We start from the raw sequence: 115,343 nt of genomic DNA, 5'->3' as shown, positions 1-115,343 counted from the left end.
TACGACTCGTCAGCCCGCCCCGTGCCCCGCGCCCCCACCGGGTCCGCCGGATCAGGTGATGTCGTCAACCGCGTCCTCGGCCGGGCCGTCCGCCGGCCCGGCCGCGTGCTCCGGCAGGTCCGCCCACAGCTCGGCCGCCGCCTGCAGGAACGGCAGGGCCAGCAGCGCGCCGGCGCCCTCGCCCGTGGTCACCCCGTGGTCGAGCAGCGGGTCGATCGCGATGCGGTCCAGCGCCTTCTCCTGCGCCGGCTCGCCGCTCGACTGGCCGGCCAGCCACCAGTCCGGTGCGCGGAACGCCACCCGCTGGGCGACCAGCGCCGCCGCGGCCGAGACGACGCCGTCGAGCACGACCGGGGTGCGGCGCACCGCCGCCTGCAGCAGGAAGCCCGTCATCGCCGTGAGGTCCGCGCCGCCGACCGTGGCGAGCAGCTGCAGCTGGTCGCCGAGCACCGGCCGGGCGCGGCGCAGCGCGTCGCGGATGGCGGCGCACTTGCGCATCCAGGCCAGGTCGTCGATGCCCGCGCCGCCGCGGCCGGTGACCACGGAGGCGTCGGTGCCGCAGAGGGCGGCGACGATCGCACCGGCCGCCGTGGTGCCGCCGACGCTGAGGTCGCCGAGGAGCAGCAGGTCCGTACCGGAGTCGGCCTCCTCGTCCGCGATCGCCATGCCGGCCCGGAACGCCTCCTCGGCCTCCTCGGCCGTGAGCGCGTCCTCGACGTCGATACGGCCCGACCCGCGGCGTACGCGATGGCGGGTGACGTCCTTCGGCAGCGACTCCGGGTCGCAGTCGAGCGCCATGTCGACGACCCGCAGGCCGGCGCCGAAGCGGCGGGCGAGGATCGCGGTGGCGCTGCGGCCGTCGAGCGCGGCGCGGGCCAGCGCGTCCGCGGTGCCCGCGGCGCGGCCGGAGACGTCCAGCTCGGCCACGCCGTGGTCGCCGGCGAAGAGCACCAGGCGCGGCTCGGCGACCGGCTTGGCCGGTACGCCGCCCTGCGCCGCCGCCAGCCACTCGCCGAGGTCGTCCAGGCGGCCGAGCGCGCCGGGGCGCGGGCCGTGGGTCGCCCGCCACTCCTCGGCGTCGCGGCGGACAGCCGAGTCGGGGCGGTCGATGTCGTTGATGAAGTCGTCCAGATTCAGGCCGCTCACGGGCGCAGGTTACCCGCCGGGCCCGCCGCAGGCTCCGCTGCCCCCGGAGTTGGCCGCCGGGAGCGGGCGCGGACGAGGCCGCTCCGGCGGACCGTCTCCGCGGTCACGACGGCCGGTGCCCGGTCGGCCGCGCGGGCGCACCCCCGTGTCCGAGCCGGTGCCGACCGGGCCGCGTCCTCGCCACGATGGTGTCGGGCGCCGGGTGCCGGACACCGGGGCCGTCGAAGTCCGTCGAAGTCCGTCGAAGTCCGTCGCAGGGCGCCGCGCGTGCGGGCGGCACCCCCGGCCCCGCACCGCCGCAGCGGACCCGTGCCCGCCGCACCGGCCCCGGCCGGGTCCACCGCGGCATCGATCACCCGCGCAGCACCAGCACCTGGCCCGCCACCACCAGCAGCACCTGCTCGCACTCCGCCGCCACCGCCGCGTTCAGCCGGCCCAGCTCGTCGCGGAACAGCCGGCCCGCCGGGGTGGCCGGGACGACGCCCGAGCCGACCTCGTTGCTCACCGCGACCACGGTGCGGCGCGCGGCGCGCACCGCCGCGACCAGCTCGTCGACCCGCGGCCGTACGTCGCCGCCGTCCCACGCCTTCACCTCGTCCATCGCGTCCGTCAGCCACAGCGACAGGCAGTCGATCAGCAGCGGCGGCCCGCCGGCCGCGGCGAGCAGCGGCACCAGGTCGCAGGTCTCGGTGGTCCGCCAGCCCGCCGGCCGGCGCTCGCGGTGGGCCGCGATCCGCGCCGCCCACTCGGCGTCGCCGTCGCGGGTGCCGCCGGTGGCCGCGTACTCGACCGCCGGGAACGCGGCGAGCCGCCGCTCCGCCTCCACGGACTTGCCGGACCGGGCCCCGCCCAGGACCAGCGTGCGCCGCGGCACGACGGGCAGGTCCGGGCCGTAGCCGGCGACGAGGGCGTGCCCGTCGGGTACGGCCCGGGCCCCGGCGGCGGCGAGCCGGCGGCGCAGCTCGGGGCCGGGCGGCGGGGTGGGCCCGGCGGCGTCGCCGGAGTGGCCGCCGAGGTGGACGGCGACGACGTCGGTGGCGGCGGCGACGGCGCCGTGGGCGCGGAGCCGGGCGAGGGCGTCCGGCCGCCCGGCGACGTCGAGCAGCACCAGGTCGTACGGGGCCACCGGCCCCTCCAGACCCGCCGGCGCGGCACCCGGCGGCAGATACAGCAGCCGCCGGCCGCCCGGCCCGGTGATCTCGTACCCGGTGCCGGGGGAGTCGACCGCGACCGCCCGCACCCGGTGCCCGCTGATCAGCGTCACCTCCTGCCCCTCCGGCGCCCGCGACGGCGCCGGCACGCCCGCCGGGGGCGCCACGGCGGGGCCGTCGTGCGGATGGCTGAGTAGCACCTGCATGACGCCGGACAGCGTCCGCCCGGCGCGCGCCGCGGCGAGCGCGGCGCCCGGCGTGAGGTCGAGCAGCACGATGCCGTCCACCAGGACGGACGTCGCCGCGCGCGCCTCGGGCCCGACGGCGGCGGCGCACGCCGCGCAGGGGCAGCCCGGTCGCGGCAGCCCGGCGGGCGCACCGGTGCCGAGGAGGGTGATGTCCACCCCCCGATCGTCTCGCGGGCGGCGGGGCCGCGCCCGAGCGGGTCTGCGCTTAAGTGCTCTCCGTTACGCTGCGAGCGCACTATCCGGCGTGGGACGGAGGCAGGCATGGCAGCGTGGACCTGGCGGTTCGAGAAGGCCGATGGCACAGCGGCGACCCCGGCGGTGGAACCGGAGGACTTCACGACCCAGGGCGACGCCGAGTCGTGGATCGGCGAGTACTGGAAGGACCTGCTGGAGGGCGGCGTCGAGCAGGTCAGGCTGCTGGAGGACGGGGCCGAGGTCTACGGCCCGATGAGCCTGGAGGCGGCCGACGGCGCGTAGCGGCGCCCCGGCCGGCACGCCCTCCGGACGGCGGCACGGGGCGGTACGGGGCGTACGCGGCGGAGACTCCGCCCCGTACGCCCGCCGGCGTCAGGGCCGCTCGCCCCGCTTCACCTGCGGCTTCGGCAGCCGCATCCGGCGCAGCTGCAGCGTGCGCATCAGCGCGTACGCCTTGGCGCCGCGGTGGCTCTCGTCCGGGAAGCGCTCCTTGAGCTGCTTCTTCACCCGTACGGTGATCGCGATCGAGTCGAAGACGATCAGCACGATCACGAACAGCCAGAGCAGCAGCGAGATGTTCTTCAGGCCCGCGGACGGCGTCATGCTGAGCATGAGGATGACGATGGCCATGGGCAGGAAGAACTCCGCCACGCACCACCGCGAGTCCACATAGTCACGCACGAACTTGCGCACCGGGCCCTTGTCCCGGGCCGGCAGATAGCGCTCGTTGCCCGAGGCCAGCGCCTCGCGCTGGCGGGCGAGGTCGGCCCTGCGGGTCTCCCGCGCGCGCTTCGACGCCTCCTTGCGCGTCGCCGGCGTCTTGGCCATGGCGCGGCGCTGCGCCTGCGACTCGCTGCGCTTGGGCGTGGGCCTGCCCTTGGGCGCCTCGGCCGGACGCGCATATCTGGTCTCCACCGCGTCCCTCACATCGGACTCGGCGGACTGGTCATCCTTGGAACGGCTTCCGAACACAGGCTCAAGAATAGGGGCAGTCGGGTGTACGACCCAGACCGCCGGGGAACGATCCGGCAACGGCGTGCGTGTCACTACCTGTGGGGGCACGTGAACGGACAGCCCCTACGGTCGTCTACTCCCTGGGCGGGAGGGCGGACCCCCGGCGGTTCGTCCTGCAGGAGGAGCGCATTGGCGCCCAGGCAGTGCGGTAATGGAAGCAGGGCCCGTACTGTGGGTTCTGCAGAGTATGTGCCGAGGCTGAAGTCCGTCAGAAGGGGGCGCGCGAGGCCCATGAGCGGTGTCATGAAGCGGATGGGGATGATCTTCCGCGCGAAGGCCAACAAGGCCCTGGACCGGGCCGAGGACCCGCGCGAGACCCTCGACTACTCGTACCAGAAGCAGCTGGAGCTGCTCCAGAAGGTGCGCCGGGGCGTCGCCGACGTGGCGACGTCGCGCAAGCGCCTGGAGCTGCAGCTCGGCCAGCTGCAGAACCAGTCCGCCAAGCTGGAGGACCAGGGCAAGAAGGCCCTCGCCCTCGGCCGTGAGGACCTGGCGCGCGAGGCGCTGTCCCGCAAGGCGGCGCTGCACCAGCAGGTCACCGACCTGGAGACGCAGCACCAGACCCTCCAGAGCGAGGAGGAGAAGCTCACCCTTGCCGCCCAGCGGCTGCAGGCCAAGGTGGACGCCTTCCGCACGAAGAAGGAGACCATCAAGGCCACGTACACGGCGGCGCAGGCACAGACCCGTATCGGCGAGGCGTTCTCCGGCATCTCCGAGGAGATGGGCGACGTCGGCCTGGCCGTGCAGCGGGCCGAGGACCGTACGGCGCAGATGCAGGCCCGCGCCGGCGCGATCGACGAGCTGCTGGCCTCCGGCGCGCTGGACGACCCGACGGGGATGGCGCAGGACGACATCTCCGCCGAGCTGGACCGGCTCTCCGGCGGCGCGGACGTCGAGCTGGAGCTGCAGCGCATGAAGGCCGAGCTGGCGGGCGGCCCCGCCGAGCAGCAGCAGGCGATCGAGGGCGGCCAGCAGGGTGCCCAGACGCCGCCGCAGCAGCAGGCTGCTCCATCGGAGACGCAGCAGACGCAGGCGCCGCAGGACGCCCCGCGGTTCGACAAGCAGTGACCGCCCCTCGACGGGCTCGGAAGAACGGGAGAAGGCCGTGATCGTACGGATCATGGGGGAGGGTCAGGTGAAGCTGGACGACGACCACTTCGCCGAGCTCAACAAGCTGGACGACGAGCTGCTCGCCGAGATGGAGAGCGGCGACGAGTCCGGCTTCCGGCGTACGCTCGGCGCCCTGCTGGACGCCGTGCGCTCGATGGGCACCCCGCTGCCGGACGAATCGCTGGAGCCGTCCGAGCTGATCCTCCCGGCGCCCGACGCCTCCCTGGAGGACGTGCGGGAGATGCTCAGCGACGACGGCCTCATCCCCGGCTGAACCACGCGAGCCCCGGCTGAACCCACGCACGCCTCGGCCGCTCCCCGCCCCGGTCGTCCGGACCGGGGCCGGCCCTCCTCTGCAGGCACCGCTGCCGTGACCCACCTCGCCGCTCTGCCCCGCTGGCTGCGGGCGCACCCCCGCGCGGCCGACGCCCTGCTGGCGGCGGCCGTGCTGGCCGTCATCCTCATCAGCGCCGTCTACCCCGACCGCGGGGCGCACGCGCCGCCGCCGGCCGACCTCGGCCCGGTCGAGGTCGTGCTCGCGACCGCGGCCAGCGCCGCCCTCGTCCTGCGCCGGCGGGCCCCGTGGGCCGTGCTCTCCGTCACCATGGCGCTCACCATCGCCCACGTCATCGCCTCCGCGGGCGACCCGCGCTCGCCGATCGCGCTCAGCGCCGTGGTCGCGCTGTACACCGTCGCCGCGCGCACCGACCGGCACACCACCTGGCGCATCGCCCTGTTCACCATCGGGGTGCTGACGTTCGCGATGATGCTCTTCGGCGACCGCCCCTGGTACGCGGACGAGAACCTCGGGGTCTTCGCCTGGACCGGGATGGCCGCGGGCGTCGGCGACGCCGTGCGCAGCCGCCGGGCCGTGGTCGCCGCCATCCGCGAGCGCGCCGAGCGGGCCGAGCGGACCCGCGAGGAGGAGGCGCGGCGGCGGGTCGCGGAGGAGCGGGTACGGATCGCGCGCGAGCTGCACGACGTCGTCGCCCACCACATCGCGCTGGTCAACGTCCAGGCCGGGGTGGCCTCGCACGTCATGGAGAGCCGCCCGGACCAGGCGAAGGAGGCCCTGGCGCACGTACGTGACGCCGGCCGCACCGCGCTGGAGGAGCTGCGCACCACCGTCGGGCTGCTGCGCCAGTCCGGCGACCCGCACGCGCCCACCGAGCCGGCGCCCGGGCTGGCGATGCTGACCGAGCTGGTGGACGGTTTCGTACGGGCCGGCACGCCGGTGTCGGTGGAGGTCGCCGCGGAGCTGGGCCCGCGCAAGACGGCGGTGACCACGCGGGTGGAGCGGGCGGCCGAGGTCGTCGGCGCGCTGCCGGCGGCGGTGGACCTGGCGGCGTACCGGGTGCTGCAGGAGGCGCTGACGAACGTGCGCAAGCACGCGGGCGCGGGGGCACAGGCGGTGGTGAGCCTGTCGCGGGAGCCGACCGGGCTGGAGGTCACGGTCCGCGACGACGGCCGGGGTGCGGACGCCGCGGAGCCGGCCGGCGGTGGCCGGGACGGGAGCGGCGAGGGCGAGGCGAGGGCTGGGAGCGCCGGGGAGGACGCCGGCGGCGGGCGCTCGGGCGGGCTCGGGCTCGTCGGCATGCGGGAGCGCGCCGCCGCGCTGGGCGGCCGGTGCGCGGCGGGCGGGCGGGCGGACGGCCGGGAGGGCTTCGAGATACGGGTACGGTTGCCGCTGCCGGTGGCCGGCGACGCGGACGGCGGCCGGGCGGCGGGCGGGACCCCGCGTGAGACGGATCCGGGCGAGACGGACCCGCGCGGGACCGGCCGGCGTGAGACGGGCTGGTGCGGGACCGGTCCGCGCGAGACGAGCGGGACGTCCGGCGGCACGGGCCGGGCACCCGGCGAGGCGATCAAGGAGCAGGGGTGAGCGAGGTCCCGCCGCCGCGGACGCGGCCGATCCGGGTGGTGCTGGCGGACGACCACGCGCTGATGCGCAGCGCGTTCCGGGTGCTGGTCGACTCCGAGCCGGACATGGAGGTGGTCGGCGAGGCGGGCGACGGCGCGGAGGCGGTGCGGCTCGTCCGCGAGGAGCGGGCGGACCTGGTCCTCATGGACATCAGGATGCCCGGCACCGACGGCCTCAGCGCCACCCGGACGATCTCCGCGGACGACGGCCTGCGCCATGTGCGGGTGGTGATCCTCACGACGTTCGAGGTCGACGACTACGTGATCGAGGCGCTGCGCGCCGGCGCGTCCGGCTTCCTCGGCAAGGGCGCGGAGCCGGCCGAGCTGCTGGCCGCGATCCGGGTGGCGGCGGACGGCGAGGCGCTGCTGTCGCCGGCGGCGACGAAGGGGCTGATCGACCGGTTCCTGGCGGGCGGCGGCACCCCGGCGGGCGGCGCGGCCGACGGCGGCGGCACCCCGGCGGACGCGGAGCGGCTCGGCGCCCTGACGAGCCGGGAGCGCGAGGTGCTGAGCCTGGTCGCGCGGGGGCTGGCGAACGACGAGATCGCCGGGCGGCTGGAGGTCAGCCCGCTGACGGTGAAGACGCACGTCAACCGGACCATGGCCAAGCTCGGCGCCCGCGACCGGGCCCAACTGGTGGTGCTCGCCTACGAGTCGGGCCTCGTCCGCCCCGGCAGCTAGGGCCTAGGGCCCGTATCCGCTACAGGAGCAGGCCCGACGGGAGGTACGGCGCCGGGGGGCGCATGCCCCGTACGCAGATGTAACCCCGCGTCGTCAGCTGCAGCCCCGCCGCCAGCCCCACGTCCACCGCCCAGTCCTGATCGGCCGTCAGGTGCGCGACCTCTGCCGCCGCCCCCGGTGCGAGGCTCAGCAGCGCCGCCGTCAGCAGCCGCGCCGCGATCCGCCGCGACGTCGCCGCAAGCAGCTCCACCCGGCCGTCGCGCAGGTACGCGTACCCGCTGCCCGCGAGGTCGTCGGCGACGATGCACTGGAAGTGCCGCAGCAACTCGGTGTGGTCCGGGCCGTGGGCGCCGCCGCGCAGCCTGCGGTCCACGGAGTCCATGAGGTCCCGCTGCCCCGGCCCGCCCTCGACGACGGCGCCGGTCGGCGGTTCGAGGCCGGCGTGGTCGACGGTGCCGACCAGCCGCATGGCGGGGTGCAGGGTGAACCCCGCGGCGCGGTAGGCGCGGGCGGCGTGCGGGTGGCGGGAGGCGCAGATGAGGCCGCGCAGGCAGCCCTGCCCGTACGCGAGCGTGCGCGCCAGCAGCGCCTTGCCGAGCCCCTTGCCCTGTGCCTCGGGCACGACGACCAGCAGCGACAGCCCCCAGGTGCCCTCGCGTCTGGTGGACAGCGCCGCGCCCACCGGCCGTCCCGAGTCGTCCATGGCAAGCCAGCAGCCGCTGGGGTCGGTGCGCGCCAGGTGCCGGATGACGCTGCGGAAGAGGATCGCCTCGTTCTCGTCGGGCTCCTCCGGCGCGTCGCCCTTGGCGGCGTTCGAGGCGGCGAACCCCGTGTCGCTGGTGAGGCGTACGGCCTCGATGTCGTCCTTCGTGTCGCGGACCTGGCGCAGGATCATGCGGTCAATCCTCCGCCCTGCGCCGGGCCCGCGTCACCCCCCGTACCCCCTCGGGACGTCAGGGCAGCGCCAGCATCCGCTCCAGCGCCAGCTTGGCGAAGTCCTCGGTCTCCTTGTCGACTTCGATGCGGTTGACGACCTTGCCGTCCGCCAGCGACTCCAGCGCCCAGACCAGGTGGGGCAGGTCGATGCGGTTCATCGTGGAGCAGAAGCAGACGGTGCGGTCGAGGAAGACGATCTCCTTGTCGGGGTGCCGCTTCGCCAGCCGGCGGACGAGGTTCAGCTCCGTGCCGACGGCCCACTTCGAACCGGCGGGGGCCGCGTCCAGGGCCTTGATGATGTGCTCGGTGGAGCCGACCTGGTCGGCGGCGGCGACCACCTCGTGCTTGCACTCGGGGTGGACCAGCACGTTCACGCCGGGGATGCGCGCGCGTACCTCCTCGACCGAGTCGAGGGAGAAGCGGCCGTGTACGGAGCAGTGCCCGCGCCACAGGATCATCTTCGCGGCGCGCAGCTGCTCGGCGGTCAGGCCGCCGTTCGGCCGGTGCGGGTTGTAGACGACGCAGTCGTCCGGGGACAGGCCCAGGTCGCGTACCGCGGTGTTGCGGCCGAGGTGCTGGTCGGGGAGGAACAGGACCTTGCCGGTCTCGCCGGCGCGCTGCGCGAACGCCCAGTTCAGCGCGCGCTCGGCGTTGGAGGAGGTGCATATGGTGCCGCCGTGCCGGCCGGTGAACGCCTTGATGTCCGCGGAGGAGTTCATGTACGACACGGGGACGGTGACGTCCGCCACACCGGCCTCGGTGAGCACGTCCCAGCACTCGGCGACCTGCTCGGCGGTGGCCATGTCGGCCATGGAGCAGCCGGCGGCCAGATCGGGCAGGACGACCGCCTGCGCGTCGGAGGTGAGGATGTCCGCGGACTCGGCCATGAAGTGCACGCCGCAGAAGACGATGTACTCCGCCTCGGGGCGGGCGGCGGCCTGCTGCGCGAGCTTGAACGAGTCGCCGGTCACGTCGGCGAACTGGATGACCTCGTCGCGCTGGTAGTGGTGGCCGAGGACGAAGACCTTCTCGCCCAGCCGCTCCCGGGCCGCGCGGGCCCGCTCGACCAGCCCGGGGTCGGAGGGCGCGGGCAGGTCGCCGGGACAGTCGACGCCGCGCTCGCTGGCGGGGTCCGCCTCTCGCCCGAGCAGCAACAGGGCAAGGGGCGTGGGGGTCACATCAAGGTCCTGGGCGGTGGTCACAGCGCACTCCACCCTTTCTCTTCGGCTCTCGGCGGGCTGCCGTCGCATCCGTTTTCGTCAGAATGACGTTATTAATCATAACCCCTTCGCGTCAGGTTGACGATGGTGCTTGCGTCAATGTGACGAATGCCGCCGTGCGTTCCGCCCGGCCGGTGCGCTCCGCCCAACCGGTGCGCCCCGGCCCGTACGCCGTCCACCTCCGACCACGGGCGGATGACCCGAAGTGGTGGCGTATGCGAGCATGAAGGGAGCAAGAACGCGCGCCCCCGGCCGGAATGAATCGGGAGCGCGGCCGGTTGGACTCGATCGGCAAGCAGTCCACAACCCGGGAGACATGCGAATGACCGTTCAGGGCGAGACCACCGCAGTCGACGGCATCATTCTGTCCGACGCCGCTGCGGCGAAGGTCAAGAGCCTGCTGGAGCAGGAAGGCCAGCCGGATCTCAAGCTCCGCGTCGCCGTTCAGCCCGGTGGCTGCTCCGGCCTGCGCTACCAGCTCTTCTTCGACGACCGCGACCTCGACGGCGACGTCGTCAAGGACTTCGGCGGCGTCTCGGTCGTGACCGACCGGATGAGCGCTCCGTATCTGGGCGGCGCGTCCATCGACTTCGTCGACACGATCGAGAAGCAGGGCTTCACGATCGACAACCCGAACGCCACCGGCTCCTGCGCCTGCGGCGACTCCTTCAGCTGACCCCGGCTGACGGCACCCGCCCGGAGCGCACGCGGGCCCTGGGTCCCAGGCCCGTACCGGCATGAGGAAGGCGGCGGAAACCCCCACGGTTCCGCCGCCTTCCCGCTTGTGCGGGCGATACGCCCGGCCGGCAGGTTTCTGCTACTTCGCCGCCACCCTGTCGCCGCTGTCCGCGTCCACGACCTTGCGGCCGTCGAGCGGCGAGGACAGCTCCACCGTCTCCGTGAAACGCTTCGCGATCTTGATGCAGACCTGGCCCGGCTCCTTCTCCGTGCCGGTGACCCGCACCGTCACCGCGCCGCCCGACTCCTCGGCGGACGCCGCGTAGTCGGTGCACACGCCGCCCCAGAAGTGCAGCTTCAGGGTGCGCCCGTCCACCGAGTACGACTCGACGCCCACGGCGGTCTCCGCCGCGCCGCTGTCCGGCCGGTCCGCCGGCGCCGACGACGGCGGCTCGGCGGGCGGGTCCGCGGGCTCCACCTGGCCGGGCGAGCCCGGCTCGGAGCCGTTCCCGGAGCCGGAACCGCTGCCGGGGGCGCTGTCGGAGCCGCCGCCCGCGCTCGGCTCGGCGCCCGGGGCGGACGTCGGCGGGGCGGGCTCGGGGGTCGGCGTACCCGGTTCGGCGGCGGTGACGTACTCCGGCGCGACGGCCAGCTGCGGCCACACGATCGCGCCGGGCCTGCCGCCGTGGAACGGGGTCGGCGAGTCGCCCGTCACCTGGAACAGCCAGGACGGCACCAGCGCCGGCCGCCCCTCGACGGACTGCGCGGAGAGCCCGAACTCGGCACCGCGCACCTTCGTAGGCTCCAGCTTGCCCGTGCACGGGTCCGCCTTGCCGGCCGACGGCCGGTCCGGCTCGGTGCCCTTCTCGTACGGCACCGCCGAGGCGCACGCCTGCACGTGCCCCAGGTTCTGGCGGGCGCTGTCCACGCCGCCCCCGCCTGCCTTGTTCAGCTCCTTCAGCGCCGCGTCCGCCGTGACCACCGGGTACGTGTGCCCCTCGGCCGGCTCGACCAGGTAGCCGTTGCCGCCGGTCACCTGCCCGTCCCCGCCGATCTGCAGCGACGTCTGCCAGCCCGTCGTCGGCAGCCCGCCGACGACGGGCTCCGCGGTCACCGTGCGCAGGGCCCCGAACGGCTCGGCCGACGCCACCTCGGCGTCCTGTTGGCCCACCGCCGCGAGGACCGGCTCCGCGGCCTCCTGAGCCGCGGACTCCGGCACCGGCTCGCCCGCCTGCGGATCGGGGAGGGTCTCGGGGGCCGCCGCGCAGTCGGTCGACGACACCGCGGCGTCCGGGTCACCGCCGTCCCGGCCGGCGCCGTCCGGCTCCGCCGGCAGCGGACTCTCGCAGGCGCTGACCCCGTACTTCTGGAACGTCCACGCGCCCGGCGCCGCCGCCTCGACCTGCAGCAGCGGGCCCTGCCCGTCCCGCGAGACGCCGACGCGCCAGCCGCCGCCCTCCCGCCGGGGCTCGCCCGGCAGGCCCAGCGCCTCCGCGAGCCGCGCCACGTCGGCGGCCCCGACCCGGCCCTCCGGCTCGTACACCGGCGCCTCGTCCGGCCCGTCGGGCAGCTCGCCGACGGCCCGCAGCGGCTTGCCGCCGGCCGACGCCGCGGACTCCACCGAGAGCCCGTCGAGGCGCAGCGGCGGCGGGTCCTCGCCGTTGCCGGAGCCGTCGGAGGCCGCGCCGCCGTCGCCCGTCCGGTCCACCACGTACGCGACACCGCCGCCGGTCAGCATCACCGCGGCGGCGACGGCGACGGCCATCAGCGCCCCCGGCCGCCGCCGGCCGCCGCCCGGGTCGCCCGGGTCGTCGGCGTGCCGGCCGTCCGGCCCGCGCTCGGCGCCGTGCGCGTAAACGGGCTCGGGTTCGGACCCGGGCTCGCGCTCGGGCCCTGGGGTGTGCTCGGTGCTCACCGTTCGGCTCCTTCGTCGGGGATGCCGATGGGACGCCGGTCACGCGCATCCGGTTCCCACCGGGAGCCGACCGGGCGGAACGGTCAGTCGCCGTACTCGGACATGCCGCGGAGGAGGTCCGCGGACGTCGTCGGCACCATGATCCGCGCCAGGCCGCTGACCGACCTGTCCGGCACGTGTCCCGCGGACGGTCTCACGTGCTCCGACCAGTGCGGCGCCATCCGGGCACAGTCGGTGCGCAGCTCGGCCAGGCCGCCGTCCAGCTCCAGGGGGGCGGTGCCCCCGAAGGCCGGCGGCGGGAGGGGGGTGGCGGAGGGCCGCATGTCCTTCTGCATGTCTCGACCGTACGCACCCGCGGCGACGAGGGGTAAGACCTACTATCAGGTAGTTTTGGCCGGGTCGAATGGCCTCCGGACGCGCACATCGGCCGGTAGCGTGAGCACTACCCGCGTTACCTGCCCCGCCTACAGGAGCGTACGCCGTGCATATTGCCGTTTCCGGCTCCATCGCGTCCGACCATCTGATGACCTTTCCCGGTCGGTTCTCCGATCAGTTGGTCGCGGACCAGCTGCATACCGTCTCGCTGTCCTTTCTCGTCGACAAACTGGACGTGCGCCGCGGCGGAGTCGGACCCAACATCTGCTTCGGCATGGGCCAGCTGGGCGCCCGGCCGATCCTCGTCGGCGCGGCCGGCGCCGACTTCGTCGAGTACCGCGACTGGCTGGAGCGGCACGGGGTCGACACCGGCTCCGTACACATCTCCGAAGTGCTGCACACCGCGCGCTTCGTCGTCACCACCGACGCCGACCACAACCAGATCGGCTCCTTCTACACCGGCGCGATGAGCGAGGCCCGGCTGATCGAGCTGAAGACCGTCGCCGACCGCGTCGGCGGGCTCGACCTCGTCTCCATCGGCGCCGACGACCCCGAGGCGATGCTCCGCCACACCGAGGAGTGCCGCACCCGCGGCATCCCCTTCGCCGCCGACTTCTCCCAGCAGATCGCCCGCATGGAGGGCGACGGCATCCGCACCCTCACCGAGGGCGCCGCGTTCCTCTTCTCGAACGAGTACGAGAAGGGCCTGATCGAGTCCAAGACCGGCTGGGGAGACGCGGAGGTGCTGAGCCGCGTCGGCACCCGCGTGACCACGCTCGGCGCCCGCGGCGTGCGCATCGACCGCGCCGGTGAGGAGCCGATCCTCGTCGGCACCCCGGAGGAGGAGCGCAAGGCCGACCCGACGGGCGTCGGCGACGCCTTCCGGGCCGGCTTCCTGTCCGGGCTCAGCTGGGGCGTGGGCATGGAGCGGGCGGCGCAGCTCGGCTGCATGCTGGCGACGCTGGTCATCGAGACGGTGGGCCCGCAGGAGTACGAGCTGCGGCGCGGCAACTTCGTCGCGCGGTTCACCAAGGCGTACGGGCAGGAAGCCGCCGCCGAGGTGCAGGACCACCTGCCGGAGAGCGTGCGGGACTAGCGAGGCGTGTCCGGCGGATCGTCTCCGGAGCCGCGCGCCCGGAGACGATCCGAACGACAGGCCCTGGCCAGGACCAGGCGCCACGGGCGGCGGCGTCGGCAGCGTAGGTCTCGAACGGGACGGGTTCGCGGCCGAGGACGCGCCGCACGCCGTCGCCGGGCTGGCCGGGGACGCCGCGATCGTCCGCGGGCCCGGGCCGTTCGCGATGACCGACCGGCCGCGGGCGGCCAGGCCGGCGACGGCCGCCCCGCCGGGCGCCCCGGCGTACCCCTACGACGCGTCACGTGCGCGGGCGCCCGGCGGGAGGTACGTGCCGGGCGCCCGCGTACGTCCGGCGCGCACATCCCGTACGGCGCCCGCGGCGTACCGCGCGTCCCGTACGGACCGCGGCGCTCAGCTCGTGCGCCGCACCCGGTAGCCCGTGCCGCCTTCCGCCACCGGCTCCTCGCCCACGTACTCCTGCCCGCGCATCTCGCACCACGCCGGGATGTCCAGCCGCGCTGCCTCGTCGTCCGACAGCACCAGCACCGTGCCGCCCACCGGCACCCGGTCGAAGATCTTCGCCAGCTCGATCACCGGGATCGGGCAGCGCCGGCCGCGCGCGTCGACGACCGTGTCCCCGGCCGCCGGCGCCGCCTCCGCCGCTCCGCCCGCGGGCGCGCCCAGCTCCGCCCGTACCGCGGCGACCGTCGCCGGCAGCGCCCGCAGGAAGTCCGCCACGTCGTCGGCCGGCGTCCCCCGCGGCAGCGACACCCGCACGTTGCCCTCCGACAACACCCCCATGGCTTTGAGCACATGGCTCGGCGTCAGCGTGCTCGACGTGCACGACGACCCGGACGAGACCGAGAACCCCGCCCGGTCCAGCGCGTGCAGCAGCGCCTCCCCGTCCACGTACAGGCAGGAGAAGGTCACCAGATGCGGCAGCCGGTGCTCCGGGTCGCCGACCACCTCCACGTCCGCCACCGTCTTCGGCACCCGCGCCCGGATCCGGTCCACCAGCGCCCGCAGGCGGGCGTCCTCGTCCGCCGCCTCCGCGCGTACCGCGCGCAGCGAAGCCGCCGTCGCGACGATCGCCGGGATGTTCTCGAACCCGGGGGCGCGGCCCGACTCCCGCTCGTCCGCCGGGCCCGGGGGCGCGAAGCGCGTGCCCTTGCGCACCGCGAGCAGCCCCACGCCGGGCGGGCCGCCCCACTTGTGCGCGCTCGCCGCCAGCAGCGACCACGGCCCCGCGACCCGCCCCCAGCCCAGCGACTGCGCCGCGTCCACCAGCAGCGGCACCCCGGCGGCCCGGCACTCCTCGGCCGCCTCGGCGACCGGCTGCTCGGTGCCCATCTCGTGGTTGGCGGACTGCAGACAGGCCAGCGCGGTGTCGGCGCGCAGCGCCGCGGCGTACGCGCCCGGCGCCACCCGGCCGCCGCGGTCGACCGGCACGTACGTCACGTCTGCGCCGGCCGCGTCGTCGTTGTCCCCGCCCGCCGCGTTGTTGTTCCCGCCCTCCGCCCTGTGTACCTCGGCCGCATGGAGGACGGCGGAGTGCTCGACCGACGACACGACCAGGTGCCGGCCGGTGCGGCGGCGGCCGGCGAGCGCCCCGGCGATCCCGTCGTGGACGGCACGCGTACCCGAGGGCGTGAACACCAGCTCGTCCGGGCGGCAGCCGACCAGCTCCGCGGTCGTCTCGCGCGCGGCGTCCAGCAGCAGCCGCGCCCGGCGGCCCTCCCGATACAGCCGGGCGGGGTCGGCCCAGCCCTCGTCGAGCGCGGCGAGCAGCGCCTGCCGGGCGATCGGGTGAAGCGGGGCGGACGACGCGGCGTCGAAGTACGGCACCCGACCACGCTAACTCCTGGTCCACGCGGCCCCCGGTCCACGCGGCCGGGCCGACGACGACGGAGGCCCGAGGGAGGCCCGGCGGTGGGCCCGGAGGAGGCCCGGCGCTGGCCCGGCGGTGGCCTGATGGGGGACGGGTGGGACCGAGTTGGCCGCCGTCGCCACCCCGTCGAAGGGCGCCCGGCGCGCCAGGGCACCCTCCCCGAGCGACCCCAAATGGCGTCCAGTAGGGTTTGGTCCGCGTAAACATCCAAACCTGCTGCCCGCGCGCCCGAAGGGACCGTGGGCGAGACTCTCGGGAAGGCGCTACGTGAGTCACAACGGCTCCGACCTCCCCCGCGGCCACACGGCAGCCGCGGGAGGTACCCGCTCGCCGCGGCGCATGATGCGGCGAAGGCTGCCGCAGGCGCTGGCTGCGGGACTGGTCCTGGTCACCCTCTCCGGTTGCACCTCCGAGGACTTCCCCCGCCTGGGCATGCCCTCGCCGGCCACGGAGGAGGCGCCGCGGATCCTCTCCCTCTGGCAGGGCTCCTGGGCGGCCGCGCTGGCCGTCGGGGTCCTGGTCTGGGGGCTGATCCTGTGGAGCGTCATCTTCCACCGCCGCTCCAGGACCAAGATCGAGGTTCCGGCCCAGGTCCGGTACAACCTGCCCATCGAGGCGCTGTACACGGTCGTCCCGCTCATCGTCGTGGCGGTGTTCTTCTACTTCACCGCGCGCGACGAGAGCAAGCTGCTGGAGACCTCCGACAAGCCGGACCACGTCATCAACGTGGTTGGCTACCAGTGGAGCTGGGGCTTCAACTACCTGGAGGACGTGGACGGCGACGCCGCCACGCCGGCGAAGCGCCCCAAGGAGCTGGCCGCCATCCCGGACCGGGACTACCGGGCCGTGCCGAAGGGCGCCGAGGGCGTCTACGACTACGGCGTGCCGGCCAGCGAGAACGAGGACACCGGCAACCCGGGCCCCACGCTGGTCCTGCCCAAGGGCGAGACCGTCCAGTTCGTGCTGACCTCGCGGGACGTCATCCACTCCTTCTGGGTGGTGCCGTTCCTGATGAAGCAGGACGTCATCCCCGGCCACACGAACGTCTTCGAGGTGACCCCCAACAAGGAGGGCACCTTCATGGGCAAGTGCGCCGAGCTGTGCGGCGCGGACCACTCCCGGATGCTCTTCAATGTGAAGGTGGTCTCCCCGGAGGAGTACCGGCAGCATCTGCAGGAGCTGGCCGCCAAGGGCCAGACCGGGGCGATCCCGGCGGGCATCGCCCAGACCGACGCCGCTAGGAATGCGGAGACCAACGAGCAATGAGCATCCTCAACGAACCCCAGGGTGCGGCGACCGCGGGCGCGGCCGAAGACGCCTACGAGGACGAGGTGCCCGCACGCCGCCGTGATCCCGGCAACGTCGTGGTGAAGTGGCTGACGACCACCGATCACAAGACGATCGGCACGCTCTACCTGGCCACCTCGTTCTTCTTCTTCATCATCGGCGGCATCCTGGCGCTGTTCATGCGCGCCGAGCTGGCCCGGCCGGGCTCGCAGGTGATGAGCAACGAGCAGTTCAACCAGGCGTTCACGATGCACGGCACGATCATGCTGCTGATGTTCGCGACGCCGCTGTTCGCGGGCTTCGCGAACTGGATCATGCCGCTGCAGATCGGCGCGCCCGACGTGGCGTTCCCGCGGCTGAACATGTTCGCGTACTGGCTGTACCTCTTCGGGTCGCTGATCGCCGTCGCCGGCTTCATCACCCCGCAGGGCGCGGCCGACTTCGGCTGGTTCGCGTACACGCCGCTCTCCGACGCGGTGCGCTCGCCGGGTGTCGGCGCCGACATGTGGATCATGGGCCTGGCGCTCTCCGGCTTCGGTACCATCCTCGGCTCGGTCAACTTCATCACGACCATCATCTGCATGCGGGCGCCGGGCCTGACGATGTTCCGGATGCCGATCTTCACCTGGAACGTGCTGCTCACCGGTGTGCTGGTGCTGCTCGCCTTCCCGGTGCTGGCCGCCGCGCTGCTCGCGCTGGAGGCGGACCGCAAGTTCGGGGCGCACATCTTCGACCCGGCGAACGGCGGTGCGCTGCTCTGGCAGCACCTCTTCTGGTTCTTCGGCCATCCCGAGGTGTACATCATCGCGCTGCCGTTCTTCGGCATCATCTCCGAGGTCATCCCGGTCTTCAGCCGCAAGCCGATGTTCGGCTACATCGGCCTGGTGGCCGCCACGATCTCCATCGCCGGCCTGTCCGTGACCGTGTGGGCGCACCACATGTACGTGACCGGAGGCGTACTCCTACCGTTCTTCGCGTTCATGACGATGCTGATCGCGGTGCCAACGGGAGTGAAGTTCTTCAACTGGATCGGCACCATGTGGAAGGGGTCACTGAGTTTCGAAACACCGATGCTCTGGGCCATCGGCTTCCTGGTGACGTTCACCTTCGGCGGTCTGACCGGTGTCATCCTGGCCTCGCCGCCGCTGGACTTCCACGTCTCCGACTCGTACTTCGTGGTGGCCCACTTCCACTACGTGGTCTTCGGCACCGTCGTCTTCGCGATGTTCGCCGGCTTCCACTTCTGGTGGCCCAAGTTCACCGGCAAGATGCTGGACGAGACGCTCGGGAAGATCACCTTCTGGACGCTGTTCATCGGCTTCCACGGCACGTTCCTGGTGCAGCACTGGCTGGGCGCGGAGGGCATGCCCCGGCGGTACGCGGACTACCTCGCGGCCGACGGCTTCACCGCCCTGAACACCTTCTCGACGATCAGCTCGTTCCTGCTCGGCATGTCGATGCTGCCGTTCTTCTACAACGTGTGGAAGACCGCCAAGTACGGCAAGAAGATCGAGGTCGACGACCCGTGGGGCTACGGCCGCTCGCTGGAGTGGGCCACGTCCTGCCCGCCGCCGCGGCACAACTTCACCTCGCTGCCGCGCATCCGGTCCGAATCGCCGGCCTTCGACCTGCACCATCCCGAGATCGCGGCGGCCGAGGTCGGCGGCCACGGTGCCGGTGAGAAGACGCTCGTCGGCGGCGGCAGCGAAGGGGAAGCGAAGTGAAGATCCAGGGCCACATGTTCGGCTGGCTCGCCGCCTTCGTCCTGGCCGCGGCGATCGTCTACGGCTACTGGTCGAAGGAGCCGGTCGGTACCACCGCGCTGTTCCTGGCCTTCGCCCTGACCGCGATGATCGGGTACTACCTGGTCTTCACGGCCCGCCGGGTCGACACCGGGGCGCAGGACAACAAGGAGGCGGAGGTCGCCGACGACGCCGGTGAGCTGGGCTTCTTCAGCCCGCACAGCTGGCAGCCGCTGTCGCTGGCCATCGGCGGGGCGCTCGCCTTCCTCGGCATCGTCCTCAACTGGTGGCTGCTGTACTTCTCCATCCCGGTGATCCTCGTCGGCATCTACGGCTGGGTCTTCGAGTACTACCGCGGAGCGGACCAGAACCAGTAGCGCGCACTACAGCATCGCTCCGCCGAGGGGGCCGCGGCACGCCGAACGGGTGCCGCGGCCCCCTCGTTCGGCCCACACGCCGCGCGCCGGACGGAGTACCTGCCTAGCGTGTGATCATGAGCCAAACGCCCAGCCGCCGCACGGTGGCCAGCCGTTCCCTGCTGTTCGTCGCCCTCGCCCCGGGCCTCGCCGCCTGCGGCGCCGACGGGCATCCGCTGGCCGCGGAGCCGGGAGAGCCCGCCGGCCGAATAACACTGGCCGGCCTCGCCGGCGACACCCGGCTCGCCGACCCGGCGGACGACCTGGAGGTGACCGCCCGGGGGCAGGCGCGCATCACCGACGTCACGGCCGTGGACGAGAGCGGCCGGTACATACGCGGCCGGCTGTCCGCCGACGGCCACACCTGGCGCAGCACCGTGCCGCTGGCCGCCCGGTCCCGCTACACCGTCGACGTCAGTACGGAGAACGACGACGGCGCGCCCGGCCGCAAGCGGCTGACGTACCGCACCTCGGCGGCGAAGGCCAAGAAGCCGATGAAGGTGGAGCTGGGTCCGGACAAGGGCACGTACGGCGTCGGCCAGCCGCTCACGGTGAAGCTCAGCCGCGCGGTGAAGACCCAGCCGGAACGGGCCGTCGTCGAGCGCGGGCTGAAGGTCACCTCGGCCCCGCGGGTCGAGGGCGCCTGGTACTGGGCCGGTGACAAGGAGCTGCACTACCGGCCCAGGGAGTACTGGCCCACGGGCGCCGAGGTCCGGCTGGAGAGCCGGCTGGAGGGCGTGAAGATACGCGAGGGCGTCTACGCCGGCGCCGCGAAGCCGGTCGAGCTGAAGATCGGCGACCGAATAGAGGCGGTCACCGACGCCGCCGCGCACCAGATGACCGTCTACCGCAACGGCGAGCAGATCAACACCATCCCGGTCACCACCGGCAAGGCGGGCTTCGAGACCCGCAACGGCAAGAAGGTGGTGCTGGAGAAGCAGGCGCTCGTCCGGATGACCGGCGCCAGCATAGGTGTCGGCGGCACCGGCGAGGACTACGACCTCCAGGTGTCCTACGCGACCCGGGTCACCTGGAGCGGAGAGTACGTGCACGCCGCCCCGTGGTCCGTCGGCTCCCAGGGCGCCGCCAACGTCAGCCACGGCTGCACCGGCATGAGCACCGACGACGCCGCGTGGTTCTTCAAGACCATACGGCCGGGCGACATCGTGGAGGTCGTCAACAGCTACGGCGAGGACATGACCCCGTTCGGCAACGGCTTCGGGGACTGGAACCTGTCCTGGGCCAGGTGGCAGCAGGGCAGCGCCCTCACGCCCGGCATACGCGACGGGGGCGGCCCGGCCGACGCCAACCGCCTCCGGCCGGGGGTCTGAGGCGCCGGCTGCGGAGCGCCGGCGTTCAGGCGCCGACCGCCAGCCGCGTACGCAGCACGCCGGCCAGTCCGTCGGCGAGCGCCGCCGGGTCCACCGGGTGCGCCACGGTGGCCTCCGCGCGGCTCCAGGTGGCCAGCCAGGCGTCCTGCGGGCGGCCGATGAGCAGCAGGACGGGCGGGCACTGGAAGATCTCGTCCTTGATCTGCCGGCACACGCCCATGCCGCCGGCGGGCACCGCCTCGCCGTCCAGCACGCAGGCGTCGATGCCGCCCCGCTCCAGCTCCTCCAACACCGCGGGGAGCGTGGCGCACTCGACGTACTCCACCGGCGGCAGATCGACCGCCGGCCGCCGGCCGGCGGCGAGCCGGACCTGCTCGCGCGTGTTCGCGTCGTCGCTGTAGACCAGCACGTTGACCGGTGCTGCGGCCGTCGACTGCATCGTTCCTCCGGTGGTTCTCGGGCACCGCTCTCACCGCGGATGCTACTCCGCCCGGGATGCGGCGGTGCAGCCCAGGGGCTCTCCGCGGGCCCTGACACTCCGAACGGGACCCCCCGGAGTGAGGCGTGGATAAGGGACCGACATAATGTCGGACGTGGCGACAGCAACAGCAGCAGTAGAGACCGGGCACGCGCACCCGTCGGTCAACCGGCCGAACCTCACCAGCGTCGGAACCATCATCTGGCTGAGTTCCGAGCTGATGTTCTTCGCGGCCCTCTTCGCGATGTACTTCACCCTGCGGTCGGTGATGGGTGCGGACTACTGGAAGGACCAGGCCGAGGCCCTGAACTTCCCGTTCGCGCTCGGCAACACCACGATCCTGGTGCTCTCCTCCCTCACCTGCCAGCTCGGCGTGTTCGCCGCCGAGCGCGGGGACGTGAAGAAGCTGCGGATGTGGTTCACGGTCACCTTCATGATGGGTGCCGTCTTCATCGGCGGGCAGGTCACCGAGTACGTGGAGATGGTGGAGCACGAGGGCATCACGCTCTCCTCCGACGCCTACGGTTCGGTGTTCTATCTGACCACCGGCTTCCACGGCCTGCACGTGACGGGCGGCCTGATCGCCTTCCTGCTGGTCCTGGGGCGTACCTACGCGGCCAGACGCTTCACGCACCAGCAGGCGACCGCGGCCATCGTGGTGTCCTACTACTGGCACTTCGTCGACGTGGTCTGGATCGGCCTCTTCGCCACGATCTACATGATCAAGTAACCGGCCGGGGAGCCGGCACCGAGAAGAACACCGACGCTGAAGATCCTGATACCGGGGTAATCCGTGAAAAAGCTCTCCGCACGACGGCGCCATCCGCTGGCGGCGCTCGTCGTCCTACTCATCGCGCTGGCGGCCACCGGGGGGCTATACGCCACATTCGCTCCCTCGGGCAGGGCGCAGGCCGATGAGACCAGCGCACAGTCCCTCGCCGTCGAGGAGGGGCAGAAGCTCTACCGGGTCGGCTGCGCGAGCTGCCACGGCACCGGCGGGCAGGGCTCCAGCGACGGCCCCAGCCTCGTGGGCGTGGGCGCGGCGGCGGTGGACTTCCAGGTCTCCACGGGCCGGATGCCCCTGCAGCAGCAGGGCGCCCAGGCGCCGAAGAAGCCGGCCATCTACACCCAGAAGGAGATCGACCAGCTCGCCGCGTACGTCGCCTCCCTGGGCCCGGGTCCGGCGGTGCCCGAGGAGAGCCAGTACGACCCGGCGGGCGGCGACGTCGCCCGCGGCGGTGACCTGTTCCGTACCAACTGCGCGCAGTGCCACAACTTCACCGGCAAGGGCGGCGCCCTGACGGACGGCAAGTACGCGCCGAGCATCGACGGCGTCGACCCGAAGCACATGTACGAGGCCATGGTGACCGGCCCGCAGAACATGCCGTCCTTCCCCGACAGGCTGCTGACCCCCAAGGACAAGCAGGACGTCATCGCCTACCTCGACGAGGTCGGCGGGGACGAGGCCAAGTCGCCCGGCGGGTTCAGCCTCGGCGGCCTCGGCCCCGTGAGCGAGGGTCTGTTCGCCTGGGTCTTCGGGCTCGGGGCCCTCATCGTCCTCGCCATCTGGATCCCCGCCCGGACTGCAAAGGCCAGGAAGTCATGAGTAGCCAGGCTGGTTCTGAGAACGAGAACAACGGCGAGCACCTGCCGACCGTCCGGGAGGGCGGGGAGGGCGGTGTCGCGGTCGAGGAGCGCGACCCGTTCGCCAACCCCGGCCTGCCGCCGCACGAGCCGCGCAAGCAGGACATCGACGAGCGGGCCGCCAAGCGCTCCGAGCGCACCGTGTCCCTGCTGTTCACGGTGTCGATGCTGGCGACCGTCGCCTTCATCGCGGCGTTCGTCGCCATCGACGTCGACGAGATCGTCTACATCTTCCCGCTCGGCCATATCAGCGCGCTGAACTTCGCGCTGGGCGTCACCCTCGGCCTCGCGCTGTTCTGCATCGGCGCCGGCGCCATCCACTGGTCGCGCACGCTGATGTCCGACGAGGAGATCGTCCAGGAGCGGCACCCGATCGAGGCCACTCAGGAGACCAAGACGCTCGTCAAGAGCGAGTGGCGGCAGGGCACCGCGGAATCGGCGATCGGCAGCCGCAAGCTCATCCGGCGCACCCTCCTCGGCGCGCTCACGCTGGTGCCGCTCAGCGGCATCGTGCTGCTGCGCGACCTGGGCCCGCTGCCGGGCACCAAGCTGCGCCACACCCTGTGGGGCAAGGGCAAGCTGCTCATCAACATGAACACCGACGAGCCGCTGCGCCCCGCCGACATCACCGTCGGCTCGCTGTCCTTCGCCAAGCCCGAGGGGCTGAAGGAAGAGGACCACGACTTCAACAAGGAAATCGCCAAGGCGGCCCTGATGCTCGTCCGGATCCACCCGGGTGACATCAAGGACCCGAAGTCGGCGGACTGGGGACACGAGGGCATCCTGGCCTACTCCAAGATCTGCACGCACGTCGGCTGCCCCGTCAGCCTGTACGAGCAGCAGACGCACCACGTGCTGTGCCCGTGCCACCAGTCGACGTTCGACCTGTCCGACGGCGCCAAGGTACTCTTCGGCCCGGCGGGGCACCCCCTGCCGCAGCTGAGGATCGCCGTCAACGACGAGGGCTACCTCTACGCGCTCGGTGACTTCGACGAGCCGGTCGGCCCGAGCTTCTGGGAGCGCGGATGAGCACCACCACGACCAACACCCGCCGCAACCCGCCGAGCAGGGGCGAGAGAGTCGCCGACTGGGCGGACGGCCGGCTGGGGCTGCACGCCGCCGGCAGGAAGAACCTCCGCAAGGTCTTCCCGGACCACTGGTCGTTCATGCTCGGCGAGATCTGCATGTACACCTTCCTGATCGTGCTGCTGACCGGTGTGTACCTGACGCTGTTCTTCAAGCCGAGCATGGCGGAGATGACGTACCACGGCTCGTACGCGCCGATGAACGGCGTGACGATGACCGAGGCGTACGCCTCCACGCTGGACATCAGCTTCGACGTCCGCGGTGGTCTGCTCATAAGGCAGATCCACCACTGGTCCGCGCTGATCTTCATCGCCGGCATGGCGGCGCACATGATGCGCGTCTTCTTCACCGGTGCGTTCCGTAAGCCGCGCGAGGTCAACTGGCTCTTCGGCTTCACGCTGCTGGTCCTCGGCTGCATCGCCGGCTTCACCGGCTACTCGCTGCCCGACGACCTGCTCTCCGGCACCGGTGTCCGGTTCATGGAGGGCGCGACGCTGGCCACTCCGGTGATCGGCACGTACCTGGCGTTCTTTCTCTGGGGCGGTGAGTTCCCCGGGACGGACATAATCCCGAGATTCTTCGCGGTGCACGTGCTACTGGTGCCGGGAATCATGCTGGGGCTCTTCGTGCTCCACCTGATCCTGGTCTTCTACCACAAGCACACCCAGTACGCGGGCGCCGGCAAGACCAACGACAACGTCGTGGGCGCGCCCTTCATGCCGGTCTACGTGGCCAAGGCGGGCGGGTTCTTCTTCCTCGTCTTCGGCGTGATCACGGTGATGGCGGGGATGTTCACCATCAACCCGGTCTGGGATCTCGGACCGTACCGACCAGATCTGGTCTCCACCGGAGCCCAACCGGACTGGTATATGGGCTGGACCGAGGGTCTGATCCGGTTCATGCCCGGCTGGGAAATGGTCATCCCGGGCGGATACACGATCAACTTCGGGGTGTTCATCCCGCTGATGCTCGTGGGCGTCGTCCCGATCGCGATGATGGTCTACCCGTTCTTCGAGTCCTGGGTCACCGGCGACCGCCGCGAGCACCACATCCTGGACCGCCCGCGCAACGTGCCGACCCGCACCGCCTTCGGTGTCGCCTGGCTGACCTGGATCTTCGTGCTGCTGATGGCCGGCGGCAACGACCTGTGGGCCACGCACTTCAGCCTGTCGATCAACTCGATCACCTGGTTCGTGCGTATCGCCTTCTTCGTCGCTCCGGTGCTGGCCTTCTGGGTCACCCGGCGCATCTGCCTCGGGCTGCAGCGGCGGGACCGCGAGAAGGTCCTGCACGGCCGGGAGACGGGCATCATCAAGCGGCTGCCGCACGGCGAGTTCATCGAGGTGCACGAGCCGCTGTCGCAGGAGGAACTGCACAAGCTCACGTCGCACGACCAGCACGCCCCGCTGGAGCTCGGCCCCACGGTCGACGACAACGGCGTGGTGCGCAAGCAGAACCCGGTGGAGAAGCTGCGGGCCCGGCTGTCGCAGAGCTACTACGGCGAGGCCGGCCAGATCCCGAAGCCGACCCGGCGCGAGTACGAGGAGATCACCAGCGGTCACGGGCACCACGAGCCCGCGGGCACCAAAGAGCCCGCCCGCCACTGATCCGATCACCGCAGGGGCCCCCGTCCAGCAGTTGGACGGGGGCCCTTCGGCGTACTCTGCCCTCGATAGGCTGACGCCCGACAGCTGAGACGACCCACGGGACGGTGTGCCATGAGCGTGCAGACGGCAGCAGGAGGCGACAGCTCGGCCGCGCGTTCCTGGCCGGACGTCATCAGCGCGCTGATCGCCGGGCGGGACCTGAGCGCCGAGGACACCGCCTGGGCCATGGACCAGATCATGTCGGGCGAGGCCAGCAACGCGCAGATCGCCGGGTTCGCGGTCGCGCTGCGCGCCAAGGGCGAGACGGTCGCGGAGATCTCCGGCCTGGTGCGCACGATGTACGAGCACGCCCACACCATCGACGTCCCCGGCCCGGCCGTGGACGTCGTCGGCACCGGCGGCGACCGGGCCCGTACCGTCAACATCTCCACCATGTCCGCGATCGTCGTCGCCGGGACCGGCGCGAAGGTCGTCAAGCACGGCAACCGGGCGGCGTCCTCCGCCTCCGGCGCGTCCGATGTGCTGGAGAAGCTGGGGGTCAACCTCGACCTCACCCCCGGGCGGGTCGCCGAGGTCGCCGAGGAGGCGGGCATCACGTTCTGCTTCGCGGTGAAGTTCCACCCCGCGCTGCGGCACGTCGCGCAGATGCGCAAGGAACTGGGCGTGGCCACCCCGTTCAACTTCCTCGGCCCGCTCACCAACCCGGCCCGGGTCGGAGCGCAGGCCACCGGTGTCGCAGACGCCCGGATGGCGCCGATCATGGCCGGGGTACTGGCCGAGCGCGGCGTGTCCGCGCTCGTCTTCCGCGGCGACGACGGGCTGGACGAGCTGACCACGACCGCCACCTCCCAGGTGTGGGTGGTCCGCGGCGGTGCGGTGCGGCAGGAGACCTTCGACCCGCGGGACGTCGGCATCGACCTGGTGCCGGTGGCGGCGCTGCGGGGCGCGGACGCCTCGTACAACGCGGACGTCGCCCGCCGGCTGCTCGCCGGCGAGACCGGCCCGGTGCGTGACGCGGTGCTGCTCAACGCGGCGGCGGCGCTCACGGCCCTGGACGCCGACGCGGACGGCCCGCTGTCGGACCGGATCGCGGCGGGCATCGTACGGGCGGCGGAGTCGATCGACTCCGGGTCGGCGCGGCGGGTGCTGGAGCGCTGGGTGGCGACCAGCAACGGCTGAGGCGGTCCGGGGGACGGGACGTCCTTTGCGGGTCATTCCCGGCTCATTCGCGGGTCATTTCCGGCGAGTTGCGGACAGTCCGGGCAACCGGGTTGCGCCGCGGACTCTCCGGTGCGCATACTCCTGACCAGGTCACGAGCGACAGCGATCAAGGCCCCGGCCCGCTGTCCGGCAACCCTCCGTCCGTGGCGGGGTGCCCCGGGTGATGACCGGGCCGCAGGCAGCGAGGTCTGCGGCAAGCGCGGACCCCTCGCGAACCCAGGGGTCCTGGTCGGCCGAGGGAGCACCGCCGTGAGCAAGCGAATGCGCTAGGGCCTTTCCGGCGGATCAGGGCCCGGAGATGATCCGCCGGAGAGGCCCTGGGGCCTGTCCGGCCCGCTGCCGCCGCCGCGCGTGCCCGTCATCGGGGCATCGCGCGCGTCCTCTTCAGCCCGCATCTTCACGCCTGCGCACGGGAGTTCCGCATGTCTGCGTCCACGCTCACCCCCGCCTGTCTGCCCGTCCTCGGCCGCGAGGTCCGCGCGCCGCTCGTCACCGGCGGCGACGCCGAGTACGCCGCCCTCGACTACGCCGCCAGCGCCCCGGCGCTGCAGCGCGTCTGGGACGACGTCGCCGCCTACGCGCCGTACTACGGCAGCGTGCACCGCGGCGCCGGCTACCTCTCGCAGCTGTCCACCGAGCTGTTCGAGTCCAGCCGCGCGACGGTCGCCGGGTTCCTCGGCTGCCGCCCCGACGACCAGGTCGTCTTCACCCGCTCCACCACCGACTCGCTCAACCTGCTGGCCGCCGCGCTGCCGCCGGGGACCGAGGTCTACGTCTTCGAGACCGAGCACCACGCCGCCCTGCTGCCCTGGCAGCACGCCGGGTCCGCGGCCGGCCGGGTCACCGTGCTCCCCGCGCCCTCCAGCCCCGGGCAGGCCGTGGCGGCGCTGGACTCCGCGCTCGCCGCGCGGGTCGGCGACGGGCCGGCGCTGGTGTGCGTCACCGGCGCCTCGAACGTCACCGGCGAGCTGTGGCCCGTACGGGAGCTGACCGCCGCGGCGCACCGGCACGGGGCGCGGCTGGTCCTGGACGCGGCGCAGCTCGCGCCGCACCACCCGGTGGACGTGGCGGACCTGGGCGTGGACTGGGTGGCCTTCTCCGGGCACAAGCTGTACGCGCCGTTCGGCGCCGGCGTCCTCGCGGGCCGGGCGGACTGGCTCCGGGCGGCGCCGCCGTACCTCGCGGGCGGGGGCGCCAGCCGGCGGGTCCAGCGCGCGGAGGGCGGGGGCGTGGACGTCGAGTGGCAGACGACGGCGGCGCGGCACGAGGCGGGATCGCCGAACGTGATCGGGGCGTACGCGATCGCCTCGGCGTGCAAGGCGCTGACGGAGGCCGGGTTCGACGCGCTGGTGGCGCGGGAGCGGGCGCTGGTGGAGCGGGTGCTCGCGGGGCTGGCGGCGCTGCCGGGGGTGCGGGTGCTGTCGCTGTTCGGCGCGGACGCGGCGCGGGTGGGGGTGATCTCGTTCGTGGTCGACGGCTGGAGCGGCTCGCACCTGGCGGCGGCGCTGTCGGCGGAGCACGGGATCGGGGTGCGGGACGGGCTGTTCTGCGCGCACCCGCTGGTGCGGGCGCTGCTCGGCGCGGCAGGCGAGGCGGGCGAGTCGGCCGAGTGCGGGGGCGGCGCGGGGGACGGGGACCGGCCGCTGAACGCGGTGCGGGTCAGCTTCGGTGCGGGTACGCCGGACGAGCATGTGGACCGGTTCCTGGCGGCGCTGGGGTCGTTGGTGCGCGACGGGGCGCGCTGGTCGTACCGCACGGTGGACGGCCGCTGCGTGCCGGCCTCCGGCGCGGAACCGGCGGCGGCCTGAGCGCGGGGTCCGGGGGCCGGGTGCGGGGTGGGTATGCCCGCCCGTACGTCCGGCCCGTGCGCCCGCCCTTCGGATGCCCTGATGCGCAGGGCTGGCGGCGTGCGCGTCGCGCCACCGGGGTGGGCGTGACCAGGAGCACGTCCGTGCGCGTACCCGCTGCTCGTCCCGCTCCTCTGCAGCGCCCCGGCGCGCACGGGATGACACGCACCTGCCCGGTCGGTTCCCGCGGCTGCCTCGCGTCCTGGTCCTGGCCGCTGGCCTGGCCGGCGTGCTGGGTCGCGTCCCGCGAGGTGGCGTAAGCGATCGCTTCGCCCTCCGGTGCGTGGCTCGCGGTGACCTCTCCCTGGGCACCGCACGCGAAATGGCCCGGTCAGGCGCCGGGAGTGCCCCGGCCGGTCGAAGCACCGGCGTGACCTGCACGTTCCGGTCCATTGACCGGCTACACCACCCGGCGGGACGCCATCGCGTGCTGCGGCCCTGCCTCCGCCGCGGGACCGGCCGCGGCGTGCCCGCCGTCCCCTCGCGGCCCTACGACGACAGCCCCTCGCGCGGCTGCCGCGCCACCGGCGCCGCGTGGCCGGGGGCGGCCGGGCGGGTCGCGAGCGCGCTGCCGATCAGCACCATGCGCAGCGTCCGCTCGGCCGCGTCCGCCAGGAACTCCCGGGCCCGCAGCAGCGCTTCGGGCAGGGCCATGGGGCCCGGGATGATGGTGCCGTAGGCGTCGACGCCCGTGCCGTGGATCTCGTGCGCGCCCTCGCCGAGGGTGCCGGCGAGCGCCAGGACCGGGCGGTCGTGGAGCTTGGCGCGCCGCGCCACCTCCGCGGGGACCTTGCCGCGCGGGGTCTGGTGGTCGAGGGCGCCCTCCGCGGTGATGACGAGGTCGGCGGCGGCCAGCCGGGCGTCGAGGTCGAGGTGCCCGAGGAGCACCTCGAAGCGGGGGCGGAGACGGGCGCCGACGGCCGCGAGGCCCGCGCCGAGGCCGCCGGAGGCGCCGGTGCCGGCGCCGCGGCGGAGGTCCGTGCCGGGGGCCGGGAGGTCGCGGGTGAGGACGTCGGCCCAGCGGTCGAGTGCGTCCGCCAGCTCCTCCACCTGCCGCGGCGTCGCGCCCTTCTGCGGGCCGAAGACGCGGGCGACGCCGCGGGGGCCGCACAGCACGTTGTACGGGTTGCAGGCCACCAGCAGCTCCGTCGCCGCGAGCCGCGGGTCGAGCCCCGCGGTGTCGATGCGCGCGAGCCGGGCGAGGGCGGCGCCGCCGGGGGCGAGGTCGCGGCCGTCGGCGTCGAGGAGGCGGGCGCCGAGCGCCGTGAGGGCGCCGGCACCGCCGTCGGAGGTGCCGGAGTCGCCGCAGCCGACGACGATGCGCCGTACGCCGCGGTCGAGCGCGGCGCGGATCAGCTCGCCGACCCCGTACGTCGTGGTGCCGCCCGGGTCGCGGCGAGGGCGGGGCACGAGGGCGAGGCCGGCGACGGCCGCCATCTCGACGACGGCGGTGGTGCCGTCGCCGAGGAGCCCGAAGTGGGTCTCCAGCCGGTCGCCGATCGGCCCGGTGGCGGTCAGCGGCACGAGCCGCCCGCCGGTGGCGGCGGCCAGCGCCTGCGCCGTACCCTCGCCGCCGTCGACGAGCGGGATCAGGTCGACGGCGACATCGGGCAGCACCCGGCCGACGCCTTCGGCGATGGCCTCGGCGGCGGCCTCGGCCGACAGGGACTCCTTGAAGCCGCTGGGGGCGACGACGACGCGGTTGAGCATGAGAGGGCTCCCGTGGGTGTAGAGGGTCGGCGGTCGGGGCGGTCGGGGCGGTCGGCGGGCCGGCGGGTAAGCGGGTCAGCAGGTCGGCGGTCAGCGGTCCATGACCGGCACGCCGAGCAGCGGCCAGACCGCGAGGGCGAACAGCAGCACCAGCGCCGCCGTCAGCGGCGCCAGCACCGCGGCCGTACGCAGCAGGTCGCGCGGCGTGTACGTGGGCACACCCGGCACGTCCGAGAAGAGCGCGACGGGCTTGGCGGACGCGGGCAGCGTCTGGCAGAAGCCGGCCGCCGCCGTGGAGGCGAGGGCGGCGGCGACGGGGTTGACGCCGGCGGCCAGCGCCGCGGCGATGACCAGCGGGACGAGCACGCTGGAGCGCGCGGAGCGGGACTGCAGTACGAGGTGGGCGGCGGTGCTCACGGCGACCACCCCGGCGAGGAACGCCCACGCCGGCACGGCGGAGCCGCCGGGGAGCCCGGAGACCAGCCAGGCGGCGGCCTCCGACTCCGACAGCGCGATGCCCATCGCCATCGTCGCCGCCATGAACAGCAGCAGCGACCACGGCACCGTGCGCAGCGCGTCCTTCAGCCGTACGGTCCCTATCGCCGGCGACGCCGCGACCACCGCGCCGATCAGCGCCACGACCGCCGGCGGCACCCGGTGCAGCGGCTCGCTGCACCACAGCACCACCACCGTGCCGAGCAGCAGCGCGCAGCGCGCCTCCGCCTGCGACAGCGGCCCGGTGACCGGCTGTTCGGTGTGCTCCTGTATCTGCTCGGCGGTCAGGTGCACCGGGCCCTTGCGGTCCGCGCGCTTCGTCGTCGTCAGCAGCACCACCTCGGCGGCGAGGTGGGCGGTGGCGATCGCCAGCGGCAGCCCGAGCAGCAGCCACTCGGTGAAGCCGATCTGCTCCCCGGTCGCCTCCCACAGCACCGACACCGTGATCAGGTGCGCCCCGGCCCCGATGAGGGTCGCCACCGCCGACAGCAGGATGACGGTGGGGAACAGCAGCGCCAGCATCACCACCAGCCGCCGCCGCTCGCCCAGCGACTTGGCCAGCGCCAGGAACACCGGCAGCGCCAGCGCCGCCCGGCCGGACGTGGCCGGCACGGCGAAGGCGGTGACGACGAGGGCCGCCGTCGTCAGGTGCACCAGCTGCCGTACGGAGCGCGCCCCGGTGACCAGGAACGCCGCCGCCCGGCCCGCCAGGCCCGTACCCGCCACCGCGGCGGCGAGCACGAACGCGCAGATCAGCAGCCACACCGTCTCGTCACCGAGGGTCCCGAACAGGGTCTCGCTGTCCAGCACTCCGGTGACGACGAGCGCGAGCCCCGCGCCCAGCGCGATGAACGTGTCGTCGATCGGCGTGCCGATCCAGGCGCAGGTCGCCAGGGCGAACACGGCGAGGGTCAGGCGCCCGTCGGTGCTCAGCCCGGGGGCGTTGCCCGGGACGGCCAGCAGGGCGCAGATGCTGAGGGCCACGCACAGCGTCGCGGCCTGGCGCAGGGAGAGACTCACACCTTCAGCGTCGGCGGCGGCGGTGAGCCTTCAATGAGCCGAAGATTAAGGAGATTTCACCTTTTACTCCGGCGTCACCCGAAAGGGTGTCACCGCGACAACTCCTGTTCATCCGATCGGCGGGTGGGCAGCCGGTAGCCCATGCCGCGTACGGTCTCCACCCGCTCGGCGCCCATCTTCTTGCGCAGCGCCCGTACGTACACGTCCACGATGTTGGAGCCCGGGTCGAAGTCGTAGCCCCACACGTGGGAGAGGATCTGCTCGCGCGAGAGCACCTGCCCCGGGTGGCGCAGGAAGAGTTCGAGGAGGACGAACTCGCGGGCGGTCAGGTCCACCATGCGCCCGCCGGCCTGCGCCCTGCGGGTACGCAGGTCGAGCGACAGGTCGCCGCTGCGCAGCACCGTCACCTCCGGTGCCCGCGCGGCGGTACGCAGCCGCAGCCGTACCCGGGCGAGCAGCTCCTCGAAGCGGAACGGCTTGGTCATGTAGTCGTCGGCGCCGCCTTCGAGGCCCGCGACGGTGTCGGTGACCGACGCCCGCGCGGTGAGCACGATGACCGGCACCGTCGAGCGCGCCTCGCGCAGCTGGCGCAGCACGGTGAAGCCGTCCCGGCCCGGCAGCCCGATGTCGAGGACGACCAGGTCGAAGCCGCCGGTGAGGGCGAACTCGTACGCGGCGTCGCCGTCGGCTGCGACGGTGGTGGTGAAGCCGTTGGCGCGCAGCCCCTTCTCCACGAAGGAGGCGATGCGCTCCTCGTCCTCGGCGATGAGAATGCGGTTCATCACAGACTCCCTTGAAGGATCAGCGTAAAGGTGGCCCCGCCGCCTTCGGTGGGGCTGAGTCCGACGCGGCCGCGGTGGCCCTCGGCGATGGCCTTGACGATGGCCAGGCCCAGGCCCGCGCCGCCGCCGCGGGAGCCGCGGCGTGCGGTGCCGCGGCGGAAGCGTTCGAAGATGAGGTCGGCGTCCTGCGCGGGGATGCCGGGGCCGTCGTCGGCGACGTACAGCTCGACGTGCCCGTCGGCGACCCGGGAGCCGATGCGGATGCGCCCGCCGGGCGCGGTGTGCTGGACCGCGTTCTGGGCGAGCTGCACCATGGCCTGCGTGACGCGCTGCGGATCGAGGCGCACCTCGCCGTCGGCGACCTCGCCCAGCTCCCAGTCCCGTTCGCCCAGCGTCCTGGCCTTCACGAACACGTCCGCGGTCAGCTCCGCCAGCTGCACCGGCTCCGGCTGGACGAAGTCCGGCCGCTCGGCCTTGGCGAGCAGCAGCAGGTACTCGACGATCCGGGTCATCCGGTCCAGCTCGTCGGTGACCAGCCGCAGCGTCTCCTCGCGCTCCGCCGGGTCCTCGCCCATCAGCTCCAGGTGCCCGCGCACGATGGTGATCGGCGTACGCAGCTCGTGCCCGGCGTCGTCGACGAACTCCCGCTGCGCGGCGAACGCCCGCTCCAGCCGGTCCAGCATCGCGTTGAACGTGGCGGCCAGCGCCGCCGTCTCGTCCCGGTCGGCGCGCCCGCGCACCGGGATCCGCCGGGTGAGGTCCTGCTCGGTCAGCTGCGCCGCGGTCTCGCCGACCAGCCGTACGGGCGCGAGGATGCGGCCCGCCACCGCCCAGCCGATGGCGCTGATCAGCACCAGCGCCACCGCCGAGATCGCCAGCATGATGGTGAACACGTCGCCCACCTGCTCGCGTTCGCGCTCGGTGTGGATGGCGACGACGAACGCCGCCGCGTCCGGCTCCTCCGGCGCGCCGATGCCGACCTTGGCCCAGCGCACCTCGCCCGAGGGCCGGCCGAGGGTGCCCGTGCGGTCCGCGGACTCGAAGATCTCCCGGCGGCCCGCGGAGTCGGCCTCCAGCGGCCGGGTCACCGTCAGGTCCCGGGGCTGTACGAGCTGCGCCGGACCCCGCTCGGACCGGCCCACCAGGCCGAGCAGCTCCTCGTCCGGGTCCGCGTACTGGCGCTGCAGGAAGACCCACAGCAGCCTTCGCGGGCTGGTGAAGGGGCGGCCGGTCTCGGGGTCGACGCCTTCCTCGTAGAGGTTCGCGAACTCCCGCGTCTCCTGCGCCAGCAGCCGGTCCACCCGGTGGTCCAGGTCGCGCAGCAGGATGGACCGCGTGGTGCCGGCGACGGCGGCGAGCGCCACCGTCATCACCACCAGCAGCCAGAGCAGGATGCGGGCGCGCGCGGAGATCATCGATCAGTCATCGGAGTCATCGTCGTTGCCGCCGCCGCTGTCGTCGCCGGTGTCGTCACCGTCGTCGTCGCCCGCGCTGCCGGACGGATCCGTCGAGGGCCCGTCGCGTACCGGCGGCGGGGAGACGACCTCGTCGCTCGGCGTGCCCTCGGGGGAGGGCGAGGTGGACCCCGGTGGCGTGGACCCCGGCGGGGAGGAACCCGGCGGGGAGGACGTGCCGCTCTCCATCTCCACCCGGGAGGGCGGGGCCGGCTCTTCCGGGTCGTCGGTCAGGGCGTAGCTGGTCGCGGCGACGCCCAGCGGGATCGCCACGACCGCGATCAGTGCGGCCATGCGCTGCGAGAATGCCATGCGTCCGAGCCTGCGGCCGGTGCCGGCGGCGCAGCGTGAAGGACGGATGAGAGATTCTTCATCTACGCCCCCGAACGCATCCCGCGCTACTCTGCGCTTCTCCGCGCTACCGCTCGCTACTCCTCGAGCCCGATGGCGAACGCGGCTTCCAAGTCGTGCTGCGAGTACGTACGGAATGAGATGTGCGTCTCCGTCGACGCTACGCCCGGGACCTTGCTGATCCGTCCCGGGATCACGTCGGCCAGATCGTCGTGGCGCGCCACCCGGACGAGGGCGATCAGGTCGTGCGCCCCCGTGACGGAGTACACCTCGCTGACCCCGTCGATAGCGGCGATCGACTCCGCGATCTCGGGAATGCGGTCCACGTCGGTGTTGATCAGAACGATCGCAGTGATCATGTGTTCGCTCTCCCTCTCGGACCCGCGTGCGGCGCTCACTCTATCTGCCTGCCGTAGACCCCGCTCCAGGTCGTAGGGTGGGGGCACGGCCTGCGACGACGGGCGGAGCGCCGGGCCGGCGCCGGCGCCGGACGGCCCGGCCGAAGCCGCGGGGATCGCTTGCGGCGGAAAGGTGACCGGTGGTGGAGCCGAGGGAAGGCCCGGGCGTCTCCTCCGAGGAGGGCGCGGCCGAGGTGCTCGACGGCCCGCTGCCCGAGGGAGTGCGCCGCCGGATCATCACGCTCGCCGACGACTGCTTCGGCGGGCTGACCGTCGCCGAGCTGCCCGTGCAGCTGCGGCAGTACGCCCGTTTCACCCCGTCCCGCCGCGTCAAGCTCGCCGGCAACGCGATCGCCGCCGCGCTGGAGACCGACGCCGCCTTCCGCGAGCGGATCGCCGAGCGCGCCGCCGGCCTCCAGCCCGAGCTGGCCGCCGCGCTGCGCGACGGCAGCCCGCCGGCCGCCGCGGAGCCGGTGGACGTCGCGGCGCTCGCGTACATGCTGCGCCCCGCGGGCTGGGTCAAGCTCATCGCCACCGCCGGCGAGGAGGAGCAGCGCGCCGGCGCCGAGCGGGCCGGCGAGGAGGCCGCCCGCGAGCTGGCCCGGCTGCGTACGGAACTCTCCGAGGCCCGCGCCGCCGCGCGCGCCGACTCCGAGCGCACCCGCCACGAACTGGAGGCGCTGCGGCGCGAGAACGAGGGCCTGCACCGCCGGCTGCGCAGCGCGCTCAGCGACGTCAAGCGCGGCGAGGCCGCCGTGCGCAAGCTGCAGCAGGAGAGCGCCGCCGGCCGCGACGAGGCCGCGGCGCAGCTGGCCGCGGCCGAGAGCGAGGCCCGCCGGCTGCGCGCCCGCCTCGGCGAGGCCGAGTCGGGCCTGGAGGCCAGCCGCCGGGCGGCCCGGGAGGGGCGCAGCGTGGAGGACATGCGCGTACGGCTCCTCCTCGACACCGTCCTCGACGCCGCCCAGGGGCTCCGCCGCGAACTCGCCCTGCCACCCGCCCGGATGAGCCCCGCGGACACCGTCCGCGCCGTCGAGCCCGGCACGATGTCGCCGAAGGACGTGGCCGCCCGCGCGCTGTCCGCGACCGACCCCGCGCTCCTCGACCAACTGCTCGCCCTGCCGCAGGCGCACATGGTCGTCGACGGCTACAACGTCACCAAGACCGGCTACCCCACCCTCCCGCTGGAGAAGCAGCGCCTGCGCCTCCTCGGCGGCCTCGCCGGCCTCGCGGCGCAGACGGGCGCCGAGGTGACGTGCGTCTTCGACGGCGCGGAGCTGGCCGCGCCGGTGCTGCTCGCGCCGCCGCGCGGGGTGCGGGTGCTGTTCAGCAAGCCGGGCGAGACCGCCGACGAGCTGATCCGCCGGCTCGTACGGGCCGAGCCCACCGGCCGTCCGGTCGTGGTGGTCTCCGCCGACCGTGAGGTCGCCGACGGCGTCGCCGCCGCCGGCGCCCGCCCCGTGTCGTCCGCGCTGCTCCTCAAACGGCTCGCGCGCAGCTGACAACCCGGAGGAAACGAGGGCGAGTTCGGACATCACGGCCGTCTCGGCCGGGTGGGGACAGTTCGCCGCTCCGAGTCCAACTCGTTGTCGAACAGTGACTACTGGCCGTGTGATGTGAGTAAAGAAACGCGCTTCGGGGGGACTTTTTTCCCGGAGGGATTTGAACGGATCACCCGAGCATCGTTAGTCTCTGGCGTCGAACCTTCGTGCTGTCGGTCGCTCAACCGGGGCGATGGCGAAGGTCCCGCCGGTACCGGGGCGTCCCCAAAGCCACGGTCGGGCGGCTGAAGGAAGAGGAGCTCGCCTTCGTGGCGTCCCACCGTCGACCGAAGCAGCCGAACCGGGCCAGGGTCACCGTCTTCACCGCGACCGCCGCCGCCGCCGTGGCCATCTCCACCCAGAGCGCGCAAGCCGCCCCCGACAAGGACGACGTCAAGCGGCAGGTGGACAACCTGTACGAGGACGCAGAGGCCGCCACGGAGAAGTACAACGGCGCCAAGGAGCGGCAGGGCAAGCTCGAAGAGGACGTCGAGGAGCTGCAGGACAAGGCCGCCCGCGGCCAGCAGGAGCTCAACGACCTCCGCGACGGCCTCGGTTCGCTCGCCACCGCCCAGTACCGCAGCGGCAGCATCGACCCCTCGGTGCAGCTCTTCCTCTCCGCCGACCCGGACACCTACCTGGACAAGGCGTCCACGATGGACCGGGTCAGCGGCAAGCAGGCAGAGTCGCTGGAGCGCATCGCCGACAAGCAGCGCAGCCTCGCGCAGCAGCGCCAGGAGGCGGGCGCGAAGCTCAAGGACCTGGAGGAGACCCGCAAGGAGCTGGGCTCCCAGAAGAAGAAGGTCCAGGACAAGCTGAGCAAGGCCCGCGGTCTGCTCAACCAGTTGACCGCGGCGGAGCAGGCCGCGCTCGCCGAGGAGGAGCAGCGCGCCAGCCGCGAGGCGGAGAGCCGCGTCGACCTCGGCGACGTCCCCCCGGGCTCGTCGCACGGCTCCGCCGCCCTGTCCGCGGCCCAGACCAAGCTGGGTGCCCCGTACGTCTACGGCGCCACCGGCCCCAGCTCGTTCGACTGCTCCGGCCTCACCGGCTGGGCCTTCTCGCAGGCCGGCGTCTCGCTGCCGCGCATCTCGCAGGACCAGGCCAACGTCGGCACCCGGATATCCTCCGCCAGCGCCCTGCAGCCCGGCGACCTCGTGTTCTTCTACAGCGACCTGCACCACGTCGGCATCTACGCCGGCAACGGCCAGATCATCCACGCCCCGAAGCCGGGCGCCGTGGTGCGCTACGAGGCCGTCGGGAATATGCCGTTCATGTGGGGCGCGCGGGTCTGACACCCGCCTCGTCCCGCCGTACGCCGCCCCGCCGCACGCCGCGGTGGGGCGGGTTCACGGCGGGGCGTGCCACCGTGCCGCCCGTTCGGGCGAATTGCCGAACCCGCGCGTTTCGAACGTCCTGCGGGTGACCTGCGGCGGCACCCGCGCGCCGAAATCGCGCCGGGGGACGGTTCTTGGTCGCCGTGTAGTCACGTGGTTACTGTCTGCCGCGTGTCAGCACATCGACGATCCACCCGGCCCGGCGGTGCCGGCCGGCTGCGTGCCGGCGTCCTCACCGCCGCCGTGGCGGCGACGCTGTCCGGCTCGCCCGCGGTCCTCGCCGGTCTCTCCGACGCGGCCCTCGCGGCCCCCGACGACCACGCCGAGGCCAGGGAGCGGGTCCACGACCTCTACGCCCAGGCCGAGCGGGCCACCGAGAAGTACAACGCGGCCAGGGAGCGCACCGAGGAACTGCGCCGCACGGCGGCCCGGCTGCAGGACCGGGCCGCCCGCGACCTGGCCCGGATCAACCGGACGCGCACCGCGCTCGGCTCGCTCGCCGGGGCGCAGTACCGTTCCGGCGGCATCGACCCGAACCTGACCCTGATCCTCTCGGAGAGCCCCGAGGGGTATCTGGAGAAGGCCGCCACCCTGGAGCGCATCGGCAACCTGCAGAGCGGTCGGCTGCACCAACTCTTCGGCCTCCAGCGCCGGCTGGAGCAGCAGCGCGTACGGGCCCGCGGCACGCTCGCCGAACTGGAGCGCGGGCGCGAGGCGCTGGCCCGGCACAAGGACGAGGTCACCGACCGGCTGGCGCAGGCGCGGCGGCTCCTCAACTCGCTGCCGGAGAACGAGCGCTCCGACGCCGGCGGCCGGGCCTCGCGCTCCGCGTCGACGCCCGACTTCGGCTCGGCACCCGCCTCCGGCCGCGGCGCGCTCGCGGTGGCCGCGGCGCGCGGGGCGGTCGGCGCCCCGTACGTATGGGGCGGCGCGGGGCCCGCGGGGTTCGACTGCTCGGGGCTGACGCAGTGGGCCTACGGCCGGGCCGGGGTGTCGATTCCGCGCACGTCGCAGGCGCAGCGCTACGCGGGCCGCCAGGTGCCGCTGCCCGAGGCGCGGCCGGGGGACCTCGTGACGTACCGGGCGGACGCCAGCCACGTGGCCATGTACGTGGGCGGCGGGCAGGTCGTCCACGCGCCGTATCCGGGCGCGGTGGTGCGCTACGACCCGGTGGGCATGATGCCGGTGGCGTCGGTGACGCGGCCGTAGCGGCACGGGCCGCGTAGCGGTGCGTAGCGAGTAGCGGTGCGTACCTCGTGGCGGCGCGGTGCGCACCTCGTACGGCACGTACCCGAACCGCGCATTCCGGCACGCCCCCACGTCACCCGCACTCCCGCCCCAGGGTAGGCCGCCCCTCTGACAGAACCGCCCCGGCACCTCACCCGCACTCCCGCCCCAGGGTAGGTCGCCGCTCTGACAACAACCGCCCGGTCACCCGCGCCGGCCCGCGCGTGACCGGGGCGACGTACGCTCGGGGCGTGGCGGGAGTGCGGACGGCGGTTGTGGTGCTCTGCGCAGGGCTGCTCGGCGCCCTGCTCGCCGGCTGCGGCGGCGACGGCGACCGCGGCGAGCCGCCCGCCGACGACACCGCCACCCGCGCCGTCGCCGCCCTCCTCCGGCAGCGCTCCGCCGCCGTCCGCGACGGCGACGAGGCCGCGTTCCTGCGCACCGTCGACCCGCAGGCCGACCCGTACCGCCGACAGCAGCGCACCGCCTTCCGCAACCTCGACGCCCTCCCGCTCGCCGCCTGGAACCTCCGCCTCGACGACCCCGTGCCCGCCGACGCCGGCCACGCCACCGCCGACGTCAGGCTGACCTACCGCCTCCGTGGCTACGACCCCGGCGACGTGACCGCCGACCGCCGGCTGGAGTTCGTACGCCGCGACAGCCGCTGGTACGTCGCCGGTCCCGCGCCCGGCAACCGGCCGCAGCCGTGGGAGCAGGGCCCCATGACCGTCGTACGCGGCACGCACAGCCTCGTGCTCGGCGTCGGCCGCCCCGAAGCGGGCCTGCGCGACATCGCCGCCGTCGCCGACCGCGCCGTGCCCGACGTGTCCGCCGCGTGGGGCCGTGACTGGGCGCGCCGCGTCGTGGTGCTGGTGCCCGCGTCGCAGGCCGCGATGGGGGAGCTGCTCGGCGCGGGACCCACGGACTACGCGGGCATCGCCGCCGTCACCACCGGCCGCACCGGCACCGGCACCGGCTCAGACACCGGCACCGGGCCGGACCAGAACAACGACCAGGAAAACGACCAGCACAGCGCACCCGCCGACCGCGTCCTCGTCAACCCCGAGGCGTACGACACCCTCGGCGCCCTCGGCCGACGCATCGTCCTCACCCACGAGACCGCCCACGTCGCCACCCGCGCCCACACCACCCCCGCCACTCCCCTCTGGCTCTCCGAGGGCTTCGCGGACTGGGTGGGCTTCCGCAGCGCCGGCCGCGGCCCGCGCGCGGGCGCGCCGGAGCTGGCCCGGGCCGTCGCCGCCGGCCGGTTGCCCGGGGACCTGCCCGCCGACGGCGACTTCGGCCGCGGCGCCGCCGCCGACCGGCTGGCACGGGCGTACGGCGAAGCCTGGCTGGCCTGCCGGATGGTCGTGGACGAGTGGGGTGCCGACCGGCTCGTGGCGCTCTACCGGGCCGTGGGCGCCGCGGAGTCGCGCGCGCAGGCGGTCGGCCCGGCACTGCGGGCGGAGCTGGGCGTGGGGATCGGGGAGTTCACCGAGAGGTGGCGGGCGTATCTGAAGAGGGAGTTGGGCTGAAGGTCCAGGGGGCGCGGAACGTCTGGCTACGGAGCGGTCACCACGTCAGCATCTCGTCCGAGGCCGAGGCCGAGGCCGAGGTGGACGCCGAGCCCGCCGACGCGGTACGCCCCCGCTGCCGCGGCACTCCGGCGTCCCCGCCGCGCGCCCGCCGCCCCGGCTCCGGCCCCGGCACCGTCGACCGCCACAGCCGTACGCACGCCACCACCGTCGCCGCGACCAGCAGCCCGTTCCGCAGCACCAGCAGCGCGATCCCGGTCCAGGTGCTCCCCACGACCTCCCCGAACCACACCGGGAACTCCGCCAGCGTCACCCCCGTCGCCGCCAGCACCAGCCCCGCCGGCAGCGCCATCCGCGCCGCCCGCAGCGTCAGGCACACGGCGGCCAGTCCGACGAGCCAGATCAGGTACTGCGGGCTGATCACCCGGCTCGTCGTGGTGAACAGCAGCGTCCCCGCGAACGCGGCCTCGCACGCCGTCGTCGCCGTGAACTCCCGCGCCCGCAGCCGCCACAGCACCAGCCACCCCATCGCCAGGGCCGACAGCCCCAGCGCCAGGTCGCTGACCAGGCCGACGCCCGGCCCCAGGAACTCCATGGAGCCGTAGTGCAGTTGCACCGTGCCGTCCCAGCCGAGGTGCCGGCCGACGTGGAAGACCAGCGCGCCCAGCGACTCCACCTCCGTGCCGCGGTCGCGCTGCGCCGTGAGGAAGTCGAACGCGCCGGGCAGCGCGACGGCCGAAGCCAGCGCCAGCACCGCGGCCGTAACCGCCGCCGCGCCCCACCACAGCCGCGTCGTGCGCCCCCGCGCCGCGCCGAGCAGCAGCAGCACCGGCCACACCTTCAGCATCGCGCCGAACCCGGCCAGCGCCCCGGCCACCGCCGGCCGCCGGGCCGCGGCGAGCAGCGCCGCGACGGCGACGGCGGTGACCATCAGGTCGTAGCGCGCGTACGCGGTCGGCCCCAGCAGCGGCACGCCGGCCACCCAGAACCACGTCCCCGCCCGTGATCTCCCGGCGCCGCCGCCGGCCCGCAGCAGCAGCGCCAGCACCACCGCGTCCGTGGCGCAGGCCAGCGCGAAGAAGGCGGACGCGTAGCCGAGGAACGGCAGCAGCGCGGGGGAGAGGACCGCGAGCGCGGCGCCCGGCGGGTACTGCCAGCTGACGTCGCCGACGGGGAACGTGCCGGTGCGCAGCACCTCGTACCAGCCGCGGTAGATCACCTCGACGTCGCTGGTGACGTCCGGGCCGGGCAGCGTCACCACCTTCAGCACGAGCAGCAGCAGGCCGACGCGGGTCAGCACCCACGCCGCGACCGGCGCCGCGCCCCGTGCCATCGCTCGACCTCCGCCCCGCCCCCACGTCCGTCCGTCCGACGACACTACGACACGGCTCCGCCCGGCCGCAGGAGCCCGACGCGGCCGGCACCGGCACCGGTACTGTCGCCGCGATGCACAAAGCACCGACGCACAAGCCGCCTACGCACAGGCCACCGCGCAAGACGCTCGTCGTGACGAACGACTTCCCGCCCCGCCCCGGAGGCATCCAGAACTTCCTGCACAGCATGTGCCTGCGGCTGGACCCGGACCAGGTCGTCGTCTACGCCTCCACCTGGAAGCGGGACGCCGAAGGCCGCGCCGCTACCCGGGACTTCGACGCCCGCCAGCCGTACGAGGTGATCCGCGACCGCGCCACGATGCTGCTGCCCACCCCGCGCGTCGCCCGCCGCGCGGCGGGCCTGCTGCGCGCGCGCGGCTGCCGCTCCGTGTGGTTCGGCGCCGCCGCGCCGCTGGGGCTGCTGGCGCCGGCGCTGCGCCGCGCCGGCGCCGAGCGGGTCGTCGCCACCACGCACGGCCACGAGGCCGGCTGGGCCCAGCTGCCCGCCGCCCGGCAACTGCTGCGCCGCATCGGCGAGTCGGCGGACACGCTCACCTACCTCGGCGAGTACACCCGCTCCCGGATCGCCCGCGCGCTCAGCTCCGAGGCCGCCGCGCGGATGGTGCAACTGCCGCCGGGCGTCGACGAGAAGGAGTTCCATCCCGGCTCGGGCGGCGCCGCCGTACGTGCCCGCCTCGGGCTCGCGGACCGGCCGGTCGTCGTCTGCGTCTCCCGGCTCGTGCCGCGCAAGGGCCAGGACACCCTGATCCGCGCGATGCCCCGGATCCTGGCAGCGGAGCCGGACGCGGTGCTGCTGGTCGTCGGCGGCGGACCGTACCGCGGGGAGCTGGAGAAGCTGGCGGCGGCCACCGGTGTCGCGGGCTCGGTGCGCTTCACCGGCGCGGTGCCGTGGGAGGAGCTGCCTGCGTACTACGGCGCGGGCGACGTGTTCGCCATGCCGTGCCGCACCCGCCGCGGCGGGCTCGACGTGGAGGGGCTGGGCATCGTCTACCTGGAGGCGTCGGCGACCGGGCTGCCGGTCGTCGCGGGCGACTCCGGCGGGGCCCCGGACGCGGTGCTCGACGGTGAGACCGGGTGGGTGGTGCGCGGCGGCGCGGAGCGCCAGGCGGAGCAGGCGGCGGAGCGCATCGTGACGCTGCTGGGGGACCCGGAGCTGCGCGCGCGGACGGGGGCGCGGGGGCGGGCGTGGGTGGCGGAGCAGTGGCGCTGGGACCTGCTGGCGGAGCGGCTGACGTCGCTGCTGTGAGGGCGGGGACGGCAGCGTACGGTACGGACCGCGGCCCCGGTACGGACCGGGGCGCCGGCCCGCGGCGGGCGTACGAGGGGCGATCGGCGACCGGTGCCGTACGCGCGGGGCGGCCGGCACCGTCCCCCGACGGCCGCCTCCGCGCCCTACCGCTCGTACAGCGCCTCGATCTCCGCCGCGAAGTCCTTCGCCACCGCACCCCGCTTCAGCTTCAGCGACGGCGTCAGATGCCCCGACTCCTCCGTGAACTGCCCCGTCAGCACCCGGAACTTGCGCACCGACTCCGCCCGCGACACCTGTGCGTTCCCGTCGTCCACCGCCAGCTGCACCGCCGCCCGCAGCTCCGCGTCGTCCGCCAGCTCCGCCGCCGTCCGGCCCGGCTTGCCGTTGTCCGCCGCCCACTTGCCGAGGAACTCCTCGTCCAGCGTGATCAGCGCCCCGACGAACGGCCGCGCGTCGCCGACGACCATGCACTCCGCCACCAGCGCGTGCGACCGGATGCGGTCCTCTATCACCGCGGGCGCGACGTTCTTGCCGGCCGCCGTGACGATGATCTCCTTCTTCCGCCCGGTGATGGAGAGGTAACCGTCCTCGTCCAGGCTCCCGAGGTCGCCGGTGCGGAGCCACTCGCCGTCCAGCGCGGCGGCCGTCGCGTCCTCGTTGTCCCAGTACTCCTCGAAGACGTTGCCGCCGCGCACCAGCACCTCGCCGTCGTCGGCGATGCGGATGGTGCAGCCCGGCAGCGGCTGCCCGACGGTGCCGATCTTCGGCCGCTGCACCGGGTTGACGGTGATCGCGGCGGCGGTCTCGGTCAGGCCGTAGCCCTCCAGCACGGTGAAGCCGATGCCGCGGTAGAAGTGCCCGAGCCGCTCGCCCAGCGGGGCGCCGCCGGAGATCGCGTGCGTGGCCCGGCCGCCGAGGACGGCGCGCAGCTTGGCGTAGACGAGCTTGTCGAAGAGCGCGTGCCGCAGCCGCAGCCCGAAGGCGGGGCCGCCGGTGTCGAGAGCGCGGCTGTACGCGATGGCGGTGTGCGCCGCCTTGTCGAAGATCTTCCCCTTGCCGTCGGACTGTGCCTTGGCGCGCGCGGAGTTGTAGACCTTCTCGAAGACGCGGGGCACGCCGAGCAGCAGGGTGGGTCTGAAGCCGGCGAGGTCGTCGGTGAGGTTCTTGACGTCTGGCGCGTGGCCGAGCTTCATCGGGGCGACCACCGCCGCGATCTCCACCAGCCGGCCGAAGACGTGCGCGAGCGGCAGGAAGAGGAGGACCGAGCTCTCACCGGGGCGGAACAGCGGGCGCAGCTGCTCCACGGCGTTGCCGCACTCGGCGAGGAAGGCGCCGTGGGAGATCACGCAGCCCTTGGGGCGGCCGGTGGTGCCGGAGGTGTAGACGAGGGTGGCGGGGGAGTCGGCGCCGGCGGCGGTGCGGTGCTTCTCCAGCGTGGCGTCGGACACCTCGGCGCCGGCGGCCGTCAGCGCGGCGACGGCGCCCGCCGCGCCCGCTGCGCCCTCTCCGTCCCCTTCCGCGTCGATCTGCCACACGTGCTCCAGCCGCGGCACCCGGTCCCGTACCGACTCGACCGCCGCGGCGTGCTCCGCGGTCTCCACCACGCAGGCCACCGCGCCGGAGTCGCTGAGGATCCACTGGACCTGCTCCGGCGAGCTGGTCTCGTACACCGGTACCGGCACGCCGCCCGCGGTCCAGATCGCGAAGTCCAGCAGCGTCCACTCGTACCGCGTACGGGACATCAGCCCGACCCGGTCCCCGGGCCGCAGCCCGGCCGCGACCAGGCCCCTGGCCGCCCCCTCCACCTCCCCGAGGAAGTCGGCGGCGGACACGTCCGCCCAGTCGCCGGCCGCGTTCTTGCGGGCGACGACCGCGAGGTCGGGGGTCCGGGCGGCGTTGGTGCGGATGAGGTCCGTCAGGTTGGCGTCCGCCGGGACCTCGTACAGGGCGGGAAGGGCGAACTCTCGCAAGACGCTGCTCCTCGACGTGCCGGTGTGCCACCTGCGACCCTATCTCCACGGGGGCACTCCGCGGCAGTGGCGCCGCTCACCGTCGGCCGGAACCCGGGCGGGACCACGGAAACATGAGAGGGCGGCGGAAGTAGGCTGACCGCATGAGGGTCCACGTGGTCAGTGACGTGCACGGCAACAGCGCTGACCTGGCCCGCGCGGGCGACGGCGCGGACGCCCTGGTCTGCCTCGGCGACCTCGTCCTCTTCATCGACTACGCCGACCACTCCCGCGGCATCTTCCCCGACCTCTTCGGCGTCGCGAACGCCACGCGCAGCGTGGAGCTGCGGACCGCCCGCAGGTTCGACGAGCACCGCGACTTCGTGCGCACGCTGTGGGCGGGTCTCGACAAGCGCGGGGAGATCGAGAAGGCGGTGCGCAAGCAGTACGCCGAGCTGTTCGCGGCCTTCCCCACGCCGACGTACGCCACGTACGGCAACGTCGACATCCCACGGCTGTGGCCCGAGTTCGCCCGCGAGGGCACCACCGTGCTCGACGGCGAGCGGGTGGAGATCGGCGGGCTGGTCTTCGGCTTCGTCGGCGGCGGGCTGCAGACGCCGATGCGTACTCCTTATGAGATCGACGACGAGACGTACGCCGCGAAGGTCGCCGCCGTCGGCGACGTCGACGTGCTCTGCTCGCACATCCCGCCGCTCGTCCCCGACCTCTGCTACGACACGGTGGCGCGCCGCTTCGAGCGGGGCAGCGAGGCGCTGCTGGAGGCGCTGCACCGGGTGCGGCCGCGGTACGCGCTCTTCGGCCACGTCCACCAGCCGCTCGCGCGGCGGATGCGGATCGGGGCGACGGAGTGCGTGAACGTCGGGCACTTCGCGTCCCGTGGGACGCCGTGGGTACTGGAGTGGTGAACGGAGTGGTGAACCGGGCGCGGTAACCTTCAGCGCGGACGGTTGACGGAGGAGCCCAGGTATGGCAGAGCACACCAGGTCGAGCATCACCATCGACGCCGCGCCGGACGCGGTGATGACGGTGATCGCGGACTTCGGCCGCTACCCGGAGTGGACCGGCGAGGTGCGGCGGACCGAGGTGCTCGAAGCGGACGGGCAGGGGCGCGCGGCGCGGGTGCTGCTGGTGCTGGACGCGAAGACGATCCGGGACGAGCAGACGCTGGCGTACACCTGGGCGGGACCGCACGAGGTGCGGTGGACGCTGGAGAAGTCGCAGATGCTGCGCGCGCTGGACGGGGCGTACCTGCTGAAGCCGGTGGCGGGCGGGGAGCGTACCGAGGTGACGTACGAGCTGACCGTCGACGTCAAGATCCCGATGCTCGGGATGATGAAGCGCAAGATGGAGAAGATCATCATCGAGCGGGCGCTGGACGGGCTGAAGAAGCGCGTCGAGAGCGCGCCGGGCGCGCCCGCAGACTCCGGTACGGACTGACGCCCACCGTGCGCACGATCCTCGTCACCGGGGCGGCGGGCGCCGGCCGTACGACCGTCGCGGCGGCGACGGCGCTGCGGGCCGGCCGGGACGGCGCCCGCGTGCTGCTGCTGAGCGCGGACGCGGAGGCGGGCGGGCTGCTGGCGAGGGTGCCGGAGGCGCAGATTCCGGTGCCGCGGGCGGGGGCCGGGCCGGGCTCCCCGGGCGGCGGGGAGGAGTGGGCCGAGGACGTGCCGCCGTGGACGGAACCGGTCCGGGTCGAGGACGGACTGTGGGCGGCCCGGCTGCGCGGGGCCGAGTCGGCGGCGGAGGCGCTGGCGATCTGGCAGGAGCGGTACGCGGACACCCTGGACCTCCTCGGGGCGACACCGCTGGCGGCGGAGGAGCTGACGCCGCTGCCGGGCACCCGCGAGTTCGCGGTGCTGCGGGCGCTGGTGACGCTGTACGAGATGCCGGCCGGCGCCGGCGCGGACGACGGCTCCGGCGCGGCCGGGCCCTGGGATCTCGTCGTCGTGGACATGCCCGCCGCCCGCGAGGCGCTGCGGATGCTCGCGCTGCCCGAGCAGTTGGTGCGGTACCTGCGGCGGCTGCTGCCGGCCGAGCGGCAGGCCGCGCGGGGGCTGCGGCCGCTGCTGGGACGGCTGCTCGGAGCGCCCGTGCCGGCGGGACGGGTGTACGAGGCCGCCGCCCGCTGGGAGCACCGGCTGGAGGTCGTACGGGAGGCCGCCGAAGCGGCCGGCACGGGAGTGCGGCTCGTCCTGGAACCCACCCCGCGCGGGGCCCGCGAGCTGCGCCGGCTCCGTGCGGCGCTCGCGCTGCAGGGCTGCGCCGTCGAGGCCGTCGTCGCCAACCGCGTCCTGCCGGCCGGCTCCGAGGACGTCTGGTACGCGACGCTCGCCGACGAGCAGCAGCGCGTGGTCAAGGAGCTGGGCCCCGAGCTGCGCGCCGCGGGCAGCGCGTTCTGCGTACTGCCGCACCTGGGGCCGGAGCCGCAGGGCCCGGTCGCGCTCGCCGCGCTGGCGGAGGCGGTGGACCCGCCGGGTACGGGGGTGCGGGTGCCCGGCGCCGACCCCGGGGATCCGTCGGAGGTGGACGACCTGCTGGCCGCCGAGGGCGTGCTGCGGTACCGGCTGCCGCTGCCCGGCGCCGAACGGTCCGACCTCACGCTCGTACGCCGCGGCGACGAACTCCTCGTCACCGTCGCCGGCCACCGCCGCGCCCTGCCCCTGCCGGCCGCACTCCGCCGCTGCACCATCGACCGCGCCGGGCTCCACGACGGCGAACTCCACATCCGCTTCGCCCCGGACCCCGCGGTCTGGCCCCAGCCCCGCTGACCGGCCGCCGGCCCGAACCCCGCGCCGAGCGGCCCCCTGGGGCCAGGCCGGCACCCCCACGCCAGGCCCACCGAGCCCCGTCCCGCACGCCAGACACCACCCGCCCCCCGGGTCTCGCGTTCCCCGCCACCCCCGGCACCCGCCGCTCCACCCCTGCCCCGCCCCGGGCCGATCCGCACCGCCGCGTACCCGCACCGTCCCCGCGCCCCCTCCATCCGTCCCCACCTGCGGCGCACCCCGCCCCAACCCCCCGACACCCCGCCCCGTCCGCCACAACCCGCTGCGCGGCAGTGAACGTGAAGTCGCTGTTCGGGTACCGTCGATGTATGAGTGATGCCATCGAGCGCCCTGAATCCGGTGCGGCCTCCACCGCCCCGGACCCGGACGCGTGGGCCCAGGCGTGTGCCGAGGACTTCGCTGCCGAGCAGGCCCGGCGGCGCGCGGTCTACGGGCCCGAGCCCGTCAGCGCCGCCGAGGAGCTGCGCCGCTTCTTCGACTCCCTCTCCGACAAGGTCTCCGAACTCCGCGCCCCCGGTGCGACCGGCGGCACCGCCGCCGTCGCGCAGACCGCCGCGCAGCAGGTCGCGAAGAAGTTCCTCGCCTCCGTGAAGACCGTGGTCGAGCCCGTCGTGGAGCGCAATCCGCAGATCTTCGACCACCTCGCCGCCGCCGGTACGGAGATCGCCGCCGCCTACCGCGCCGCAGTTCAGCGGCAGGAGGCGGACTGGTCCCGGGACGACGAACCACCGAGCAGCCCCAAGCAGATCGACCTCGACTGACGGCCGGGTCCCGCGACGCCTCCGGTAATGTGAGGGGGCGCAGCGGGGCTCGAACCGAATATCCGAGGGAGACATGGGACTCACCATCGGCGTCGACATCGGCGGCACCAAGATTGCGGCCGGTGTGGTCGACGAAGAGGGCTCGATTATCCAGACGAGCACGGTACCGACCCCCGAAACACCCGAAGGCGTCGTGGACGCCATCTGCGCGGCGGTCCAGGAGGTCACCTCCGTCGCTCCCGCCGAGGCCGTCGGCATCGGCGCCGCGGGGTACGTGGACGACAAGCGGGCCACCGTGCTCTTCGCCCCGAACGTCAACTGGCGCTTCGAGGCGCTCAAGGACAAGGTCGAGCAGCGCATCGGCCTGCCCGTCGTGGTCGAGAACGACGCCAACGCCGCCGCCTGGGGCGAGTACCGCTTCGGTGCCGGCCAGGGCCACGACGACGTCGTCTGCATCACCCTGGGTACCGGCCTCGGCGGCGGCGTGATCATCGGCGGCCGGCTGCACCGCGGCCGCTTCGGCGTGGCCGCGGAGTTCGGCCATATCCGGGTCGTGCCCGACGGGTTGCTGTGCGGCTGCGGCAGCCAGGGCTGCTGGGAGCAGTACGCCTCCGGCCGCGCCCTCCTGCGGTACGCGCGCCAGCGGGCCGCCGCCACCCCCGAGGCGGCCGGGATACTGCTCGCCCTCGGCGACGGTACGCCCGAGGGCGTCCAGGGGCGGCACGTCAGCGAGGCGGCCCGGCAGGGCGACCCGGTGGCGATCGACTCGTTCCGGGAGCTGGCCCGTTGGGCAGGCGCGGGGCTCGCGGACCTGGCGTCGCTCTTCGACCCGTCCGCGTTCATCGTCGGCGGCGGCGTATCGGACGAGGGCGATCTCGTTCTCGACCCGATCCGCAAGTCGTTCCGGCGCTGGCTGGTGGGCAACCAGTGGCGGCCGCACGCGCAGGTGCTCGCCGCCCAACTCGGCGGTCGCGCGGGACTCGTCGGCGCCGCGGACCTTGCCCGCCAGGGCTGACGGTGGGGCCCGCCAGGGCTGACGGCCGGACCGCCGCCGCGTCCACGGCGCGGAGGTAGTCTCGGGCGGGTGCTGCCCGATCTTCCCGCCTCGCGCACCGAGCCGGACGGCTCCGCCGTCGTCCGGCTGCTCAGCTACAACATCCGCTCCATGCGCGACGACACGGCGGCGCTCGCCCGGGTGATCCGGGCCTGCGCCCCGGACGTCGTCTGCGTGCAGGAGGCGCCGCGCTTCTTCCGGTGGCGCAAGAAGGCGGCGCGGCTCGCCCGCGCCACCGGCCTGATGTATGTCACCGGCGGCGCCACCACCGCCGGGCCCATGCTCCTCGCCGGCCTGCGCGCGCACGTGGAGCGCACCGACGACACGCTGCTGCCCCGCAGCCCCGGCCTGCACCAGCGGGGCCTGGCGACGGCGGTGCTGCGCTTCGGCGGCGCCCGGCTGGCCGTCGTCAGCACCCATCTGAGCCTGGCCGGGGCCGAGCGCTACGAGCAGGCCGGGCTGGTGCTCGCGCACGTGCGGGCGCTCGGCGAACCGCACGTCGTGGTCGCCGGGGACCTCAACGAACGCCCCAAGGGCCCCTCGTTCCAGCGGCTGACCGCCGAGCTGCAGGACGGCTGGGTGGCCGGCCCGTGGGGCGGACGGCACACCTCCACCGCGCTCGACCCGAAGAAGCGCATCGACGCCGTGCTCGCCACCGAGGCGGTCGAGGTGCTGGGCTGCGGCGTTCCGGCGGGCCTGCCGGGCGTCAGCCCGGCCGACCTCCGCGACGCCACCGACCACCTCCCCGTCCTGGCCGCCCTGCGCGTGCCGGCGTCCGGCCCGGTCAGGGACGCTTCCTGACCTCTTCGACGAGCGCGTAGGTGTCGAGAGCCCTCGTCTCCGTGGCGGCGTACGCGTCTGCCGCGCGGCTACCCGAACGAGTTCCGTACCGGTCCGGATCCGGATCCGGATCCGTCAGACGACCGCGCCGCCGCCCGGGGGTTCGTCGTCATCGCCGCCGCCCGGGCGCATCCGGGCGACGAGCGTGGCGAAGCCGCCGAGGAAGCCGCCGATGCCGAGCACCGAGGCCCACCAGGTCATCGGCTGCTGGAGGATGAGCATCACCAGCAGGAGCAGCGGGCCGCCGAGGACGGCGATCCAGGCGAACTTGGTCGTCGTGTCGGCCTTCGGCAGCGGCGGCGGCTCGGGCGGGACGAAGTGGCCCTCGTCGGTCTCGTCGAGGTCGTCGTCCGACGCCTCCGCCGCCTCCCAGTCGCGCGGGCCGGTGCCCGCGGAGAAGACGATGAAGCCGCCGCCGCCGGCCGGGGTGCCGGCGGCGGCACCGGCCGCGGTGCCGCCGTCCTGCGCGGCGCCGTCCTCGTCACCGTCGGCCGGGCCCGGCCCGGTCGCCACGCCGCCGGCGCCGCCGGGGTCCTCCGCGCCGTCCGGTCCCTCGCCCTCGGCCGCCGTGCGCGCCGCCCGCTCGTGCGGGGGCTCCACGGAGTCCTCATCGAACGCCGCGACGATCTCCGCCCACGCGGCCTCCTCGTCCAGCGGAGCGCCGTCCGACCCCGCCGACCCCGCAGACCCCGCCGGCTCCGCGTCCGCGGACCCGTCGCCCTGCTGCGGGTCCTCCCGGTCCGGGTTACGCTCCGCCACGTGCCCGGGCCTCCTTCCGCTGCTCGGTGCCGTCGGTGTCGTCGGTGCTGTCGGTGTCACCGGCCGGCGGGGTGAGCCGGTCGATGAAGTCGCCGGTGTCCGTGAAGATCCGCTCCGCCTCGTGGTCGAGCGTGGCGACGTGGTAGCTCTTCTCCAGCACCGTCTCGGTGACGTCCCGCGACGAGACCCGGCTGAGGATGCGGGCCGAGTCCACCGGCGAGACGACGTGGTCGACCCGGCTGTGCAGCACCAGCAGCGGCTGCGTCACCTGGGGCAGTTCGTCGTCGACGCGGGCGAGGAGCTGCCGCAGCGAGTGCGCGGCGTGCAGCGGCACCCGGTCGTAACCCGTCTCCTTCGCGCCCTCCTTGGCGATGTCGCCTACGACGCCGGGGGAGGTGCGCACCAGGAAGCGGGCGGCGGGCAGGGCCTTCGGCAGCAGCCCGTGCAGCTTGTTCAGCGGGTTGACGGCGACCACGCCGGCGACCGCGTCCCCGTGCAGGGCGGCCAGCCGCAGCATCAGCGTGCCGCCCATGGACAGCCCGCACAGGAAGACCCGCTCGCACTGGTCGGACAGCTCGCGCAGTTCCCGGTCCACCGTCGCGTACCAGTCCTGCCAGCGGGTCACCTGCAGGTCCTGCCAGCGGGTGCCGTGCCCGGGCAGCAGCGGCACGGAGACCGTCAGGCCGCGGGCGGCGAGGTGCTCGGCCCAGGGCCGTACGGACTGGGGTGAGCCGGTGAAGCCGTGGCAGACCAGGACCCCGGTCCCGCCACCCGGCTGGCGGAACGGCTCGGCTCCGGGAAGGACCGGCATGACGGGACTCCGATCGTGTCAGGCGGGCGGCGGATACGTGCCTGGCGCTGCCCCTGAGCGTACTGCCCCGTACGGACGGACGGGCCCCCGCGGACGCCTTGTGGGCGCCCCGCACCGCCCGCCGGCCGGCCCGCCGACCCCGAATACCGCTCTTTGACCAGGAGCGCTATGGTCACACGAGCGGATCGCAGGAGGCCCCGGTTGTTCTACAGCGCGATGAAGATGTCTCTCGGCAACAGCCTGAGGCTCGTCTTCCGTCCCTGGGTGGAAGGCATGGAGAACGTGCCCGACACCGGTGCCGCGATCCTCGCGAGCAACCATCTGTCGTTCTCCGACTCGTTCTTCCTCCCCTCCATGCTGCACCGGAAGGTCACCTTCATCGCGAAGGCGGAGTACTTCACCACCCCCGGCGTCAAGGGCCGGCTGACCGCGGCGTTCTTCAAGGGCGTCGGCCAGCTGCCCGTCGACCGCTCCGGCAGCCGCGGCGCCGGCGAGGCGGCGATCAAGAGCGGCCTTGAGGTGCTGGAGCGCGGCGAGCTGTTCGGTATCTACCCCGAGGGCACGCGCTCGCCCGACGGCCGCCTCTACCGCGGCAAGCCCGGCGGCCTCGGCCGGCTGGCGCTGCTCAGCGGAGCGCCGGTACTGCCGGTGGCGATGATCGACACGGAGAAGATCCAGCCGCCGGGGCAGGTGATGCCGAAGGTGATGCGGCCCGGTATCCGGATCGGCAGGCCCCTGGACTTCACGCGCTACCAGGGCATGGAGCACGACCGGTTCATCCTGCGCTCGGTGACCGACGAGGTCATGTACGAGATCATGAAGCTCTCCGGCCAGGAGTACGTCGACGAGTACGCGACGGCGGCCAAGCGGCGGATGGTGGACGAGGCCAAGCGCCGCAAGGCGGAGGAGAAGTCCGAGAAGGCCGAGAAGACCGACGGCGGCTCCGGGGCAGGGGAGCGGCAGGACGCCGCCTAGCGCTAGCGCGCTAGCGCGCCGTACGCGCGGGTGGGCACGCGGGAGGGAGAGCCAGGGCGATGGCCGGGCAGAACAAGCGGCGGATGTCGGTGGAGCAGCCCCTGTGGCAGGCGCTGACGTACTTCCGGGTGCTGACCCTCGCGTACGCCGTGGCGCAGTTCGTACCCCGCCACGGCGACGTCGCCCGGCCGGCGCTGGGCTGGGCGTACTTCGCCGTCCTCGCGCTGTGGACGCTGGCCACCTTCCGCCGGGTCTCGTCGGCGGAGCGCTGTACGTACCCGTTCCTGGCGACGGACATCGGGCTCACGCTGACCGGCATCCTGCTGACGATCCCGGTGGAGACCCCGGAGCGTATCGACGACGGCGCGAGCACGCTGCCGTCGATCTGGGCGGCCGGCTCGGTGCTGGGGTTCGCGATCAAGGGCGGCTGGCGCTGGGGCGCGGCGTCGTCGGCGGCGGTCGGGTTGTCGAACATCGTGCAGCGCGGCGAGATGGTGCAGGACAACTTCCACAACATCGTGCTGCTGATGGTCGCCTCGACGGCGATCGGCTACATCGTCGAGGTGGCGCGGACCAGCGAGCGGGCGCTGGCCCGCGCGCTGCAGATCGAGGCGGCGACGCGGGAGCGGGAGCGGCTGGCGCGCGACATCCACGACAGCGTGCTGCAGGTGCTGGCGCTGGTGCAGCGCCGCGGCGCGGCGATCGGCGGCGAGGCGAAGGAGCTGGGCCGGCTGGCGGGCGAGCAGGAGGCGGCGCTGCGGGCGCTGGTGACGGGCGCGACGCTGCCGGCCCAGCGGACGGCGGAGCCGGCGGCGGAACGTTCCGCCGGAGCCGGAGCCGGAGCCGGAGCCGCAGCCGGGGCCGGGCCGGACGGCGGTCTGGCGGAGCGGGAGTCCCTGCGGCTGCTCCTGCTGGCGATGAGCGGGCCGCGTGTCTCCGTCGCCGAGCCCGGCTCGCCGGTGGCGCTGCGGACGCACGCGGCCCGGGAGCTGGCCGCGGCGGTGGCCGCCGCGCTCGACAACGTACGCACGCACGTGGGCCCGGAGGCGCGGGCGTGGGTGCTGCTGGAGGAGGAGCCGGACGGCACGGTGGTGGTGACCGTACGGGACGACGGCCCCGGCATCCCGCGGGGCCGCTTGGCGGCGGCCGAGTCGGAGGGCCGGCTCGGCGTCGCGCAGTCCATCCGCGGGCGCCTGCGGGACCTGGGCGGCACGGCGGAGTGGGTCTCGACCCCGGGCCAGGGCACAGAAGTGGAACTACGCCTCCCGCCGGCCCCGGTCACCCCCCGCCGCTGACGCCGGGCCCGCGCTCTGCCCCCGCGCTTCGGCTCCGCCCCCGCCGCCCCCGCCGCGGCCGGTGCCGGGCCTCCCCGCCCCGTACACCCGCACACCCCCGCGGGAGGCGATACGTGCCGAAACCGGCGACATGCGCCACCATGGTCCGCGGACACCGCGTCCGGCGGCAGCAGGGAGGGAGCCGAGGTGGTCGGAGCAGTCAGCGCAGAGGTCAAGGTGATGGTCGTCGACGACCACCCCATGTGGCGCGACGCCGTCGCCCGCGACCTGGCCGCCGCCGGGTTCGCCGTGGTCGCCACCGCCGGGGACGGCCCGCAGGCGGTACGGCGGGCGCGGGCCGCCGGGCCGGACGTGCTCGTGCTGGACCTCAACCTGCCCGGCCTGCCCGGCGTGCAGGTCTGCAAGGAGGTCGTCGGCGCGCAGCCCACCGTGCGCGTGCTGGTGCTCTCCGCCAGCGGCGAGCACGCCGACGTGCTCGAAGCCGTCAAGTCCGGGGCCACCGGCTACCTCGTGAAGTCCGCCAGCACCGAGGAGCTGGTCGAGGCCGTCCACCGGACCGCCCAGGGCGACCCGGTGTTCACGCCCGGCCTCGCCGGCCTCGTGCTCGGCGAGTACCGCCGGCTGGCCGGCGAGCCCGTCGCGGAGAACGACGACGAGCCCGAGGTGCCCAAGCTCACCGACCGCGAGACCGAGGTGCTGCGCCTGGTCGCCAAGGGGCTCTCGTACAAGCAGATCGCCGAGCGCCTCGTCATCTCCCACCGCACCGTCCAGAACCACGTGCAGAACACCCTCGGCAAGCTCCAGCTCCACAACCGCGTCGAGCTGGTGCGTTACGCCATCGAACGCGGGCTCGACGACGACTGAGCCGGGCCCGCGGGCCGCCGACGCGCGCACTTCCCTACCCCCGGTCCCTCCATCGAGTGAACCGCGCCGCCGAATTGACAGGTTGGTGCGGTAATCCCGCTCGCTCCATGTCGTGTGAGGTGGATCACCGTTAGCGTTGCTGCAGCGGGGTCACGACCGTAAGAAGGGAACACGATGCGGGTAGGAGTACTGACCGGTGGCGGTGACTGCCCCGGGCTCAACGCGGTCATCCGGGCCGTCGTCCGCAAGGGCGTCCAGGAGTACGGGTACGAGTTCACCGGCTTCCGGGACGGCTGGCGCGGGCCGCTGGAGGCCGACACCGTCACCCTGGACATCCCCGCCGTACGCGGCATCCTGCCGCGCGGCGGAACGATCCTCGGGTCGTCGCGCACCAACCCGTTGAAGGTCGACGGGGGCATCAAGCGGATCAGGGAGAACATGGCGAAGCTGGAGGTGGACTCGCTCATCGCCATCGGCGGCGAGGACACGCTCGGCGTCGCCCAGCGGCTCGCCGACGACTACCACATCAAGGTCGTCGGCGTGCCGAAGACCATCGACAACGACCTCTCCGCCACCGACTACACCTTCGGCTTCGACACCGCGGTCAACATCGCGACCGAGGCCATCGACCGGCTGCACACCACGGCCGAGTCCCACATGCGCGTCCTCGTCGTCGAGGTGATGGGACGGCACGCCGGCTGGATCGCCCTGCACTCCGGGCTCGCCGGCGGCGCGAACGTGATCCTCATCCCCGAGCAGCGCTTCGACGTCGACAAGGTCTGCGGCTGGGTGACCTCCCGCTTCAAGGCCAGTTACGCGCCGATCGTGTGCGTGGCCGAGGGCGCGATGCCCAAGGACGGCGACATGGTGCTCAAGGACGAGTCCCTGGACGCCTTCGGGCACGTCCGGCTGTCGGGCGTCGGCGAGTGGCTGGCGAAGGAGATCGAGAGGCGGACGGGCAAGGAGGCCCGTACGACGGTCCTCGGGCACGTGCAGCGCGGCGGTACGCCCAGCGCGTACGACCGCTGGCTCGCCAGCCGCTTCGGGCTGCACGCGATCCAGGCGGTGCACGAGGAGGACTGGGGCAAGATGGTCGCCCTGCAGGGCACGGACGTGGTGCGCGTGCCGCTGGCCGCCGCCACGGCGCGGATCAAGACCGTGGACCCGGAGCTGTACGAGGAGGTCGGCGTCTTCTTCGGCTGAGCGCGGGTACGGGCCGGCGGCCTGCCGCTCGCAGGCCGCCGCCCGGCACCGCGCCCCCTCAGCCCCGTACCAGCACCGCCGCCAGCAGTTCCCGCACCAGCCGGTCGCCGTCCAGCGTCAGCACCGACTCCGGATGGAACTGGACCCCGGCGAAGCCCGGCCCGCGCAGCGCGTGCACGTCACCGCCGCGCGGTTCGCGGCTCAGCTCGACGCCGCGCGCCGCCGCCAGTGCGTCCGCCGCGGCCTGGTCGCAGCGGGCGGTGTACGTGCTGTAGAAGCCGACCGTCTCCGGCCGCCCGAAGAAGTCGATCTCCTCCTGCGCCCCCTGGTAGGGCACGTCCTTGCGGACGAGGGGCAGGCCCAGCTCGGCGGCGAGGAGTTCGTGGCCGAGGCAGACGCCGAGGAGGCCGTGGCGGTGGCCGCGCAGCAGCTCGCCGGCGAGTCCGCGCAGGAAGCCCATCTTCGGGTCCGCGGTGTCCGCCGGGTCGCCGGGTCCCGGCCCGAGCACGACCGGCCCCGCGTGCGCCAGCGCCGCCTCGCGTACGCCGGGCGCGTCGAAGCGCCGTACGTCCACCTCCGCGCCGGAGGCGCGCAGGACGTGGGCGAGCATGGCGGTGAACGTGTCCTCGCCGTCGACCACCAGGACCCGGCCGGGCGGGCCCGCCGCCCCCGCGCGCGGGCCCTGCACGCGCTGCATGCGCAGCCAGAACGGCGACAGCCGCGTCCGGCGGGCGGCCAGCGCCGCCTGCACCTCCGGGTCCGCCGCGAAGCGCGGCCCGGCGGCGCCGGCCGGCCGTGCGGGCGCCGGGCGTACCCCGAGGGCGGCGAGCACCCCGGCGGCCTTGGCGTGGGTCTCGGCGACCTCGTCCGCGGGCTGTGAGCCGCGCACCAGCGTGGCGCCGACGGGGACCCGCAGCAGGCCGTCCGCGCCGATGTCGGCGGTGCGGATGAGGATGGGGGAGTCCAGGGTCTGCGCGCCGCCCGCGTCGCGGCCGAGGAGCGCGAGCGCGCCCGCGTAGTAGCCGCGGCCCGATCCGTCCCGGCCGGGGGGCTCGTACCGCTCGATGACGCGGCAGGCGTTCTGCACCGGCGAGCCGGTCACGGTCGCCGCGAACATCGTCTCGCGCAGCACGTCGCGCGCGTCGAGCGCGGTGCGCCCGCGCAGCTCGTACTCGGTGTGCGCCAGGTGCGCCATCTCCTTCAGCCGCGGCCCGACGACCACGCCGCCCTCCCGGGCGACGGTGCACATCATCTTCAGCTCCTCGTCGACGACCATGGAGAGTTCCTCGATCTCCTTGGTGTCGTGCAGGAAGGCCAGCAGCCCGTCGCGGTCCGGGCCGCCGGGCGGATAGCGGTACGTGCCGCTGATGGGGTTCATCACGACCGTGCCGCCGGTCATCCGCACGTGCACCTCGGGGCTGGCGCCGACCAGGGTGCGCACGCCGGGGCGGTGCACGACGAAGGTCCAGTACGCGCCCTGCTCCCCGGCCAGCAGCCGGCGGAAGAGGGCGAGCGCGTCGGCGGCGCCGAAGCCGTCGACGCGGCCCTCGAAGGTGCGCCGGATGACGAAGTTGGCGCCCTCGCCGGTGCCGATCTCGTCGGCGAGGACGCGGCCGACGATCCCGGCGTACTCGTCGTCCGGCACGTCGAAGGCGCCGTCGGCGACGCGGACGGGGTGCGCGGGCAGCGCGCCGAGCAGCGCGGCGGCGGGCAGCTCGTGGACCTCGTGGGGGACCAGGACGGCCAGCGGCGTGCCGTCGTCGCGGACGTCGAAGCCGCGCTCGCGGAGCTGGCGGTACGGCACGAGCGCGAGCGCACCGGCGGCGGTGCCGGCGCCGACGCCGGGGCCGGGCGCCGGGGCGTCGGGGATGTCCGCGAGCCGGTCCACTTCGTGGACGGCGCCGAGCAGGACCTCGACGGGCGCGTCGGGGCGGCCGGGGGTGCGGCGGCGCAGCACGGCGAACGGCGGGGCGTCGTCGGCCAGCAGCCGGCGGACCAGGGCGGCGGCCTCGGCGGCGGGGTCCGCGGCGGGTTCCGCGGCCCGGTCCTCGGGGCTGTCCTGCGGTTCTGAACTGGGACGATGCTGCACGGGTCGGTCCTTCCTACGACGGAGGGACCGACCCGCGGAAACACCGAAGGCCGCCCCTCGGGCGGCCTTCGCGGAGTCTTCGTGGGTACGCGAGATCAGGTGGCCGCCGATTGGACGGGCCACCACCAGGTGCGGGTCTGGAGCGCGTACACGGTCGAACCATAGCCCGACCGCGGCGCGCACGGCAGCTCACTGTCTGCTCCGTCTCATCAGTCGGTCACCGGCCGGGGCGGCGCGGGCGAACCCGTAATCTTGGACTCGTGACTGTCAACGCCGAACCCGCCACGAGCCCCGCCGGTATCCCCCAGACCTGGCGCGACCTGCCCGCGGCGCAGCAGCCGGACTGGCCGGACCCCGCGGCTCTGCGCGACGTACTCGCCGAGCTGCAGTCGTATCCGCCGCTGGTCTTCGCCGGCGAGTGCGACCAACTGCGCGACCAACTGGGTGCGGTCGCCCGGGGCGAGGCGTTCCTGCTCCAGGGCGGTGACTGCGCGGAGGCGTTCGACGCGGTCTCGGCCGAGCACATCAGGAACAAGCTCAAGACGCTGCTGCAGATGAGCGCCGTGCTCACCTACGCCGCGTCCGTCCCGGTCGTGAAGGTCGGCCGGATCGCCGGGCAGTACTCCAAGCCCCGCTCCAAGCCGACCGAGACCCGCGACGGCGTCACCCTGCCCGTCTACCGGGGGGACTCGGTCAACGGCTTCGAGTTCACCCCCGAGTCCCGCACGCCGGACCCGGAGCGGCTGAAGCGGATGTACCACGCCTCGGCGGCCACGCTGAACCTGGTGCGCGCCTTCACCACCGGCGGCTACGCCGACCTGCGCCAGGTGCACGCCTGGAACCAGGACTTCGTCCGCTCGTCGCCCTCCGGCCAGCGCTACGAGGCACTGGCCCGCGAGATCGACCGGGCCATGAGCTTCATGCACGCCTGCGGTGTGGACCCGGAGGAGTTCAAGACCGTCGAGTTCTTCTCCTCGCACGAGGCGCTGGTCCTCGACTACGAGTCGTCCCTGACCCGCACCGACTCGCGCACCGGCGACCTGTACGACGTCTCCGGCCACATGGTCTGGATCGGCGAGCGCACCCGGCAGCTGGACCACGCGCACATCGAGTTCGCCGCGCAGGTCAGCAACCCCATCGGGGTGAAGCTGGGCCCGTCGACCACCCCGGAGGAGGCGCTGGCCCTGATCGACCGCCTCGACCCGCACCGGATCCCGGGGCGGCTGACGTTCATCAGCCGGATGGGCGCCGACAAGGTACGGGACCGGCTGCCCGCGCTGGTCGAGAAGGTCACGGCCTCCGGCGCCCAGGTGGCCTGGGTGTCCGACCCGATGCACGGCAACACCTTCGAGGCCGCCTCCGGCCACAAGACCCGCCGCTTCGACGACGTGCTCGACGAGGTCAAGGGCTTCTTCGAGGTCCACAAGGCGCTCGGCACCCACCCCGGCGGCATCCACGTGGAGCTGACCGGGGACGACGTGACCGAGTGTGTGGGCGGCGGCGACGAGATCTTCGTCGACGACCTGCACCAGCGCTACGAGACGGCGTGCGACCCGCGGCTCAACCGCAGCCAGTCGCTCGACCTGGCGTTCCTGGTCGCCGAGATGTACCGGGACCAGTGAGCGGGCTGGCCGCGGCGTAACGCAGGTCACGGTCGGACGGCACTTTCCCGGCACCCCCGAGCGGGTAAGGTTAGGATTGCCTAATCGTCCCGACCCGGGGGTCCGTGTGTTCGTGTGCTCGTGCTTCGGCATCACCGAGGAGCAGGTGCGCGCGCACGCCTCGGCCGGGCGCTGCACCCCCCGCCAGATCGCCTCGGAGTGCAAGGCGGGCACGGACTGCGGCAATTGCGTCCGCCGGATCCAGGCGCTGCTCGGCCGCGGCGCGGACTGCGCCCGCCGCGAGCTGCTGGAGGGGCAGCGGCCCGCGAGCGGGAGCCCCGCCCCGATGCCGCTGACCGCCGAGAGCGCGCCGGCCGCCGAAGGCCCGCCGGCCGTGGCGAGCCCGGTGGCCGCCGAGGCCGCCTGACGGAGCTACGGGCCGTCCGGCTGCTCGATCTGCTGCGCGATGTACAGCGCCTCACCGAGCTTCTCGATGAGGTCCAGCTGGGTGTCGAGGTAGTCGATGTGGTGCTCCTCGTCCTCCAGGATCGCCTCGAAGATGTTCGCCGACGTGATGTCGCTCTTGGCACGCATCAGCTCGGCCCCGCGGCGCAGCCGGTCGATCGCCTCCACCTCGATCTGCCGGTCCGCCTGGAACATCTCGGTGACCGTCTGCCCTACCCGGACGTGGAAGAGGCGCTGGTAGTTCGGCAGCCCGTCCAGCAGCAGAATGCGGTCCGTCAGCATCTCCGCGTGCTTCATCTCGTCGAACGACTCTGATCTCGTGTACTTCGCCAGCTTCGTCCAGCCGAAGTTCTCCTGCATCTTCGCGTGCAGGAAGTACTGGTTGATCGCCGTCAGCTCGGCGGTGAGTTGTTCGTTCAGGAATTCCAGCACCTCGGGGTCACCCTGCATAACCGGGGCTCCTCTCCGCGTGGGTCGGGGGCAGGTCAGGGCGCATCCTCGCACCCGAGGGCCGGGCGATCCAGTAAGTGCAGGCTCACCAATCGGATTAGCCAACCGTAGCAGTCCTGTGGCAGAGTGTGACACGCACGCCCGGCGCCCAGGCGACGTCGGGCACCCTCCCCGGTCAGCACCTGGGTGTCTGGTCGGTCAGCGTCCGGAGGGACGTGCCACGCGGGCCGACGGACTCGTCCATCGGCACCAGGGCACGAAGGCGATTGGCCTACATCTCTGAGCAACACTGGGGATCACTAAGCCAATCAGAGACGCTTATCCGGGTTGCCCTCATCCACCCCCGCCGCCCCCGGTCATGACCATGCGCAAGCGTCTGTCACCATGGGGCCATGGGTCAGTCGGAGCGCCACGAGGGGGACCTGCCTCCTGGCCAGCGGCTGCAGCGCGGCTGGCCCGTGACGCACTACGGCCCGGTGCCGCGGTTCAAGCCCGACCGCTGGGAGCTGCAGGTCTTCGGGGCCACCGCGGATGGCGGGAAGCGGTCCCTCACGCACGACGAGTTCACGGCGCTGCCGTACGCCACCGTGGTCGGCGACCTGCACTGCGTGACGAAGTTCAGCATGCTCGGCGCCGAGTGGGGCGGGGTACCGGCCCGTACGCTCCTCGGCCTCGCGCCGCCCGCGCCCGAGGTCACGCACGTGATGGTGTGGGCGGAGTACGGCTTCAGCTCCAACCTGCGGCTGGCCGACTTCGCCGACGAGCGGACGATCTTCGCCACCCACAAGGACGGCGAGCCGCTGACCGCCGAGCACGGCTTCCCGGTACGGCTGGTCGTACCGCACCTCTACGCCTGGAAGGGCCCCAAGTGGGTGCGGGGCGTGGAGTACATGACGGCCGACCGCCGCGGCTTCTGGGAGGAGCGCGGCTACCACAACGTCGGCGACCCGTGGCGCGAGCAGCGCTACTCGTACCAGGAGGAGCCCGGCGACGGGCCGGACCTCTAGGGCCTGAGAGGCCCTGGCCCGTCCTACGGCGCCGCCGGTTCCCGCAGCTCCTTCAGCAGCGCGATGTCCGCCGCCGCCTTCGGCCCCCCGGGCCCACCGCCCGGGGTCTCGATGATCAGCGGCACCCCCGCCGTCGCCGGGTGCCGCATCAGCTCGCGGAACGGCTCGGCGCCGATCTGCCCCGCGCCGATGTTCTCGTGCCGGTCAAGGCGCGAGCCGGCCGCGGCCTTGGAGTCGTTGGCGTGCAGCAGCCGCAGCCGCCCCGGGCCCGCCGTCTCCAGCAGCTCGTCGAGCAACTGCTTCGCGCCGCCGTGCGCCGCCAGGTCGTGGCCCGCGGCGAAGACGTGGCAGGTGTCGAGGCAGACGCCGAGCCGCGGGTGCCGGTCCAGCAGGTCCAGGTAGGCACCCAGCTCCGGCAGCCGGGAGCAGAGCGAGAAGCCCTGCCCCGCGGTCGGCTCCAGCAGCAGCTCCGGCGCCCCCGGCTCGTCGGGGGCGTCCGGGTCGTCGCCCAGCTCGTCGAGGAGCGGCAGCGTCAGCTCCCGTACCTGGGCGAGGGCGGTCTCGCGGGGCCGCCCGCCGGTCGCCGAGCCGGTGTGCGCCACGACGCCGCGGGCGCCGATCGCGCGCCCGCGGCGCAGCGAGTGCCGCAGCGAGGCGACGGAGTTCGCCGCCGTCGCCGGGGTGTGCGAGCCGAGGTTGATCAGGTACGGGGCGTGCACGTACACCGGGATGCCGTCCTCGGCGCAGCGCCGGCGGAACTCCTCGTCCTGCGCCGGGTCGCCGGGCGGCGTCGCCCAGCCGCGGGCGTTGGCGACGAAGACCTGGACGGCCTCCGCGCCGATCAGGCGCGCGTGCGCGAGCCCCTTCGCGGCCAGTCCGCCGGCGACCGGCACGTGGCTGCCGACGGGGTTGCGGGCGCGGGGGTCGGGGCGCTCGGGGCGTTCGGGGCGTCGGCCGGGGGCGGTACGGGAGGTCACGTCACCTCACCCAGAGCGTTATCTCGCTTCCGCGCGGCGCCTCGTCGCCGCCCTCCACGGACTGCCGCCAGACGGTGTCGCCGAAGAAGACCTGGTTCACGTCCACGGCGAAGCCGGCGTCCTCCAGCGCCTCCTCGGCCTCGTCCAGCTCCTTGTCGACCACGTCCGGGACCTCCAGCAGCTCCGGGCCCCTGGAGATCGTCAGGGTGACCTTGTCGCCCTCGCCCAGCTCCGCGCCCGGCTCCGGCGAGGTCTCCGCGACCGTGCCGGCGTCCTCCTCCGAGAACACCGTCTCCTCGTCGACCTCGACCGCGAGGCCCTCCTCGCGCAGCTCCTCGGCGGCCTCGTCCTGGTCCTCGCCGACGACGTCCGGCACCTCGATCGGCTCGCCGCGGCTGACCACCATCGCCACCGCCCGGCCGGCCTTGATCTTCTCGCCGTCCTCCGGGTCGGTGCTGATCACACGGCCGGCGGGCAGCTCCTCGCTGAACGCCTCCGTCGTCACGCCGGGCTTCAGCCCGGCGTCGCGCAGCTCCTCCTTGGCCTCGTCCAGCGGGACCGCGTACAGCTCGGGGATCTCGACCATCTGGGGGCCCTTGGAGACCACGATCGTGACGGAGTCGCCCTGGCGGATGCGGTTGCCGCCCTCGGGGTCGGTGCGGATGACCCGGCCGGGCTTGACCGTGTCGCTGAAGTCCTCGTCGACCTCGGCGTCGAGGTCCTCGCCGGACAGCATGTCCCGGGCCTCGGCCTCGGTCTTCCCCAGTACGAACGGGACCTTGGTGAACTGCCCGGAGTTTATGTACCAGACACCCGCGCCGACGCCCACCACGAGCACCGCCGCCAGCAGCGCCAGCAGCCCGTAGCGCGGCCGGGAGCGGCCCGGGCCCGGCTGCGGCGGGGCGCCGGGCGCCGGCGGTCCCGGCGGGGCGGCGGTGGTGTCCGCCGGTCCGGCGGCGGGGGTCTCCAGCACGCTCGTGACGTTCAGCCGGTCCTGCGCCGGCGCCGCACCGGCCACGCCCGGCACCACGGCCGTGCGGTCCTCGGAGCCGACCCGCTCCTCGGCGACGGCCTGCGGCGGCATCGCGTCCAACTGCGCGTCGGTGAGCTGCGCGCGGGCGCTCCGTACGGCCGACAGCAGCTCCACGGCGTCCGCCGGGCGCTCCTCCCGGCTGCGCGCGGCGGCCGCGGCGACCAGGTCGTCCAGCTGCGCGGGCAGCCCCGGCACGGCGGCGGACGGCGGCTCGACGTCCTCGTGGAGGTGCTGGTAGAGCACGCGCGCGGCGTGCTCGCCGGAGTGCGGCTTGGCGCCGGTGAGCATCTCGTAGAGCATCACGCCGGAGGCGTAGACGTCGACGCGGGGGTCGGCTCCCTCCTGGCTGCTCCGCTCGATCTGCTCGGGCGCCAGGTACGACACGCTGCCGAGCACGGTGCCGGTGGAGGCGGTGGTGTTCGAGTTCACGGCGCGGACGAGCCCGAAGTCGGCGACCTTGACGCGGCCGTCGTCGCCGATGAGGACGTTCTCCGGCTTCATGTCGCGGTGGACGAAACCGGCCCGGTGCGCGGCGCCGAGCGCGGCGAGCACGGGCTCCAGGATGTCCAGCGCGGCCCGCGGCTGCAGGGCGCCGCGGTCGTTCAGCACGTCGCGCAGGGTGCAGCCGGGGACGTACTCCATGGCCAGGAAGACGTGCGGGCCGTCGGTGCCCTGGTCGTAGACGCCCACGACGTTGGGGTGGGCGAGCCCGGCGACCGACTTGGCCTCCAGGATGAACCGCTGGACGAAGGAGGCGTCGGCCGCGAGCGACGGGTGCATCACCTTGACGGCGAGCACCCGGTCGAGCCGGGTGTCCAGGGCCCGGTAGACCGTGGCCATGCCGCCGGCGGCGATACGCGCGTCGATGCGGTAGCGCCCGTCGAGCAGCTGCCCGACCATGGGGTCTCCCCACCCTCCCGGCGGATGGGGGGACGGGTCCAGAGTCGTGTCCACGCTGCGCAGTCTACGAGGTGAGGGGCGCGTTCCCGTCACCGTTGTGCTGCAGTACGTTCCCGAAGCCGTGCTGGCGCCGGCGGTGCGGGTGCCGGTACGGGACGCGGGAGTTCACGCGAACGCGGGCCGCTCCGGGTCCGGCTCCGCGGCCGAATCCGCGCCCGTGCCCGCGCGCGTGTTCGTGGCCCCCTCCGCGTCCGCGTGCAGCTTCGCGACGCCGGCCGCCGGCGACGACGCGCGCGCGAAGTGCCGGCGCGGGATGCGCCCCGCCCGCGCGGCGAGCCGGCCCGCGGCGATCGCGTGCCGCATCGCCTCCGCCATCAGCACCGGCTCCTGCGCCCGCGTCACCGCGGACGCCAGCATCACCGCGTCGCAGCCCAGCTCCATGGCCTGCGCGGCGTCGGAGGCGGTGCCGGCGCCGGCGTCGAGGACGACGGGCACCCCGGCGGCCTCGGTGATGAGCTGGAAGTTGTGCGGGTTGCGGATGCCGAGCCCGGAGCCGATGGGGGAGCCCAGCGGCATCACGGCGGCGCAGCCGGCGTCCTCCAGCTTGCGCGCGAGCACCGGGTCGTCGTTGGTGTACGGGAGCACGGTGAAGCCGTCGTCGACGAGCGTCTCGGCGGCGGCCAGCAGCTCGACGGGGTCCGGTAGCAGGGTGCGTTCGTCCGCGATGACCTCCAGCTTCACCCAGTCCGTGCCGAGCGCCTCGCGGGCCAGCCGGGCGGTGAGGACGGCCTCGCCCGCGGTGTAGCAGCCGGCGGTGTTCGGCAGCACGCGGATGCCGTGGCGGCGCAGCACGTCGAGTACGGAGCCGTGCACGCCCGGGTCGACGCGGCGCATCGCCACGGTGGTCAGCTCGGTGCCGGAGGCGAGGAGGGCGCGCTCCATGACGTCCAGGCTGGTCGCGCCCCCGGTGCCCATGATGAGGCGGGAGGAGAAGCGGACACCGGCGATGGTGAGGGGGTCGGCGACGGTGTGGTCCATGGGGGCGGCGGCGGGCGCGGGGGCGGGGGCGGTGCGGGTCACGGTGGGTCAGCCTCCCTGGACCGCGGTCAGGATCTCGACGCGGTCGCCGTCGCCGAGCGGGGTGGTGGGCCAGCTGCCGCGCGGCACGACGTCCTCGTTGACGGCGGCGGCGACGCCGCGGGGGGCGGCGGTGAGGGTGGCGACGAGGGCGTCGAGGGTGAGGCCCGCGGCGATGCGGCGGGCGGCGCCGTTGACGGTGATGGCGACGGTGGCGGTTTCGGCGGTGGGGGCGGTTTCGGTGGTGAAGGTGGTGGCGGCGTCGGCGGTGGCGGTCGGGGTTTCGGTACGGGCCTGCGTGGCGTCGTCCGTCATGCGTGCTGCCCTCCGTGCTGCTGGTGCTGCGGTACCCGGTCGAACCGGGTCGCCGCGAACGGGCGGGCGACGTCGGGGAGTTCGCCACCGGTGAGTACGGCGGCGAGCGCGTCGCCGGTGACGGGGGTGAGGAGGACCCCGTTGCGGTAGTGGCCGGTGGCCAGGTGCAGCCCCGCCAGGGCGGTGGGGCCCAGCAGCGGCGCGTTGTCGGGGGAGCCGGGGCGTAGCCCGGCGCCGGTCTCCACCAGCGGCAGTTCGGTCAGCCCGGGCAGCAGCTCGTGCGCGTCGCGCAGCAGCTCGTACACGCCGCCGGCGGTGACGGTGGTGTCCCAGCCCAGCTCCTCGCTGGTGGCGCCGACGACCAGCTCGCCGCTGGTCCGCGGCACCAGGTAGACGCTGCTGCCGCGGACCACGGCCCGTACCGTACGGCTCAGGAACGGCACCCGGGCGTCGGGCATCCGCAGCCGCAGCACCTGGCCCTTCACCGGCCGCACCGGCGGCCGTACCGCCTCCGGCACCCCCGCCAGCCGGCCGCTGCGGCTGCCGGCGGCCAGCACCGTCTGCCCGGCGGCGATCCGCGTGCCGTCCGCCAGCTCCGCGCCCGCCGCCCGCTCGGCCGCGCCCGCGCCGGCCGTCCGCAGCCGTACCGCGAGGCTCTTGTGGAAGCTCACCCCGGCCCGCTCGCAGGCGGTGACCAGCGCCGCGGTCAGCAGCCGCGGGTCCGTCTGGTGGTCGCCGTCGACGCGCAGCCCGCCGCGCACCCCGGGCGCGAGCATCGGCTCCAGGCGACGGCACTCGCTCCCGCTGAGCCATTCCGCGGACAGCCCCAGCCGCTGCTGGAAGCCGTGCAGCTCGCGCAGCTGCGCGCGGTCGTCCGCGTCGAGCGCGACGCTGAGCGCGCCGCAGCGGCGGTAGCCGATGTCCCGGCCCGACGCCTCCGCCAGATCGGCCGCGAACGCCGGATAGCGCTCCGCGGCGGCCAGGTTGAGCGCCAGCAGCGCCTCCTCGCCGTAGTGCAGCTCGGTGACGGCGGCCAGCATCCCGGCGGCGACCTGCGCGGCGCCGCCGCCGGGGGCGGGGTCGGCCACGGCGGTGGCCAGCCCGCGGCGGGCCGCCTGCCAGGCGGTGACCAGGCCGATGACGCCGCCGCCGACGACGAGGACGTCGTACGTGGCATCCGCCGCCCGCGCCGCGGCGGATGCGCCGGGCGCCCGCGCCGGTTCCGCGGGGGCCGCCGGTTCCGTCGGGGGTGCCGGAGCTGTCGGGGGTGTGTCGCGTGACTGCATGGGCGCGTTCGCCCCTCCCTTCGCCGGCATGACCCGGATCAGGTTCGTACGGTCGGGGGCCGCCAGCCCCCCTCTCAGCCCGGTGCGCCGGGCTCCCGCGAGTTCTTCCGGGCCACCCTAACTCCGTACGCCCGGCCGCGGTAAGGGAGCCTCGCGCACGGACGGCCCACGAGCGGGGCCCGACGGGCGCGGCATATGGTGATCCCTGTGACCGCCGCCGAACCCGACCACAGCCCCGCCGGCGCGACCGGCACCGTCGTCGTCGGCGCCGGCATGGCCGGCGTGCAGACCGCCGTGGCGCTGCGCGAGCAGGGCTACGAGGGCGCCGTCACCCTCGTCGGCGCCGAGCCGCACCGGCCGTACGACCGGCCGCCGCTGTCCAAGGCGGTGCTGCTCGGCAAGGCGGAGGACTCGGCGTTCGAGGTGGACTTCGCGGAGCACGGCATCGGGCTGCGCCTGGGGCTGCACGTCGACCGGCTGGACACCGTGCGGCGGCTGCTGGCGACGGACGCCGGGCCCGTGCCGTACGAGAAGCTGGTCCTCGCCTCCGGCGCGGTGCCCGTCCCGCTGCCCGGCGCCCCGGCCGGCGCCACGCCCGGCGTGCACCTGCTGCGCACTCTCGACGACGCGGCCCGGCTGCGCGCGGCGCTCGTGCGGCGCAGCCGGCTCCTGGTGGTCGGCGCGGGCTGGATCGGCGCGGAGCTGACCACCGCGGCGCGCGAACAGGGTTGCGAGGTGACGGTCGTGGAGGCCGCCGGGCACCCGCTGCCGGCGGCGCTGCCGGCACAGGTCGCGGCGCCGATGGCCGGGTGGTACGAGGAGAGCGGTGCCCGGCTGCTGACCGGCCGCCGGGTGGAGCGCGTCGAGAGCCCCGGCGGGCCCGGCGCGGGCATCGAGGGGGGCGGCCCGGTCGCGGTGGTCCTCGACGACGGTACGGAGCTGACCGCCGACGCCGTCGTCGTCGGCATCGGCGCCCGCCCGGCCACGGACTGGCTCGCCGGCTCCGGCGTCGACCTCGGCGGCGACGGCGCGGTGCGGGCCGACGAGCGGCTGCGTACGAACGTGCCCGGCGTCTGGGCCGTCGGCGACTGCGCCTCGTTCCCGTCCGCGCGCTACGGCGAGCGGCTGCTCATCCACCACTGGGACAACGCGCTGCAGGGCCCGGCGACGGTCGCGGCGGACATCGCCGGGGTGCCGGGCGCGGTGTACGACCCGGTGCCGTACTTCTGGTCCGAGCAGTTCGGCCGCTTCGTGCAGTACGTCGGCCACCACACGGCCGACGACGAGCTGCTGTGGCGCGGCGACCCGCACGGGTCGTCGTGGTCGGTGTGCTGGCTGCGCGCCGGCCGGCTCATCGCGCTGCTCGCCGTCGGCCGCCCGCGGGACCTCACCCAGGGGCGCAAGCTGATCCACGCCTCCGCCGCGCTGGACCGGGGGCGCGCCGCCGACGCGGCCGTGCCGCTGAAATCAGCCGTGCTGTGACGCGCCCGGCGCGCGGCGCGCCGCGCCGGTGCCCGCGATTCCGGGGATGCTCTGCGGTGAAATGCCTCCCTTTGGCGCTGCCCTGTACCGGCCGGCCGCCCGAGATGGCAGGCTGGGGGCGTGACCGAGATTGATGCGAAGATCGATGCTCTCGTCCCCTCCTGGCTCACCCTTCCCGACGTCGCGGAGAAGCTCGGCGTCGTGGTGACCCGCGTGCGGCAGCTGGTCAAGGAGGGCCAGCTGATCGCGGTGCGGCGGGGTGAAAACAACACCCTGCAGGTGCCCGCCGAGTTCATCGGCGAGGGGAAGGTCGTCAAGGGCCTCACCGGGACCCTGACGCTGCTCAAGGACGACGGCTTCAGCGACGAAGAGGCGCTGGAGTGGCTGTTCACCCCCGACCCCTCGCTCCCGGGGACTCCCGCGCAGGCGCTGCGCGAGAACCGCGGGACGGAGGTCAAGCGCAGGGCGCAGGCGCTGGCTGTGTAACCTCGCGGGGCCGGGCGGGCGTCCGCGCGTCCGGCCCCGCGACCGTACGAGGGGGAGCGCCGCATGACGGCCGGAACTGGTGCCCGCGCCGCCGCGGACACCCGCGCGCGGCTCGGCGCCGCGCAGCTGTACCTGTGCACCGACGCCCGTACCCGCCAGGGCGACCTGCCCGAGTTCCTCGACGCCGTGCTGGCCGCCGGCGTGGACATCGTCCAACTGCGCGACAAGGGCATGGAGGCGCGCGCGGAGCTGGCGCACCTGGAGGTCTTCGCCGACGCCTGCCGCCGGCACGGCCGGCTGCTCGCGGTCAACGACCGCGCCGACGTGGCGCACGCCGCCGGCGCCGACGTGCTGCACCTGGGCCAGGGCGACCTGCCGGTGCCCGCCGCCCGCGCGATCCTGGGCGACGCGCCCGGCGACGTGCTCATCGGCCGCTCTACGCACGCCGAGGCGGAGGCCCGCGCCGCGGCCACGGAGCCCGGCGTCGACTACTTCTGCACCGGCCCGTGCTGGCCCACCCCCACTAAGGCCGGGCGGCTGGCGGCCGGCCTCGGCCTCGTCCGCTACGCCGCCGGGCTGGACACCGACCGCCCGTGGTTCGCCATCGGCGGAATCGACCTCGGAAATCTCGACGAGGTCCTGGCGGCCGGGGCCCGCCGCGTCGTCGTCGTCCGCGCGATCACCGCCGCGGAGGACCCCGGAGCTGCGGCGGGGGAGTTCGTACGGCGGCTGCGCTCCGTCCGGAACGGTGACGTCCGGTAGTCGCCGGGCCGGCCCGGGGTGGCGCGTAGGGGCCCGTAATTCAGCAGACCGTCTTGGGTCCGGAGGTGACCGGCGGTTAACCTGCCGCGTATGGCCACCGGCATCGCTTCGACCAGGAATGATCGCGCAGTTACTGTCCGTGAACTGCTCGCGTCCGGCAAGCAGTCGTTCTCGTTCGAGTTCGCCGCCCCGAAGACCGACAAGGGCGAGCGGACCCTCTGGAACGCCGTACGGCGCATCGAAGCCGTACAACCCACCTTCGTCTCCGTGACCTACGGTGCCGGAGGCTCGTCCCGCGAGGGCACCGTCCGCGCCACCGAGCGCATCGCCACCGACACCACCCTCACGCCCGTGGCGCACCTGACCGCGGTCAACCACTCCATCGCCGAACTGCGCAACGTCATCGGCCAGTACGCGGGCGCGGGCATCCGCAACATGCTCGCCGTCCGCGGCGACCCCCCGGGGGACCCGATGGGGGAGTGGGTCGCGCACCCGCAGGGGGTGACGTACGCCGCCGAACTGGTCCGGCTGATCAAGGAGTCGGGCGACTTCTGCGTCGGCGTCGCCGCCTTCCCCGAGCGGCACCCGCGGTCCACCGACTGGGACACCGACATCCGGCACTTCGTCGACAAGTGCCGCGCGGGCGCGGACTACGCGATCACCCAGATGTTCTTCCACGTCGACGACTACCTGCGGCTGCGCGACCGGGTCGCCGCCGCCGGCTGCACGACCCCGGTCATCCCGGAGATCATGCCGGTCACCAACGCCCGGCAGATCCAGCGGTTCGCCGAGCTGAGCGGGGCGACGTTCCCGCCGGAGCTGGCGGACCGGGTTCTCGCGGTCGAGGACGACCGGGCCGCGGTACGCTCCATTGGCATCGAGTACGCCACGGCCATGTGCGAGCGCCTGATGTCCGAGGGCATCCCCGGACTGCACTTCATTACGCTGAACCACTCGACGGCAACGCTGGAGATCTACCAGAACCTGGGACTGCACCGGCGGTCTTGAGGGCAGGCACCACCAAGCGGGGGCGGAAGAGAGGCACGGAATGGGCGACATGATGTGGTTGGCCCTCTATGCCGCGTTCGGGCTTGTCGCGCTGTGGCTGCTCTGGGAAGTGCTGATGCAGTACAAGGCCCCGCTGCGCTGGCGCGCGCTGGCCTTCGTCGGCTTCCTGTGCGTGGTGCTCGGCGTCCTCATGCCGTCGGTCGTCGTGATCGGGCTGGGCGTGGTGGTGTTCGCGGTCGGGCAGGTCAAGGTCACGTTCTCCTACCGCAGCGGGTACTCCGACGGCTGGGTGATGAGCAGGCGCGCGGAGCGCGAGGACTACGACGACGGGTACGCCGCCTCGTCGCACGCCGCGTACGGCGACGGGCGGTACGACGGGGCGGTGTACGACGACCGCCCGGCGGAGCCGCCGGAGCACGCCGGCGGCTACCCGGCGTACGAGCCGGCGCCCGCGCCGCCCGTGCCCGCGGGGGTGCCCGCGGCGCAGGACCAGACCGCGCAGTTCTCGCCCTTCGGCGAGGAGCAGGCCATGGCCGCCGCCCCCGGGCCGCAGCAGGCGTACGCGGGCGGCTACGACTCGTACGGCAACGGCAACGGCAACAGCAACAGCAACAGCAACGGCGCCGGCTACGACTCCGGCAGCTACGCGACCACCACCGCGTACGACTCCGGCAGCTACGCCACGACGTCCGCCTACGACTCCGGCGGCTACGCCACGACCTCCGCGTACGACTCCGGCGGCCAGGCGACCACCTCCGGCTACGAGGCCGGCGGCTACGCCACGAACGGCACCGGGATGAACGGCTACGGGCAGGACCAGCAGATATACCCGGACGCCGGCGGCTACGGCACGGAGCACCAGTACGCCGGATACGACACGGCCGCCCCCGGCCCCGCCGGGTACGCGGACCCCTACAGCGGCACGGAGTACGCCGCCCCGGCCCCGCCGCCGCCGTCGTACTACGACTCGTACGACACGGGCGCCGGGTACCCGGGGTACGACCAGCAGCAGTACGCGCAGTACGCCGAGGGCTACGACACGGGCCAGCAGCCGGCGTACGGCCAGGAGAACTACGGGACGACGCCGGGCGAGGGTGTCTGGATGCCGCAGCAGCGCGACGCGGACCCGCTGGGCGCCGAGGACCCGTACGCCCAGCAGCAGGGCTACCCGGGCTACGAGCAGCAATACCGGTACTGAACCACCCCGCGGGCGCCCTCAGCGGGAGCCGCGGAAGTCCGCACCCTCCGTGATCAACCCGGCGACCAGCGCCCCCGACATCCCCGCGTGCGCCAGCCCGCCCCCCGGGTGCGCCCAGCTGCCGACCGCGTAGAGGCCCGGCACGGCCGTGGTGTTCGGCGGCGGCAGGTACGCGCCGCCGGCGCCGGCCAGCGCGGGCCCCGGCACCGCGCCGCCCGGGGCGCCCGTCTCGGCGGCGGTGTCCGCGGGCGTACGCACCTCGCGCCACAGCACCCGCTCCGCGAGCCCCGGCACCGCGCGTCCGGCCGCCGCCACCATCCGGTCCGCGAACGCCTCCGCCGCTTTCTCCGAGCTTTCCGCGTCCCCGCCTTCCGGATCCCCGCCTTCCGGATCTCGGCCTTCCGCGTGCCCGCCCTCCGCCGCCCACGCCCCGGCCGGGACCACGGCGGTCAGCGTCACGGCCTCGTGCTCCGCGTCCGGGCGCTGCGCGGGGTCGTCGGGGCGCAGCACGGTGACGGTGGGCGGCACGGCCCCGGGCGGTCCGCCGTCGAAGATCCAGGCCAGCTCGCGTGCCGGGTCCGGGGAGTGCACGACGGTACGGTGCACGGCGTCCCCGTCCCGCCCGCCGCGCAGCGCCAGGCACACGGTCATCCGCGCCGGCACGGCCCGCGCCGTCCCCGGCGCCGCGGGTGTCACGTCCGTCGTCTCGTACGCGCTCGGAACCAGCTCCGCCAGCCGGGCCCGCGGCACCCCCGCGACCACCGCGTCGGCGTCCGCCCGGCCGCCGCCGGCCAGCTCGACGCCCGCCGCCCGGCCGTCCCCGTCCACCCGGACGGCGACCACCTCCGCGCCGAACGCGAACTCGATCCCGCGCTCCAGGCAGCGCTCGTACAGCGCGTCCGCCAGCGCCCGCACGCCCCCGCGCACGTACCACCCGCCGAAGGTCTCCTGCACGTACGGCAGCATCGCCGCGCCCGCGGGCGCGTGGCGCGGGTCGAACCCGTACGCCAGCGCGTGCTGCGCGAGCATCAGCCCCAGCGCGGGGTACGCGCCCAGCTCGCCCGCGCCGACGCCGGCGACGGTGGCGGGCGGGGCCGGCATACGCGGTCGGCGCAGCCGGCGCAGCAGCCCGCGCCCGGCCGGGGGCGCAACGGCGGGGTACGGGTCGGTGGCCAGCGCGCCGGGGTCGGCGGGCAGGGGCTCCTCCACGAGCGGGCGGCGGGCGGCCTCCCAGACCCGGCGGCCCCGGTCGAGCAGGGCCGTCCAGGCCGTGCCCGCGCCCGGCCCGGCGGCGGCGTCGAGGGCGCGTACGACGCCCGCGCGGGAGGCGTTCGGCAGGGTGGCGACGGAGCCGTCGGGGAAGACGTGCCGCTCGGCCGGGTCCACCGGCACCAGGTCCACGCACTTCTCCAGCTTCCGCCGGCCGGTCTTGAGGAACAGGTCGCGGTAGACGGCGGGCAGGTACAGCATCCCCGGGCCGGTGTCGAAGCCGAAGCCGTCGCGCTCCAGCCGCCGTACGCCGCCGCCGTGGCTGCCGGTGCGCTCGTGGACCGTCACCCGGTGGCCCGCGAGGGCCAGCCGTGCGGCGGCGGCCATGGCGCCCATGCCCGCCCCGATCACCGCGATCTCTGCCATGGCCCGGACTTTATCCCGCGCCCCGCGCGGGCCGGCGGGCGGGAGCGGTGGGGCTGGGGGTGCGTACTCAGCGGTGAGTACGCGTACTCAGGTACGTGCTTGAGTACCCGAGCGGATGGGCCCCGACCTGCACAAACGGCACAGTGATGGACGTGGGACGGACGCGGGACGGGGCCACGGACCGCCGACACGGGGCGGCGGAACGGGACTCCGAGCCGGCCCACGAGGGGGGAATGGGGGGAATGGGAGGGAAGCTGCCCCGGTGGTGGAGCGACGGGGGATCGCTTCGCGCCGGGGCGGCGCCCGTTTCCGCGGGGGGCGTGTGCCCGGGCGGGGCGGGGTCCACCCCGGGGCGGCAGCCGCCGGCGCAATTGCCGCGGAGGGTGCGATCGTGGGCATCGTTGCAGGTAGTGGGGCAGGTCAGGCCGATTGTCAGTGGTGTGCGCCACGATGGGCACATACGAACGAAAGACTGAAGGAACTGAAGGACTGACGCTGACAGGAGGCAAGCCATGGCAGCCGAGCCGGCTTTCGCCCCACCGAGTGATGTCCACCCCGTCCTGCGCCCGGGCAGCGCGCCCAAGGCGGCGCTGGAGCTGCTGGCGCAGGCCCACGCCGGTCTGGCGGAGGCGGCGGAGATGGAGACGGCGAACGAGCGCTATTCGCTGGCCCACCTCGCCGCGCTGCGCACGGCCGCCGCGGTGCTCGCGGTGCGCGGGCGCCCCGAGCCGTCGCCGCGCCGCCGGCAGCGCATCCGCAGCGCGTGGGAGGTGCTGCCGGAGGTCGCGCCCGAACTCGCCGAGTGGAGCGCGATGTTCGCCGCCGGCGCCCGGCTGCGCGCCCGCGCGGAGGCGGGCATCAGGGACGCGGTCGACGAGCAGGAGGCGGCCGATCTGCTCCGCGCGGCAGGGATGTTCACGCGTATCGTCGAGCGGATGCTCGTCGTCCAGCCGCTGATACGTCCCCAACCGGGCCCGGAGAGCCGCTGAACCGGCGTGCGGTGCCCCCAGACGGCCCCCGCCGGCCCCGGCGCGGGCGGGGCTGTCGCGGGTCCGCCCGTCGGGGCGCGGAGAGCGGATGCACAGCCTCTAAGCTGAGCGATGCCCGATCTTCGAGGAGCGCTCCATGCCCCGTACGACACCGCACGACCCCCTGCCGCGCGCCTCGTTGCGCGCTGCCGTCGTCTGGGAGGTGCTGGAGGACGCCCTGGCCCGGCACGGAGCCGCCGGAGCGGACGCCGCGGTCGCCGGCGCCGGTGCCGGCGAAGGGCGCGCGGCCCGCTCGCTCGACGTGCTCGACACCGGCGGCGGCACCGGCGGGTTCGCCGTGCCCGCCGCCCTGCTCGGGCACCGGGTGACGGTCGTCGACCCCAGCCCGAACGCGCTGTTCGGGCTCCGGCGCCGCGCCGCCGAGGCCGGCGTCGCCGACCGGGTGCACGGCGTGCAGGGCGACATCCACGCCCTCTTCGACGTCGCCGAGCCCGGCACGTACGACGCCGTCCTCTGCCACGGGGTCCTCGAATACGTCGACGACCCCGCCGCCGGCCTCGCCAACGCCGTCGCCGCGCTGCGGCCCGGCGGCCTCCTCAGCGTCCTGGCGGCGGGCCTCGGCGGCGCCGTGCTGGCCCGCGCGCTCGCCGGGCACTTCTCCTCCGCCCACCGGGCGCTCACGGGCGGAGACGGCCGCTGGGGCGACGCGGACCCGGTGCCGCGCCGGTTCACCCCCGAGGAGCTGACCCGGCTGGTCGCCGCCGCCGGGGTGGAGGTGCGCGCCGTACAGGGCGTACGGACCTTCTCCGACCTGGTACCGGACGGTCTCGCGGAGTCCGAGCCCGGCGCGCTGGAGGCGCTGCTGGAGCTGGAGCGGGCGGCGGCGGAGTCGCCGGCGTTCCAGCACGTCGCGGCGCAGCTGCATGTTCTGGGCGCCCGGAAGTGATATTCGGTCCGCCCGCGGGCAAAGGTGCAGTAGGCCACAGGCCACCCGTTCGGCCCCGGCGCGCCGTATGATCTGAGTCAGGGCCTGCTACGGCGGGCAGGTCCGGATCCGCACCGCGGATCGGCGGATTTGGCGCAGAGGGGCGGGTTTCACGGGGGCGCATACCTGCCTATCCTGGAGGTGCCGCGTCCCGGTCGCCCCCAAGCGACCGACGAGTAGGAGGACTCCGTGCCGCTCTCCGAGAACGAGCAGCGCATGCTCGAGCAGATGGAGCGAGCGCTGTACGCAGAAGACCCCAAGTTTGCGACAGCGCTTGAGGGCAGCAAGCTGCGCACGTACACCCGCCGTCGGGTGTACCAGGCGGTAGCCGGCTTCCTGGTGGGTATCGCGCTCCTGATGGCCGGCATGGTCGCGCAGCAGATCTGGGTCAGCGTGGTGGGCTTCCTCGTCATGCTCGGATGTGCGGTGCTCGCCGTGACCGGTTGGCGTAGAACTGCGAACCCAGGCGAGCAGCAACAGCAGCAGCAGCCGGGCGATGCCGCGGCCCCACCGGGCGGTCAGCAGCAGCGGCGCAGGACCCGGCGGCGCGGTTCCATGATGGGCCGGATCGAAGAGCGGTGGCAGCGCCGTCGCGACGAGGGCCGCTGACGGCCGCCGGCCGGCGCTGCGGATCGCAGCGCGGCGTTCCCCGCATTGGTCGCCCGGGCCGGGAGCCGGCGCCGCAGACGTAACGCAGGGGGCGGAGATGCGCCCACGGGCACGGCCCGTGGGCGTTCAACGCGTTACGGGGGGAGCGGCTCCTGCCGCACCCCGGCCACGCCAAGAAGGACGTGCCCTCGCCCCCGCACCTGAGACCCGCTTGAGCCGCACTCGAACCCCGCCCGGGCAACGGGCGGGTACGAAGCGGGCGCACCCGTCCCGCACCGCCGCCCACAGCGTGAGGCGTTCACGCCCGCTCACTCCTGATACGTCTTGGGGAGCCGGGTGAACACGGCGATGTCGCTGCCGAAGCACACCACCATGCGCCCTTGCAGGCTGAGAGCGAGCGCCGTCACCGGGTGCGGGAAGACGAGTTCGTCACCGGCCGGGTGCTCGTCGGCGAGGTCCCACACCCGGACGGTGCGGTCGTCGCCGCCCGAGACCGCGGTCGGCCGGCCGTCGACAACGGCCGCCGCCACCGCGTTGACGAATCCGGTGTGGCCGCTCAGCGGCGGCAGTACGGCCTCGCCGTCGTCGATGCCCCACACGCGCACCGCCTTGTCGCGGCCCGCCGTGACCGCCACCGTCCGGCCGCCCAGAGCCAGCGTGGCGACCGCGTTCACGTCGTCGGTGTGGCCCACCACGGCCCAGCACACCTGGCGGCCGTTGCGCGCCTGCCACACGTTGGCCTCGGCCGAAACCGAACCGCCCACGCTGATTGCGACGGGACGGCCCCGGTCGTCCTCGGCGACGGCGGCGGCGCGGACGGGGTCGCCGTGCAGGGTCGTCCGGCGCCGCCCGGCCCGGGCCCCGGTTTCCAGGACGTGCGCGGAGACCGCGTTGTCATAGGTCCCGGTGATGACCAGCTGCCGGTCGCGGTCGCGCGCCACCGCGATGGCGAGCACCTCGGCTTCGTGGTCGGTCCGGTGGCGCAGCAGTTCCTCGCCGGTGGCGAGGTCCCAGGCGCCGAAGTCGTTGTCCGGGCTGATGACGGCGGCGGGGCGGCCGTCGATCTCGGTGACCGCCATGTCGCTGAGGTAGCCCACGTCGATGGGGGCGCCGGCGTGCTCGCCACTGTCGAGGTCCCACGTCCGCACAGTGCCCTTGCGATACGCCCCGGTAACCGCGACGGGGCGCCCGCCGATCTCGGTCAGCCCGGCCGCGACCAGCCCGCCGAGATGGCCGGTGCGCGGGCGGGCCGGAACCGGCACGTTCTGCGACAGGTCCCACACGTGCACGGAGCCGTCCCCTCCGGTGATTGCCACCGGGCGGCCGTCGATCTCGGCGGTCGTCACGGCCGTCGTGGGATCGGTGTCCAGGGGCTCGCCGACCGGCTCGCCGGTGGCGAGGTCCCACAGCCGCACGGTGCCGCCCAGGACCTTGCCTGTACCGTCGCCGATGACGGCTACGGCGCGCCCGTCCACGTAAGCGACGGCGACGGCCTTGGGGCGGTGCCGCGCGGTCGGCAGGCGGCGGATCTCGGTGCGTGTGGCCAGGTCCCACACGGTGGCGTCGTCGTCCCGGGCCACGACGACGGCTATGGGCCGGTCGTCCAGCACCGCCGTGGCGATGCTCAGGACCTCGTGCGTGCCGGCGTCGAGGGGGTCGCCCAGAGGGGCCCGGGTGGTCAGGTCCCAGAGCCGCACAGCCGTGTCCTTGCGGGGGAAGCCTCCGCCCGCGGTGAGGGCGACCGGGCGGCCGTCGAGTTCGGTGACGGCGATGGCGTTGACCGGGGCGGTGTGTCCGGTCAGCGGCTCGCCGATCTGGGCGCGTTCGGCAAGGTCCCACAGGCGCACCGTGGTGTCGCGCCCGCCGGTGACGGCGATGGTGCGCCCGTCGGCGACGGCGACGGCCACCGCGTTCACCGTCTTGGTGTGCCCCTTCATCGGGTCGCCGATCCGCTCGCCGCCGGCGAGGTCCCACAGCCGCACGGTGTTGTCGGCGGAGGTGCTGACGGCGACGGTCCGTCCGTCCAGCTCGGTGACCGCTACGTCGGTCACCCATTCGCCGTGACCCGTGGGGATGGGCGGGCGGGCCGGTTCCCCGGTGGCGGGGTCGAGGACCCGCAGTTCGCGGTCGTGGCCGGACACCACGACGGGACTTCCGTGGAGAGATCCGGACGCCAGCGCGTTCGTCGTCCCGTGGAACGACGTCAGTGCGCGTTCGCTGAGGCCGGAGCCCGTGGCCCAGTCCAGGCGCCAGGCCGGGCGGTCCTCCCGCGCTTCTGGCCGGGGGCGGGCGGGGCCGCGCAGGGAGACGTCCCACAGCAGCACGGTGTGGTCGTCGCTCGCCGTGGCCGCGACAGGGCGCCCGTTTAGTTCCGTGACCGCGACGCAGGTGACCCGCTCGGTGTGGTCGGTGAGCGCGTCGCCGATCTGGACCCCCTCGGCGAGGTCCCACAGCCGAACGGTGCGGTCGTAGCTGGCGCTGACGGCGACCGGCCGGCCCTCGGTCCCGGCGATGGCGATGCCGGCGGGGCGCAGGAGATGACCGCGCAGCGGCGCGCCCACCGGGACGCGTTCGGCGAGGTCCCAGACGAGCAAACCTTGTTCCGGGCCGCCGCCGGTGACCGCCACGGGGCGGCCGTTGAGGACGGTCGTCGCGACGGCGTCGCTGAAGCAGTCGAGGGGCTCGCCGATCTGCGTGCCGGCAGCGAGGTCCCACAGGCGTACGGTGCGGTCGAGTCCGGCGGTGACCAGCACCGCGCGGCCGTCGACCTCGGCCACGTCGGCGCCTGTCACCAGCTTGGTGTGGCCTTCGAGCGGCTCGCCGACGCGTGTTGCCGAGTCGAGGTCCCACACCTGGACGATGTCGGGCGGGTAGGCGCAGCTCACCGCCACGTGGCGGCCACCGAGTTCCGTGATGACGATCGAGTGGGAGTTGTCGTGCGCCGGCAGGGCGGTGCTGATCTCCGCGCCGGTGGCCAGGTCGAACCGGCGGATGCCACCCCGGAGTTCACCCGTGACGATGACGGGGCGGCCGTCCAGCACGGTGGTGGTCAGGGCGGTGGGCTTGGCAGCCGTGGGCGCGCGCAGTTCGGTTCCGGTGGCGGGGTCCCACACGCGCACGTAGTCCCTGATGAAGCTGCCGGTGACGATGACGGGGCGGCCGTCGAGCTCCGCTGCCGCTACCGCGCTCACGTGGTCGGTGCGGCCGGAGAACCGCCGTATCAGGCGGTTGTTGGGCGGCAGCCCGGTGTTCCAGTCGATGACGGTGCCTTCGTGCGCGGAGGCGGTCGGCACGGCGGCCAGGGCGCGGGCGAGGTCGTCGGCACCCCAGCGCGCGGCGTCGAGCGCGAGCACCTGGGCGCGCCGCGCCGGGTCGACCCGGCGGTGGCGTTGCAGGGAGGTGCGGTAGACCGCCGCGGCCAGGCGTGCGGGGCCGCCGATCGCATGGGGCAGGAGCGGAATGATGTCACCGGGGGCGTCGTGCACCAGCCGGGCGGGGTCGGTGAGGACGCGTTCGGCCGCGCGTTCGACATCTGAGGGGATCACCCGGAGGATGGTAGCGGCAGGCGCCGACAGAGATCGCGTGGGGCTTCGGACCGTATTCTCCGGCTCCGGGCTCTCTTCTTCCGTACGCACCGAACGGGCCCGGCTCACCAGGGTGCGCGCCGGGCAGGGGGCACCGCTCGCCACGGGAAGAGCGCGCCGCCGGTCCTGTGCACGCGGGCAGCGGGCGGGTGGGGGCCGGGTGCACGCGCCCCCTCACCCGCCGGCCCGCAGCGGGAAGCGTCACGGCTGGCGCGAGGGCCGCAGCGCCGCGCCCGCGCGGCGCATCGCGCCGCGCCAGCGCCCCGTCACCGCCGCCCAGCGCGCCGACACCGCCCACAGCAGCCGCGCCGACGAGCGCGGTGCCACCGCCGCGCGCAGCCGCGCGCCCGCGCCCGCGCCGCGGCCCATGGCCGCCCGCACCTTCCGTACGTCCTCCGCCAGCCCGTCGATCTGCCGCGGCCGTGGCGCGTAGAGCGTCTGCTCCACCGCACCCGCCACCCGCAGCGCCGACTGCCCCGCCGCGCCGTCCAGCGCGCCGAACCGGATGAGCGCCGCCGCCGTCGTCCGCGGCGTCTGCGACTCGTCGGGTGGCAGCCCGAAGTCCCAGGCGGAGTCGATCAGTTCGCGCCAGGCCGCCAGCGGCCCGGCCCCCGGGCGCAGCCGTCTGCCCCGTTCCCGTACGCGCCACAGGGCCGGCAGTGCCGGCAGGAGCAGGAGCAGCAGTACGCCGACCGCCCCCGCCGCGATCCCGGCCGCCGGCGGTCCGCTGTCGGTCGGGCCCGCGGCCCCGCCGGCCGCCGCCTCGTCGTCCGGGCAGCCGTCCGCCCGCCGCAGCGACGCCGGGCACTCGTCCTCGGACGTCGACGGGGACGGGACCGGCGTCGCCGTGCTGCCGCGGTCCGGCAGTTCGTCCGCGGGGTCGCCGCCGCCGCTCGGGGTGTTCTCCATCGTGTAGTCGGGCAGCGTGCCGCGCGTCGGCGTCGGCTCGAAGCGGGTCCAGCCGGCGCCCTCGAAGTACAGCTCCGGCCAGGCGTGCGCGTCCTGCAGCCCCACGGACATCGACCCGTCGCTCTGCGCCGTCCCCGGCACGAAGCCGACGGCGACCCGCGCGGGGATGCCGAGCGTCCGCGCCATCGCCGCCATCGTGAAGGAGAAGTGGACGCAGAAACCCTGCTTGTCCCGGAGGAACTTCAGGATCGCCTCGGGGTCGGAGGCGTCGAGGTCGGTCTCCGTGTCGTAGACGAAGTTGGTGGTGAAGTAGTCCTGGAGCGCGAGCGCCCGCTCGTAGTCGTTCGCCGAATCCCGGGTGATCTCCTGCGCCTGCTGCCGCACCTCGTCCGGCAGCGAGTCCGGCACCTGCGTGTACTCCCCGCTCAGCGAGGGGTCCGGCGCGGGTGCGGTGGCCAGCTGGCGCGCGGTGGGCGCCATGAGCAGGCTGGTGACCTGGTACTCCGCGCCGCCGGTGGTGGTGCCGCCGTCGCCGACGACGGACCGGCCCTCCGGCTCGTAGCGCCAGTCGCCGCCGATGCGCACCTGGTACGCGGGGTACGGCATGGGCAGCCACTGCTGCCGGAAGTCGTCGTCGGCCTGCACGTTCAGCGTGACGGGCGCGGACTCGACCTGGCTGTTGGAGTAGCCCTGCGGGGTGGGCAGCGGGTCCGGGATGTCCTCGATGCTGCGGCGCGAGGGCTGCCAGGAGGTGCCGTCGAAGCGGTCGAGGGCGACGAAGCGCATGTACAGCGCCTGGTTCTGCGCCCCGCCGCCGGCGCGGTACCGGAAGACCTCGCGGTTCTCCGGCTGGTTCAGGCTCTGCTGCAGCCGCACCACGGGGTTGATCGCGGTGACCGTGCCGCCGCCGGGGCCCTGGCCGGGCCCGGTGGTCTTGCCGTCCAGCAGCCCGCCGTCCAGCGACGGCAGCGCCGCGGGCACGACGAGCGCGAGGCCCAGCGCCACGACGCCGATCCGCCGGCCCGTACGCACCGGGGCCAGCGGCCGTCCGCCGCCGCCCGGGTCGGCCCCGCCCGGCGCGCCCACGGACCCGCCGCCGCCGAACATCCGGCCCCACTGCGCCAGCCGGTCCCGCCCCTCGGCGAGCAGCAGCAGCAGGTAGCCGGTGCCGGCGAGCAGGAACGTCAGCCAGCTCCCGCCCTGGTTGAGCCCGGCGGCCACGGAGTACAGCGCGAGCAGCGGCAGCCCCGCGGGGGCGGCGCTGCGGAACGTCACCGCCACCGCGTCCACCAGCAGCGCCACCCCGGCGATGCCGGAGATCAGCATCAGCTCGATGCCGTCGGTGACCGGAGCCGGGATGGAGTATTGGGAGACGTCGTCGCCGCCCTCCTGGAAGAGCTGCCGGAACTCCTCGATCGCCGACGGGCCGGGGAGCACCCCGCCGAGCGCCGTCTCGCCGGCGAAGAGCATCGTGAGCAGCAGCACGGTGACCGCGGCCTGCACGAGCACGGTCAGCGGGCGCGCCAGCGGGATACGGCGGGCGACCATGCCGACGCCGCCGATCGCGCAGACGACGAAGATCGCCTTGAAGAACCAGGTCATCCTGTCGGTCAGCGGCAGCAGCGCGGTGGCCGCCAGCAGGGACGCCGCCGCCGCGCTGACCGTGAGCCGGGCCCGTCCGCTCATCTCAGCCCTCGCCTCCGCGGGCCGCCGCGGCGAGCTGGCCGGCCTGGTCGCCGGCCTCCCGCCACAGGTCGCCCATCGCCGTTCCGGGCCGTACGGACAGCACCGTCCAGCCCGCCTCGCGCAGTTGCCGCACCCGGTCGGCGCCCGCCGCCCCCGCGCCGGGGGCCGCGCTGTACGGGCCGTATCCGCCGCCGGCCGCGCCCGGGCGCGCCGCCCAGGCCGCGGTGTCCGTCACGAACGCCACCCCCGCCGCCGTACGCTGCCGCATCCGCGCCGCGAGCGCCGCCTGCTCCTCGTCCAGGTCGCCGAAGAACGCCACGAGCAGCCCTTCGTGCCCGCCGCGCAGGACGTCGTACGCGGCCGAGACCGTGTCCTGCTCGGAGTGGTCGATGACGGCGAGGGTGTCGAGGAGTATCCCGGCCGCGTCGGCCGACTCGCCGCCGCGGGAGTTCAGCGCCCCGTCGACGCCGGTCCCCAGCTCGCCGCCGTCGGTCAGCAGCCGCACCGTGTAGCCGCGCTCCAGCATGTGCAGCGCGACGGAGGCGGCGCCGGAGACCGCCCACTCGAAGGGCGAGTCCGGGCCGGCGCCGGTGTAGGCGTCGCGCCGGGTGTCCAGCAGCACCGTGCAGCCCGCGCGCTGCGGCTGCTCCTCGCGGCGGACCATCAGCTCGCCGTACTTCGCGGTGGAGCGCCAGTGCACCCGCCGCAGGTCGTCGCCGTGCCGGTAGCCGCGGGGGATGACGTCGTCCTCGCCGGCCAGGGCGAGGGTGCGGTGCCGGCCGTCGCCGTAGCCGGCGGCCTCGCCGGCGAGGCGGACCGGGGCCAGCGGTTCGGTGCGCGGCACCACGGTCAGCGTGTCGTACGCGCTGAAGGAGCGGGTCATCTCGCACATGCCGAACGGGTCGGAGAGCCGCAGCTGCAGCGGGCCCAGCGGGTAGCGCCCGCGCAGGTCGGAGCGGACCCGGTAGGTCACCTCGCGCTTGCCGCCCGGCTCCACCCGGTCCAGGACGAAGCGGGGCCGGGGGCCCAGCACGTACGGCAGCCGGTCCTGGAGCATCAGCAGCCCGGTCGGCAGCCGGGAGACGTTCTCCAGCCGCAGGTGCACCCGGGCCTCGGAGCCCGCCGGCACCCGGGCGGGCGACAGCTTGCGGCTGCCCCCGACGCGGTAGCGCGTGCGGTGCAGGACGGCCGCGCACACCAGCGGCAGCGCGGCCAGCAGCAGCCCCACCCGGAGCAGGTCGGGCTGGCCGAGTATGTAGCTGCACGCGCCGGCCGCGAGCCCGGCGGCGAGGAACGAGCGACCGCGCGTGGTGGTGCCGGCCAGGGCCGTACGCAGCCCGCCCGCCTGGGCGTCCGGGCCCGCGGGCGGCGCGGCGGGGGCGGGCGGGGACTGGCCGGCCATCAGAACCGCCGGCCGTCCGGGCTGTGCGCGCCGCCGCCGTACGCGGGTGGCATCTGCGGCGGGCGCTGCATGTCGGCGGCCGGCACCGGCACCTGCTGCAGGATCTCGGCGACGATCTGCTCGGCCGTACGCCGGTTGAGCTGGGCCTGCGCCGTGGGCAGCAGCCGGTGCGCCAGCACGTGCACGGCCAGCGCCTGCACGTCGTCCGGCAGCGTGAACTCCCGCCCTCCCAGCGCCGCGGCGGCCTTCGCCGCCCGCAGCAGGTGCAGCGTGGCCCGCGGCGAGGCGCCGAGCCGCAGCTCCGGGTGCTGCCGGGTGGAGGTCACCAGGTCCACCGCGTACCGGCGTACGGAGTCCGCGACGTGCACCGTACGCACCGCGTCGATCAGCTTGACTATGTCGTGGGCGTGCGCGACCGGCTGCAGGTCGCCCAGCGGGGAGATCCCGCCGTGCACGTCCAGCATCTCCAGCTCCGCCGCCGCGCTTGGGTAGCCGATGGACAGCCGGGCCATGAAGCGGTCGCGCTGGGCCTCAGGCAGCGGGTACGTGCCCTCCATCTCGATGGGGTTCTGGGTGGCGACCACCATGAACGGGCTGGGCAGCTCGTACGTCTGCGTGTCGATGGTGACCTGCCGCTCCTCCATCGACTCCAGCAGCGCCGACTGCGTCTTGGGGGAGGCCCGGTTGATCTCGTCGCCGATGACGATCTGGGCGAAGATCGCACCGGGCTTGAACTCGAAGTCCCGGTGCTGCTGGTCGTAGACGCTCACGCCGGTGATGTCGGAGGGCAGCAGGTCGGGAGTGAACTGGATGCGCCGCACCGAGCAGTCGATCGACTTCGCCAGCGCCTTGGCGAGCATGGTCTTCCCGACGCCCGGCACGTCCTCGATCAGCAGGTGGCCCTCGGCGAGCAGGACGGTCAGCGAGAGCCGGACCGCCTCGGGCTTGCCCTCGATCACGCTCTCCACCGACCGCCGGACATCATCCGCGGTACTGGTCAGATCGCTGAGGCTCGCTCGCTCGTCATACGTCGTCACCGGCCCTCCTCGGCCCGTCGCACGGGCCGTGCGCCGCGGTCGCGGTCCGGCCCTCCCCGATACCGTGGCGCCCCGCCGCACGCCGTCGCTGCGGAAGTCGCAGAACGGTGTCGGCGGAGCCGCCACACCCGCATTCTTGCTGCCGAATGCCGGTTTCGTCAGTCGCCCGCCGTGATTTGCTCCACCGACACCTCGCGGAGCAGTCCCGTGCGCACGTCGAATACAAAGCCTCGCACGTCGTCCGTGTGCAACAGGAACGGCGAGGTCTCCACCCGGCGGATGGACTGCCGCACGTCCGCGTCCAGGTCGCGGAACGACTCGACCGACCAGGCCGGCCGCTGCCCGACCTCCGCCTCCAGCTCGAAGCGGAACTCCTCGGTGATGCTCAGCAGGCCGCAGTCGGTGTGGTGGATGAGCACCACGCTGCGGGTGCCCAGGGCGCGCTGGCTGATGGTCAGCGAGCGGATGGTGTCGTCGGTGACCACGCCGCCGGCGTTGCGGATCGTGTGGCAGTCGCCCAGCTCCAGGCCCAGCGCGGCGTGCAGGTCCAGCCGCGCGTCCATGCAGGCGACCACCGCGACCCCCAGTACGGGCCGGGCGTCCATGCCGGGGTCGTCGAAGCCTCCGGCGTACCCGCGGTTGGCGGCCACGAGCCGGTCGGTGACGGTCGGGGCGCGGGAGTCCGGGCCGGACGACGTGCTGTCAGCGGGCGTCATACCTACGACCGTATCCGGGCGGCGGCACCGCCGCCCGGTCCGGGTGAGGTAGCCCACAGGGAGCAATGCGCCCCGCCCCGCCCGCGGCCGGGGCGGGGCGCGCCTTACGGTCCTTGACTGACCGGGGGGTGCAGTGGGCTAAAGTGACGCGAAGTGGGAGCCGTGGCGCCCCCTTTCACGCGGTTCGCCCGTCGCCCGCGCGGCCGGCGGCCCGCTCCGGGCCCGGCCGGCGTCGCCTCGCAGGGCGGAGGTGGCCGCTCCCCTTCGGCAGACGGGCGGGACAGGAGGCGGCACCGTGAACGACGCACGCGCCGCTGCACACGTCCCCGTCATGCTCCGCCGCACCACCGAGCTGCTGGCCCCGGCGCTGTCCGCGCCCGGCGCGGTGGCCGTCGACTGCACGCTGGGCCTCGGCGGCCACAGCGAGGCCCTGCTCGCCGCCCACCCCGGCCTCCGGCTCGTCGCGCTGGACCGCGACCCCGCCGCCCTGGAGCTGGCCGGCCGGCGGCTCGCTTCGTACACCGGGCGGGTGACGCTGGTGCACGCGGTCTACGACGAACTGCCCGCCGTGCTCGACAAGCTCGACGTCGGGCGGGTGCAGGGGGTGCTGTTCGACCTGGGCGTGTCGTCCATGCAGCTGGACGAGGCCGAGCGCGGCTTCGCGTACGCGCAGGACGCGCCGCTGGACATGCGCATGGACCAGACCCGGGGCGTGAGCGCCGCCGAGGTGCTGAACACGTACCCGCCCGGCGAGCTGGTGCGCATCCTGCGCGCGTACGGCGAGGAGAAGCAGGCGCGGCGCATCGTCGAGGCCGTGGTGCGGGAGCGGCAGAAGGAGCCGTTCGCGCGCAGCGCGCGGCTGGTCGAGGTGATCCGCGAGGCGCTGCCGCAGGCCGCGAAGCGCACCGGCGGCAACCCCGCCAAGCGCACGTTCCAGGCGCTGCGCATCGAGGTCAACGGCGAGCTGGCCGTGCTCGAACGGGCCGTGCCCGCGGCCGTCGCGGCGCTGGCGGTCGGCGGGCGGATCGCCGTGCTGGCGTACCACTCGCTGGAGGACCGGCTCGTCAAGCGGGTGCTCGCGGCCGGCGCCGCGAACACCGCGCCGCCGGGGCTGCCGGTGGTGCCGGAGCACCACCAGCCGCGGCTGCGGCTCCTCACCCGGGGCGCGGAGCGGCCGGCGGAGGAGGAGATCGCGGCGAACCGCCGGGCCGCCCCCGCGCGGCTGCGGGCGGCGGAGCGGATCCGGGAGGACGTGTGAGCCGGAGCGGAGCGGGTGCGCCGTGAGGCGGCCGAGGATCGCGTTCCCGCGCGAGGGCGGCGCCCGGCTGCTGGGCGGCAGCTCGGCGGCGCGCACGCCGTTCGTGCTGCTCGTGGTGGTGCTGCTGGGCGCGGGCCTGCTCGCGCTGCTGCTGCTCAACGCGGCCGTCAACCAGGGCTCCTTCCGGGTCGGCAACCTGAAGCGGGAGACGACCCGGCTGACGGACGAGGAGCAGCGGCTGCGCCAGGAGGTGGAGGAGCGGTCGGCGCCGGACGCGCTGGAGAATCGGGCCCGGGAGCTGGGCATGGTGCCGGGCGGGCCGCCGGTCTTCCTCTCGCCGGTGGGCGGCGTACGGGGCGAGCTGTGGACGGCGACGGGCCCGCCACCGCCGGCGCCGAGACCGGCGGACGCCGCGGAGCCGTCGCGGGACGACGAGGAGGCACCGTGACGACCCGCGGCTCCGGCAGTTCCTCCCGCGACGGCCGCGACGGCCGCGACGGCCGCGACGGCCGCGACGGCCGCGACGGCCGCGACGGCCGCGACGGCCGCGACGGCCGCGACGGCCGCGACGGATCCGACCCCGCCCCGCGCCGCCGCGTCCCCCGCCCCGCGAGCGGCGGCGGTGGCGGTGCCGCCCGGCCCCGGCCCCGTACCCGGGCGTCCACCCCCGGCCCCCGGCCCCGCCGCCCCGCCGGCGGCGGACCGCGGATCCGGCTCGCCTCGCCCCGCCCCCGGTTGCGCCTGGTCAGCGTCGGCCTCACCCTCCTCCTGCTGGTCTTCACCGCCCGGCTGCTGCAGGTGCAGGCCGTGGACGCCGGCGAGTACACGGAGAAGGCCCAGGTCAACCGGTACGTGCCGATGACCCTCAGCGCCGAGCGCGGCGTCATCACCGACCGCAACGGCGTCGAGCTGGCCAGCACGGTCGACGCGTACGACATCACCGCCGACCCGTACCTCTTCACCCGCAAGCAGGCCGACGTCGAGGACGCGCCGCGGCGGGCCGCCGAGGTGCTGGCGCCGGTGCTGAACGCGGACGCGAAGGAGCTTCAGGCCAAGCTCGCCACGCCCGACTCGCGCTACGTGAAGCTCGCGGCGATGCAGACGCCGCAGGTCTGGAACGAGATCAAGAAGCTGAAGACCGAGTCGGCCGAGCGCGCGGCAGCGGGCGGCCGGCCGGACGTGCTCGGCGGCGTGTTCGCGGAGGAGCGCAACAAGCGCGTCTATCCGAACGGCGACCTGGCCGCCGGGATACTGGGCTTCGTCAACGCCGACGGCGAGGGCCGCGGGGGCGTCGAGCGCGAGCACGACAAGCTGCTCGCCGGCAAGGACGGCAAGCTCGTCTACGCCCAGTCCGCCGGCCGCCGCATCCCCACCGTGGACGCCGAGGAGAACCCCGCAGAACCCGGCTCCGACGTCGAGCTGACCATCGACCGCGACATCCAGTGGGCGGCCCAGAACGCCATCGAGAAGCAGGTCGACGCCTCCGCGGCCGACCGCGGCTACGTCATCGTGCAGGACACCCGCACCGGCGAGATCCTGGCCATGGCCAACGCCCCCGGCTTCGACCCCAACGACCTCTCCGCGGCCACGCCGGGCACCCTCGGCAACCCGGCCCTGGAGGACGCGTACGAGCCCGGCAGCGTCAACAAGGTCATCTCCATGGCCGCGGTGCTGGAGGAGGGCGTCGCCGCCCCCGACACCCACGTCACCGTGCCGAACGCGCTGCCCCGCGGCGGCCACGCCTTCCACGACGACATCGAGCACCCGACCTGGTACCTCACCCTCAACGGCGTGCTCGCCAAGTCCAGCAACATCGGCACGATCCTCGCCGTCGAGCAGCTCGGGAAGAACCAGAAACAGGCCAACGAGATCCTCCACTCCTACCTCAGCGACTTCGGCCTCGGCCGCCGCAGCGGCCTCGGCGTCGCCGGCGAGACCCCGGGCCTGCTGAAGCCCGCCGCCGAGTGGGACCCGGCGCAGCAGTACACGATCCCGTTCGGCCAGGGCCTGTCCGTCAACGCGATGCAGGCCGCCTCCGTCTACTCCACCGTCGCCAACGGCGGCGTACGGATCGAGCCCACCCTCGTCCGCGGCAGCCATGGCCCTGACGGCCGCTTCGACCCGGCGCCGAAGCCGGAGAAGGACCGCGTCGTCAGCGAGAAGACGGCCCGGACCCTCTCCCGCATGTTGGAGTCCGTCGTCGACGACGAGCAGGGCACCGGCATGAAGGCCCGTATCCCGGGCTACCGCGCCGCCGGCAAGACCGGCACCTCCAACCGGGTGGATCCGCAGACCGGCCGCTACAGCGGCTACACCGCCTCGTTCGCGGGCTTCGCCCCCGCCGACGCCCCGCGCGTGACCGTGTACTGCGCCATCCAGAACCCCACCGAGGGCAGCTACTTCGGCGGCCAGATCTGCGGCCCCGTCTACAAGAAGGTCATGGAGTTCGCGCTCAAGACGCTTCAGGTGCCGCCCACGGGGGTCGAGGCGAAGCCGATGCCGGTCACCTTCGACGCCGGCGAAGCGGCCGACGGCCGATAAGAACTGAAAGATCGGACCTGCGCAGTGAGCACAATCACGGACGATCCGGGGAACGGCCGACCGCGGCCCCCCTGGCTTGGCGGTGCGGCAGGCGGGCCCGGTACGCTCACCGCCGTGCCCCACCCCGATCAGTTCCACCAGGAAGCGTCGGGCGCCCCGGCGAGCCATCCGTGGGCGCCCCGCCCCGCCGAGATCGGCCCCGTACCGCTCACGGATCTGGCCGACCGGCTGGGCACCGGCGTCACCGGCGCGGCCAAGGACGTCACCGTCACCGGCATCACCCACGACTCGCGCGCCGTCCGCCCCGGCGACGTCTACGCCGCGCTGCCCGGCTCCCGGCTGCACGGCGCCGACTTCGCCGCCCAGGCCGCCGACCTCGGCGCCGCCGCGGTGCTGACCGACCCGGCCGGGATGGAGCGGGCCGCGGGCACCGGGCTGCCGGTGCTGGTCGTCGGCGACCCGCGGGGCCGGATGGGGGAGCTGGCCGCGGCGGTCTACGGCGAGCCGGGGCGGGAGCTGCTGCAGATCGGGGTCACCGGCACGTCGGGCAAGACCACGACCGCGTACCTCGTCGAGGGCGGGCTGCGGGCCGCGGCCGAGAAGGCCGGCGACGGGCTCACCGGCCTCATCGGCACCGTCGAGACGCGCATCGGCGACGAGCGGCTGAAGTCGGAGCGGACCACGCCGGAGGCGACGGACCTCCAGGCGCTGTTCGCGGTGATGCGGCAGCGCGGCGTCGCGTCGGTGGCGATGGAGGTCTCCAGCCACGCCCTGGTGCTCGGCCGGGTCGACGGCGTCCTCTTCGACGTCGCCGTCTTCACCAACCTGAGCCCCGAGCACCTGGACTTCCACACCGGCATGGAGGACTACTTCCGGGCCAAGGCGCAGCTGTTCACGCCGGCCAGGTCGCGGGCGGGCGTCGTCAACATCGACGACGAGTACGGGGCGCGCCTCGCCGAGGAGGCCGCGGCCCCCGACGACGGCGGCGACTACCCCGTCACCACGTACTCCGCCGAAGGCCACCCGGACGCCGACTGGCGCGCCGAGGACGTCGAGATCGGGGTGCTCGGCTCCTCGTTCACCGCCGTCGGCCCCGGCGGTGTCGCGATCCCCGCCGAGGCGCCGCTGCCCGGCACGTTCAACGTCTCCAACACCCTCGCCGCCATCGCCGCCCTCGTCACCGCCGGCGTCGACCCGGCCACCGCCGCCGGCGGCGTGGCCGCCGTGCCGGGCGTGCCGGGCCGGCTGGAGCGGGTGGACGCGGGCCAGGGCTACCTCGCCGTCGTCGACTACGCCCACAAGCCCGACGCGCTGGAGTCCGTGCTGCGCGCGCTGCGCAAGGTCACCGCGAACCGGCTGCACGTGGTCGTCGGCTGCGGCGGCGACCGCGACCCGCACAAGCGCGGCCCGATGGGCGCCACGGCCGGCCGGCTCGCCGACACCGCGGTACTCACCTCCGACAACCCCCGCTCCGAGGACCCCCTCGCGATCCTCGCCGCGATGCTCGCCGGCGCCGCCGAGGTGCCGGTCTACGAGCGCGGCGACGTGCTGGTCGAGGCCGACCGGGCCGGCGCCATCGCCATAGCGGTGGCCCGCGCCGGCGCCGGCGACACGGTGCTGATCGCCGGCAAGGGCCACGAGCAGGGCCAGGACACGGCCGGTGTGGTACGTCCCTTCGACGACCGCGACGAGCTGCGCAAGGCGATCCGCGAGCGCCTCGCCGGCGGGGCCGTGGGCTGGGCGACCGCCGGTCCGGAACCCGGGACCGAGGGCGCCCCGACGCGCGGTGGCCCGTCCGCCGCGCCGCCGGCCGGCAACCGGCCGGGCGCCGCCGCGCCGGCCGGCCGCCGGCCCGCCGGAGGCGCCGCTTCCGGCGGCGTACCGCGAGATCCCGCAGATCCCGCCGATCCGGCAGCTCCGGTAGATCCCGCAGCGTCCGCCGGGCCCGCAGCGCCCGCCGGTCCTGCGGATCCCGCGGACCCCGCCGACCCCGCCGGAGGCGTACGGTGATTCCGCTCAGCCTCGCCGAGGTCGCCGACCTGACCGGCGGCGAGCTGCACGGCGTGGCCGACCCGCAGGCGCTGGTCACCCGCCCCGTGGTCATCGACTCGCGGCAGGCGGAACCGGGCGGCCTCTTCGCCGCGTTCGCCGGTGAGCACGTCGACGGGCACGACTACGCCGCCCGCGCCGTCGCCGCCGGCGCCACCGGCGTCCTCGGCACCCGCCCCGTCGAGGGCGTGCCGACCGTCGTGGTCGACTCCGTGCCCCCGGCGCTCAGCGCCCTGGCCAAGCACGTCGTCGCCCGCCTCCACGGGTCCCTCACCGCACTCATCGCGCTCACCGGCTCCTCGGGCAAGACGTCCACCAAGGATCTGCTCGCCCAACTGCTCCAGCGCCTCGGCCCGACGGTCTACACCCACGGGTCGTTCAACAACGAGATCGGCCATCCCGTCACCGCACTCCAGGCCGCCGCCGACACCCGGTACCTGCTGCTGGAGATGGGCGCCCGCGGCCTCGGCCACATCCGTGAGCTGGCCGCGGTGACGCCGCCGCGCATCGGCCTCGTCCTCAACGTCGGCACCGCGCACATCGGCGAGTTCGGCGGCCGGGAGAAGATCGCCGAGGCCAAGGGCGAGCTGGTCGAGGCGCTGCCGCCGGGAGCCGAGGGCGGGGTCGCCGTGCTCAACGCCGACGACCCCCTCGTCCGCGCGATGGCGTCCCGTACCCGGGCGCGCACCGTGTACTACGGCGAGGCGCCCGAGGCCGGCGTACGGGCCGCGGACGTCCGCCTCACCGCCGACGGGCGGCCGGAATTCACCCTGCACACGCCTGCCGGCAGCGCCGGTGTGATCATGCGGCTGTACGGTGAGCACCACGTGTCGAACGCGCTCGCCGCCGCCGCCGTCGCGCACGAGCTGGGCATGCCCCCGGCGGAGATCGCCGAGGCGCTCTCCGCCGCCGAGGCGCTGTCCGGCCGGCGCATGGAGGTCAGGCGGCGGGCGGACGGCGTGACGGTCGTCAACGACGCGTACAACGCCAACCCCGAGTCCACGCGGGCCGCGCTGCGCGCGCTCGCCGCCATGGGACGGGGCAGTGCGGCGCCGGGGGGACGGACCTTCGCCGTGCTGGGCGCGATGGCGGAGCTGGGCGACCACGCCATGGTCGAGCACGACGGCGTGGGCCGGCTGGCCGTCCGCCTGGGCATCAGCAAGCTCGTGGCAGTGGGCCGGCAGGAGGCCGCCTGGCTGGACATGGGCGCGAAGAACGAGGGTTCGTGGGGTGAGGAGTCGGTGCACGTGTCCGACGTCGACGCGGCTGTCGACCTGATGCGCGGCGAGCTGCGGCCGGGAGACGTCGTGCTCGTCAAGGCGTCCAGATCCGAGGCGCTGTGGCGCGTGGCGGAAGCGCTGCTCGACGAGGAGGGCGCCGCCCGATGAGGCAGATCCTCTTCTCCGGAGCCCTCGGGCTCTTCTTCTCCCTCATCGGCACCCCACTGCTGATCAAACTCCTGGCCCGCCGCGGGTACGGGCAGTTCATCCGCGACGACGGCCCGCAGGCGCACCACAGCAAGCGGGGCACGCCGACAATGGGCGGCGTCGCGTTCATCCTGGCCACGATCATCGCGTACGCGATCACCAAGGTCGCCACCGGCAGTTCGCCCACGTACTCCGGGCTGCTGGTGCTCTTCCTGATGGCCGGCCTGGGCCTGGTCGGCTTCCTCGACGACTACATCAAGATCGTCAAACAGCGCAGCCTGGGCCTGCGGGCCAAGGCGAAGATGCTCGGCCAGTTCACCGTCGGCATCGCCTTCGCGGTGCTGTCGCTGAACTTCGAGGACCACCGCCAGCTGACGCCCGCGTCCACCAAGCTGTCCTTCACCCAGGACTTCGGCTGGTCGATCGGCCCGGTGCTGTTCGTCCTCTGGGCGCTCTTCATGATCCTGGCGATGTCGAACGGCGTGAACCTCACCGACGGCCTGGACGGCCTGGCCACCGGCGCCTCGGTGATGGTCTTCGGCGCGTACGTCTTCATCGGCGTCTGGCAGTACCAGGAGTCCTGCATCAACGCGGACGTCCTGACCAACCCGGGCGCCTGCTACGACGTACGCGACCCGCTCGACCTCGCCGTCGTCGCCTCCGCCCTGATGGGCGCCTGCTTCGGCTTCCTGTGGTGGAACACCTCGCCCGCGAAGATCTTCATGGGCGACACCGGCTCGCTGGCCCTTGGCGGCGCGCTCGCGGGCCTGGCCATCGCCTCCCGCACCGAACTGCTCCTCTCCATCCTCGGCGGCCTGTTCGTCCTCATCACCCTGTCCGTGGTGATCCAGGTCGGGTCGTTCCGGATGACCGGCAAACGGGTCTTCAGAATGGCGCCACTACAGCACCACTTCGAGCTGAAGGGCTGGAGCGAAGTGCTCGTGGTGGTCAGATTCTGGATCATCCAGGGCATGTGCGTGATCGTCGGCCTGGGCATCTTCTACGCCGGCTGGGCGGCCCGGTGAGCGGCCGGCGGGTGTACGGGGGGCCGGCGTGAGCGAGTTCGCCGGCCGCCGGGTGACCGTCGCGGGGCTCGGGGTCAGCGGCGGGCCCGCCGCCCGCGCGCTGCACCGGCTCGGCGCGGAGGTCACCGTCGTCGACGGCGCCGACCACGACCGGGCCCGGGCACAGGCCGCGGAGCTGGCGCCGCTGGGCGTCACCGTACGGCTCGGCGACGGCGACACCCTGCCCGCGGGCACGGAGCTGGTCGTCACCACGCCCGGATGGAAGCCCTCCGCCCCGCTGTTCGCCGCCGCCGCGGCGGCCGGCGTCCCGGTCTGGGGCGACGTGGAGCTGGCCTGGCGGCTGCGCGGCACCTCGGCGACAGGTCGGCCGCCCGCCGACTGGCTGGCGGTCACCGGCACCAACGGCAAGACCACCGCCGTGAAGATGCTCGCCGCCATGCTCGAAGCCGCCGGGCAGCGCACCGCCGCCGTCGGCAACATCGGCGTCCCGCTCGTCGACGTCGTCACCGGCCACGGCCCGTACGCGGACCTCGACGTGCTCGCCGTCGAGCTGTCCAGCTACCAGCTCCACTGGGCGCCGTCCGTACGCGCCCACTCCGCCGTCGTCCTCAACCTCGCCCCCGACCACCTCGACTGGCACGGCTCCATGGCGGCGTACGCCGCCGACAAGGGCCGTATCTACGAGGGCAACCGGGTGGCGTGCGTCTACAACATCGCGGACCCGGCCACCGAGGAACTGGTGCGCGGGGCCGACGTCGAGGAGGGCTGCCGCGCGGTCGGGTTCACCCCCGGCGCCCCGGCGCCCGGGCAGCTCGGCGTCGTCGACGGGCTGCTGGTGGACCGGGCGTTCGTGCCGGACCCGCAGCGTACGGCGCAGGAGCTGGCTGCCGTCACCGACGTGCAGCCGCCCGCCCCGCACCCCGCCCCGCACAATGTCGCCAACGCCCTCGCCGCCGCCGCCCTCGCGCGCGCGTACGGGGCCCCGCCCGCGGCCGTACGTGAGGGGCTGCGTGCCTTCCGCCCCGAGCCGCACCGCATCGAGCGGGTCGCCGAGGCCGGCGGCGTGACGTACGTGGACGACTCCAAGGCGACCAACACCCACGCCACCGCGGCCTCGCTGGCCGCGTACGACGGCATCGTCTGGATCGCCGGCGGGCTGGCCAAGGGCGCCACCTTCGACGACCTCGTCGCGGGCGCGGCGCGGCGGCTGCGCGGCGCCGTGCTGATCGGCCGCGACCGCGCGCTCATCGCCGACGCGCTGGCGACACACGCGCCCGGGGTGCCGGTGGTGGACCTGGACCGGACCGACTCCGGGGCAATGGCGGCGGCCGTCGCCGAGGCGGCGCGGCTGGCCCGGGCCGGCGACACCGTGCTGCTGGCGCCGGCCTGCGCCTCGATGGACATGTTCACGAACTACAACGTGCGCGGCGAGGCATTCGCCGCCGCGGTGCACGAACTCGCCGCCGGCGGGGACCGGGGAACCGGGTAACCCGGCGGCGTACGGACGCTGCCCCGGCCGCGTTGCCGGGACCGGCCGACAGGCCCGCTGCCGGTCGGCCGCCGCCCCGCGATCGCATGCAGCGGCCTCCCTGCGCCCCCGGGGCGTGGGCGGTGCCCGCTGCGCCGCCGGCCCCGCGGGCGGACCACGGCGAGACCGACACGGGACCCAGGATCCCGACGCCTCGAAGGGGACCGCGTACCGTCGCGTCGTGCCCCCGGGCGGGGCGCCGGCGTGGCAACCTCGTTGCCCATGGGCGGTGTGCGGGGCCAGCGAGGAGACGGCGGATGAGCAGAGCGGACCAGGACCGGGGCGCGCGGCGCCCGGCGGCCGGGCGCGGGGCGGCGTCGAAGAGCGCGCCGCGGTCCGCCCGCGGCGCAGCCGTCCCCGGCGCCCGTACGGCCCGTACGGCCCGTACGGGCCGTACCCCCCGCCGCCCGGCCGCCGGCGCGGCCGGGCCGCGCCGGCTCGCGCGCCGCGTACGCCGCGCCTGGGACCGGCCGCTGACCGCGTACTACCTGCTGCTCGGCGGCAGTCTGCTCATCACCGTGCTGGGCCTGGTGATGGTCTTCTCCGCCTCCCAGATCGAGGCGCTCAACAGCGGCCTGGCGTCCACGTACTACTTCCGCAAGCAGCTCGTCGCCGCCGTCCTCGGCACCCTCCTGCTGTTCGCCGCCTCCCGGATGCCGATCCGGCTGCACCGCGCGCTGGCGTACCCGATTCTGGCGGTGTCGCTGTTCCTGATGGCCCTGGTGCAGGTGCCGGGGATAGGGCAGTCGGTGGGCGGCAACACCAACTGGCTGAACTTCGGCGGCCCGTTCCAGCTCCAGCCCAGCGAGTTCGGCAAGCTGGCGCTGGTGATGTGGGGCGCGGACCTGCTGGCGCGTAAACAGGACAAGAAGCTGCTCACCCAGTGGAAGCACATGCTGGTGCCGCTGGTGCCCGTGGCGCTGCTGATCCTCGGCCTCATCATGCTCGGCGGCGACATGGGCACCGCGATGATCCTGGGCGCGATCCTGCTGGGCCTGCTGTGGGTGGCCGGCGCACCGACCCGGCTGTTCGCCACCGTCATCGCGGTCGGGGCGACACTGACCGTGGTGGCGTTCACCTCCAGCCCGCACCGCATGGACCGGCTGCGCTGCATCGGCGCCACCGAACCGGGCCCCGGCGACGTCTGCTGGCAGGGCCTGCACGGCATCTACGCCCTCGCCTCCGGCGGCTGGTTCGGCTCGGGCCTCGGCGCGAGTATGGAAAAATGGGGCGAACTACCGGAACCGCACACCGACTTCATCTTCGCCGTGACCGGGGAGGAACTCGGCCTGGCGGGGACACTGTCGGTGCTCGCCCTCTTCGCGGCTCTAGGCTATGCGGGTATCCGCGTGGCCGGACGTACGGAGGACGCCTTCGTAAGGTATGCCGCGGGGGGAGTGACCGCCTGGATCATGGCGCAGGTCGTGATCAACATCGGCGCGGTCCTGGGACTGCTGCCCATCGCCGGCGTCCCCCTCCCGCTGTTCTCCTACGGAGGCTCCGCCCTGCTGCCGGCGATGTTCGCCGTGGGGTTGCTGATCGCGTTCGCGCGCGAGGAACCGGCGGCACGGGCGGCACTGGCCGTGCGGCCCGCGGGGGTGCTGCAGTCTGCTAGAAGGGTGCTCGCCGGAAAAAGTCCGGGGAGCACCGCCAGGAGAGCCAGGAAGACAAGGTGACGGACCGCCGGCGGGCGGCCGTCGCGGAGAGCGGTGAAATTCGGTGCATGTCGTACTCGCCGGTGGGGGGACCGCCGGCCACATCGAGCCCGCGCTCGCCCTCGCCGACGCCCTGCGCAGGCAGGACCCGACGGTGGGCATCACGGCGCTCGGTACCGAGCGCGGGCTCGAGACCAGGCTGGTCCCGGAGCGCGGCTACGAACTGGCGCTGATCCCCGCGGTCCCCCTGCCGCGCAAACCCACGCCGGAGCTGATCACCGTCCCAGGGCGGCTGCGCGGCACCATCAGGGCCGCCGAGGAGGTGCTGGAGCGCACGAAGGCCGACTGCGTCGCCGGCTTCGGCGGCTACGTCGCGCTGCCCGGCTACCTTGCGGCCAAGCGCCGCGGCGTGCCGATCGTGGTGCACGAGGCCAACGCCCGCCCCGGCCTCGCCAACAAGATCGGCTCGCGCTACACCAAGTTCGTCGCCGTCTCCACGCCCGACAGCAAGCTGCGGCACGCCCGCTACGTCGGCATCCCGCTGCGCCGCTCCATCGCCACCCTCGACCGCGGCGCGCTGCACGCCGAGGCGTGCGCCGCGTTCGGGCTCAACCCCAACCTGCCGACGCTGCTGGTCTCCGGCGGCTCGCAGGGCGCCCGGCGGCTGAACGAGGTCGTCGAGTCGGTCGCGCCGTACCTGCAGCGCTCCGGCGTGCAGATCCTGCACGTCGTCGGGCCGAAGAACGAGATGCCGCAGGTCGACAATATGCCCGGCATGCCGGCGTACGTCACGGTGCCGTACGTGGACCGGATGGATCTCGCCTACGCCGCGGCGGACATGATGCTCTGCCGCGCCGGCGCGATGACGGTCGCCGAACTCTCCGCGGTCGGGCTCCCGGCGGCGTACGTCCCGCTGCCCATCGGCAACGGCGAGCAGCGCCTCAACGCCCAGCCGGTCGTCAAGGCCGGCGGCGGACTCCTCGTCGACGACGCCGAGCTGACGCCGGACTGGGTGCGCCAGCAGGTGCTGCCGGTGCTCACCAACCGCCAGCGGCTGCACGAGATGTCCTGGGCGGCGGCGGAGTTCGGCCGGAGGGATGCCGACGAACTCCTCGTCGGCATGGTGTACGAGGCCGTGGCGGGCCGGCGGGGATCATAGGTCTCCGATCTCACCACACCAGTCAGGGGGTACGGGGATGGCCGGAGCGGTCCGCGAGAAGGCGGCGGCCGGCCGCGAGGAGCGCGACCGGGGCGCCTCGTCCGGCCGGCCGGACGAGGCCCGGGGGCCGGCCGGACGCCGGGCCGCGGCCGGCCGGCGGCTGCGGAGCCGCCGGGTGCTGATCGCCGTGCTGCTCGCGGCGGCCGTGCTCGGCGGGTTCTCCGGCTGGGCCCTGTACGGCTCCGGCTGGCTGCGGGTGGAGCGGGTGGCGGTCTCCGGAACGGACGTGCTCACCTCGAAGGAGGTGCTGGACGCCGCCCGCGTCTCCACGGGCGTGCCGATGGCCACCGTCGACACGGACGCGGTCGAGGCGCGGCTGGCGGCGGAGTTGCCGCGTATCGACACCGTGGAGGTCGACCGCGCCTGGCCGCACCGCGTCGTGGTGAAGGTCACCGAACGCCGGCCCGCGGTGCTGTTGCGCGAGGGGGAGACATTCGTGGAAGTCGACGACGAGGGCGTGCGGTTCGCCACGGTGCGCACGCCCCCGGAGAACGTGCCGATGGTGGAGATGCGGGTCGCGGACTCACCGAGCCTGGACCGCTTCGGCCGGCAGCGGCTGCGCGTGAGCGCGGTGCGCGTCGCGGCTGCGCTCTCCGAGAGCGTGCGCCGTGACACCCGTACTATCCTTGTGCGTTCATATGACTCCGTCACGCTGGAGCTGACCGGCGGGCGGACGGTGCTGTGGGGGAGCGCGGAGCGCGGCGTGGCGAAGTCGAAGGCCCTTGCGGCGGTCATGAAAGCGGAGCGCGATGCGCGGTACTTCGACGTCAGCGTTCCCAGCGCCCCCGCGGCGTCGGCGAGTTGACGCACAACTGCGCAGTTCAGACCCCCCGTGGGGGGTCGCAACGCCTGATCACATAGGGTGAAAAGAAAAACGGGAGGTTCGGCGTGTTCATTGAACGCGGAAGCCTTGTCGACTTAGTGTCTCGTTCCAAGAGTCCAGGTACGGGATGCTGCGGGAACCCTAAACTTCACGCTTAGGGTTCGACCGGCGTTCGGGGACCCCCACAAACGGCATACGTAACTCGAGGCGAGAGGCCTTCGACGTGGCAGCACCACAGAACTACCTCGCGGTCATCAAGGTCGTCGGCATCGGCGGCGGTGGCGTCAACGCCATCAACAGGATGATCGAGGTCGGTCTCAAGGGCGTCGAGTTCATCGCGATCAACACCGACGCGCAGGCACTGCTGATGAGCGACGCGGACGTCAAGCTCGACGTCGGTCGCGAGCTGACCCGCGGGCTCGGCGCGGGCGCCAACCCGGATGTCGGCCGCAAGGCCGCCGAGGATCACCGGGAGGAGATCGAGGAGGTGCTCAAGGGCGCCGACATGGTCTTCGTCACCGCCGGCGAGGGCGGCGGCACCGGCACCGGCGGCGCGCCCGTCGTGGCCAACATCGCCCGCTCGCTCGGCGCGCTCACCATCGGCGTCGTGACCCGCCCGTTCACCTTCGAGGGCCGGCGCCGCGCCAACCAGGCCGAGGACGGCATCGCCGCGCTGCGCGACGAGGTCGACACCCTCATTGTGATCCCCAACGACCGGCTGCTGTCGATCTCGGATCGTCAGGTGAGCGTGCTCGACGCCTTCCGCTCCGCGGACCAGGTGCTGCTCTCCGGTGTCCAGGGCATCACCGACCTCATCACCACGCCGGGCCTGATCAACCTGGACTTCGCGGACGTCAAGTCCGTGATGTCGGAGGCCGGTTCGGCGCTGATGGGCATCGGCTCGGCGCGCGGCGACGACCGCGCGGTGGCCGCGGCCGAGATGGCGATCTCCTCGCCGCTGCTGGAGGCGTCCATCGACGGCGCCCGCGGCGTGCTGCTGTCCATCTCCGGCGGCTCGGACCTCGGCCTGTTCGAGATCAACGAGGCGGCCCAGCTCGTCAGCGAGGCGGCCCACCCGGAGGCGAACATCATCTTCGGCGCGGTGATCGACGACGCCCTCGGCGACGAGGTGCGGGTCACGGTCATCGCCGCCGGCTTCGACGGCGGGCAGCTGCCGTCGAAGAACCGGGACAAGGTCCTCGGCTCGTACAGCGGCCGCGACGACTCCCCGGCCGAGTCGGTCGCGGACAGCGCGTCCGCCGCCCGGTCCACGGAGCCGGAGCGGCCCGCGTTCAGCGGCCTCGGCTCCCTGTCCGGCGACGGCACCGAGGACAGCACCCCGGCGCCGCCGCCGGCCGTCCCGCCGCAGGTGCCGGCGGCCCGGCCATACCAGGACAGCGAGGTCGAGGAGCTGGACGTACCGGACTTCCTGAAGTAACCGGCGGGTTGATGACGTAACGTACGACCCGTGATAGGGCAGACATACGCGACAGGCGGCGCTCACTTCGCCTTCACCGACCGGTGGGGCGGCGTGAGCGCCGCTCCGTACGCGGAGTTGAACCTCGGCGGCGCCGTCGGCGCCGACGATCCGGCGGCGGTCGCCGCCAACCGCGACCGCGCCGCCCGCTCGCTCGGGGTGGAGCCGGCGCGGGTCGTGTGGATGCACCAGGTGCACGGGCGCGACGTCGCCGTCGTGGACGGGCCGTGGGGCGACGCGCCCCCGCCCGCCGTGGACGCCGTCGTCACCCGCGCCCGCGGCGTGCCGCTCGCCGCCCGCGGCGCCGACTGCGTGCCGCTGCTCCTCGCCGACCCCGCGGCCGGGGTGGCGGGCGCCGCGCACGCCGGGCGGCCCGGCATGGTCGCCGGGGTGGCCGGGGCGGCGGTCGAGGCGATGGCCGGGCTGGGCGCCGAGCCGGCGCGGATCGTCGCCTACCTCGGGCCGGCGGTCTGCGGACGCTGCTACGAGGTGCCCGAGGCGCTGCGCGAGGAAGCCGCCGGGCGGGTGCCGGCGGCGCGGGCGACGACGAGTTGGGGGACGCCGGCACTGGACATCCGTGCGGGCGTGGTCGCGCAGTTGGAGACCCTGGGTGTGGGAATGATCACAGTGTCCGACGTGTGCACGCTGGAGTCCCGGGACCACTTCTCGTACCGGCGCGAGGGTGCCACGGGCCGGCACGCGGGCTACGTCTGGCTGGACGGGGAATGATGGACGGGATCACGGGGGAGGGCAGGGTGCCGGAGGCGGGGGACCGGGAGCGCCGGGCCGAGTTGGCCGCGAACCTGGCGCGCGTGGAGGAACGTATCGCCGGCGCGTGCGCGGCGGCGGGGCGCAAGCGCGAGGAGGTCACGCTCGTCGTCGTGACGAAGACCTATCCCGCGAGCGACGTGCTGCTGCTGGCCGACCTGGGCGTACGGAACGTGGCCGAAAACCGCGACCAGGAGGCCGCCGGCAAGGCCGCCTTGTGCGCGGAGCGGGGCGCGGGGCGGGGCGGGGACGCGCCGCTCATCTGGCACTTCGTCGGCCAGCTGCAGACCAACAAGGCCCGTTCCGTGGCCCGCTACGCCGACTACGTACACTCCGTCGACCGCCCCCGGCTGGTCACCGCGCTCGCCGCCGCGGCCGGGCGCGAGGGCCGCGAGCTGGGCTGTCTGCTGCAGGTGGCGCTGGACAGGGAAGACGGGGAACCCGGCGCGGAACTCGCCGGCGAACTCGACAAGAAGGCGGCGTCCGGCGAGGATTCCGGCAGCGGTGCGACGGCGGACCGCGGCGGCGTCGCGCCCGGTGACGTACCGGCGCTCGCGGACGCGGTGGCGGCGGCCCAAGGGCTGCGGCTGCGCGGCCTGATGACGGTCGCGCCGCTGGCCGGGGCGTACGCGGGACGGCAACGGGCGGCGTTCGAGCGGCTGATGGAAATCTCATCCCGCCTGCGCGCGGCGCATCCGGCTGCAACGATGGTCTCGGCAGGGATGAGCGGTGACCTCGAGGAGGCAATTGCCGCAGGAGCGACACACGTACGCGTCGGCACCGCGGTACTCGGAGTCCGGCCTCAGCTCCGGTAACGTCGCCAAGCGAGTCGGACGACAGTAGAAAATAAGCTTCATTCCCGGTCAATTCAGGCAGGGCAGCGTGGATCACGTCACTGGCGACGAAAGCCGATCCACCGCAGAGCGGAGGGCGTAGAGCATGGCCGGCGCAATGCGCAAGATGGCGGTCTACCTCGGCCTCGTGGAGGACGATGGGTACGACGGCCCGGGGTACGACCCCGACGACGAGTTCGAGCCGGAGCCCGAGCCCGAGCGACGCCACCGCCACCAGTCCCCGCAGCCGCCGCAGCAGGACGAGCCGCCCCGCGCGATCGCCCAGCCGCCGGCGCAGCGGGATCGGCCCATGGACCGGGAGCCCGCGGGGCGTTCGGCCGGGCTGCTGCCCGAATCGGGGCGTTCGGGGCGAATCGCTCCCGTGTCTTCCATCACACCTGACCGTCCCAGCCTGGAGAAGAGTGCGCCGGTGATCATGCCCAAGGTCGTGTCCGAGCGGGAGCCTTATCGGATCACGACGCTCCACCCGCGTACGTACAACGAGGCACGTACCATCGGGGAACACTTCCGCGAGGGCACTCCGGTGATCATGAACTTGACCGAGATGGACGACACGGACGCAAAACGACTTGTCGACTTTGCGGCTGGACTCGTCTTCGGCCTGCACGGCAGCATCGAGCGTGTGACCCAGAAGGTGTTCCTGTTGTCGCCTGCTAACGTCGACGTAACAGCGGAGGACAAGGCCCGCATCGCAGAAGGCGGGTTCTTCAACCAAAGCTGAGCCAAGCAACACTGTGCGAGCGGCCAAGGGGCCGGAACGCGAAGGGGAGAGGACCACAGCGAGATGGACGTCGCGCTTCAAGTGATCTACATCGCGCTGTTCGTTTTCCTGATCGTGCTGATCTTCCGGTTGATCATGGACTACGTGTTCATGTTCGCCCGCTCCTGGGAGCCGGGCAAGCCCATGGTGGTGTTGCTTGAGGGCGCCTACACGGTCACGGATCCACCACTCAAGCTCCTGCGGCGGTTCATCCCGCCGCTGCGTCTAGGGGGCGTGGCGCTGGACCTGTCCTTCTTCGTCCTGATGATCATCGTCTACATCCTGCTCACTGTGGTGGGCGGAGCGAGGTGATGGTGAAGAGGGTCGAAGACTGTCGATATGCCGATGTCGCCGATGACTACGTTGAGGTGAAGAAATGCCGCTGACCCCCGAGGACGTGCGGAACAAGCAGTTCACGACCGTCCGACTCCGAGAGGGCTACGACGAGGACGAAGTCGACGCGTTCCTCGACGAGGTTGAGGCCGAACTGACCCGGCTGCTCCGCGAGAACGAGGACCTGCGGGCCAAGCTGGCCGCGGCGACCCGGGCCGCGGCACAGAACCAGGGGACCGCCGGGGCCACCGGGACCGCCCGGGCCGCCGGTCCGCCCGGACACGGTGGGCCGGTGCCCGCCGCCATATCGGGCCCGCAGCCGGTGCCGCCGCAGCAGATGGGCCCGCCGCAGGGCGGCCCGCCCCAGCTGCCTTCCGGCGCACCCCAGCTGCCTGCAGGTCCCGGCGGCATGGGCCCCGGCGGTCCGGGTGGTCCGGGCGGCCCCGGCGGTCCGGGCGGCCCCGGTGGTCCCGGTGGCCCCGGTCACGGTCCGCACGGCCCCGGCCCGATGGGCCCCGGTGGCCCGGGCGGTCCCGGCGGTCCCCAGCACGTCCCGCACGGCGGCCCGCCGCAGCAGCAGCACGTCGGCGGCCCCCCGCCGCAGCACGGCGGCCCCGGCCCGCAGCAGGGTGGCCCCGTCGGCGGCGACAGCGCCGCCCGGGTGCTGTCGCTGGCGCAGCAGACCGCCGACCAGGCGATCGCGGAGGCCCGCGCCGAGGCCAACAAGATCGTCGGCGAGGCCCGCAGCCGCGCCGAGGGTCTGGAGCGCGACGCGCGCGCCAAGGCCGACGCCCTGGAGCGGGACGCGCAGGAGAAGCACCGCGTGGCGATGGGCTCGCTGGAGTCCGCGCGCGCCACGCTGGAGCGCAAGGTCGAGGACCTGCGCGGCTTCGAGCGCGAGTACCGCACCCGGCTGAAGTCGTACCTGGAGTCGCAGCTGCGCCAGCTGGAGAACCAGGCGGACGACTCGCTCGCCCCGCCCCGTACCCCGGCGGGGGGCTCGCTGCCCGCCGGGTCGGCTCCCGCCCCGGTGCCCTCGATGGCCCCGGCCGGCGCCGGTGCCATGAGCGGCCCCCCGAGCATGGGTGGCGGCACGATGGGCGGTGGCACGATGGGCGGCCAGCAGGGCATGCCGACCCGCGGGCAGCAGCCCGCCGGCGGCCCGTCGTACGGCAGCCAGCAGCAGATGTCCCCGGCGATGACGCAGCCCATGGCGCCGGTGCGCCCGCAGGGCGGTCCGATGCAGCAGCCGCCGTCGCCGATGCGCGGCTTCCTCATCGACGAGGACGACAACTGAGCACGGCCTGACGGCCGTCGGCATATCGCAGAGGGCCGGGTCCCGCGGAACGCTCGCCGCGGGACCCGGCCCTTGCGTGTGCCCGCCCGGGGGTACGGGCGCGCGTGCCGGAGGCGGCGTGTCGGAGGCGGGGCGGCGGCTCGGGTACGGTGCCGGACGCCCGGCCCGGACCTGCACCGCAAGGCCGGCTCCCCGCCCCCGTGGCCGTACGAGGGCGGGTGGCCGCCGGTGGGCCCGGACTCAGGCCCGTACGAGCCGGAAGGTCAGCGACAGCGGCTCGTCCGTGAACGGCTCCCCGTAGCCCGCCGCCTCGTCCGCCGGGTCCGCGTCCGCGTCGCCCGCGGCGAAGTCCGTCGCCAGGACCTCCTCCGCGATCAGCCCGGCGTGGTCCGACAGCGCCTGCCGGACCTCCGGGTCGGCCGTCGACCAGCGCAGCCGGATCCGGTCCGCCACGTCGAGACCGGAGTTCTTCCGCGCCTCCTGGACCAGCCGGATCACGTCCCGGGCCAGGCCCGCGCGGCGCAGCTCCGGCGTGATCTCCAGGTCCAGCGCCACGGTCGCGCCCGCGTCGGAGGCCACCGACCAGCCCTCCCGCGGGGTCTCGGTGATGATCACCTCGTCCGGGGAGAGCGTCACCGGCTCGCCGTCGACCTCCACCGTCGCGCTGCCGCCGTCCCGCAGCGCGGCCGACAGCGCCGCCGCGTCCGCCGCCGCGACGGCCTTCGCGACGTCCTGCACCCGCTTGCCGAACCGCTTGCCCAGCGCCCGGAAGTTGGCCTTCGCGGTGGTGTCCACCAGTGAGCCGCCGGCCGTCCCGCCGGTGGTCTCGGAGAGGCCCGCGAGCGCGGAGACGTTCAGCTCCTCGGCGATCTGCGCGCGCAGCTCGGCCGGCAGCGCCGCGAAGCCCGCCGCGGCCACCAGCGCCCGCGACAGCGGCTGCCGGGTCTTCACCCCGGACTCCGCCCGCGACGCCCGGCCCAGCTCCACCAGGCGCCGTACGAGCTGCATCTGCCGCGACAGCTCCGGGTCGAACGCCGCGGCACCCGAGCCGGCCGGCTCCGGCCACGCCGCCAGGTGCACCGAGGCCGGGGCGTCCGGCACGACGGGCACCACGAGGTCCTGCCACACCCGCTCGGTGATGAACGGCACCACCGGGGCCAGCAGCCGCGTCACCGTCTCCAGTACGTCGTGGAGCGTGCGCAGCGCCGCCGCGTCGCCCTGCCAGAAGCGCCGCCGGGAGCGGCGCACGTACCAGTTCGACAGGTCGTCGACGAAGGCGGACAGCAGCTTGCCGGCGCGCTGGGTGTCGTAGCCGTCGAGGGCGTCGGTCACCCGGGTCGTCAGCGCGTCCAGCTCGCCGAGCAGCCAGCGGTCCAGCAGCGGCCGGTCCGCGGGCGCCGGGTCGGCCGCCGAGGGCGCCCAGCCGGCGGTGCGGGCGTACAGCGCCTGGAAGGAGACCGTGTTCCAGTACGTCAGGAGGGTCTTGCGCACGACCTCCTGGATCGTGCCGTGGCCGACCCGCCGGGCCGCCCAGGGCGAGCCGCCGGCGGCCATGAACCAGCGCACCGCGTCCGCGCCGTGCCGGTCCATCAGCGGGATGGGCTCCAGGATGTTGCCCAGGTGCTTGGACATCTTGCGGCCGTCCTCGGCGAGGATGTGGCCGAGGCAGACCACGTTCTCGTAAGAGGACCGGTCGAAGACGAGCGTGCCGACGGCCATCAGCGTGTAGAACCAGCCGCGGGTCTGGTCGATGGCCTCGCAGATGAACTGCGCGGGGTAGCGGGTCTCGAAGACGTCTTTGTTCTGGTACGGGTAACCCCACTGCGCGAAGGGCATCGAGCCCGAGTCGTACCAGGCGTCGATGACCTCCGGCACCCGCTCCGCGCGCAGCGTGCAGCCCTCGGTGGGGCAGGGGAAGGCGACCTCGTCGATGTACGGGCGGTGGGGGTCCAGGGACGACTGGTCGGTGCCGGTCAGCTCGCTCAGCTCGGCCAGCGAGCCGACGCAGGTGAGGTGGTCCTCGGCGCAGCGCCAGACGGGCAGCGGGGTGCCCCAGTAGCGGTTGCGGGACAGGGCCCAGTCGATGTTGTTGTTCAGCCAGTCGCCGTAGCGGCCGTGCTTGACGGATTCCGGGTGCCAGTTGGTCCGCTCGTTCTCGCGCAGCAGGGCGTCCTTGACGCGGGTGGTGCGGATGTACCAGGACGGCTGCGGGTAGTAGATCAGCGGCGTGTGGCAGCGCCAGCAGTGCGGGTAGCTGTGCTCGTACGGCTCGTGGCGGAAGAGCAGTCCGCGCGCGTCGAGGTCGGCGACCAGCGTTTCGTCGGCCTTCTTGAAGAACTGGCCGCCGACGAGCGGCAGTTCCCCGCCGAAGGTGCCGTCCGCGCGTACCGGGACCTCGACCTCGATGCCGTACTGCCGGGAGACCTTGAAGTCGTCCTCGCCGAACGGGGCCTGGTGGACCAGGCCGGTGCCGTCCTCGGTGGTGACGTAGTCGGCGTTGACGACGTAGTGCGCGTCGGTCAGGTCCACCAGGTCGAAGGGCGGCCGGTACGTCCAGCGCTCCATCTCGGCGCCGGTGAACGACTGCCCGGTGGTCTCCCAGCCCTCGCCCAGCGCCTTGCCGACCAGCTGCTCGGCGACGACGACCTTCTCGGTGCCGTCGGTGGCGACGACGTAGGTGACGTCCGGGTGGGCGGCGACCGCGAAGTTGGCGGTGAGCGAGAACGGCGTGGTGGTCCAGATGACCAGGGCCGCCTCGCCGGCCAGCGGGCCGGAGGTGAGGGGGAAGCGGACGTAGACCGAGGGGTCGACGACGGTCTCGTACCCCTGCGCCAGCTCGTGGTCGGACAGGCCGGTGCCGCAGCGCGGGCACCAGGGGGAGACGCGGTAGTCCTGGACGAGCAGGCCCTTGTCGTAGATCTGCTTCAGGGACCACCAGACGGACTCCACGTACTCGGAGTTCATCGTCCAGTACGCGTCGTCCAGGTCGACCCAGTAGCCCATCCGCTCGGTCAGCTCGGCGAAGGCGTCCGTGTGCCGCTGGACGGAGGCGCGGCACTTGTCGTTGAACTCGGCGATGCCGAAGGCCTCGATGTCCTGCTTGCCGTTGAAGCCCAGCTCCTTCTCCACGGCCAGCTCCACCGGCAGCCCGTGGCAGTCCCAGCCGGCCTTGCGTGCCACGTGGTAGCCGCGCATGGTGCGGAAGCGGGGGAAGACGTCCTTGAAGACGCGGGCCTCGATGTGGTGCGCGCCCGGCATGCCGTTGGCGGTGGGCGGGCCCTCGTAGAAGACCCACTCGGGCCGGCCCTCCGACTGCTCCAGGGAGCGGGCGAAGACCTGTCGCGAGCGCCAGAAGTCGAGCACGGCGTGTTCGAGGGCGGGCAGGTCTACCTGGGCGGGTACCGGTCGGTACAGGGGCGTGGTCATCGGGGACTCTTCCTCCGGCTGGCGTGCTGACGGCCGAACCGGAGGGACGAGAGCCGGGGCTCCCGCGGTACCACCCTCCTTGGCGGCGGAGCGCGCGCTGCGCGCCCACCGCCCCCTCATTGGGGCAGCGGTGCCGGTTCTACTCGCCCGGGGGCTTTCCTCCGGCGGCTCCGGGGTGATCTTCGCTCCGTGCACGCCGCCCGGGCTCGCACCGTCCCCGGGTCGCTCCTCGGCTGCGTACGGAAGTACTCGTCCCCATCCATGCCTGTCGCTGCCGACAGTGTACGGCCCCGGGGTGCGCGCCGCCGACCGGGTTTCCGCGCCGGGGCCCGCTGGGCCGTTCGGCCCAGTGCCGGCAAACCGGACAGGCGAGCGGAAGCCCGGGATTACCCGGCGCACGGCTGGGCACAACGTTTTGAGACCGGTCAGCCATGGCGTGCCCTGTTGCCGCGGACGCAGTGTCGATTTATCGTTCCGGCACCGTTCGCGAACAAGATCACAATATGTGAAGGGGTCCCGGCCATGGTTGCGAAGAAGACCGCGCCGGCGGCGACGAAGTCCACAGCGAAGAAGACCACGGCGAAGAAGGCGGCAAAGAAGGCGCCGGCGAAGAAGGCCGCCGCAGGCCGGACCACCGGGAAGAAGACCACGGGGGGGCGAGCGGCGAAGAAGCAGACCCCGCGGAAGCAGACCACGAAGAAGGCCACGACCAAGGACACGACCAAGGCCACGACCAAGGCCACGACCAAGGCCACGACCAAGAAGGCCACGGCGAAGAAGGCGCCGGCAAAGAAGGCCACGGCCAAGAAGGCCGCGAAGGCCGCGGCGAAGAAGGCCGAGCAGGCCACGAAGAAGCAGTCCGCGGGGAACAGGAAGACGGCGGCGACCGGGGCGCCCGCGGGCAGGGCCGCCCCCGCGAAGAAGTCGCCGCCCGCGAAGAAGGCCGCGGCCCGCAGGGCGCCGGCCGACAGGACCGAGCCCGCGAGGAGAACCGCGGCACGGGCCGCCGCCCCGGCGCGCAAGCCGGCGAAGAAGGCGGCGGCCAAGAAGACGTCCGCCAGGACGTCTCCGGGGAAGAAGACGGGAGCCAAGACGGTGGTCGCAAAGAAGACGCAGGTTGTGGAGGCCCCGGTCGCCGAGGCGGCGGGCGGGACGGCCCCGGCCGAGCCGGGGGAGCTGGCCGTGCGTCCGGGGGAGGATCCCTGGACTCCCGAGGAGATCGAGGAGGCCCGTCAGGGCCTGCGGGACGAGGTCGCGAGCCTGCGCTCGGAGATCCGTGCCTCCGAGGAGGCGGTGAGCGGGCTGATGCGCGACTCCGGCGGCGGCGCCGGCGACGACCAGGCCGACACGGGGACGAAGAACATCTCGCGCGAGCACGAGATGGCGCTCGCCGCGGGCGCCCGGGAGCGGCTGGTGCAGACCGAGCGCGCCCTCGTGCGGCTGGACGACGGCACGTACGGGCTCTGCGAGTCCTGCGGCAAACCGATCGGCAAGGCGCGTATGCAGGCGTTCCCGCGGGCCACCCTCTGCGTGGAGTGCAAGCAGCGGCAGGAGCGCCGCTGAGGGAGCGCCGGAGGCGCTGACGGGGCCGGTCGGCGGCGGTTACGGGCTGTGGTGCGACGGCTCGTACGCGTGTGTCGTACGCTCGACCCCAGTCAGCGCACCGGAGGGCACACGTGACAGAGGCGGAGCGGATCAGCGGGGACGCCAGGGAGCCCCGTGGGCAGGACGAGGGCGCCTCCGCGGCGGACGGGAAAGACACCGAGGAAGCCGCCGGCGCCGACGCCGCCGACGCCGCCGAGGGGGCGGACGTGGCCGGGCAGGCGGCGGACGGCGCGTCCGCGACGGGCCCCCGCGGCCGCAGGCGCATCGGCGTGCTCCTCGGCGTCGCCGCCCTCGTCTACGCCCTCGACCTCGTCACGAAGCTGATCGTCGTCTCCGAACTGGAGCCGGACAACCGCTCCGTCGAGGTCGTCGGCGACCTGCTGCGCTTCCAGGTCGTCCGCAACGCGGGCGCGGCGTTCGGCATCGGTGAGTCGATGACCGTCATCTTCACGCTGATCGCGGTGATCGTCATCGGGGTGATCGCCCGGCTGGCGCGCAAGCTGTACAGCCTGCCCTGGGCCATCGCGCTCGGCCTGCTCCTCGGCGGCCCGCTGGGCAACCTCACCGACCGCCTCTTCCGCTCCCCGGGCTTCTTCGAGGGCCACGTCGTGGACTTCATCGCCCCCGAGCACTTCGCGGTGTTCAACCTCGCGGACTCCGCGATCGTCTGCGGCGGCATCCTCATCGTGGTCCTGTCCTTCCGCGGCCTGGACCCCGACGGCACGATCCACCGCGGCTGACCGGGACGCCCGTACGCGCCTGCGATACTTCCGGGGTGAGTACCGTGCCCGAGATCCGCACCCTGCCCGTACCCGACGGCCTCGAAGGCGAGCGGCTCGACGCCGCCCTCGCCCGGATGTTCGGGTTCTCCAGGACCAAAGCCGCCGAACTGGCCGGCACCGGCAAGGTCCTCGTCGACGGGCGGGAGGCCGGGAAGTCGGACCGGGTGACGGCGGGGGCCTGGCTGGAGGTCGAGATGCCGGCGCCCGCGGCGCCGGTGCGGATCGTCGCCGAGCCGGTGCCCGGGATGACCGTCGTCTACGACGACGAGCACGTGGTCGTCGTCGACAAGCCCGTCGGCGTCGCCGCCCACCCCAGCCCCGGCTGGAGCGGGCCCACCGTCGTCGGCGGCCTGGCCGCCGCGGGGTACGCCATCTCCACCTCCGGCGCCGCCGAGCGGCAGGGCGTCGTGCACCGGCTGGACGTGGGCACCTCGGGGCTGATGGCGGTGGCCAAGTCGGAGCGCGCGTACACGCTGCTGAAGCAGCAGTTCCGGGAGCGTACGGTCGACAAGCGCTACCACGCGCTGGTGCAGGGCCACCCCGACCCGCTCAGCGGCACCATCGACGCGCCCGTGGGCCGCCACCCCGTACACGACTACAAGTGGGCCGTCGTCGCCGACGGCAAGCCCAGCATCACGCACTACGACCTCGTGGAGGCGTTCCGCGCCGCCAGCCTCCTCGACATCAAGCTGGAGACCGGCCGCACCCACCAGATCCGGGTGCACATGTCCGCCCACCGCCACCCGTGCGTCGGCGACCTCACGTACGGCGCCGACCCCACGCTCGCCCGGCGGCTCGGCCTGGACCGGCAGTGGCTGCACGCCGTACGGCTCGGCTTCGAGCACCCCGAGGACGGCCGGTGGGTGGAGTTCGAGTCGGACTACCCCGAGGACCTGCGGCGGGCCCTCGACACCGTACGCGCCGACAGCGCCTGACGGCGAGGGCCACGACCCCGAGAACGTGGACCGGGTGCTACGGCAGTTCGACGTCCGGAGCGTGTGCGGCGGCGCCGTTGAGCGGCGCCTGCGCCGTCATCACCTTCGGCAGCGCGTACGGATGCTTCTCCCGCAGCCAGGTGATCAGCTCCTCGCGCACCAGGCAGCGCAGGTCCCACAGCGCGTCCGCGTCCCGCGCGGTGGCCAGTGCCCGCACCTCCATCGTGGTCGGCGTGGTGTCCGTGACCACCAGGCTCCAGCCACGCCCGTCCCAGTGCGCGCAGCCGAGCAGCACCTCGTGCAGCCGCTCGCGCAGCGCCGGCACCGGCGTGGAGTGGTCGAGGTGGAAGTAGACCGTGCCGGTCAGCTCGGCGCCGCCGCGCGACCAGTTCTCGAACGGCTGGCTGGTGAAGTACGACACGGGGATGGTGATGCGGCGCTCGTCCCAGGTCTTCACGGTCAGGAACGTCAGCGTGATCTCCTCGACCGTCCCCCACTCGCCCTCGACGACGACGGTGTCGCCGATGCGTACGAGGTCGCCGAACGCGATCTGCAGGCCGGCGAAGAGGTTGCCCAGGGTCGACTGGGCGGCGATGCCCGCGATGATGCCGATGACGCCGGCGGACGCGAGCATCGAGGTGCCCACCGCCCGCATCTGCGGGAACGTCAGCAGCATGGCGGCCACGGCGATGGTGCAGATGACGAACATCACCACGCGCTGGATCAGCGTCAGCTGCGTCCGCACCCGCCTGCGGCGGGCGGAGTCGCGGGCCTTGGACTTGTAGCGGTGGTACGTCAGCTCCACGGCGACCGCGAGCACCTTCGTCAGCAGCCACGCCATGGACGCGATCAGCAGCAGCGCCAGCACGCGGGTGAGCACCGTGCGGCTGTCGTCGCCGTGGGTCAGCTCCGTGCGCTCGTACGTGCCCAGCAGGATCGACGTCAGCAGGGCGAGCTGCAGCGGCAGCCGGCAGCTGCGCAGCAGGCCCCATATCGGGGTCTCGGGGTGCCGGGCGTCGGCGCGGCGCAGCAGCAGGTCGACCACGACGCCGGCGAGCGCGGTGACCGCCACGGCGCCGCCGACGACCAGGACGGGCCGGAGCACCTCCTCGGTGGACACGTGAGCCTCCTTCGGACGCGGACCTCCCCGACGGTATCTGCCACGATGGGCGCATGACGATTCTGCTCTTCCACTCCATGTACGGACTGCGTCCGGCCGTGCACGCGACGGCGGAGCGCTGGCGCGCCGCCGGCCATGAGGTGGTCGTCCCCGACCTCTTCGACGGGCGTACGTCGGAGACGGCCGAGGAGGGGCTGGCGGTCAGGGACGAGATCGGCAGGGACGAGCTGCTGGCGCGCGCCGTGAAGGCCGCGGCGCCGTACTCGGCGGGCGGCGTGCTGTACGCGGGCTTGTCGCTCGGCGGCGCGCTGGCGCAGAACCTGGCGCTGGCCGACGAGCGCGCGCGGGGGCTGCTGATGATGCACGGCACGTCGGACCTCGCCGAGGGGGCCCGGGCGGCCTCCGGCGAGCTGCCGGTGCAGTTGCACGTGGCCGACCCCGACCCGTTCGAGACGCACGACTGGCAGACGGCCTGGTACCTGCGGATGGGGCGGGCCGGCGCCGACGTGGAGGTCTTCCGCTACCCGGGCGCCGGGCACCTGTTCACCGACCCCGGCCTGGCGGACTACGACGCGGAGGCGGCGCGGTCCGCCTGGCCGGTGGCGGATGCGTTCGTGGCGGAGCTGGACGGGCGCTCCGCCACGTAACGCGCGGGGTGTCGCGGGCTGCTACGCGCCCAGCTTGTCCAGCTCCGCGGGGAGCGTCTCGTTCTCGATCGCCTTGCCGTCGATCTTGATCGTCGGCGTGCCCTCGATGCCGGCGTCCTCGAAGCTGTTGATCATCTCCAGGGCCCACTTGTCGAACGTGCCCTTGTTGACGGCCTTCCGGAACTCCTTGTTGCCCTTCAGCTCGTCGACGTTCTCGGCGACGTCCAGCAGGTACTTGTTGTCGGCGAACTTGTCGTCGTTCTCCGGCGGGTGGTGCTCGGCCGAGTAGAGCAGCCCGTGGTACTCCTTGAACGCCTCGGTGCTGACGTCCAGGGCCGCTCCCAGGGCGCTCGCGGCGTTCTTGGAGCCGCTGCCGCCGAAGTTGCCGTCGATGATCGCGCCGAGGTGGACGCGCAGCTGGTACTTGTCGTCGTCGGCGCCCTTCTTCATCCGCTCGCCCAACTGCTGCTCGAACTGCGCGCAGGCGGGGCAGCGCAGGTCCTCGTAGACGTCGACCGTCTTCTCCGCGTCCTTGCCGCCGAGCACGACGGTCGTGCCCTTCTCGCCCTCGGCGTTCGCGGGCTGGACCAGCTTGGCGTTCTTCGCGGCGCCCCAGTCCTTGTCGCTGCCGTCGTCGCCGCCGAGGCTGGTGACCGCGAAGGCGACGCCGCCGACGACGGCCAGCAGGCCGACGGCCGCGCCGCCGACGAAGAGCTGCCGGCGCACCTTCTCCTTCTTGGCCTGCTTCTCGCGCTCGACGCGCAGCCGCTCGCGCGCGGCGCGCTTGGCTTCCTGACTGTTTCGCTTGCTCATGGTGGGAGGTCCTCGTGTGTGATCGGTGTGGCTGTGTGACGTGCCGGACGGCGGTGCTGCCGGATCGGATCAGGCAGCGGCCGGGCACGGCGGGCCACGCCGCAGGACCGAGTGCAGCAGGTGCGGCTGCGGGCGGAGGGCGCGGGTACGGTCCCACCGGCGGCCGGGGCGGCCGGTGCTCCGTACCGGGGCGACGGTGACGACGGCGACGGCCAGCAGCAGCGGGCGGAAGGCGACCGCCGCGGCGGCGCGCGCCAGCCCGGCGAGCGCGGCCTCGCCGCGGCGCAGCCAGGCGGCGGCGACCAGGCCGACGCCGACGTGGGCGGCGAGCAGCAGCCACGGGCTGGCGGCGGTGCCCGCGAGGGCCTCGCCGCGGCCGGTCATCCGGGCCAGCGGGGAGCCGACCTCGCCGGAGCAGAGCAGGTCGAGCCCCAGGGAGCGCAGCGAGCCGGCGACGGGGCCGCCGGACTGGCCGTAGCAGGTGTGCTGGCCGGCGGTGAAGACGGTGTCGGCCGCCAGCTCCAGCGGCACGAGCACGGCCGCGATGCTCCAGTAGCCGCGCTCGCGGCGGCCGGCGAGCAGAAAGGCGACGGCGAAGACGCCGGCGGAGAGCGCGGCGAGGGTGCCGAGCGGCAGCGGGGTGGCGGAGAGGAGCACGTGGGCGCCCGCGGACAGGCTGATGCACAGCGCGGTGAAGACCGCCGCGCGCATCGCCCTGATCGTTACGGCCGCATGTTCCATCGGGCGTGATTCTGCCATGGCGGACGGTAAACCCCGGCTAAGGAGGAGGCCGTGCTCCCCCCGGGGGCGGGCCGGGGCTGTCAGTGCCGGCGCCTAGACTTCCCAGCGTCCTGCCCGAGCCCTCGCACCCGTCGTCTGCTGGAGGTCCTCCGTCGTGGCCAAGCCGCCTTTTACGCATCTGCATGTGCACACGCAGTATTCGCTGCTGGATGGGGCGGCGCGGTTGAAGGATATGTTCGCGGCGTGTCGTGAGATGGGGATGTCGCATATTGCGATGACGGATCACGGGAATCTGCACGGGGCGTATGACTTCTTTGCGCAGGCGTCGGCGGCGGGGGTGACGCCGATTATCGGGATCGAGGCGTATGTGGCGCCGGAGTCGCGGCGGAACAAGCGGAAGGTGCAGTGGGGGCAGCCGCATCAGAAGCGTGATGACGTGTCTGGTTCGGGTGGGTATACGCATAAGACGATCTGGGCGTCGTCTCGTACGGGTTTGCATAATTTGTTCCGGTTGTCGTCGGATGCGTATAAGGAGGGGTGGTTGCAGAAG

Annotated in this window: 100 protein-coding genes and 2 riboswitches; of the genes, 64 read left to right on the top strand and 36 right to left on the bottom strand. The window is 74.0% G+C overall.

Annotated elements, in window-relative coordinates; genetic code table 11:
* Window positions 1-51: 51 nt before the first annotated feature.
* Window positions 52-1,146: a nicotinate-nucleotide--dimethylbenzimidazole phosphoribosyltransferase gene (locus T328_RS16220; protein ID WP_496496752.1), complete on the bottom strand. Its 1,095-nt coding sequence runs from the start codon at window positions 1,144-1,146 to the stop codon at window positions 52-54.
* 352 nt (window positions 1,147-1,498) lie between these two features.
* Window positions 1,499-2,701 carry a bifunctional adenosylcobinamide kinase/adenosylcobinamide-phosphate guanylyltransferase gene (locus T328_RS16215; RefSeq protein ID WP_496496751.1) on the bottom strand — a complete coding sequence of 401 codons (1,203 nt, stop codon included), beginning with the start codon at window positions 2,699-2,701 and terminating at the stop codon, window positions 1,499-1,501.
* Between the two features lie 105 nt (window positions 2,702-2,806).
* Between T328_RS16215 and T328_RS16210 the strand changes: the two genes are divergently transcribed.
* A complete protein-coding gene (locus tag T328_RS16210) occupies window positions 2,807-3,022 on the top strand; it encodes a hypothetical protein (protein WP_496496750.1) in 216 nt (71 codons plus the stop codon).
* Between the two features lie 90 nt (window positions 3,023-3,112).
* Here the strand turns inward: T328_RS16210 and T328_RS16205 are convergent, their stop codons facing one another.
* Window positions 3,113-3,712 (bottom strand): DUF3043 domain-containing protein, encoded by a 600-nt coding sequence (locus tag T328_RS16205; RefSeq protein WP_496496749.1) that lies wholly within the window; start codon window positions 3,710-3,712, stop codon window positions 3,113-3,115.
* A 273-nt stretch (window positions 3,713-3,985) separates the two neighbouring features.
* On the opposite strand from T328_RS16205, the gene T328_RS16200 reads away from it, so the two are divergent.
* The 4 genes from T328_RS16200 (at window position 3,986) to T328_RS16185 (ending at window position 7,465) form a co-directional block, all read left to right on the top strand.
* Complete coding sequence (locus T328_RS16200) at window positions 3,986-4,822, top strand: PspA/IM30 family protein (RefSeq protein WP_496496748.1); 837 nt, start codon at window positions 3,986-3,988, stop codon at window positions 4,820-4,822.
* Between the two features lie 37 nt (window positions 4,823-4,859).
* Window positions 4,860-5,138, top strand: coding sequence for a PspA-associated protein PspAA (gene pspAA, locus T328_RS16195; protein ID WP_496496747.1), 279 nt, complete (start codon window positions 4,860-4,862; stop codon window positions 5,136-5,138).
* A 96-nt stretch (window positions 5,139-5,234) separates the two neighbouring features.
* Window positions 5,235-6,746, top strand: a complete 1,512-nt coding sequence (locus T328_RS16190) for a sensor histidine kinase (protein WP_496496746.1) — start codon at window positions 5,235-5,237, stop codon at window positions 6,744-6,746.
* Window positions 6,743-7,465, top strand: coding sequence for a response regulator transcription factor (locus T328_RS16185; protein ID WP_496496745.1), 723 nt, complete (start codon window positions 6,743-6,745; stop codon window positions 7,463-7,465). Before T328_RS16190 ends, T328_RS16185 begins: the two co-directional genes overlap by 4 nt.
* 19 nt (window positions 7,466-7,484) lie before the next feature.
* Here the strand turns inward: T328_RS16185 and T328_RS16180 are convergent, their stop codons facing one another.
* Together T328_RS16180 and nadA are read right to left on the bottom strand one after the other, a co-directional pair.
* Window positions 7,485-8,360, bottom strand: a complete 876-nt coding sequence (locus T328_RS16180) for a GNAT family N-acetyltransferase (protein WP_496496744.1) — start codon at window positions 8,358-8,360, stop codon at window positions 7,485-7,487.
* 58 nt (window positions 8,361-8,418) lie between these two features.
* The gene (gene nadA, locus T328_RS16175; protein ID WP_496496743.1) at window positions 8,419-9,603 is read right to left on the bottom strand and encodes a quinolinate synthase NadA; all 1,185 of its coding nucleotides are present in this window, start codon (window positions 9,601-9,603) and stop codon (window positions 8,419-8,421) included.
* Window positions 9,604-9,943: 340 nt separating this feature from the next.
* Between nadA and T328_RS16170 the strand changes: the two genes are divergently transcribed.
* Window positions 9,944-10,297, top strand: coding sequence for an iron-sulfur cluster assembly accessory protein (locus tag T328_RS16170; protein WP_027753766.1), 354 nt, complete (start codon window positions 9,944-9,946; stop codon window positions 10,295-10,297).
* 141 nt (window positions 10,298-10,438) lie between these two features.
* On the opposite strand, the gene T328_RS16165 is transcribed toward T328_RS16170, so the two are convergent.
* Window positions 10,439-12,214 carry a hypothetical protein gene (locus tag T328_RS16165; RefSeq protein WP_496496742.1) on the bottom strand — a complete coding sequence of 592 codons (1,776 nt, stop codon included), beginning with the start codon at window positions 12,212-12,214 and terminating at the stop codon, window positions 10,439-10,441.
* 83 nt (window positions 12,215-12,297) lie between these two features.
* Window positions 12,298-12,549, bottom strand: coding sequence for a hypothetical protein (locus T328_RS16160; RefSeq protein ID WP_496496741.1), 252 nt, complete (start codon window positions 12,547-12,549; stop codon window positions 12,298-12,300).
* Window positions 12,550-12,695: 146 nt separating this feature from the next.
* On the opposite strand from T328_RS16160, the gene T328_RS16155 reads away from it, so the two are divergent.
* Window positions 12,696-13,685, top strand: coding sequence for a carbohydrate kinase family protein (locus tag T328_RS16155; protein ID WP_496496740.1), 990 nt, complete (start codon window positions 12,696-12,698; stop codon window positions 13,683-13,685).
* Between the two features lie 393 nt (window positions 13,686-14,078).
* Here T328_RS16155 and T328_RS16150 read toward each other — a convergent pair whose 3' ends face one another.
* Entirely contained in the window at window positions 14,079-15,512 is a 1,434-nt protein-coding gene (locus tag T328_RS16150) for a cysteine desulfurase/sulfurtransferase TusA family protein (RefSeq protein ID WP_496496739.1), read from the bottom strand.
* A gap of 310 nt (window positions 15,513-15,822) precedes the next feature.
* Here T328_RS16150 and ctaC point away from each other — a divergent pair, with 310 nt between their 5' ends.
* The 4 genes from ctaC (at window position 15,823) to T328_RS16130 (ending at window position 20,331) form a co-directional block, all read left to right on the top strand.
* Complete coding sequence (ctaC, locus tag T328_RS16145; RefSeq protein WP_496496738.1) at window positions 15,823-16,821, top strand: aa3-type cytochrome oxidase subunit II; 999 nt, start codon at window positions 15,823-15,825, stop codon at window positions 16,819-16,821.
* Window positions 16,818-18,566, top strand: a complete 1,749-nt coding sequence (gene ctaD / locus T328_RS16140; protein ID WP_496496737.1) for an aa3-type cytochrome oxidase subunit I — start codon at window positions 16,818-16,820, stop codon at window positions 18,564-18,566. The genes ctaC and ctaD overlap by 4 nt, the downstream gene beginning before the upstream one ends.
* A complete protein-coding gene (locus T328_RS16135; protein WP_496496736.1) occupies window positions 18,563-18,961 on the top strand; it encodes a cytochrome c oxidase subunit 4 in 399 nt (132 codons plus the stop codon). Before ctaD ends, T328_RS16135 begins: the two co-directional genes overlap by 4 nt.
* A 116-nt stretch (window positions 18,962-19,077) precedes the next feature.
* Entirely contained in the window at window positions 19,078-20,331 is a 1,254-nt protein-coding gene (locus tag T328_RS16130; protein WP_496496735.1) for a L,D-transpeptidase, read from the top strand.
* 25 nt (window positions 20,332-20,356) lie between these two features.
* Here T328_RS16130 and T328_RS16125 read toward each other — a convergent pair whose 3' ends face one another.
* Window positions 20,357-20,770, bottom strand: coding sequence for a hypothetical protein (locus T328_RS16125; protein ID WP_496496734.1), 414 nt, complete (start codon window positions 20,768-20,770; stop codon window positions 20,357-20,359).
* A 145-nt stretch (window positions 20,771-20,915) separates the two neighbouring features.
* Between T328_RS16125 and ctaE the strand changes: the two genes are divergently transcribed.
* The 6 genes from ctaE (at window position 20,916) to T328_RS16095 (ending at window position 28,175) form a co-directional block, all read left to right on the top strand.
* Window positions 20,916-21,539 carry an aa3-type cytochrome oxidase subunit III gene (gene ctaE / locus T328_RS16120; RefSeq protein WP_496496733.1) on the top strand — a complete coding sequence of 208 codons (624 nt, stop codon included), beginning with the start codon at window positions 20,916-20,918 and terminating at the stop codon, window positions 21,537-21,539.
* A 63-nt stretch (window positions 21,540-21,602) separates the two neighbouring features.
* Entirely contained in the window at window positions 21,603-22,415 is an 813-nt protein-coding gene (gene qcrC / locus T328_RS16115) for a cytochrome bc1 complex diheme cytochrome c subunit (protein WP_496496732.1), read from the top strand.
* Complete coding sequence (gene qcrA, locus T328_RS16110) at window positions 22,412-23,482, top strand: cytochrome bc1 complex Rieske iron-sulfur subunit (protein WP_496496731.1); 1,071 nt, start codon at window positions 22,412-22,414, stop codon at window positions 23,480-23,482. The genes qcrC and qcrA overlap by 4 nt, the downstream gene beginning before the upstream one ends.
* Window positions 23,479-25,146 (top strand): cytochrome bc1 complex cytochrome b subunit, encoded by a 1,668-nt coding sequence (gene qcrB / locus T328_RS16105; protein WP_496496730.1) that lies wholly within the window; start codon window positions 23,479-23,481, stop codon window positions 25,144-25,146. The genes qcrA and qcrB overlap by 4 nt, the downstream gene beginning before the upstream one ends.
* Window positions 25,147-25,257: 111 nt before the next feature.
* Complete coding sequence (trpD, locus tag T328_RS16100) at window positions 25,258-26,325, top strand: anthranilate phosphoribosyltransferase (RefSeq protein WP_496496729.1); 1,068 nt, start codon at window positions 25,258-25,260, stop codon at window positions 26,323-26,325.
* Window positions 26,326-26,455: 130 nt separating this feature from the next.
* Window positions 26,456-26,573: riboswitch (SAM riboswitch) on the top strand.
* Between the two features lie 216 nt (window positions 26,574-26,789).
* Window positions 26,790-28,175: an aminotransferase class V-fold PLP-dependent enzyme gene (locus tag T328_RS16095; RefSeq protein ID WP_496496728.1), complete on the top strand. Its 1,386-nt coding sequence runs from the start codon at window positions 26,790-26,792 to the stop codon at window positions 28,173-28,175.
* 528 nt (window positions 28,176-28,703) lie between these two features.
* Here T328_RS16095 and T328_RS16090 read toward each other — a convergent pair.
* From T328_RS16090 to T328_RS16065, 6 genes are all read right to left on the bottom strand, one after another.
* The gene (locus tag T328_RS16090) at window positions 28,704-29,924 is read right to left on the bottom strand and encodes a glycerate kinase family protein (RefSeq protein WP_496496727.1); all 1,221 of its coding nucleotides are present in this window, start codon (window positions 29,922-29,924) and stop codon (window positions 28,704-28,706) included.
* A gap of 90 nt (window positions 29,925-30,014) precedes the next feature.
* A complete protein-coding gene (locus T328_RS16085; protein ID WP_496496726.1) occupies window positions 30,015-31,439 on the bottom strand; it encodes an SLC13 family permease in 1,425 nt (474 codons plus the stop codon).
* An 89-nt stretch (window positions 31,440-31,528) separates the two neighbouring features.
* Window positions 31,529-32,221 (bottom strand): response regulator transcription factor, encoded by a 693-nt coding sequence (locus tag T328_RS16080; protein ID WP_496496725.1) that lies wholly within the window; start codon window positions 32,219-32,221, stop codon window positions 31,529-31,531.
* Window positions 32,221-33,636 (bottom strand): sensor histidine kinase, encoded by a 1,416-nt coding sequence (locus T328_RS16075; protein ID WP_496496724.1) that lies wholly within the window; start codon window positions 33,634-33,636, stop codon window positions 32,221-32,223. The genes T328_RS16080 and T328_RS16075 overlap by 1 nt, the downstream gene beginning before the upstream one ends.
* A gap of 3 nt (window positions 33,637-33,639) precedes the next feature.
* Window positions 33,640-33,987, bottom strand: coding sequence for a hypothetical protein (locus T328_RS16070; RefSeq protein WP_496496723.1), 348 nt, complete (start codon window positions 33,985-33,987; stop codon window positions 33,640-33,642).
* A 116-nt stretch (window positions 33,988-34,103) separates the two neighbouring features.
* Complete coding sequence (locus tag T328_RS16065; RefSeq protein ID WP_496496722.1) at window positions 34,104-34,385, bottom strand: Lrp/AsnC family transcriptional regulator; 282 nt, start codon at window positions 34,383-34,385, stop codon at window positions 34,104-34,106.
* Between the two features lie 179 nt (window positions 34,386-34,564).
* On the opposite strand from T328_RS16065, the gene T328_RS16060 reads away from it, so the two are divergent.
* The 4 genes from T328_RS16060 to T328_RS16045 all read left to right on the top strand — a co-directional run bounded on the left by T328_RS16060 (window position 34,565) and on the right by T328_RS16045 (window position 40,058).
* The gene (locus T328_RS16060; protein ID WP_496496721.1) at window positions 34,565-35,923 is read left to right on the top strand and encodes an NYN domain-containing protein; all 1,359 of its coding nucleotides are present in this window, start codon (window positions 34,565-34,567) and stop codon (window positions 35,921-35,923) included.
* Window positions 35,924-36,231: 308 nt separating this feature from the next.
* Entirely contained in the window at window positions 36,232-37,254 is a 1,023-nt protein-coding gene (locus T328_RS16055) for a C40 family peptidase (RefSeq protein ID WP_496496720.1), read from the top strand.
* A gap of 213 nt (window positions 37,255-37,467) precedes the next feature.
* Window positions 37,468-38,505 carry a C40 family peptidase gene (locus tag T328_RS16050; protein ID WP_496496719.1) on the top strand — a complete coding sequence of 346 codons (1,038 nt, stop codon included), beginning with the start codon at window positions 37,468-37,470 and terminating at the stop codon, window positions 38,503-38,505.
* Window positions 38,506-38,774: 269 nt separating this feature from the next.
* Complete coding sequence (locus tag T328_RS16045) at window positions 38,775-40,058, top strand: hypothetical protein (protein WP_496496718.1); 1,284 nt, start codon at window positions 38,775-38,777, stop codon at window positions 40,056-40,058.
* A 37-nt stretch (window positions 40,059-40,095) separates the two neighbouring features.
* Here T328_RS16045 and T328_RS16040 read toward each other — a convergent pair whose 3' ends face one another.
* The gene (locus tag T328_RS16040; protein ID WP_496496717.1) at window positions 40,096-41,391 is read right to left on the bottom strand and encodes a glycosyltransferase 87 family protein; all 1,296 of its coding nucleotides are present in this window, start codon (window positions 41,389-41,391) and stop codon (window positions 40,096-40,098) included.
* A 113-nt stretch (window positions 41,392-41,504) separates the two neighbouring features.
* On the opposite strand from T328_RS16040, the gene T328_RS16035 reads away from it, so the two are divergent.
* Window positions 41,505-42,698 carry a glycosyltransferase family 4 protein gene (locus T328_RS16035; RefSeq protein WP_496496716.1) on the top strand — a complete coding sequence of 398 codons (1,194 nt, stop codon included), beginning with the start codon at window positions 41,505-41,507 and terminating at the stop codon, window positions 42,696-42,698.
* 146 nt (window positions 42,699-42,844) lie between these two features.
* Here the strand turns inward: T328_RS16035 and T328_RS16030 are convergent, their stop codons facing one another.
* The gene (locus T328_RS16030) at window positions 42,845-44,671 is read right to left on the bottom strand and encodes an AMP-dependent synthetase/ligase (protein WP_496496715.1); all 1,827 of its coding nucleotides are present in this window, start codon (window positions 44,669-44,671) and stop codon (window positions 42,845-42,847) included.
* Between the two features lie 143 nt (window positions 44,672-44,814).
* On the opposite strand from T328_RS16030, the gene T328_RS16025 reads away from it, so the two are divergent.
* The 6 genes from T328_RS16025 to T328_RS16000 all read left to right on the top strand — a co-directional run bounded on the left by T328_RS16025 (window position 44,815) and on the right by T328_RS16000 (window position 50,076).
* On the top strand, window positions 44,815-45,576 hold the full coding sequence (locus T328_RS16025) for a metallophosphoesterase family protein (protein WP_496496714.1): 762 nt from the start codon (window positions 44,815-44,817) through the stop codon (window positions 45,574-45,576).
* 61 nt (window positions 45,577-45,637) lie between these two features.
* Window positions 45,638-46,108, top strand: a complete 471-nt coding sequence (locus T328_RS16020; protein ID WP_496496713.1) for an SRPBCC family protein — start codon at window positions 45,638-45,640, stop codon at window positions 46,106-46,108.
* A gap of 8 nt (window positions 46,109-46,116) precedes the next feature.
* On the top strand, window positions 46,117-47,442 hold the full coding sequence (locus tag T328_RS16015) for an ArsA family ATPase (protein ID WP_496496712.1): 1,326 nt from the start codon (window positions 46,117-46,119) through the stop codon (window positions 47,440-47,442).
* Between the two features lie 326 nt (window positions 47,443-47,768).
* A complete protein-coding gene (locus tag T328_RS16010; RefSeq protein ID WP_496496711.1) occupies window positions 47,769-48,221 on the top strand; it encodes a DUF5304 family protein in 453 nt (150 codons plus the stop codon).
* 73 nt (window positions 48,222-48,294) lie between these two features.
* Window positions 48,295-49,236 (top strand): ROK family glucokinase, encoded by a 942-nt coding sequence (locus tag T328_RS16005; protein WP_496496710.1) that lies wholly within the window; start codon window positions 48,295-48,297, stop codon window positions 49,234-49,236.
* A gap of 69 nt (window positions 49,237-49,305) precedes the next feature.
* The gene (locus T328_RS16000) at window positions 49,306-50,076 is read left to right on the top strand and encodes an endonuclease/exonuclease/phosphatase family protein (protein WP_496496709.1); all 771 of its coding nucleotides are present in this window, start codon (window positions 49,306-49,308) and stop codon (window positions 50,074-50,076) included.
* A 114-nt stretch (window positions 50,077-50,190) separates the two neighbouring features.
* On the opposite strand, the gene T328_RS15995 is transcribed toward T328_RS16000, so the two are convergent.
* Window positions 50,191-50,874: a hypothetical protein gene (locus T328_RS15995; protein WP_496496708.1), complete on the bottom strand. Its 684-nt coding sequence runs from the start codon at window positions 50,872-50,874 to the stop codon at window positions 50,191-50,193.
* Window positions 50,861-51,685: an alpha/beta hydrolase gene (locus T328_RS15990; RefSeq protein ID WP_496496707.1), complete on the bottom strand. Its 825-nt coding sequence runs from the start codon at window positions 51,683-51,685 to the stop codon at window positions 50,861-50,863. Before T328_RS15990 ends, T328_RS15995 begins: the two co-directional genes overlap by 14 nt.
* 201 nt (window positions 51,686-51,886) lie before the next feature.
* On the opposite strand from T328_RS15990, the gene T328_RS15985 reads away from it, so the two are divergent.
* The 4 genes from T328_RS15985 (at window position 51,887) to T328_RS15970 (ending at window position 56,022) form a co-directional block, all read left to right on the top strand.
* A complete protein-coding gene (locus tag T328_RS15985) occupies window positions 51,887-52,660 on the top strand; it encodes a lysophospholipid acyltransferase family protein (RefSeq protein ID WP_496496706.1) in 774 nt (257 codons plus the stop codon).
* 59 nt (window positions 52,661-52,719) lie between these two features.
* On the top strand, window positions 52,720-53,955 hold the full coding sequence (gene macS / locus T328_RS15980) for a MacS family sensor histidine kinase (RefSeq protein WP_496496705.1): 1,236 nt from the start codon (window positions 52,720-52,722) through the stop codon (window positions 53,953-53,955).
* A 219-nt stretch (window positions 53,956-54,174) separates the two neighbouring features.
* Window positions 54,175-54,819: a response regulator gene (locus tag T328_RS15975; protein WP_496496867.1), complete on the top strand. Its 645-nt coding sequence runs from the start codon at window positions 54,175-54,177 to the stop codon at window positions 54,817-54,819.
* A gap of 174 nt (window positions 54,820-54,993) precedes the next feature.
* On the top strand, window positions 54,994-56,022 hold the full coding sequence (locus T328_RS15970) for a 6-phosphofructokinase (protein ID WP_496496704.1): 1,029 nt from the start codon (window positions 54,994-54,996) through the stop codon (window positions 56,020-56,022).
* Window positions 56,023-56,080: 58 nt separating this feature from the next.
* Here the strand turns inward: T328_RS15970 and T328_RS15965 are convergent, their stop codons facing one another.
* Window positions 56,081-58,021, bottom strand: coding sequence for an anthranilate synthase family protein (locus T328_RS15965; RefSeq protein WP_496496866.1), 1,941 nt, complete (start codon window positions 58,019-58,021; stop codon window positions 56,081-56,083).
* A 350-nt stretch (window positions 58,022-58,371) separates the two neighbouring features.
* Here T328_RS15965 and T328_RS15960 point away from each other — a divergent pair, with 350 nt between their 5' ends.
* Both T328_RS15960 and T328_RS15955 read left to right on the top strand, forming a co-directional pair.
* Entirely contained in the window at window positions 58,372-59,733 is a 1,362-nt protein-coding gene (locus T328_RS15960) for a class II 3-deoxy-7-phosphoheptulonate synthase (protein ID WP_496496703.1), read from the top strand.
* A 106-nt stretch (window positions 59,734-59,839) separates the two neighbouring features.
* Window positions 59,840-60,139, top strand: a complete 300-nt coding sequence (locus tag T328_RS15955; protein WP_496496702.1) for a (2Fe-2S)-binding protein — start codon at window positions 59,840-59,842, stop codon at window positions 60,137-60,139.
* A 5-nt stretch (window positions 60,140-60,144) separates the two neighbouring features.
* Here T328_RS15955 and bfr read toward each other — a convergent pair whose 3' ends face one another.
* Window positions 60,145-60,627 carry a bacterioferritin gene (gene bfr, locus T328_RS15950; protein ID WP_496496701.1) on the bottom strand — a complete coding sequence of 161 codons (483 nt, stop codon included), beginning with the start codon at window positions 60,625-60,627 and terminating at the stop codon, window positions 60,145-60,147.
* A 392-nt stretch (window positions 60,628-61,019) separates the two neighbouring features.
* Here bfr and T328_RS15945 point away from each other — a divergent pair, with 392 nt between their 5' ends.
* Entirely contained in the window at window positions 61,020-61,634 is a 615-nt protein-coding gene (locus T328_RS15945) for a sulfite oxidase-like oxidoreductase (RefSeq protein WP_496496700.1), read from the top strand.
* 23 nt (window positions 61,635-61,657) lie between these two features.
* On the opposite strand, the gene T328_RS15940 is transcribed toward T328_RS15945, so the two are convergent.
* The 5 genes from T328_RS15940 to thiO form a co-directional block, all read right to left on the bottom strand.
* The gene (locus T328_RS15940; RefSeq protein WP_496496699.1) at window positions 61,658-62,611 is read right to left on the bottom strand and encodes a deoxyribonuclease IV; all 954 of its coding nucleotides are present in this window, start codon (window positions 62,609-62,611) and stop codon (window positions 61,658-61,660) included.
* A 1-nt stretch (window position 62,612) separates the two neighbouring features.
* Window positions 62,613-64,544: a Stk1 family PASTA domain-containing Ser/Thr kinase gene (pknB, locus tag T328_RS15935; RefSeq protein ID WP_496496865.1), complete on the bottom strand. Its 1,932-nt coding sequence runs from the start codon at window positions 64,542-64,544 to the stop codon at window positions 62,613-62,615.
* 165 nt (window positions 64,545-64,709) lie between these two features.
* A complete protein-coding gene (locus tag T328_RS15930) occupies window positions 64,710-65,582 on the bottom strand; it encodes a thiazole synthase (protein WP_496496864.1) in 873 nt (290 codons plus the stop codon).
* A 48-nt stretch (window positions 65,583-65,630) separates the two neighbouring features.
* Entirely contained in the window at window positions 65,631-65,825 is a 195-nt protein-coding gene (gene thiS / locus T328_RS15925; RefSeq protein WP_496496863.1) for a sulfur carrier protein ThiS, read from the bottom strand.
* A 107-nt stretch (window positions 65,826-65,932) separates the two neighbouring features.
* Complete coding sequence (gene thiO / locus T328_RS15920) at window positions 65,933-67,222, bottom strand: glycine oxidase ThiO (RefSeq protein WP_496496698.1); 1,290 nt, start codon at window positions 67,220-67,222, stop codon at window positions 65,933-65,935.
* A riboswitch (TPP riboswitch) is annotated at window positions 67,221-67,331 on the bottom strand. Its footprint overlaps the gene before it by 2 nt.
* 89 nt (window positions 67,332-67,420) lie before the next feature.
* Between thiO and T328_RS15915 the strand changes: the two genes are divergently transcribed.
* The 5 genes from T328_RS15915 to T328_RS15895 all read left to right on the top strand — a co-directional run bounded on the left by T328_RS15915 (window position 67,421) and on the right by T328_RS15895 (window position 72,158).
* On the top strand, window positions 67,421-68,704 hold the full coding sequence (locus T328_RS15915) for an NAD(P)/FAD-dependent oxidoreductase (RefSeq protein ID WP_496496862.1): 1,284 nt from the start codon (window positions 67,421-67,423) through the stop codon (window positions 68,702-68,704).
* A gap of 120 nt (window positions 68,705-68,824) precedes the next feature.
* Entirely contained in the window at window positions 68,825-69,190 is a 366-nt protein-coding gene (locus T328_RS15910; protein ID WP_496496697.1) for an Rv2175c family DNA-binding protein, read from the top strand.
* Window positions 69,191-69,253: 63 nt separating this feature from the next.
* Window positions 69,254-69,952, top strand: coding sequence for a thiamine phosphate synthase (gene thiE / locus T328_RS15905; RefSeq protein ID WP_496496696.1), 699 nt, complete (start codon window positions 69,254-69,256; stop codon window positions 69,950-69,952).
* A gap of 90 nt (window positions 69,953-70,042) precedes the next feature.
* Window positions 70,043-70,960, top strand: coding sequence for a methylenetetrahydrofolate reductase [NAD(P)H] (gene metF, locus T328_RS15900; RefSeq protein WP_496496695.1), 918 nt, complete (start codon window positions 70,043-70,045; stop codon window positions 70,958-70,960).
* A 49-nt stretch (window positions 70,961-71,009) separates the two neighbouring features.
* Window positions 71,010-72,158, top strand: a complete 1,149-nt coding sequence (locus T328_RS15895; RefSeq protein ID WP_496496694.1) for a hypothetical protein — start codon at window positions 71,010-71,012, stop codon at window positions 72,156-72,158.
* A gap of 18 nt (window positions 72,159-72,176) precedes the next feature.
* Here T328_RS15895 and T328_RS15890 read toward each other — a convergent pair whose 3' ends face one another.
* Window positions 72,177-73,793 (bottom strand): phytoene desaturase family protein, encoded by a 1,617-nt coding sequence (locus T328_RS15890; RefSeq protein ID WP_496496693.1) that lies wholly within the window; start codon window positions 73,791-73,793, stop codon window positions 72,177-72,179.
* Window positions 73,794-74,305: 512 nt separating this feature from the next.
* Between T328_RS15890 and T328_RS15885 the strand changes: the two genes are divergently transcribed.
* The 3 genes from T328_RS15885 (at window position 74,306) to T328_RS15875 (ending at window position 76,376) form a co-directional block, all read left to right on the top strand.
* The gene (locus T328_RS15885; protein ID WP_496496692.1) at window positions 74,306-74,782 is read left to right on the top strand and encodes an SAV_6107 family HEPN domain-containing protein; all 477 of its coding nucleotides are present in this window, start codon (window positions 74,306-74,308) and stop codon (window positions 74,780-74,782) included.
* Window positions 74,783-74,918: 136 nt separating this feature from the next.
* Window positions 74,919-75,728, top strand: coding sequence for a methyltransferase (locus T328_RS15880; protein WP_496496691.1), 810 nt, complete (start codon window positions 74,919-74,921; stop codon window positions 75,726-75,728).
* A gap of 228 nt (window positions 75,729-75,956) precedes the next feature.
* A complete protein-coding gene (locus T328_RS15875; protein WP_496496690.1) occupies window positions 75,957-76,376 on the top strand; it encodes an SCO2097 family morphological protein in 420 nt (139 codons plus the stop codon).
* Window positions 76,377-76,684: 308 nt separating this feature from the next.
* Here the strand turns inward: T328_RS15875 and T328_RS15870 are convergent, their stop codons facing one another.
* The 5 genes from T328_RS15870 to T328_RS15850 form a co-directional block, all read right to left on the bottom strand.
* Window positions 76,685-79,921, bottom strand: a complete 3,237-nt coding sequence (locus T328_RS15870; protein ID WP_496496689.1) for a WD40 repeat domain-containing protein — start codon at window positions 79,919-79,921, stop codon at window positions 76,685-76,687.
* A 240-nt stretch (window positions 79,922-80,161) separates the two neighbouring features.
* Entirely contained in the window at window positions 80,162-82,555 is a 2,394-nt protein-coding gene (locus tag T328_RS15865) for a transglutaminase TgpA family protein (RefSeq protein WP_496496688.1), read from the bottom strand.
* A 1-nt stretch (window position 82,556) separates the two neighbouring features.
* Window positions 82,557-83,957: a DUF58 domain-containing protein gene (locus T328_RS15860; RefSeq protein ID WP_496496687.1), complete on the bottom strand. Its 1,401-nt coding sequence runs from the start codon at window positions 83,955-83,957 to the stop codon at window positions 82,557-82,559.
* Window positions 83,957-84,994 (bottom strand): AAA family ATPase, encoded by a 1,038-nt coding sequence (locus tag T328_RS15855; RefSeq protein WP_496496686.1) that lies wholly within the window; start codon window positions 84,992-84,994, stop codon window positions 83,957-83,959. The genes T328_RS15860 and T328_RS15855 overlap by 1 nt, the downstream gene beginning before the upstream one ends.
* A 158-nt stretch (window positions 84,995-85,152) precedes the next feature.
* Window positions 85,153-85,710: a beta-class carbonic anhydrase gene (locus T328_RS15850; RefSeq protein WP_496496685.1), complete on the bottom strand. Its 558-nt coding sequence runs from the start codon at window positions 85,708-85,710 to the stop codon at window positions 85,153-85,155.
* A gap of 295 nt (window positions 85,711-86,005) precedes the next feature.
* Here T328_RS15850 and rsmH point away from each other — a divergent pair, with 295 nt between their 5' ends.
* The 16 genes from rsmH to T328_RS15770 all read left to right on the top strand — a co-directional run bounded on the left by rsmH (window position 86,006) and on the right by T328_RS15770 (window position 104,724).
* Entirely contained in the window at window positions 86,006-86,968 is a 963-nt protein-coding gene (rsmH, locus tag T328_RS15845; protein ID WP_496496684.1) for a 16S rRNA (cytosine(1402)-N(4))-methyltransferase RsmH, read from the top strand.
* Window positions 86,969-86,990: 22 nt separating this feature from the next.
* Window positions 86,991-87,416 carry a cell division protein FtsL gene (gene ftsL, locus T328_RS15840; protein ID WP_496496683.1) on the top strand — a complete coding sequence of 142 codons (426 nt, stop codon included), beginning with the start codon at window positions 86,991-86,993 and terminating at the stop codon, window positions 87,414-87,416.
* Window positions 87,413-89,509, top strand: coding sequence for a peptidoglycan D,D-transpeptidase FtsI family protein (locus T328_RS15835; RefSeq protein WP_496496682.1), 2,097 nt, complete (start codon window positions 87,413-87,415; stop codon window positions 89,507-89,509). Before ftsL ends, T328_RS15835 begins: the two co-directional genes overlap by 4 nt.
* A 24-nt stretch (window positions 89,510-89,533) precedes the next feature.
* A complete protein-coding gene (locus T328_RS15830; protein ID WP_496496681.1) occupies window positions 89,534-91,519 on the top strand; it encodes a UDP-N-acetylmuramoyl-L-alanyl-D-glutamate--2,6-diaminopimelate ligase in 1,986 nt (661 codons plus the stop codon).
* Window positions 91,516-92,946: a UDP-N-acetylmuramoyl-tripeptide--D-alanyl-D-alanine ligase gene (locus T328_RS15825; protein ID WP_496496680.1), complete on the top strand. Its 1,431-nt coding sequence runs from the start codon at window positions 91,516-91,518 to the stop codon at window positions 92,944-92,946. The genes T328_RS15830 and T328_RS15825 overlap by 4 nt, the downstream gene beginning before the upstream one ends.
* Complete coding sequence (gene mraY, locus T328_RS15820; protein ID WP_496496679.1) at window positions 92,943-94,010, top strand: phospho-N-acetylmuramoyl-pentapeptide-transferase; 1,068 nt, start codon at window positions 92,943-92,945, stop codon at window positions 94,008-94,010. The genes T328_RS15825 and mraY overlap by 4 nt, the downstream gene beginning before the upstream one ends.
* Before the next feature lie 28 nt (window positions 94,011-94,038).
* Entirely contained in the window at window positions 94,039-95,499 is a 1,461-nt protein-coding gene (gene murD, locus T328_RS15815; protein WP_496496678.1) for a UDP-N-acetylmuramoyl-L-alanine--D-glutamate ligase, read from the top strand.
* A 296-nt stretch (window positions 95,500-95,795) separates the two neighbouring features.
* On the top strand, window positions 95,796-97,214 hold the full coding sequence (gene ftsW / locus T328_RS15810) for a putative lipid II flippase FtsW (RefSeq protein WP_496496677.1): 1,419 nt from the start codon (window positions 95,796-95,798) through the stop codon (window positions 97,212-97,214).
* Between the two features lie 43 nt (window positions 97,215-97,257).
* A complete protein-coding gene (gene murG, locus T328_RS15805; protein WP_496496676.1) occupies window positions 97,258-98,352 on the top strand; it encodes an undecaprenyldiphospho-muramoylpentapeptide beta-N-acetylglucosaminyltransferase in 1,095 nt (364 codons plus the stop codon).
* Window positions 98,353-98,389: 37 nt separating this feature from the next.
* Window positions 98,390-99,217: a cell division protein FtsQ/DivIB gene (locus tag T328_RS15800; RefSeq protein WP_496496675.1), complete on the top strand. Its 828-nt coding sequence runs from the start codon at window positions 98,390-98,392 to the stop codon at window positions 99,215-99,217.
* 241 nt (window positions 99,218-99,458) lie between these two features.
* Window positions 99,459-100,673, top strand: coding sequence for a cell division protein FtsZ (ftsZ, locus tag T328_RS15795; RefSeq protein WP_496496674.1), 1,215 nt, complete (start codon window positions 99,459-99,461; stop codon window positions 100,671-100,673).
* 33 nt (window positions 100,674-100,706) lie between these two features.
* The gene (gene pgeF / locus T328_RS15790; RefSeq protein ID WP_496496861.1) at window positions 100,707-101,441 is read left to right on the top strand and encodes a peptidoglycan editing factor PgeF; all 735 of its coding nucleotides are present in this window, start codon (window positions 100,707-100,709) and stop codon (window positions 101,439-101,441) included.
* Window positions 101,441-102,295 (top strand): YggS family pyridoxal phosphate enzyme, encoded by an 855-nt coding sequence (locus T328_RS15785; RefSeq protein WP_496496860.1) that lies wholly within the window; start codon window positions 101,441-101,443, stop codon window positions 102,293-102,295. The genes pgeF and T328_RS15785 overlap by 1 nt, the downstream gene beginning before the upstream one ends.
* Before the next feature lie 124 nt (window positions 102,296-102,419).
* Entirely contained in the window at window positions 102,420-103,055 is a 636-nt protein-coding gene (locus T328_RS15780; RefSeq protein WP_496496673.1) for a cell division protein SepF, read from the top strand.
* A gap of 63 nt (window positions 103,056-103,118) precedes the next feature.
* Window positions 103,119-103,406 carry a YggT family protein gene (locus tag T328_RS15775; protein WP_281618893.1) on the top strand — a complete coding sequence of 96 codons (288 nt, stop codon included), beginning with the start codon at window positions 103,119-103,121 and terminating at the stop codon, window positions 103,404-103,406.
* Between the two features lie 64 nt (window positions 103,407-103,470).
* Window positions 103,471-104,724 (top strand): DivIVA domain-containing protein, encoded by a 1,254-nt coding sequence (locus T328_RS15770; RefSeq protein WP_496496672.1) that lies wholly within the window; start codon window positions 103,471-103,473, stop codon window positions 104,722-104,724.
* 240 nt (window positions 104,725-104,964) lie between these two features.
* Here the strand turns inward: T328_RS15770 and ileS are convergent, their stop codons facing one another.
* Window positions 104,965-108,150 (bottom strand): isoleucine--tRNA ligase, encoded by a 3,186-nt coding sequence (gene ileS, locus T328_RS15765; RefSeq protein ID WP_496496671.1) that lies wholly within the window; start codon window positions 108,148-108,150, stop codon window positions 104,965-104,967.
* 522 nt (window positions 108,151-108,672) lie between these two features.
* Here ileS and T328_RS15760 point away from each other — a divergent pair.
* The 3 genes from T328_RS15760 (at window position 108,673) to T328_RS15750 (ending at window position 111,472) form a co-directional block, all read left to right on the top strand.
* Window positions 108,673-109,713, top strand: a complete 1,041-nt coding sequence (locus T328_RS15760; protein ID WP_496496670.1) for a TraR/DksA family transcriptional regulator — start codon at window positions 108,673-108,675, stop codon at window positions 109,711-109,713.
* Window positions 109,714-109,826: 113 nt separating this feature from the next.
* Window positions 109,827-110,495, top strand: a complete 669-nt coding sequence (gene lspA / locus T328_RS15755) for a signal peptidase II (RefSeq protein ID WP_496496669.1) — start codon at window positions 109,827-109,829, stop codon at window positions 110,493-110,495.
* A 35-nt stretch (window positions 110,496-110,530) separates the two neighbouring features.
* Window positions 110,531-111,472: an RluA family pseudouridine synthase gene (locus T328_RS15750; protein ID WP_496496668.1), complete on the top strand. Its 942-nt coding sequence runs from the start codon at window positions 110,531-110,533 to the stop codon at window positions 111,470-111,472.
* 37 nt (window positions 111,473-111,509) lie between these two features.
* Here T328_RS15750 and T328_RS15745 read toward each other — a convergent pair whose 3' ends face one another.
* The gene (locus tag T328_RS15745; RefSeq protein ID WP_496496667.1) at window positions 111,510-112,592 is read right to left on the bottom strand and encodes a mechanosensitive ion channel family protein; all 1,083 of its coding nucleotides are present in this window, start codon (window positions 112,590-112,592) and stop codon (window positions 111,510-111,512) included.
* A gap of 53 nt (window positions 112,593-112,645) precedes the next feature.
* Between T328_RS15745 and T328_RS15740 the strand changes: the two genes are divergently transcribed.
* Window positions 112,646-113,239: a dienelactone hydrolase family protein gene (locus T328_RS15740; protein ID WP_496496666.1), complete on the top strand. Its 594-nt coding sequence runs from the start codon at window positions 112,646-112,648 to the stop codon at window positions 113,237-113,239.
* Window positions 113,240-113,260: 21 nt separating this feature from the next.
* On the opposite strand, the gene T328_RS15735 is transcribed toward T328_RS15740, so the two are convergent.
* Together T328_RS15735 and T328_RS15730 are read right to left on the bottom strand one after the other, a co-directional pair.
* Window positions 113,261-114,052 carry a thioredoxin domain-containing protein gene (locus T328_RS15735; protein WP_496496665.1) on the bottom strand — a complete coding sequence of 264 codons (792 nt, stop codon included), beginning with the start codon at window positions 114,050-114,052 and terminating at the stop codon, window positions 113,261-113,263.
* A 69-nt stretch (window positions 114,053-114,121) separates the two neighbouring features.
* On the bottom strand, window positions 114,122-114,763 hold the full coding sequence (locus T328_RS15730) for a hypothetical protein (protein ID WP_496496859.1): 642 nt from the start codon (window positions 114,761-114,763) through the stop codon (window positions 114,122-114,124).
* Between the two features lie 184 nt (window positions 114,764-114,947).
* Between T328_RS15730 and T328_RS15725 the strand changes: the two genes are divergently transcribed.
* Window positions 114,948-115,343 (top strand): PHP domain-containing protein (locus T328_RS15725; RefSeq protein ID WP_496494918.1); only part of this gene is annotated, 396 nt, incomplete at its 3' end.

The sequence above is a fragment of the Streptomyces sp. CNX435 genome, assembly GCF_059570575.1.
Note: the sequence above shows the minus strand (reverse complement) of the source record. Positions and strands in the feature narration are given on the sequence as shown.

What these genes read in the sequence shown, in the direction of transcription:
- T328_RS16025 (WP_496496714.1), top strand. Translation starts at nt 44,815, where the DNA reads ATGAGGGTCCACGTGGTCAGTGACGTGCACGGCAACAGCGCTGACCTG.
- T328_RS15735 (WP_496496665.1), bottom strand. Translation starts at nt 114,052, where the DNA reads ATGAGCAAGCGAAACAGTCAGGAAGCCAAGCGCGCCGCGCGCGAGCGG.
- T328_RS16080 (WP_496496725.1), bottom strand. Translation starts at nt 32,221, where the DNA reads ATGAACCGCATTCTCATCGCCGAGGACGAGGAGCGCATCGCCTCCTTC.
- T328_RS16070 (WP_496496723.1), bottom strand. Translation starts at nt 33,987, where the DNA reads ATGGCATTCTCGCAGCGCATGGCCGCACTGATCGCGGTCGTGGCGATC.
- qcrA (WP_496496731.1), top strand. Translation starts at nt 22,412, where the DNA reads ATGAGTAGCCAGGCTGGTTCTGAGAACGAGAACAACGGCGAGCACCTG.
- T328_RS15780 (WP_496496673.1), top strand. Translation starts at nt 102,420, where the DNA reads ATGGCCGGCGCAATGCGCAAGATGGCGGTCTACCTCGGCCTCGTGGAG.
- T328_RS16095 (WP_496496728.1), top strand. Translation starts at nt 26,790, where the DNA reads ATGTCTGCGTCCACGCTCACCCCCGCCTGTCTGCCCGTCCTCGGCCGC.
- macS (WP_496496705.1), top strand. Translation starts at nt 52,720, where the DNA reads ATGGCCGGGCAGAACAAGCGGCGGATGTCGGTGGAGCAGCCCCTGTGG.
- thiO (WP_496496698.1), bottom strand. Translation starts at nt 67,222, where the DNA reads ATGCAGTCACGCGACACACCCCCGACAGCTCCGGCACCCCCGACGGAA.
- T328_RS15760 (WP_496496670.1), top strand. Translation starts at nt 108,673, where the DNA reads ATGGTTGCGAAGAAGACCGCGCCGGCGGCGACGAAGTCCACAGCGAAG.
- T328_RS15880 (WP_496496691.1), top strand. Translation starts at nt 74,919, where the DNA reads ATGCCCCGTACGACACCGCACGACCCCCTGCCGCGCGCCTCGTTGCGC.
- T328_RS15970 (WP_496496704.1), top strand. Translation starts at nt 54,994, where the DNA reads ATGCGGGTAGGAGTACTGACCGGTGGCGGTGACTGCCCCGGGCTCAAC.
- T328_RS16130 (WP_496496735.1), top strand. Translation starts at nt 19,078, where the DNA reads ATGAGCCAAACGCCCAGCCGCCGCACGGTGGCCAGCCGTTCCCTGCTG.
- T328_RS15865 (WP_496496688.1), bottom strand. Translation starts at nt 82,555, where the DNA reads ATGAGCGGACGGGCCCGGCTCACGGTCAGCGCGGCGGCGGCGTCCCTG.
- T328_RS16020 (WP_496496713.1), top strand. Translation starts at nt 45,638, where the DNA reads ATGGCAGAGCACACCAGGTCGAGCATCACCATCGACGCCGCGCCGGAC.
- T328_RS15890 (WP_496496693.1), bottom strand. Translation starts at nt 73,793, where the DNA reads ATGGCAGAGATCGCGGTGATCGGGGCGGGCATGGGCGCCATGGCCGCC.
- trpD (WP_496496729.1), top strand. Translation starts at nt 25,258, where the DNA reads ATGAGCGTGCAGACGGCAGCAGGAGGCGACAGCTCGGCCGCGCGTTCC.
- T328_RS16010 (WP_496496711.1), top strand. Translation starts at nt 47,769, where the DNA reads ATGAGTGATGCCATCGAGCGCCCTGAATCCGGTGCGGCCTCCACCGCC.
- T328_RS15975 (WP_496496867.1), top strand. Translation starts at nt 54,175, where the DNA reads ATGGTCGTCGACGACCACCCCATGTGGCGCGACGCCGTCGCCCGCGAC.
- T328_RS15740 (WP_496496666.1), top strand. Translation starts at nt 112,646, where the DNA reads ATGACGATTCTGCTCTTCCACTCCATGTACGGACTGCGTCCGGCCGTG.
- T328_RS15775 (WP_281618893.1), top strand. Translation starts at nt 103,119, where the DNA reads ATGGACGTCGCGCTTCAAGTGATCTACATCGCGCTGTTCGTTTTCCTG.
- thiE (WP_496496696.1), top strand. Translation starts at nt 69,254, where the DNA reads ATGACGGCCGGAACTGGTGCCCGCGCCGCCGCGGACACCCGCGCGCGG.
- T328_RS16125 (WP_496496734.1), bottom strand. Translation starts at nt 20,770, where the DNA reads ATGCAGTCGACGGCCGCAGCACCGGTCAACGTGCTGGTCTACAGCGAC.
- T328_RS15895 (WP_496496694.1), top strand. Translation starts at nt 71,010, where the DNA reads ATGATGTGGTTGGCCCTCTATGCCGCGTTCGGGCTTGTCGCGCTGTGG.
- ctaE (WP_496496733.1), top strand. Translation starts at nt 20,916, where the DNA reads ATGTCGGACGTGGCGACAGCAACAGCAGCAGTAGAGACCGGGCACGCG.
- qcrB (WP_496496730.1), top strand. Translation starts at nt 23,479, where the DNA reads ATGAGCACCACCACGACCAACACCCGCCGCAACCCGCCGAGCAGGGGC.
- ftsW (WP_496496677.1), top strand. Translation starts at nt 95,796, where the DNA reads ATGAGCAGAGCGGACCAGGACCGGGGCGCGCGGCGCCCGGCGGCCGGG.
- T328_RS16005 (WP_496496710.1), top strand. Translation starts at nt 48,295, where the DNA reads ATGGGACTCACCATCGGCGTCGACATCGGCGGCACCAAGATTGCGGCC.
- ileS (WP_496496671.1), bottom strand. Translation starts at nt 108,150, where the DNA reads ATGACCACGCCCCTGTACCGACCGGTACCCGCCCAGGTAGACCTGCCC.
- T328_RS16200 (WP_496496748.1), top strand. Translation starts at nt 3,986, where the DNA reads ATGAGCGGTGTCATGAAGCGGATGGGGATGATCTTCCGCGCGAAGGCC.
- metF (WP_496496695.1), top strand. Translation starts at nt 70,043, where the DNA reads ATGGCCACCGGCATCGCTTCGACCAGGAATGATCGCGCAGTTACTGTC.
- T328_RS15800 (WP_496496675.1), top strand. Translation starts at nt 98,390, where the DNA reads ATGGCCGGAGCGGTCCGCGAGAAGGCGGCGGCCGGCCGCGAGGAGCGC.
- T328_RS16180 (WP_496496744.1), bottom strand. Translation starts at nt 8,360, where the DNA reads ATGATCCTGCGCCAGGTCCGCGACACGAAGGACGACATCGAGGCCGTA.
- mraY (WP_496496679.1), top strand. Translation starts at nt 92,943, where the DNA reads ATGAGGCAGATCCTCTTCTCCGGAGCCCTCGGGCTCTTCTTCTCCCTC.
- T328_RS15930 (WP_496496864.1), bottom strand. Translation starts at nt 65,582, where the DNA reads ATGGACCACACCGTCGCCGACCCCCTCACCATCGCCGGTGTCCGCTTC.
- ctaD (WP_496496737.1), top strand. Translation starts at nt 16,818, where the DNA reads ATGAGCATCCTCAACGAACCCCAGGGTGCGGCGACCGCGGGCGCGGCC.
- T328_RS15785 (WP_496496860.1), top strand. Translation starts at nt 101,441, where the DNA reads ATGGACGGGATCACGGGGGAGGGCAGGGTGCCGGAGGCGGGGGACCGG.
- T328_RS16090 (WP_496496727.1), bottom strand. Translation starts at nt 29,924, where the DNA reads ATGCTCAACCGCGTCGTCGTCGCCCCCAGCGGCTTCAAGGAGTCCCTG.
- T328_RS16040 (WP_496496717.1), bottom strand. Translation starts at nt 41,391, where the DNA reads ATGGCACGGGGCGCGGCGCCGGTCGCGGCGTGGGTGCTGACCCGCGTC.
- T328_RS16065 (WP_496496722.1), bottom strand. Translation starts at nt 34,385, where the DNA reads ATGATCACTGCGATCGTTCTGATCAACACCGACGTGGACCGCATTCCC.
- T328_RS15850 (WP_496496685.1), bottom strand. Translation starts at nt 85,710, where the DNA reads ATGACGCCCGCTGACAGCACGTCGTCCGGCCCGGACTCCCGCGCCCCG.
- T328_RS15945 (WP_496496700.1), top strand. Translation starts at nt 61,020, where the DNA reads ATGGGTCAGTCGGAGCGCCACGAGGGGGACCTGCCTCCTGGCCAGCGG.
- T328_RS16210 (WP_496496750.1), top strand. Translation starts at nt 2,807, where the DNA reads ATGGCAGCGTGGACCTGGCGGTTCGAGAAGGCCGATGGCACAGCGGCG.
- T328_RS15885 (WP_496496692.1), top strand. Translation starts at nt 74,306, where the DNA reads ATGGCAGCCGAGCCGGCTTTCGCCCCACCGAGTGATGTCCACCCCGTC.
- T328_RS16170 (WP_027753766.1), top strand. Translation starts at nt 9,944, where the DNA reads ATGACCGTTCAGGGCGAGACCACCGCAGTCGACGGCATCATTCTGTCC.
- T328_RS16035 (WP_496496716.1), top strand. Translation starts at nt 41,505, where the DNA reads ATGCACAAAGCACCGACGCACAAGCCGCCTACGCACAGGCCACCGCGC.
- T328_RS16075 (WP_496496724.1), bottom strand. Translation starts at nt 33,636, where the DNA reads ATGATCTCCGCGCGCGCCCGCATCCTGCTCTGGCTGCTGGTGGTGATG.
- bfr (WP_496496701.1), bottom strand. Translation starts at nt 60,627, where the DNA reads ATGCAGGGTGACCCCGAGGTGCTGGAATTCCTGAACGAACAACTCACC.
- T328_RS15770 (WP_496496672.1), top strand. Translation starts at nt 103,471, where the DNA reads ATGCCGCTGACCCCCGAGGACGTGCGGAACAAGCAGTTCACGACCGTC.
- pknB (WP_496496865.1), bottom strand. Translation starts at nt 64,544, where the DNA reads ATGGTCGGGCAGCTGCTCGACGGGCGCTACCGCATCGACGCGCGTATC.
- T328_RS15860 (WP_496496687.1), bottom strand. Translation starts at nt 83,957, where the DNA reads ATGGCCGGCCAGTCCCCGCCCGCCCCCGCCGCGCCGCCCGCGGGCCCG.
- T328_RS15730 (WP_496496859.1), bottom strand. Translation starts at nt 114,763, where the DNA reads ATGCGCGCGGCGGTCTTCACCGCGCTGTGCATCAGCCTGTCCGCGGGC.
- T328_RS16160 (WP_496496741.1), bottom strand. Translation starts at nt 12,549, where the DNA reads ATGCAGAAGGACATGCGGCCCTCCGCCACCCCCCTCCCGCCGCCGGCC.
- T328_RS15990 (WP_496496707.1), bottom strand. Translation starts at nt 51,685, where the DNA reads ATGCCGGTCCTTCCCGGAGCCGAGCCGTTCCGCCAGCCGGGTGGCGGG.